Source organism: Vibrio sp. 1078-1, assembly GCF_033340475.1.
In genome coordinates this window covers 56,679-172,021 of record NZ_JAWOWM010000008.1, presented here as the reverse complement: position 1 = coordinate 172,021, position 115,343 = coordinate 56,679, and the positions used below count along the sequence as shown (strand labels likewise).

Genomic DNA, 115,343 nt, shown 5'->3' with positions numbered 1-115,343 from the left:
CACCAACCAGTGAAGCGAGTTGTGTTGTATTGGTACATGTACGCGCCAGATAGCACAGGAATAGTTACTTGGTCCTGAGCAATGATCTTCTGAATGCCATGAGCGATCTCTAGTTGTTCTTGTTTATCTGCTGTCTTGTAGAAGCTGTTAAGAAGACCGTCTAGCTTATCGTTCTTGTAGAAGTGCATTGCAAAGCGAGGCATGCCGTCACCAGCTTGTAGCTTCGAGTTGTAGCCACTATCCCAGTACAAGTGTGGATCTGCACCGTGGAAGTAGTTGGTGTAAGCAACGTCGTAAGTACCTTCTAGCATAGCTTGGTTGTATACCGAGAAGTCCGGTGTACGAGCACGAGCTTTAATGCCCACTTCTGCTAGTTGCTCAACGGCTAGTTGTACCGTGTTGTTGAAGTCAGTCCAACCGTTTGGTGATTGAATTAGAAGCTCGAAAGACTTGCCAGATGGTGTATCCACAAAGCCATCTTTGTTTACATCTTTGAAGCCAGCTTTAGCTAGAAGCTTTTTCGCACCTTCCGCGTTGTATGTGTTGTAGCCTTTGTACTTGTTGTGCGTCTCTTCATCAGACCAAGCTTCGAATGCGTAGCCAAGGCCAGATGCGAAGTCGTTCACTGTACCGCCGCCGTAGAAAGCGATATCAATGATAGTTTGACGGTCTAGCGCCATAGAGAACGCACGACGGAAGTCAACGTTAGTTAGTGCTTCGTTTTTCGCAGCGTCTGGGTTTTTGAAGTTCACTACAAATGCTTGAGTACCCGCTGGTGGGTACCAGTAGTGGTGATTCGGACTTGCTGCAGCGTACGTACGGTCGATGTCTGGTACGAATGAAGACGTCCAGTCCATTTCGCCGTTAACGATTTTGCCCAAGAATTGGTCGTTGTTCGCGATTTGTGGCACACGCAGACAATCTACATCTAGGTTGTCAGCATCCCAATAATTCGGGTTCTCACACTGGATATATAGCTGCGGTGTGAAAGTGTCGATTTCAGTAAATGGACCACTGCCTACTGGATTTTCGTTTGTGAATGTTGCTGGATCTTTTACTTTGCTCCATACGTGCTTAGGTACGACTGGTACTTTCGCAATTTCGTAAGGAACGTTTGAGTTTGCTTCGCTTAGACGGAATTTAACTTGGTAGTCGTTAACTTTTTCTACGCCAGTCACCCAAGAGTTGATACCAGATTGGTCTAGCTCTGGCTTCTCTTTAACTAGGTTGAAAGAATAAACAACATCATCAGCGGTAAACGCTTTGCCATCAGACCATTTTACGCCCTTACGGATATCGAAGGTTACGCTCATCAGGTCATCAGCCATGGTAAAGTTTTCTGCTAGACGAAATACAGGCGTGTTACCGTGCATTTCGTTAAAAACAACGAGCGGCTCGTAAATAAAGTCGGTTGTTGTGTGCAGGTTAGTTGCACCCAAGAAAGGGTTAAAGTTACGAACGAAAGTTGTAAACTCTTTAGGGTGGATAGTCAGTTCACTGCGTTCAGCCGCAGTAGCTACCGATGCAAAACCTGTAGTAGCCGTTGCAATAATTGCTGTTGCTAGTGCTGTTTTTTTAATATTGGCAAGCATAGCTGTTCCTTACTATTTGCTTTCATTTCACTAAATGGAATTGAATGTCATCAATTGATAAACACTCTCTAAGACCTACCTCTTGTACATGCCTTACTCATTACAACATTGAGTTTCGCCAAGAGTGGCCTGTAGGCCTTAGGTAGGAGTAAGAAAACACCTTATCCATAAAATAATCAAACTTGATTCCCGTTAAAAACGTTAAAATCTCTGAGCTCTCCGTTATAAACGTTATTTTGGCTAATTTTAACCAGCATTGGGCCAAAAAATAAACGTTGATATGCGTCGCAGTTTATATCCTTGTTAATAATAAGTGTTGGTGATTACTAACCTGCTGGTCCTTTTTAAATATACGTTTCCTGCTTGTTTTCTAGGTTCGGAGATCTCGCTCACATGCAGAAATGGTGTTAATTAATCAGCTAAAAATTAATCTGCCGTTCTGTTGTGATTAAGTTCGCAATCTCTATCAATAGTTCGTCAAAATCCGCTTGTTATCTGAAAAATGGCCTTTTTTATCGACAGTTTTCTTCCGTTTGTTGTCCTTTTTTTATTATATGAATGAAGTTTTTTCGGTTGCTCGAACTTACCTAGTTAAGACAAGTTAAATGGATAAGGTCGTACGTTTTGAAGACCAACAATAGATAGCGTTGTCTAACCGAATGTTCGTTATTGGAAATATGGTAATGGGGTAGGAAGAGGCGGTCTCTTTTATCTCTAGGAAGGGAATACTCGAATAACAAAAAAGCCCAGCATGCACGCTGGGCTAGTTTTTTTGATAAATATTAGCTGGTCAATAGTCGCTGTAGTTTATCTCGTTGTGCTTCTATGTATGCTCTCTCGGGGCTCTGTTCTTTGCAGTGTTCGAGAATGAACTCTATCGAGCTTAGCACCGTTCTCCAACGTGGTGTTTTGGGTAATGTTTCTATACGCATGTATTTATCTAAGGTGCGTGTTTGTAAAGTACTTCGGTCTAGATAAACGCGCCACAAGCCACTTTGCTCTGCAAATGCGAATTTACTTTCACCCGTTACAGATTCCCAATACTCTAAAGCATGTGTCATTGCGTCGACTAGAACTTCCCGCATAAGTTCTTGCTTGTCCTTTTTATTACCGAGTGCTTTGTCTGCAAGGCGCGTAAATTCTCCGCCAAGCTCTTTTAGCTTTTGCAATTGGTCTTTGTCACCATCAAATGCATAACTTGAAAGCACTTCTACGGCGGTTTCTAGATTATGTATGCGAGCGGCACTGGCTCCACCGCCGACATTAAAGATGTACATGATATCTAACCCTGAACCTTCAGGGAGCTTAAGAATGTCTGCTTCGATGTTCTGACGAATATCTTCAATATAGATATCAATCTTGCCACAGTAATGAGGTTGTTTGACGGTTAGATATTTAGGGGCAATCAGCTCATCAGCAGATGAGCGCTTTAGCTGTTCTAAGCTGCGCTTGAATAGCTTACAAGCAGCTTCGTTAGCAAAGCGAATACGCTTGTCTTCACGTAGACAGATGATAGCTTCAGGAGCCGATTCTAGCTGTTCCAACAAACGACCTTGAGTCTCAAGTAAGCTTGCTTCAACGACTGCTCGCTGTCTAAGTTCAGACTCTAGCACTTTGTTTTCCATATGGCGCATTTCTGCTTTACTTGCCGTTAAATGCGCTTGGATACGTGCCGCCAACTCTTGTTTATTAAATGGTTTCGATAAATAGTCGTTGGCTCCTGCTTCAAAACCTCTTACACGATCTTCTGTTTGACTGAGTGCGGTGAGCATAATGATTGGCAACTCGGCATGATCATAGGTTTCACGTAGTTCACTACAAACTTGGTAGCCGCTCATGCCTGGCATCATGATATCCAATAACAGAAGTTCCGGCTTCTCTTGCTCGACGAGCGCTAACGTTTCTGGCCCATCGGAGACGGTACGCACACGATAGCCCTCTAAACGTAAAAAGCTTTCAAGCACGCGTAAGTTTACTGGTTCATCGTCAGCAACATACAGTAACGGGCCGTCTGGGTTCTCTGGAAGTGATAAGTCTTCGCGGTTCTCTACATTAACTTCAGGGATTTGGAAGTGTCCGTGCGCAGCTAGAGTCTGGGTTGCTTGGATTTCTTCTTCACTGGCGAGCGGTAAAGTGAAACTGAAGGTAGTTCCGACCATTGGTTGGCTACTGACGTATAACGAGCCTCCCATTAATTCGATCAATTGACGGCTAATGGAGAGCCCAAGTCCTGCACCTTGACGATAACGGCTCGCGTCTTGCCCTGCTTGGATGAGTGGTTCAAAAATATGTTCAAGTTGTTCTGCGGGAATTCCTTGTCCAGTATCCACAACTTGTACGCGTACATGATCATCTACCACATTAGCGGAGATAACAATTTTACCTTCTGAGGTGTATTTAATCGCATTGCCAATCAGGTTATATAGCACTTGTTCAAGGCGTTGCGGGTCAGCTGACACTGCTTTTAAATCCGCTGGGACTTGGTTGATGATGCGGATGGTTTTACTTCCGAGTAAATGGCTAGAAAGCTCTAAAACCAATCGTGTTGCACTGCCCAAACTCACTGCTGATTTCTGGATATCCATGCTTCCATAACGCATTTTATGATAATCCAACAAGTCATCGACTAGATTAGCGAGACGCTGACCACTTTTAATGATGATATCAAGCTGATATTTCTGGCTAGCGGGGATCGCACCATTGGCGCCGGACGCTAAGGTTTCAGCAATCCCGACCATGCCGTGTAACGGTGTACGAAGTTCATGAGAAGTCGTGGCTAAGAATTCATCTTTTAATTTATCGGCCAATTGCAGTTCTTCATTCTGTTTTTGAATGATCTGTATGTTGCTTTCTAGTTCTTCATTTTGCTTCTTAATGGTTTGAATCTTATCTCGAATAGAGCGTTGCATTCGTTCAAAGCTTAACGCAAGCCGACCAATTTCATCTTTACGAACCGTATTAAAAGACGTGTCATCAAGATCCCCTGCAGAGACCTTTTCGGCAACCCAAGTCAATTTCAGCAACGGAGAAGTGATAAAGTTTGATAAATAGTGAGAAGCTATCACCACAAGGATAATGGCGATCAACATAGCGATAACGAATAGTTTTTCGAGTTGATGGATACGAGCGAAAGCTTCGTTTTCTGGTAACTGTACGACGAGCGCCCAAATCACACCACGAGTTTCAATCGGTGCATAAGCCGCGATTATTTCTTCACCTAAGCCGTTCGTGTAAGTGCCGACACCAAACGCACCAGAGAGTGCTTTATCGATCACTTCTAAACTGTTCTTAATGTCGTCTTGTTTCGTGTTGATTGTGCGAGGTTGGTGATCATTTCCAACCAGCAAGGTGTTAATGGATGACTCTCGATTAGCGTCTGCGGCTAACTTAGTGATGCCATTATTTGGCAAGCGGAACATGGCATAGCTGTGTAGATAACCTTGCTGAACAATTGGTGCACCTAGCCAAGCGACTGATTTACCCCCTTCCAGCTCGAAGTCAGACACAATCACAGGAGTGTAGTCTTCGTTTACTTTTCGACGTTCAGTCACATCATCGGCGAGACGCTTGAAAGTTTTGCCAAGTGCCGAGTCTTTGTAGGGGCCTGATAACAAGTTCGTTCCGTAGTTATCGTCTTTGTTGATCGAGTAGGTGACGTTACCATTGATGTCGACCAGCAAAATGTCATTAAAATCAGAGCGCTTGAGGAGCTCCAAGTAGGCCCAATGATAGCGTTTATGCAAAAGTCGGTAACGTTCACTTCCTACATAGTTGGATGACTCGGGTAACGTTGAGGTTTTGATTTGGTCTCCGCTGCCCTCGATGTAGCGCTGTTGGGCGTTTTTACGAGACTCTTCAATATCATTGCCTAAACGACTAAAAGCATTGACGAGACCGTAGAATCGGCCACCACTGGCGTAAGCCAACTCTGAGCGCACAAAGCCCATGACTTCGGTTTCTCGTGCCTCAAAGTAGTCGATGATTTGCTGCTGTTTTGTATCTCGAACAGACAGTAAGTGCGAGGTGCTTTGTTCTTGCAGATCTTTACTGTGGGACTGCAAGAAAAAGATCGCAGTAATGGTAAGAGGTGTGATACTGAGCACCAGAAATGCGGTCATCAGTGTACTCTGAAGGCGCTTAAATTTCTGTTTTTTGTAGAATTTAAACATGGATAAGATTACAACTCATAATGGGCAGTTCTAAAACATACTTCGCTGCCGAGGTTCTCGTTAAAAACGGATAAGATGTTCAACTAGATAGAATTAACAAAATTAACGAGTTTTTTTTCTTTGACAAGAAAGTTAGTTGTAAAGCGTGCAGGGTGACGCAGTTTTTCTTATGAGTGTTGAATTTATGAGAAAAAATCGCGCAGGTTTGTGCCTGCGCGGGGGGAAGTTATGATTTTTTCGCGTAGTAGATAGAAAATTTATTGGTCTTATTTAGCGTCTCGCAATTATTAAACGCCCGCTCGATAATTGGTGGGTATTTTAAGAAGCTATTCGCGACAATCACCATTTCACCGTCTTTGGTTAGATATTGTGGTGCCTGGCCCAACAAGGTTTCCGCTGCGTTGTAATTTGTGTCTAAACCACTGTGGAATGGCGGGTTGCTGATAATAAAGCGGTAGTCTTTTGCGGTATCCGAGTATATATCTGATGCAAATACGCGTCCGGATAAACCATTCGCTTCTAATGTGGCTTGGCTAGAAGTGATCGCATAAGCATTAATGTCACACATCTCAATCGCGATCTCTGGATTCGCTTTCGCCATAAACGCACCGAGCACACCTGCACCACAACCAAAGTCGAGCACTTTGCCCGACAGCTTAGGTAAGGTTTCAAGCAGCAATCGGCTACCTAAGTCGAACTCGCCATGGCTGAATACGCCAGGTAGGCTCTTAACCGCTAGCGACTGCTCACCGAGTGTAACAGTGTAAGACTTAAACCAATCTGCTTGGTTGAAAGGTTTTGGTTCATTGAGGCAATTACCCCAGTAAAATGAGCAGCGACGAGCAGAGTCGTACTTGTTCACAGGGCCGTATTCTTGGAACATCTTCTCGATGCTCTTGATGCCGGAGCGGTTTTCACCAACGATGACGATTTCGGTGTTAATGCCCAGTTTCGCCATCAACATCGCCAGCAAGTATTCTGCTTCAGCTTTTGCCTTTGGCCAGTATAAAAGGACCATGTCTGCTTTTGTTTCAACATCAAACACAGAGCCAAAATGACTTTTCACTTTGTCAGAGGTTTGAATTTGGCGGTAGTAGCTATAGTTGGAAGTAAACACTTCAACAGACTCACAATGAGCCACTAACTCAAGAGGAAATAGGTCTTCAACTTCACCAGCGACTAAAACGTGTTTTCCGTTGAAGTATTCAAGTTGGCGCTGAGCTATTTGGCTAGGAGCGATATAAGCAGACATAAATTTGGTTCATCAGAAATAATTTGGGGCAGATTTTCGCACAATCTGCCCCAAGCTTGAAGTGATTAAGCGGTGACTAGCTGTTGTCTTGTTGGTTAAGGAAGTCTTTGAATTCTTCCTCGTAGATATTAAACAGTACCATGGTCACGGCAAAAATAAGTGGGCCGTAGATAAGACCAATCAAACCAAACAGATGCAGACCACCCAGTAATGAGAAGAAAATCATAAGGGTATTCATGCCGGCGCTGCCTTGCATTAGCAACGGACGCAATAGGTTATCTATAGAGCCAACGACAACTACACTCCACACCGTCAAGAAGATAGCCCAAGTCATATCGCCTGTTAAGAACAAGTACGCTGCTGCAGGAATCCAGATTAGTGCGGTTCCTACCACTGGAATGAATGATGCAAAGCCCATCATTGTTCCCCAAAATAACCCAGGGAAGCCGGCGAGCCACATACCGATACCGCCAGCCAGACCTTGAGCAATCGCTGTCATGAATGAGCCCATTACGGCTGATTTAGAAACTTGCTCTATCTCTGTCAATATGCGGTCTTCTTGGCTACGTGAGAGTGGCAGGATATGACGAATCGCAGAGATAATTTTGTCGTGGTCACGAAGCAGAAAAAACAGCACAAACAGCATTAGGAAGAAGTTCATTAGGAAGTTGGTTGCGTCTCCTAAAATCTTTGCGCTGATAGCGACTAAGTTAGAGCCAAACGATGTGGCAAATTGACCAATTTTCTCAGCAATGGCTTTGGGCTCGATTTTATCAAAAGGTAAGTACTCATTAACAATCGATAAGCCTTTGATAACGAAAGGATGTTGGAATATATCTTGGATGCCACCATTGGTAACCCAATTATATGTATTTTGTGAGAAAACAGAGCCTTGCTGAACAATGGCGGCAAACACAAATAAAAGCGGGATAACAATAATAAACGTCAAGACGACACATGACAGCAGTGCCGCCATATTGGGGTGCTTGGGAATTTTCTGCTCAAACCATTCGTGTATCGGAAACATGAGCAAAGAAATGATAAAAGCCATCACAATTGAATTGATATATGGCTCAACCAATAAGTAGCAAGCAAAAGCAGCGGCGAGTAAAGCAACCATTAGTACTCGGTGACTCGACGTTATTTTTACATTATTTGGCATGGTATTAGTCCAACTTACAGGTGACGTTTACGGTTTATGCCTTCAATGATGGCGTGTAACCTTTATTACTTTGCACTCTTAACTCTTTCAAGCTTATGACAATGCCGAATTAGAGCAGGGCGATGTACCTTGCTATAATGACTACAAATCAGTCGGTTATCAATCAAGAGATGAGCTATGGGTTGTTGCAACGGTGATAAAAAGTGTCAAACCGAGAAAAAAGCTAAGCGAATACCGTGGTTTGGCATTGTCGTTGGGGTATTAGCGATATTGGTTATTTTGAATTGGCAATAAAAAAGGACCGTTACGGTCCTTTTCTAAATGCGTTATCGCCGTTTTTAGCGATTACTTCGCTTCTTCTGCAAGAACAGCAAAACAGCGGTCAGCAGCTTCTAGTGTGGCATCAATCTCTTTTGAACCATGAGCGAGTGAAGTAAAGCTCGCTTCAAACGCAGATGGCGCAAGGTAGACACCGTGTTTTAGCATTAAGTGGAAGAAACGCTTGAAGCGTTCTACATCGCACTTCGTTACGTCTTCGTAGCAAGTTACTTTTTCTTGGTCAGTGAAGAAGAAGCCGAACATACCGCCCACTTGGTTAACAACTAGCGGAATACCGTGTTTTTCTGCTAGAGACTTAAAACCTTCAGCAAGTTGTTTCGTTTTAGAAGCTAGGCGCTTTTCGTTGCCTTCTTCTTTTAGAAGGTTCAAACATGCGTAGCCTGCTGCCATTGCGACAGGGTTACCGGAAAGGGTACCAGCTTGGTAAACTGGGCCTGTAGGTGCAACGTATTGCATCACTTCTTTACGGCCACCGAAAGCACCTACTGGCATACCGCCACCAATCACTTTACCCAGTGTCGTTAGGTCGGGTTTGATGTTGTAGTGTGCTTGCGCGCCGCCTAGAGCAACACGGAAGCCTGTCATTACTTCATCAAAAATTAGTAGCGCGCCTTCTTGATCACAGATTTCACGTAGCCCTTCGTGGAAGCCTTCCACTGGTGGAATACAGTTCATGTTGCCTGCTACTGGCTCAACGATGATACAAGCAATTTCGCCTTTGTTAGCAGCAAATAGCTCGCGTACAGAATCTAGGTCGTTGAATGTTGCTGTTAGCGTGTGTTTAGCAAAATCTGCAGGAACGCCAGGAGAGCTTGGTTGGCCTAGAGTTAGTGCACCAGAACCTGCTTTTACTAGCAAGCTATCAGCGTGGCCGTGGTAACAACCTTCAAATTTCATGATCTTATCGCGACCGGTGAAGCCACGTGCAAGGCGAATCGCGCTCATAGTAGCTTCAGTACCAGAACTTACCATGCGGACTTGCTCCATTGATGGAACAAGCTCAGAAACTAATTCTGCCATCGCGATTTCAAGTTCTGTTGGCGCACCGAAGCTAAGACCGCGTTGCGCTGCATCAATTACTGCTTCGCGGATAACCGCGTGGTTGTGGCCAAGAATCATTGGACCCCAAGAGCCAACGTAATCAATATACGCTTTACCATCGGCATCAAAAATCAGTGGACCGTCTGCTCGTTCGATAAATAGCGGAGAGCCGCCAACGCCGTTGAATGCACGAACTGGTGAATTGACACCGCCAGGGATGGTTTGCTGAGCTTTTTGATACAGATCTGATGATTTGGTCATGGGGTTATCCTCTTTTGATTGCTCGGACCAAGTGGAGCGCATTGTACCTAGCTATAATCAAGTTAGAAACGTTTTGCTTAATTTATGTGTTGTTTCGCAGTGTAATCTTATATATCCGCATCTGTTATAAAGAATCGGCGGCGAATACTTGAACGAGTTTGTCAGGTATTGGATAATCGTCTCAATTAGCACAAATTTGACGTCTTGCTTCAGGCTTGACGCATTACACGAGTGAGAGAGGTCTTCGTGAGCGAAGTAAACGTACCATTATCTTTTTCTGACGCAGCAGCATCTCGCGTTAAAGCATTGATTGCTGAAGAAGAAAACCCAGCATTGAAACTGCGCGTATACATTACTGGCGGCGGCTGCAGCGGCTTCCAATACGGCTTTACTTTTGATGAAAATGTAAACGAAGGCGATACAACAATCGTAAACAGTGGTGTAACACTGGTTGTAGACCCTATGAGTCTGCAATATCTCGTTGGCGGTATTGTTGACTACACAGAAGGGTTGGAAGGAGCGCGCTTCTTCGTAAATAACCCCAATGCAACGACAACATGTGGTTGTGGTGCATCGTTCAGTGTGTAATTAACACCTAACAGGCAGCTAATGGCTGCCTGTGCTTTATGTAGAAGGATGTCACGTAAAGCACACGCTCGCAGATATGCAGAGAAATAATAAAAAGGACTTTATATGTCTGGACTTTCTTTTGGACGCCGAATTGTCGAGCGCCCTTGGCTAGTATCTCTTATCCTCGTCTTACTTCTTGTTGCATGGCTAACCATCGGCCAACTCAAAGCACAAGATGATCATCCTAACTCTTCAACATCCACGAACACGACACCACTTGCAAAGGTGATGTTTGATACTTTTCTTGCCGAACCTACCAGTAAAACCATTGAATTGTATGGACGAACAGCGCCCAATCGTCAAGCGCGTCTTGGCGCCGAAGTTGCCGGTAAAATAGTCAGTCTTAACATAAAGAAAGGCCAAGCGGTCAAACAGGGACAAGTGATCGCAAACATCGATAAGCGCGACCTTGGCATTCAACTTAAACGGGCCCAGGCGATGCTGTTGGTTAAAGAGAAAGAGTTTAATGCAGCTAAATCGCTAAAAAGTCGTGGACTGCAAGGTGAGGTTGCATTTGCGACAGCGCAAGCAGCGTTGGTAGATGCACGTGCGAATTTGAGTAACGTGCAAACGGCTTTAAGAAATACTGAGGTTAAAGCGCCATTTGATGGCATCGTAGATCACCACTTTGTTGAGTTAGGTGATTTTGTCGGGATTGGCGATCCTATTGCGACGGTCATTGATTTGGATACTTTAGTGATTGAAGCCGATGTCAGTGAACGGCATATACAATACCTTAAGGAAGGCCTAGAAGCCGACGTAAGAACCATTAACCAACAGCATCATCAAGGTCGTGTGCGCTACATTGGACGTGTTTCTTCTGCTTCTACTAATACATTTCCAATTGAAATCGAAATTGATAATCAAGACGCAAGAATTCCTGCCGGTATGAGCGCAGAAGTACAGCTGCCGTTGAGTGAAGTGTTGGCAGTAAAGATTACGGCTGCCATGTTAGCACTAGATGAAGAAGGTAACTTAGGTGTCAAGACACTGCGTAATGAGTATGTTGAGTTTGTTCCAATTCAACTCGTTAAGGCCGAGGATGATGGTGTGTGGCTCTCTGGGTTAGGAGAGCGTGCAGACATTATCGTGCTGGGACAAGGTTTTGTGCGAGATGGTGATCAAGTACTGGCCAATAAAGTTGATGACGTAGTTGTTGAAGCGGCTAGTGAGCAGTAAGGAGCACTTATGTACACTCTGATTGATGCTGCGTTATCTCGCGCTCGCACTATGCTGACATTGTTGGTGATGATATTAATTGCTGGTGTCATTACTTACGTCACAATCCCCAAGGAATCGAGCCCTGATATTACCATTCCGATTATTTATGTTTCTGTTGGACATCAAGGCATTTCTCCTGTCGATGCCGAGCGTTTATTGGTTCGCCCAATAGAGCAAGAGTTGCGCTCTATTGAAGGCGTAAAAGAGATGACCTCTGTGGCATCAGAAGGTCATGCTTCGGTGACGCTGGAATTTAGTGTCGGAGTGGATCTTGATAAAGCGATGGCAGATGTGCGTGATGCGGTTGATCTTGCGAAGCCAAAGTTACCAGAGGACAGTGATGAGCCGACGGTAAACGAAGTCACGTTTGCATCTGAAGAGCCTGTTTTGACCGTTGTGCTCTATGGCACCGTACCAGAGCGAACCATTGTTCAGATTGCCAGAACGTTACGTGATCGTTTGGAAAGTTTCCGTCAGGTTCTTGAGGTTGAAATCGCAGGAGATCGCGAAGACATCGTGGAGATAGTTGTCGATCCGCTATTGATGGAAAGCTACGGTCTCGATCAAGCGGACATCTATAATTTAATTGCCTTGAATAACCGAGTTGTGGCTGCGGGGTTTGTCGATACTGGGTATGGACGCTTTTCGGTAAAAGTCCCATCGGTTTTTGATTCACTGAAAGATGTGCTTGAACTACCGATCAAGGTGAATGGCAAAGAGGTGATCACTTTTGGCGATGTGGCGACAGTACGACGTGCATTTCGCGATCCTGAAAGTTTTGCTCGTTTAGATGGCGAATCTGCCATCGTTTTGGACGTAAAAAAACGGGCAGGGGAAAACATCATTGAAACGGTTGAGCTGGTAAAAGAAGTACTGGCTCTGGGACAGAAGCGCGCCGAGTGGCCCGACAATTTGCAAGTTAAATATACTTGGGATCAATCCGACGATGTCAAATTGATGCTCAGTGATCTACAAAACAATATCTTATCCGCAATTATCCTCGTAGTTATCGTCATTATTGCCATATTGGGGGTTAGGACCGCGCTTCTCGTGGGGATTTCTATTCCAGGATCGTTCTTGACTGGGTTGTTGGTGTTATCGGTATTTGGGCTGACGGTCAATATCGTCGTACTGTTTGCTTTAATTATGGCGGTAGGCATGTTGGTGGATGGTGCCATTGTGGTGACAGAGTTTGCAGATCGGCGCATGCAAGAAGGAACGCCACGTAAAGAAGCCTATCGAGATGCAGCAAAGCGAATGGCCTGGCCTATTACCGCATCCACAGCAACCACATTGGCTGCGTTTGCTCCGTTACTTTTCTGGCCAGACATAACTGGTGAGTTCATGAAGTACTTACCACTTACTTTAATTGCTACCTTGGCCGCTTCGCTGATGATGGCTTTATTGTTCGTTCCTGTCATCGGTGGGATCATTGGCAAGCCTCAAGTAGTCAATCAGAAAGCTCAGCGAGAAATGGTGGAGCTGCATAACGGCAACTTTGAAAAAGCGACTGGCATTACCAAGCTTTATTACCAGACTCTGTCGGTAGCGATTCGTCATCCATGGAAAGTCTTACTCAGCGCGATACTGCTAGCGGCAGGTGTCGGCTTCACTTACAACAAAGCTGGCTTGGGTGCAGAGTTTTTCCCTGAGGTGGACCCTGCCTTTTTTACCGTTAAAGTTCGTTCTTATGGTGACCTGTCTATTCACGAAAAAGATGTTGTTATGCGCGAAATCGAGAAGGTGATGCTCGGTCATGACGAGTTTGAAAGTGTCTACACGCGCACAGGATCGAGCGATAATGGGGACGAGATTGGCCAGATTCAAATAACGCCTGTGGATTGGCAGTATCGACGCAAAGTGAAAACCATTATTGAGGAACTAAAAGAGACGACAGACCGCTTTTATGGTGTTGAACTTGAGTATAAATTCCCGGACGCAGGACCGCCTGTCGAGCATGATCTCGTGATTGAAGTGTCATCACGAAATTTGAGTGTTAGTGCGTTAGATGAAGCAGCCAAAAAAGTACGACATTGGGCTGATGGTAATCCTGCACTGACCAACTTGAGTGATACCACTAATAAGGAAGGGATTGATTGGCAAATTGATATCCAGCGAGATGACGCCTCTCGCTTTGCAGCGGATGCTACTTTAGTCGGGAATACCGTCCAGTTTGTTACGAACGGCTTGAAAATAGGCGATTATTTGCCCGATGATGCGGATGAAGAAGTCGATATTTTGGTGCGCTATCCGCAAGATAAGCGCGACATAGGTCGATTTGATCAACTGAGAGTGAAAACGGCAGCTGGTCTGGTACCGATTACGAATTTTGCTCAAATCAAACCAGATCATAAGCAAGACACTATTCGTCGGGTCGACGGTCATCGAGTTATCAATATTAAAGCGGATATGGTGGAAGGTTACAATTTGGCGCTTGAGTTACCTAAGATTGCCGCTGGAATGGAACAGCTCGACTTACCGGAAGGCATTGAATATAAGATTCGGGGTCAAAATGAAGAGCAGGAAAACTCATCAGCATTCTTGCAAAATGCTTTTATTGTCGCGCTTGGTGTCATGGCTTTGATTTTAATTACGCAGTTTAATAGCTTTTATCAAGCTTTCTTAATCCTTAGTGCAGTGCTGTTTTCTACCGTTGGTGTCTTCGCTGGGTTACTTATTTTCCAAAAGCCATTTGGCATCATTATGTCGGGAATTGGAGTGATTGCGTTGGCTGGTATCGTGGTAAACAATAATATTGTTTTAATCGATACTTATAATCAGATGCGTAAACGTGGCTTAGAAAAATCTGAGGCTATTTTGCGTACCGGTGTGCAGCGTTTAAGACCCGTTTTACTTACGACGGTGACCACCATATTAGGCTTATTGCCAATGGTGTTAGAAATGAACATCGACTTAGTTAATCAGAAAGTGGAGTTTGGCGCACCAAGCACTCAATGGTGGTCTCAGCTTGCGACCGCTGTCGCGGGTGGTTTGGCGTTTGCGACTTTGCTAACGTTAGTTCTGACACCGTGTTTGCTTATGCTCGGGAGAGAGCATCACTCCGAACAGTAAGCTTTATCGTGATGATATCGACAAAACAAAAAGGGCAGCTTCGCTGCCCTTTTCAATACCTGGCTTACTTCATTGCTAACAGTTTGCTGTAGCGTTCAAGCTTGTCCATGCTAATTTTCGCGTTTGCCATGAAAGTTTGTCTCGCTTTGCCTGTCAGGGATTTAGATTGTGGCAAATTCACCGTGCGCGGGTTTTTATGGACACCATTCACAAGGAACTCATAGTGCAGGTGAGGGCCAGTTACACGGCCAGTTCCGCCAAGCGTACCAATGGTTTGGCCTTGCTTAACGCGTTGACCAGCTCGTACAGTACGTTTGGTTAAGTGCAGGTACTTGGTAATGTAAGTATTGCTATGTTTAATGAAAACGTAGTTACCATTAAATTTGTTGTAAGACGATTTTTGAACAACGCCATCACCAGCCGCCCAAATCGGGGTGCCCACTGGTGCCGCATAGTCCGTGCCTCTATGAGGACGAACGCGTCCCGTCACTGGATGTAAGCGGCGTGGGTTGAAATTAGACGAAACTCGACGGAAGTCCAACGGCGCGCGTAAGAATGCTTTTTTCATTGCACGCCCATTTTCGTCGTAATACTTGCCACTTTTCTGATCCAATATTGCGGTAAAGGTATCGCCTTGGTTTTTAAAGATCGCAGCAATGATTTTTCCACGGCCGATTACTTCACCTTCTACCACTTCCTCTTGGTAAAGTACTCGGAAGCTGTCGTTTTTACGAATATCTAAAGCAAAGTCGATGTCCCAACCAAATATGCCAGCCAGTTCCATGATTTGGTTACCATTTAATCCAGAAGATATTCCTGCATTCCAAAAGTTTGATTTGATGGTGGCTTCAGCGTAGTTGTACTGGAAGTCGACTTCTTTTTTATCAACTTCAGAAACGTACTTGCCGTCTTTTAATGTGATACGAAAAGTCTCGAACGCGCTTAGTGTTCTTCTTAGCTGCACCAAGTTGTTATTTTCGTCAAAACCAAATTGCAATCGGTCACCAGGTCGAAGCCGAGTTAACTGTTTTTCCACTTCTTTGTCTGATGACACCAGTTCATGTAATAGACGAGCAGAAAGCCCTACGCGACTAAATAAGATGGCAGCACTCTCGCCATTTTTTACCTTGTATGTCTCCCAGCGCAGCACGGCGGGAACCGCAGGCGATGAACTATTTAGTGCACTGAGTTCGAGGGAAACTGGCACAGGATAATGTTGACCAACTTTTAATCGGCTCTGCTGCGGGTCTAGGTCTTGCGGATCAGGTAAAAAGAAGAGCGCGAAGATAATCAGCGCACTAAAAAAACCGATCAATACTTTGTGCAAGAGTGGAAGTCGGACAAAAATCGAATGCATGAGGTACTTGATTGCTAAATTAAACGGAAAAAGTGACAACTACCTAGTCTAACGTGTTTCAAAATGCATCGCTATTCAAGTAATATGTTCAGCTATTATATTTTTGCCAAATCTGTGGGAGTGAACAAGAATGGCGAGCATTGAAGCTGCACTAGCCGAGATTAAGCGCGGTGTTGAAGAGCTGATTCCAGAAGAAGAGCTAATCGCAAAACTAAAAGAAGACCGTCCTCTACGTATTAAATTGGGCGCTGATCCAACAGCACCTGACATTCACCTAGGCCATACGGTTATTTTCAATAAGCTTCGCTTGTTCCAAGAACTAGGTCATGAAGTGACGTTCCTAATCGGTGACTTCACTGCAATGGTTGGTGACCCAACAGGTAAAAACACAACTCGTCCACCGCTAAGTCGCGAAGACGTATTGCGTAACGCTGAAACGTACAAAGAGCAAGTGTTCAAAATTCTCGATCCTGCAAAGACTAAAATTCAGTTTAACTCTGAGTGGCTGTCTGAACTGGGCGCAGAAGGTATGATTCGCCTTGCGGCAAACCAAACCGTTGCTCGTATGCTAGAGCGTGACGACTTTAAAAAGCGTTACGCGGGTGGTCAGCCAATTGCTATTCATGAGTTCATGTACCCACTTCTACAAGGCTGGGACTCAGTAGCAATGGAAACGGATGTTGAATTAGGTGGTACAGACCAGAAGTTCAACCTTCTAATGGGTCGTGAACTGCAAAAGTCTCACGGTCAAAAACCTCAGGTTGTACTGATGATGCCGCTTCTAGTGGGCCTTGATGGCGAGAAGAAGATGTCTAAGTCAGCAAACAACTACATCGGTATCAGCGAAGCGCCAAGCGAAATGTTTGGTAAAATCATGTCTATTTCTGATGACCTAATGTGGAGCTACTACGAGCTGCTCTCTTTCCGTCCTCTGGAAGAGATTGCTCAATTCAAAGCTGATGTAGAAGCGGGCAAAAACCCTCGTGACATCAAAGTATTGCTAGCAAAAGAAATTATTGCTCGTTTCCACAGTGAAGCCGATGCCGATGCAGCAGAGCAAGAATTCGTAAACCGTTTTGCGAAGAACCAAATTCCTGATGAAATGCCAGAGTTTGACTTTGACGCAGGTCGCCCAGTGAGTAATCTGTTGAAAGAAGCAGGCTTATGTCCATCATCGTCAGATGCGATGCGCATGGTTAAGCAGGGCGCTGTGAAGATTGATGGTGAAAAAATTGCGGACAGCAAATTTGCTCCAGAAGCGGGTACTTACGTGTTCCAAGTAGGCAAACGTAAATTTGCTCGTATTACTATTCAGTAATTCATAATGACTGCAAATGAAAGCGTCCGAAGGGCGCTTTTTTTGTATGAAAATTTAGCAAAAACGGCAAAGTAAAACTTCCATACCTGATGAACTTTGCTACTATACTAGCGCTGCCAATAATGGCAGCGCTATTGGAGATTTACATGAACAATACCGACCATCCTCCCAGTCGTTGGGTGAGTAAGATTAAGGGAGCGAAATAGCCCGCTTCGGTATTGGCGATCTCCGCCTTACCTAAGTGGTGAGGCATCTTTTCTAATTTTCTTCTCGTTATTTCCTTCATACATTCTGAATAGACAGTGCATTCGCATTGGTTTTCTCTGTGCATCTTATTTGTTGTCTGACTTTTAGCGTGCAAGAGTGGCTTTTCATGCTTTGTCGATGGTCGTTACCAATGCCAATCGGGAGATTCGCCATGACGGTAATGAACAACACTTTTATTGAAACAACACCAAACTTTTCTGAAGTAGAAATTGGTGCTGCTCGCAATGCATTCTTGCAGTACGAGCAAGAGCAACAAGTCCATTTGCTTACGGTTATGCCGATTGATGAGGCTGTAGGTATTTTACAGCATTGCTCTGTCGGCTATGTGAATAGTCTTATTGCTCAACTTGAGCAAGCAGGTCATGACAAACGCGCACGTCATTATGCTCACCAACTGGGTCTGCATATGTCTGAAGTTGATACACCCGATGGTTATTTATCAACTAGTGTTTTAGGGCATGTAAAACAGCGTATTGGATGGATCATTGCGCTGGCTCTTTTAGGGATAGTGTCAGGCTTGATCATCGCTCAGTATGAGGACACCCTTAGTCAGCTTGTTTTACTTGCAGTGTACATGCCAGTGATTGCAGCTGCTGGTGGTAACACAGGAACACAAGCAGCAACTTTGGTGATTCGTGCTCTTGCTACTGGAGAGTTAAAAAAACGCCAATGGTTAGAAGTTTTGTGGAAAGAGAGCCGAGTCGCTCTATTTATTGCGCTAGCGATCGCTATCGTGATGATTGGACGCATTATGTTATTTAGTGCAGGACAATCAACAGGAGGCTTTGAACTAACCGATATCGCACTGGCAATAGCAGTTGCGCTGTTCATTCAAGTCACCATTTCTACAACATTGGGCGGGCTGTTGCCAATTATTGCACGAGCTTGCAAGTTGGACCCAGCCGTATTGGTGAGTCCAGTTCTTGCGTCTATCGTCGATATTTCAGGAATGTGGATTTACTTTAACGTGGTGAACTATTTCTTAGGTATTGCCTGACTAAAGTTCACAATGTCATTGTAAAAAAGCTGCTCAAAATGTGTAATCGGGGCGATGACAGGTGTGTTGTCGTCCCGTTTTTCTGGGAAGTAGTCTGAAACAAACTGAACAAAAATGGTGTTAGGTTGACCATTTTTATCCAAGCCATATCCAGCCATATTGTAAGTCCCGTAGATAGAGCCACTTTTCGCGATCAGCTGTCCTTTAATTGGAAGTTTTCGCATACTTTGTCGGTACTTTAATGTGCCGGATTCACCTGATTTCGGCATGATGGCAATCAATTTGAGTTCGTTTTCATGCTTCCAAATATAGCGCAGCATTTCAGCCATCTTGGTCGCGGAGATCCGGTTATTTCGCGAAAGTCCTGAGCCGTCTTCTAGGCGCGCATTACGAATATCAATACCAGTGTTGGCGAAAATGATCTGCTTGATCGCTTCTGTACCGTTAGTAAAACTGCCTGGCTGAACGAAAAATTTAGCACCAAGTGTTTTGGTTAATGTGTCGGCAATCAAGTTGTCAGAGTTTTTGAGCATATCTTCAAGAATGTCTGGTAAGGCCTTTGATTGATGCATTGCGATGAGCTTTCGCTGCTTTTCTGGCGCCGTACCGACCCTAATCTTTCCTGATACCCCAATGTTGAGCTCCTTGAGCAAAGTCGCCAACCTTTGACTGGTGTAACGCTCAGGGTCTTGAACCGCAAATTTCAGTGGCAATGGTTTGTCTCTTTCAACCAAGCACCCTGTTAGCTTGTAGTTGTTATCGGGATTTGCAACTAAACCTAAGTCACAATGACGACTTTTCTTAATGGTTTTAGAAACTGTTTCTACGGTACTTGTGACACGAATAGGTTGATGCTCTGGTACGTAGACCCGCGTTCCACCATCTTTTTGTGTATAGATAGAGGCTTGTACACAGTTGTTATTGAGTGTGATGGTCGATGCCGGAGCGCTGTAGCAAACTCCCAAGATATCCCACGGCCAGCCCACCGCACGGTTATAACCAGTGAATGCGCTGTTATCGAGCCATAGGTCACCGTTAATCCGTTTTAAGCCATTTTTCTTAGCTAGAGTGAGAAGTGATTTTAAGTCGTTGGTTTGGAGTGTTGGGTCGCCGACAAAGTAAATCACTGCATCTGAGTTCGACGTTTCCAGCTTGGTTCGAAACCGGAAATTATCACCCAGTTCTAGCTTTGCGGCTAATGCGGTGACGATTTTTAATGTACTCGCTGGTGGGAACAGTTGTTCGGTAGGATGAACACCGTCAAGCTCAGCATTTTCACTGAGTTTTTCCGCAACTAAACTGATGCGGGCGCCTTCAGGCAACACCTCTTGATGAGGGTACGCTTGTGAAAAAGCAGAAAGTAATGAAGAGAATATGAGTAAGGGCCAACGTAAACGCATAATGATACTTTCTAAGGTGAGTTATGTGATTGAGTATACGCAAGTCCTTTCAATATGCTAGGTAACTAAATAAATGCTTCAAATGTCTTCATGAATGAGACACGAGAGAAAGGCGCGCTGCTTAAAATGAAGTATAAAAAATGCCCGCTTAAAGCGGGCATTCGATATTCTAGTCAAAGACCGGAATTAGAAGTCGTAACGTAGACCTAGAGCTAGCTCGTCTTCAGCATCGATCTTAGTTGCAACTGTTTTGCTAGTGTCAGTTGAACCAAACTTGTCACCTGCATCAATCAGGTTGAAGTTGTAAGAAATGTAACCACGGAAGTTAGGCTTGAAGTAGTAAGAAGCATCAACAGCGAAGTTGTTTGCAGAAGTTTCGTTGTTAGTTTCTGCATTGTTGTATGATGTTGTAAATACTGTTTGGCCTAGAGTGTAAGCACCCGCTAGCTCGTAACCAGTGTAATCAACTGTGTTACTGTTGTTTGAATCTTCCATTTTCTCGCCGTCAGTGAATACACCAGCGAAGTAAAGATCAGACATTGTGTAAGATGCAGCTAGCATGTACTCGTTAGCTTTGTCTTGATCTGCGTAACCAGCACCTAGCTCAAGACCAGTGTCAGCTAGAGCGTAGATTGCAGATAGAGAGTAACCGTCTTGTTTGTTGTCGTAGTACTCACCAGTGTTTTTGTTTTCCATACGATCAGCGAAGCGGTAGCTTGCTTTTACGCTTAGGTTTTCAAACTGGCCTTTGTAAGCCATCATGTTGTCTGTACGGTCTGATACAGCTAGTTTGTCTGCTGCAGAGTTACCGTGGTAAGCCATGATATCTGTGAAGTCAGTGATAACGCCTAGTGCACCTTCAGTTTTACCGTATGCGAACTCACCGTAAGCACCGCCAAGACCAGCGTAAGCAAGACGAGTTTCTAGATCGCTCTTGTCGTCGCCGTCTACAGTACCGTTTTGAGCAGTCTCAAATTCACCTTCCCAGAAACCAACACCGTATAGGTTGTCATTGATTTCTTGTTTACCAAGGAAGTTTAGACGGATGCGAGATTTGTCTTGAGCGTCGCCATCTTTCATAGATAGACGTGCTTCAGCACGGCCGCCCATTTCTAGAGAAGTACCGTCTTGGTTGTAAAGTTCAGCTGCGTTTACGCCAGTTGCCATAGCTGCTGCAGATACAGAAAGAGCAATTAGAGTCTTTTTCATCTTATTTGTCCTAGTTAGCTGTCCATAATCATTGTTGTATGGGGGAGAGGTGATCTCTCACAAGTTGTTGGTCCAAAATTGGCTAATTGAGCGATATAGTTCGCACTTGTAAGCCATTGATCTAACAACTCGCTGGACATGTTTTACTGCTAAAGTTTCCGTATGAGTTAGTAAAATGATATAAATCCCACTGATGAACACTGTTCAATTGTGCGTTGTTTTTATTTAAGTTACTGTTTTTGATTGAAATTATTGGCAATGACATTGGCCTGACATTGATTAGTTTTTATCTTTTTTGAGGTTTTTGGTGTAATGAACAGTGTTGTTTTTCAATAAATTGAGAAGGTGATTCGCCCTAGAACCGCTCTAAAAGTGAGTTATATCATTATGCCGAAAAGGCATAGTCTTGCTGTCTTTCGAATTAAGATGATTTCGTCCGGGAGTTTGTTTACACTAAACGAAATACATCTTTAAGCGCACTACCCAGTCCTATGACAGGGTGGGCTTTTTTTGTCCAAAGACCCATTTGGGCTTGAGGTTATAAAATGGAAAAAGTTCCAATGACACTACGTGGCGAGCAAAAGCTACGTGCAGAACTCGATCGTCTACTTAAACTACGTCCTCAGATCTCAGAGGCAATTGCTGAAGCTCGTGAGCTAGGTGATTTAAAAGAGAATGCTGAATATCACGCCGCTCGTGAAGAGCAGGGCATTTGTGAAGCACAAATCCGTGACATTGAATACAAACTGTCAGTTGCTCAAGTTATTGATGTAACGAAGATGGAGAACACGGGTAAAGTTATTTTTGGTTCAACCGTAACCTTGATTGATATCGACACCGAAGAAGAAAAAACGTACCAAATCGTTGGTGATGACGAAGCCGATATCAAAGCAGGTCGCATTTCAGTGAGCTCACCTATTGCTCGTGGCCTGATTGGCAAGATGGAAGGCGATGAAGTTGCTATTCAAACTCCGGGTGGCGCGAAAGACTTCGAAATTGACCGAGTAGAATATATCTAGGTCGTTTGGAGTAGCATTACTGCCCTGATAAAACGCAAAAAGGTCGCCTCAGGCGACCTTTTTTCTTCAGCAACGTAAGTAGAGTTACTTACGAGGGATTTCGATTTTACGCTCTTCAGACTGGCGGTATAGCACTAGCACTTTACCAATAGTCTGAACTTTTTCAGCGCCCGTCTCACGTACGATAGCGTCGATGATTAGCTGTTTTGTTTCACGATCTTCCGAAGCAACTTTTACTTTGATAAGTTCGTGATGGTTAAGAGCGATTTCAATTTCTGCTAGCACGGCTTCTGTAAGTCCATTTGCGCCCATTAGCACAACAGGTTTTAAACTGTGAGCTAGGCCTTTAAGGTGCTGCTTTTGTTTGGTGCTTAGGTTCATTACGCGGCCAATTTTCTTTAAAATAAGGGTTGAAAAAAGCTATTTTAACGCCATCTATTGCTGAAGACTATAATTTATTGAGTAATAGGTAGCGCCTATTAAAACAATAGCTCCAATTTGTGCCTTGTTGGGATTAAAATGAGTAAACAAAAACATTCGGCTAGTTCTGGTCGTTGGTTGAAAGAACACTTTGATGATAAATACGCGAATGAAGCCCGAAAAAAAGGCTACCGCTCACGTGCTTATTTCAAGATCGATGAGATTCAAACGAAAGATAAATTGTTAAAGCCTGGAATGACAGTCGTCGACTTGGGGGCTGCGCCGGGCGGATGGTCTCAATATGCTGCTAAGATAGTAGGGGACAGTGGTCAGATCATCGCGTGTGACTTGCTTCCTATGGACCCGATTGCTGGCGTTAGCTTTTTACAAGGCGACTTTCGTGATGATGCAGTATTGGAAGCTTTGCTAGAAAGGATCCAACCTTCCATGGTAGACGTAGTAATGTCTGATATGGCGCCTAACATCGCGGGAAACAATTCTGTTGATCAACCTCGCGCTATGTATTTAGTTGAATTAGCTTTAGATATGTGTCGACAAGTTCTAGCGCCTAATGGTAGCTTTGTCGTAAAGGTTTTCCAAGGGGAAGGCTTCGATCAGTATGTGAAAGAAGTCCGAGACATGTTTAAAGCCGTAAAAATTAGAAAACCAGACTCATCGCGAGCTCGCTCTCGAGAGGTCTTCGTCGTAGCCACTGGTTACAAAGGTTAACCATTTTGCTCTCTTGAGAGCGTGTTAACACTATAGCTACAGTTAATGAACTGTAGTACCCTACCTTTAATTACAATTAGTTATCGAGAGGCTTACACCTTGAGTGACATGGCAAAAAATTTAATTCTGTGGCTTGTTATCGCCGTCGTATTGATGTCGGTATTCCAGAGCTTTGGCCCTGGAGAAAGCAATGGCAGAACCGTGGATTACACCACGTTTGTACAGGAAGTTGGCCAAGGCCAGATTCAAGAAGCAACTTTTAAAGACGGTGAAATTAGCTTTGTTCGTCGTGGCGGCGGTGCCAAAATGGTCACTTACATGCCAGTGTATGACCAAAAGCTTCTAGATGACCTAATTAACCAAAACGTGAAAGTACAAGGCACGCCTCCAGAAGAGCAAAGCTTGCTGGGTACTATCTTCATCTCTTGGTTCCCAATGATCTTACTAATTGGTGTATGGATTTTCTTCATGCGTCAAATGCAAGGCGGCGGTGGTAAAGGCGCCATGTCTTTTGGTAAGAGCAAAGCTCGAATGATGAGCGAAGAACAAATCAAGACAACTTTTGCTGACGTTGCAGGTTGTGACGAAGCAAAAGAAGACGTGAAAGAGCTGGTGGACTACCTACGCGATCCAAGCCGCTTCCAAAAGCTGGGCGGTAAGATTCCAACGGGTGTTCTAATGGTTGGTCCTCCTGGTACGGGTAAAACGCTTCTAGCGAAAGCCATTGCCGGTGAGGCGAAAGTACCATTCTTTACTATCTCTGGTTCTGATTTCGTAGAAATGTTCGTTGGTGTTGGTGCATCTCGTGTGCGTGACATGTTTGAACAAGCAAAGAAAGCCGCACCTTGTATCATCTTTATCGATGAGATCGATGCGGTAGGTCGTCAACGTGGCGCAGGTGTTGGTGGTGGTCATGATGAACGTGAACAAACACTAAACCAAATGCTCGTTGAGATGGATGGTTTCGAAGGTAACGAAGGTATTATCGTTATAGCTGCGACTAACCGTCCGGATGTGCTGGACCCTGCGTTACTGCGTCCTGGTCGTTTTGACCGCCAAGTAGTAGTTGGTCTTCCAGATGTACGTGGCCGTGAACAGATCCTAAAAGTTCACATGCGTAAGGTCCCTCTAGCGGGTGATGTAGAGCCTTCTCTCATCGCACGTGGTACACCAGGCTTCTCTGGTGCTGACCTAGCAAACTTAGTTAACGAAGCAGCCTTGTTTGCTGCGCGAGGTAACAAGCGCAACGTTTCTATGGTTGAGTTTGAACTGGCGAAAGACAAAATCATGATGGGTGCTGAGCGCCGTTCAATGGTGATGTCTGAGGAAGTGAAAGAGTCAACCGCATACCACGAAGCGGGTCACGCGATTGTTGGTCGCTTGGTTCCTGAACACGATCCAGTGTACAAAGTGTCTATCATTCCACGTGGTCGTGCGTTGGGTGTAACAATGTACCTTCCAGAGCAGGACCGCGTGAGTATGTCTCGCCAACACCTAGAATCAATGATTTCTAGCTTGTACGGTGGTCGTTTAGCAGAAGAACTTATCTACGGTGCTGACAAAGTATCAACCGGTGCTTCTAATGATATCGAGCGCGCAACAGATATTGCTCGTAAGATGGTTACTCAATGGGGTTTCTCTGAAAAGCTTGGCCCTCTGCTGTATGCAGAAGATGAAGGCGAAGTGTTCTTAGGGCGTAGTGTAACTCAGACTAAACATGTGTCTGACGATACAGCGAAGTTGATTGATGACGAAGTTCGTCAGATCATTGACCGCAACTACGATCGTGCGAAGAAGATTCTTCAAGAGAACATGGATATCATGCATGCGATGAAAGATGCGCTGATGAAGTATGAAACCATTGATGCTCGCCAGATTGATGACTTAATGGAGCGCAAAGCTGAAATTCGTGAGCCTGCGGGCTGGAGTGATAACTCAGCAAGCAAACCAGAAGACAGCGACAAGCCTCAAGCAAAGCAAGAAGTTAAAGAAGAAGCAACGGAGACTGCGAAAGATGCAGAACAGCCTAGCTCTTCTGAAACAACTTCTAACGAAGCGCCTGAAAAGAAAGACTCTGAATAAAGAGTATCGATAATATTAAACCCCGAGTTATCTCGGGGTTTTTGTGTTTATGATGATGATTACAGCAAATAACAAATCTTTGGACCTTTCGCGTCCACATGTCATGGCCATTCTAAATGTGACACCGGATTCTTTTTCGGATGGCGGTAAATACAACTCAATTGAACTTGCTCTTGCTCAAGTTGATAAAATGATAAAGGCTGGTGTAAGTATTGTTGATGTTGGTGGTGAATCAACAAGACCTGGTGCACCGGATGTGTCTTTGGAAGAAGAGCTTAGGCGTGTTGTCCCAGTAATCAAAGCCATTCGTGAAAAATATGATGTATGGATTTCCGTTGACACCAGTAAAGCAGAAGTGATGCGTCAAGCAATTGATGCTGGGGCTGATTTGATCAATGACATCCGCTCGCTGCAAGAGCCAGGTGCTCTGGAAGTCGCAGCAGAAGCAAACCTTCCAATTTGTCTGATGCATATGAAAGGTCAGCCTAGGACCATGCAAGTTGACCCTCATTATGATGATTTAATGGGGGACGTGTCGGCTTTTCTAGAAGAACGTATCGCGGCGTGTGAAGCAGCAGGGATTGATAAATCTCAACTGATTCTCGATCCTGGGTTTGGCTTTGGCAAAACAATCGAACACAATTATCATATGCTTGCTCATCTTGAAAAGTTTCATGAATTCGGCCTGCCTATTTTGGCTGGCATGTCTCGTAAATCCATGATCTTCAAACTGTTAGACAAGCCAGCGGCAGAGTGTACGAACGCAAGTGTCGTTTGTGCTACGATTGCCGCGATGAAAGGCGCGCAGATCATTCGCGTGCATGACTTTGAAGAGACAATCGAAGCGATGAAAGTTGTTGAGATGACGAAAAACAATATTTAAAAATAATAAAGGAAAGTTTATGTCGAATGAAAGACGTTACTTTGGTACTGACGGTGTGCGCGGTAAAGTAGGACAATACCCAATCACTCCAGACTTCGTACTTAAGCTTGGCTGGGCTGCTGGTCGTGTACTAGCGAAACAAGGCACAAAGAAAGTTATCATAGGTAAAGATACACGTATTTCAGGTTATATGCTTGAATCTGCACTAGAGGCTGGCCTTGCAGCTGCGGGACTTAAAGCAACATTTACTGGTCCCATGCCAACTCCAGCTGTGGCATATTTAACTCAGACTTTCCGTGCCGAGGCTGGTATTGTGATTTCTGCATCACATAACCCATATTACGACAACGGCATTAAATTCTTTTCTTCTGAGGGTACTAAGCTACCTGACGATATCGAATTGGCGATCGAAGCTGAGTTAGATAAAGAAATTGAATGTGTGGAGTCTGCTGAGCTTGGTAAAGCAACCCGCCTAAATGATGCAGCTGGTCGTTACATCGAATTCTGTAAGAGTACTTTCCCATCTGAGTTGAGCCTTGCGAACTTTAAGATCGTAGTAGACTGTGCGCACGGTGCAACGTACCACATCGCTCCAAATGTTTTCAAAGAACTTGGGGCAGAAGTTATCGCTATGGGCGTAGAGCCTAACGGCATCAACATTAATGAAAAAGTGGGCGCAACAGACGTACGAGCTCTTCAACAGCGTGTTGTTGAAGAGCAAGCGCATCTTGGTCTCGCATTTGATGGTGATGGTGACCGCATCATTATGGTCGACCACCTAGGTAACAAAGTTGATGGTGACCAAATTGCTTATATCATCGCTCGTGATGCACTTCGTCGTGGTGAGCTAAAGGGTGGTGTTGTTGGTACACTAATGACTAACTTGGGTATGGAAAATGGTTTAAAGCAGCTAGGCATTCCGTTTGTACGTGCTGCTGTTGGTGACCGTTATGTCATGGAGCAACTGCTAGAAAAAGGTTGGAAAATTGGTGCTGAAAACTCAGGCCATGTGATCTTATTAGATAAAGTCACAACCGGCGATGCGATTGTTGCTGCACTTCAAGTACTTGCTTCTGTAATTGGCAGCGATATGTCTTTATATGAACTATCGCAAGGAATGACATTATATCCTCAGGTTTTAGAAAATGTCCGTTTCTCAGGAGAAAGTAACCCTCTTGAAGCTACAGCTGTATTAAACGCTGTCGCTGAAGTAGAGGCGACACTTGGTGATAAAGGGCGTGTACTGCTGCGTAAGTCTGGCACTGAGCCTTTGATCCGCGTTATGGTGGAAGGCGAAGATGGTGAACTAGTTCAACACTCAGCATTGAAAATCGCTGAGGCTGTTAAAGCAAGTTGTTAATCATTGCGTTAAAGCATGTCTTGAATGAAAAGGGCATCTTTTGCCCTTTTTTTGAGCGCTTAACGCATTGGCATTGATTTTTTACTAATTTTCCCTTGTCAGCGTTACTGGCTTTCGCTAGTATTGCTCCGCCTCCCGTTAGGAGGTCGCTAGCCTTGTTCATAATGATTTATTCTTTTGAACGGCGCTGGCTCAACAATTTGGAACATAGGTGGAAAAAATGTTTTCAGTTCTACTTGTGATTTACCTGTTGGCAGCGCTTGGTGTGATTGGCCTTGTGTTGATTCAACAAGGTAAAGGCGCAGATATGGGAGCCTCGTTCGGTGCTGGTGCTTCAAACACAGTGTTTGGTGCTGGCGGCTCAGGTAATTTCTTAACCCGAACAACTGCTATTTTAGCAACCGTATTCTTTATCGTTAGCTTGTTACTTGGTCGTATGTCTACGCACCAGACTGAATCACAATGGGTAGACCCAACGTTAGGTCAACCAGTTGTTGAACAAGTTAAGGATGCAGCGAGTGAAGTTCCTGCCCCTGCGGGTGATGAAATTCCTCAATAAGCTGTAAGGTTTTGATGCCGAGATGGTGAAATTGGTAGACACGCTAGCATGAGGTGCTAGTGCCTTAGGTGTGAGGGTTCGAGTCCCTCTCTCGGCACCATGTATTTACAAACTTGTAAATCACTTGTTTGCGAGTATAATGCTCAGCAAGTCGGACGCGGGGTGGAGCAGCTTGGTAGCTCGTCGGGCTCATAACCCGAAGGTCGTCGGTTCAAATCCGGCCCCCGCAACCAATCTCTTTCTTTAAAAGGAAATCGTAGATTGGCAAGTTTGCGTAGTGCTAACCACACTACGAGTTAAGAAAAGCAATTGTTGGCTATTCTTAACGTATCAGGGTCCAGCAGCATAAAACCCCGACTATCGGGGTTTTTTGTTATCTGAGCTTTTTGAAATAGCTCAGATACTGCTTGGTTTTTTGATTGGGCTCTGAGCCCTTTTTTTGTTTCTGGAGTGGTTAAATGACTGGTTTAGAAAGACAACTTACTGAAATGCTTGACGCGCCAGTAGCGGCATCAGGTTATGAGTTAGTTGGATTAGAATTCATTCGTGCAGGCGCGCACTCAACGTTACGTATCTACATTGACCATGAAAATGGTATTAACGTAGACGACTGTGCAGAAGTTAGCCACCAAGTTAGTGCAGTTTTAGACGTTGAAGATCCAATTTCTGTTGCTTACAGCCTAGAAGTGTCTTCTCCAGGTTTAGAAAGACCACTTTTTAAAGCAGCACATTACGAGCAATTTATTGGTCACGAGGTCAGCATCGTATTGAAAATGGCTGTAGCAAACCGTCGTAAGTGGAAAGGTATTATCCACGGTGTTGATGGCGAAACAGTGACAATTACTGTAGACGGTCAGCAAGAAGAGTTTGCTCTAAGTAACATTTCCAAAGCTAACCTGATCCCTAAATTTTAGTTCCCTAAAAAAGTTTAAGCTTAGAGGCTAAATATAATGAGTAAAGAAATTTTAGCGGTAGCAGAAGCGGTATCGAACGAAAAAGCGGTACCTCGTGAGCGTATCTTTGAGGCTCTTGAGATTGCTCTAGCAACTTCTACAAAGAAAAAATACGAAATCGAAATCGACGTACGTGTTGCCATTGACCGTAAAACCGGTGAGTTTGTCACTTACCGCCGTTGGTTAGTTGTTGATGACGTTGAGAACCCTACAAAAGAGATCTCACTAGAAGCAGCGCAATACGAAGATGACTCAATCGAGCTTGGCGACTACGTAGAAGACGAAATCGAATCAGTAACGTTTGACCGTATTACGACTCAAACTGCTAAGCAAGTTATCGTTCAAAAAGTTCGTGAAGCTGAGCGCGCACAAATCGTTGAACAGTTCATCGACAATGAAGGTGATCTAATCACTGGTGTCGTGAAAAAAGTAAACCGTGACACAATCGTGCTTGATCTTGGTAATAACGCTGAAGCGGTAATCCTGCGTGATGACCAACTTCCTCGTGAAAACTTCCGTCCAGGCGACCGCGTACGTGGCCTTCTTTACAAAGTCGCGCCTGAAGCACGTGGTTTCCAATTGTTCATCACTCGTTCTAAGCCAGAAATGTTGGCAGAACTGTTCCGTGTTGAAGTGCCTGAAATCGCAGAAGATATTATCGAGCTTAAAGGCGCAGCACGTGATCCTGGTTCTCGCGCTAAGATCGCTGTCAAAACAAATGACAAACGTATCGACCCTGTAGGTGCGTGTGTTGGTATGCGTGGTGCACGTGTACAAGCTGTTTCTGGCGAACTTGGTGGTGAGCGTATCGATATCGTTCTTTGGGATGATAACCCAGCTCAATTCGTTATCAACGCAATGGCGCCAGCTGATGTTGCTTCTATCATCGTTGATGAGGATGCACACTCAATGGACATCGCAGTTGAAGCTGACAACCTAGCGCAAGCTATCGGTCGTAACGGTCAAAACGTGCGTCTAGCATCTCAACTAACAGGTTGGGAACTGAATGTTATGACAGTTGCTGATCTTCAGAAGAAACACGCTGAAGAATCACAAGCATCTATTGAAAACTTCATGAAGTACCTAGATATTGAAGAAGACTTCGCTCAACTTCTTGTTGAAGAAGGTTTCTCAACGCTAGAAGAAATCGCATACGTGCCAGTTAACGAGCTACTAGAAATCGATGGTTTGAATGAAGAACTAATCGAAGAGCTTCGTGGACGTGCAAAAGATGCACTAACGACGATCGCACTAGCACAAGAAGAGTCTTTTGAAGGTCTAGAACCAGCTGAGGACCTACTTGCACTTGAAGGTCTTGAGCGTGAGATGGCATTTAAATTGGCAGCGAAAGGTGTAGCGACACTGGAAGATCTTGCTGACCAAGGTATTGACGATTTAGAAGGTATCGAAGGCCTGACCGAAGAACGTGCAGGTGAGCTAATTATGGCCGCACGTAACATCTGTTGGTTCGGCGAAGAAGCATAATTTTCGGCAAGGAGGAAGCGGCATGACACAATTAACAGTTAAAGCACTGAGTGATGAGATTGGTACGCCAGTCGACCGCTTGATTGAACAACTTGCTGACGCTGGCATTAAAAAGGCGAGCTCTGACAATGTTACTGATGAAGAGAAGCAGAAGCTTCTCTCTCATTTAAAGAAAGAACACGGTGATAAATCAGGTGATTCAGAGCCGACTCGCCTTACGCTTCAGCGTAAAACTCGTAGTACACTTAGTGTGAACGCGGGTGGTGGTAAGAGTAAGAATGTTCAGGTTGAGGTGCGCAAAAAACGTACATACGTGAAGCGCAGCACAATTGAAGATGAAGCGAAACGTGAAGCTGAAGAAGCAGCACAACGTGAAGCAGAAGAAGCAGCAAAACGTGCAGCAGAAGAAGCTGCAAAACGTGAAGCTGAAGAAGCTGCGAAACGTGAAGCTGAAGAAGCTGCAAAACGTGAAGCGGAAGAAAAAGCGAAACGTGAAGCTGAAGAAAAAGCGAAGCGAGACGTAGATACGAATGCACAACGTAATGCTGAAGAAAAAGCAAAGCGTGATGCTGAAGAGAAAATTAAGCAAGAAGCAGCGCGAAAAGAGGCCGACGAGCTTAAACGTCGTCAGGAAGAAGAAGCTAAGCGTAAGGCTGAAGAGGAAAGTCAGCGCAAGCTTGAAGAAGCTCGCGAATTGGCTGAAAAGAATAAAGAGCGTTGGTCTGCTGCAGAAGAGAAAAAGGGTGATATGGAAGATACAGATTACCATGTAACGACTTCACAATACGCACGTGAAGCCGAAGATGAAGCAGATCGCAAAGTAGAAGGCGGTCGTCGTAAGAAGAAAAAAGCAGCTTCGGGTAAAGACGACCAAGCTCGCGGTGGCCGTAACAACCAACGTGGCGGTAGAGGTCGTAAGGGCAAACTTGCTAAGCCGACTTCAATGCAGCACGGGTTTGATAAGTCAGCAACGGTTGCTAAGCAAGACGTTGTAATTGGCGAAACGATCGTTCTATCAGAACTTGCTAACAAGATGTCGGTTAAAGCGACAGAAGTTATCAAAGTAATGATGAAGATGGGCGCTATGGCGACTATCAACCAAGTGATCGACCAAGAAACAGCACAACTTGTTGCTGAAGAAATGGGCCATAAAGTAGTTCTTCGTAAAGAGAACGAACTGGAAGAAGCGGTACTATCTGACCGTGACACTAACGCGGAAGCAGTTCCACGTGCTCCAGTTGTTACTATCATGGGTCACGTTGACCACGGTAAAACGTCAACACTTGACTACATCCGTCGCACACACGTTGCTTCTGGCGAAGCGGGTGGTATTACTCAGCACATTGGTGCGTACCACGTTGAAACAGACAACGGCATGATCACGTTCCTTGATACTCCTGGACACGCAGCGTTTACTGCAATGCGTGCTCGTGGTGCTCAAGCGACAGATATCGTTGTTCTTGTAGTTGCAGCAGACGATGGTGTAATGCCACAAACAGTAGAAGCGATTCAGCACGCGAAAGCGGCAGGCGTTCCTCTAATTGTTGCTGTGAACAAGATCGATAAAGAAGACGCGAACCCAGATAACGTTAAGAACGAGCTTGCTCAATACGACGTTATTCCTGAAGAGTGGGGCGGTGAGAACATGTTCGTTCACATCTCTGCTAAACAGGGTACAAACATCGATGGTCTTCTAGAAGCTATCCTTCTTCAGTCTGAAGTTCTTGAACTTACAGCTGTAGCTGAAGGCATGGCATCTGGTGTTGTTGTTGAATCTCGCCTAGATAAAGGTCGTGGTCCAGTTGCAACAGTACTTGTTCAATCAGGTACACTAAACAAAGGCGACATCGTTCTTTGTGGTCAAGAATACGGCCGTGTTCGTGCAATGCGTGATGAGCTAGGTAAAGAAATTACTTCGGCTGGCCCATCTATCCCTGTAGAGATCCTAGGTCTTTCAGGTGTACCATCTTCAGGTGATGAAGCAACAGTAGTTCGTGACGAGCGTAAAGCGCGTGAAGTAGCTAACTACCGTGCTGGTAAGTTCCGTGAAGTGAAACTTGCTCGTCAGCAGAAATCTAAACTAGAGAACATGTTCTCTAACATGACTGCTGGTGAAGTTGCTGAACTTAACGTTGTACTTAAAGCAGACGTTCAAGGTTCTGTAGAAGCAATCGCAGACTCACTAGTTAAGCTATCTACTGACGAAGTTAAAGTGAACATCGTTGGTTCTGGTGTAGGTGGTATTACGGAAACTGACGTAGTACTAGCGGAAGCTTCAAACGCAATCATCCTTGGCTTTAACGTTCGTGCAGATGCTTCTGCTCGCCGTGCTGTTGAAGCCGCAGCTGTTGACTTACGTTACTACTCAATCATTTACCAATTGATTGATGAAGTGAAACAAGCAATGGGCGGTATGCTTGCTCCAGAATTCAAGCAAGAGATCATTGGTCTTGCTGAAGTTCGTGACGTGTTTAAGTCACCGAAACTGGGCGCTATCGCTGGTTGTATGGTTACAGAAGGTGTGATCAAGCGTAACAACCCAATCCGTGTACTACGTGATAACGTTGTTATTTACGAAGGTGAACTAGAGTCACTACGTCGTTTCAAAGATGACGTTCAAGAAGTTAAGAATGGCTACGAATGTGGTATCGGCGTTAAGAACTACAATGATGTTCGCGTTGGTGACCAAATCGAAGTCTTCGAAATCGTTGAAATTAAACGTACTCTAGACTAATTGACTAAAATTACTAATATTGTCTTTGAAAGATAAGTAGTAATTGGTTGTTGAATACACCATGGGGGGCTGGCTTTGACCAACCCCCCATTCTTTCTATATAAGAGTAAAGATATGTCAAAAGAATTTAGCCGCACGCAGCGCGTTGCACAGCAGCTGCAAAAAGAACTAGCGATGATCCTTCAACGTGAAGTTCGTGACTCTCGCCTTGGCATGGTGACGATCTCAGACGTAGAAGTCTCTCGTGACCTAGCTTACGCAAAAGTATTTGTGACCTTCCTGTGTGTGGGTGAGCAAACACCAGAATCATGTCTAGCAGCGCTACGTGAGCACGAAGTGCACATTCGCATGATGTTAGGTAAGCGTATTCGTCTACGTTTAACGCCAGAAATCCGCTTCCACTATGACAATACGCTTGTTGAAGGTATGCGTATGTCTAACCTAGTGTCTGAAGTCGTTAGTTCAGACAAACAAAAGCAAAAAGATTCTGGTCGTGAGGACGAAGAATAATGGCTCGTCGTCGTAAAGGTCGTCCAATTAATGGCGTTATACTGTTGGACAAACCAACAGGTATCTCTTCCAATGATGCACTGCAAAAAGTAAAGCGAATCTACTTTGCCGAGAAAGCAGGCCACACTGGAGCCTTGGACCCATTAGCGACAGGCATGCTGCCAATTTGCTTGGGTGAAGCGACAAAATTTTCTCAGTTTCTTCTTGATTCTGATAAACGCTACCGCGTGATCGCAAAGCTGGGTGAACGTACCAATACGTCTGACTCGGATGGTGAAGTTGTAGAGACGCGTCCAGTCGATGTTACGTTAGACAAGCTAGAAGCGTGCATCGATCAGTTCCGTGGTGAATCTGATCAAGTGCCTTCCATGTTCTCTGCGTTGAAGTATCAAGGTAAACCCTTGTATGAATACGCTCGTAAAGGCATCGAAGTTCCGCGTGAATCTCGTAAGATCACGGTATATGAGATTGTTCTTCACCGTTTTGAAGGCGATGAAGTAGAGATGGAAGTGCACTGCTCTAAAGGTACCTATATTCGTACTATCGTTGATGATCTGGGCGAAATGTTAGGTTGTGGTGCGCACGTAACTATGCTTCGTCGTACTGGTGTTGCTAAATACCCTTACGAGAATATGGTAACACTTGAGCAACTAAATGAGTTGCTAGAGCAAGCTCACCGCGAGGAACGAGCGCCTCGAGAACTACTGGACCCACTGCTTTTGCCAATGGATACAGCGGTAGAAGACTTACCAGAAGTCAACTTGGTGCCTGAACTGGCGAATATGGTCCAACATGGGCAGCCCGTTCAAGTATTTGGTGCTCCGACTGAGGGCTCACTTCGCCTTACTATGGGTGAAGAACGCTTGTTTATTGGCGTTGGCGAAATGAACGAAGATGGCAAAATCGCTCCTAAGCGATTGGTCGTGTTCCGAGATGACGTTGCATCCAAGTAAATGATTGAAAATACCGACCTGAGTGTCGGTATTTTTATATTGCACGAGATAGGAAATTTCCCTATAATCCGCGCTTCGCGTAGCGGCTGAATCAGAGATTGGCTGCTACAACTTTAAACCTACTCTTATTAGGAGAGAATTATGTCTCTGAATGCAGAAACTAAAGCAGCAATCGTTGCAGAATACGCACAAGGCGAAGGCGACACTGGTTCACCAGAAGTTCAAGTAGCTCTACTTACAGCTTCTATCAACCACCTACAAGGTCACTTCAAAGCGCACAAAGGCGATCACCACAGCCGTCGTGGTCTTCTACGCATGGTTTCTCGTCGTCGTAAGCTTCTAGATTACCTAAAAGGTAAAAACCTAGCTCGCTACCAAGACCTAATCAAACGTCTAGGCCTACGTCGCTAATCAGCGACTGCATAGCAGTTTGTCTAAAAAGGGGCTTTATGCCCCTTTTTTGTTGCCTAAATTTAGCCAAATTAGACTTATGCCGTTATAATACTGGCGGCTAAACCTTGTAAGAGGTTTTCTCAAAAGCTCATAGCATTACAGTCAACCACGTCGACCAAAAGGTCGCGACTATTCAAAAGGAATTTCCGAGTTTCTTTTTACTAGTCGCGATTCGTAATGCCTTGAGTGTCAATTAACACATCTAAGATTTCTTTAAGCACTAAAGGAAGATTAGAAACAAGGAATAACAATGTTCGAAAAACCAGTTGTTAAAACGTTCCAGTACGGTAACCACACAGTTACTTTAGAAACTGGCGTTATTGCACGTCAAGCTACAGCAGCAGTTATGGTCACAATGGATGATACGTCTGTATTCGTATCTGTTGTAGGTAAAAAAGAAGCCGTTGCAGGTCAAGACTTCTTCCCACTAACGGTTAACTACCAAGAGCGTACTTACGCTGCGGGTAAAATCCCAGGCGGCTTCTTCAAACGTGAAGGTCGTCCTTCTGAAGGCGAAACGCTAACAGCTCGTCTAATCGACCGTCCAATCCGTCCGCTATTCCCAGACGCGTTTAAAAACGAAGTTCAGGTTATCGCGACAGTAATGTCTGTAAACCCAGATGTTCAGCCAGATATCGTTACAATGATCGGTACTTCTGCTGCTCTTGCTATCTCTGGCATTCCATTCAACGGCCCTATCGGTGCGGCGCGTGTTGGTCATATCGATGGTCAGCTTGTACTTAACCCTAGCCAAACTGAACTAGAAACTTCTAAGCTTGACCTTGTTGTTGCAGGTACAGAGTCAGCAGTACTGATGGTTGAGTCAGAAGCGGACAACCTAACTGAAGAAGAAATGCTAGCGGCGGTTGTTTATGGTCATGACCAACAACAAGTTGCTATTCAAGCTATCAACGAATTCAAAGCAGAAGTTGCAACTCCTGCTTGGGATTGGGTTGCTCCTGAAGAGAACACAGCGCTTAAAAATAAGATTGCTGATCTAGCAGAAGCTAAACTTGTTGAAGCTTACCAAATTACTGAGAAAATGGCTCGTTACGACCGCATCCATGAGATCGCTGCGGAAGTAAATGAAGTTCTTCTTGCTGAAGATCCTGAAGCAGACACAAAAGAAATCCACACTATCTTCCATGATCTAGAGAAGACAGTAGTACGTAGCCGTATTATTGCAGGTAACCCTCGTATCGATGGCCGTGAAAAAGACATGGTTCGTGCACTAGATGTACGTACTGGTGTTCTTCCTCGTACTCACGGTAGCGCGCTATTCACTCGTGGTGAAACTCAGGCGATCGTTACGGCAACGCTAGGTACTCAGCGTGATGCTCAAATCATCGATGAGCTAACTGGTGAGCGTAAAGATCACTTCCTACTGCACTACAACTTCCCTCCATACTGTGTAGGTGAAACTGGTTTTGTAGGTTCTCCTAAGCGTCGTGAAATCGGCCACGGTAAACTGGCGAAGCGTGGTATTGCTGCAGTAATGCCTTCTGTTGATGAGTTCCCATACACAGTACGTGTTGTATCGGAAATCACTGAATCTAACGGTTCATCTTCAATGGCTTCAGTATGTGGTACTTCTCTTGCACTTATGGACGCAGGTGTGCCAATCAAAGCATCTGTTGCTGGTATCGCAATGGGTCTTGTTAAAGAAGGTGACGATTTCGTTGTACTTTCTGACATCCTTGGCGATGAAGACCACCTAGGTGACATGGACTTTAAAGTAGCAGGTACTAACACTGGTATCACTGCACTTCAAATGGACATCAAGATCGAAGGCATCACTAAAGAAATCATGCAAATTGCGCTTAACCAAGCTCAAGGCGCACGTAAGCACATCCTATCTGTAATGGATGAAGCAATCTCTGGTGCTCGTGAAGACATCTCTGAATTTGCTCCGCGTATTCACACGATGAAGATCAGCGCTGAGAAGATCAAAGACGTTATCGGTAAAGGTGGTGCAGTTATCCGTGCTCTAACTGAAGAGACTGGTACAACTATCGAAATCGAAGACGACGGTACTATCAAGATTGCGGCAACTGAAGGCACTGCTGCGAAAGAAGCTATCCGCCGTATCGAAGAGATCACTGCTGAAGTTGAAGTGGGCCGTATCTACACAGGTAAAGTTGCACGTCTAGCAGACTTCGGTGCATTCGTAACGGTTCTTCCAGGCAAAGATGGTCTTGTACACATTTCTCAAATCGCAGAAAAACGCGTAGAGAAAGTGTCTGACTACCTAGCTGAAGGTCAAGAAGTTCAAGTTAAAGTTCTTGAAATCGACCGCCAAGGCCGTGTACGTCTAAGCATGAAAGAAGCGGTAGAAAAGCCAGCTGAAGAAGCTGCTGCTGAAGCACCGGCTGCTAAAGACGAGTAAGACAAAATGAGACTTTCAGCCTTTTATTAGATTAAGGGCCTGAAAGCATGTTATAAAAGGGGAGCATTTTCGCTCCCCTTTTTTGGTTTGTTTCGATGTATTAACCTCAAACGAGGTTATCGCCTATATTGCATTAAGAGAAATAAATCTTGAGCGGTCCAAACAGGAGTATCAATTAGTGAAATGGTTTCAAACCGCAATTTTATGTGTTGCTATCGCGCTGACCGGTTGTGCAAATACTTCTCAACAATCAGCACAAAAGTGGTTATATCCACCGATGGCGGTGCCACTTCAGCCTAGTGTTCAACAAGAAGTACAAATCGCGCGTCTCTCGCAGTTGCTACAACGTCCCGACCTTAGTGATGAAGTGCGCGCTAAAATGCATTATGAGCGTGGTAGCTACTACGACAGCGTTGGTTTACGTGATCTTGCCCGTTTGGACTTTAACCAGTCTTTGCAGTTGAATCCTGCTCAGCCGGACATCTTCAATCTTTTGGGAGTATACTTTACCCAAGTAGGAGAGTTTGATGCGGCATATGAAGCGTTTGACTCGACCATAGAGTTGGCTCCTGATAATACCTATGCTGAGCGCAACCGTGCGATTGCACTGTATTATGGTGGCAGAATCGATCTCGCTTTAGAAGATATGACCAAGCATTATCAAGAAATGCCAACGGATCCTTTTCGTTCATTATGGCTGTACATCATCGAAGCTGAGCAAAATCCAGAGCAAGCAAAAGCCAATCTTCAACAGCGTTATTTACGAGATCGTAGTGAAGAGTGGGGATGGGTTCTTGTTGCCATCATGCTACGAGACGTCTCGGACGAAGACGCGCTTAAAGCAATTATGGATGGAACGAGAGAGAACTATCGCCTAGCTGAACGATTGACGGAAACGTATTTCTACCTTGGAAAGCGTAATCAGCTTGAAGGTGATATCGCAAGTGCCATCTCACTTTATAAGCTCGCGATTTCGTTCAACGTTTACGATTATGTTGAGCATCGCTATTCTTTCTTGGAGTTGGCGCAAATTTACGATCAATTACAGCAAGATAGATTGGCCAAGTTAAAGGCTGCCAAGAAGCTGGAAATTGAATGATTTAGAGCCGCTCGATGAGAGCGGCTTTTTTTATGATTGAACTTGATGAGTGACTCATTTAAAATAGTTAGCCTTGCTAACTAAGTGGTGGTGGCTTTTATGGCATTAGAAGAAAGCTTGATTGATTTAGAGCGTTTTTGCGCCAAAGCTTGGCGTGTCTATGCCAAAGAAGATCCATTATCACATCTAAGCTTTAATGAGTTCGATTATTTACGTGTGATTCAGGTTTACCCTGAGGGTGTGCGAATAACCGATCTTGCAGAAGAGCTGCAAGTGACTAAGCCTTCCGCATCGACAATGGTTGTGCGTTTGGAAAAAAAGGGTTTGGTGAAACGCATCGCATGTAATGAGGATGCTCGTGCTAAGCGTGTGTTGCTTACGGAAGAAGTCGCAGAAAAAATGTCTTTGGAGCAGGTAGTGTACAAAGATATCTCTGACCAAATGATGCAACAATTAAATCAGCAAGAAGCTGAACAGTTACAAGCTTTATTGAATAAAGCATTGAGTAATAAGTCATTTTAAACTAAAGCAAAGGCCTCAGCTGTATGGTTTAGTTTTTGTTGTTTCATCTTTCTTTTATTTAAATTAACCATTTAGTTAGTCTTGCTAATTAAATGGTTAGCTTTGCTAACTACTGGTGACAGTCATGCAAAACTCAATTTATAGACAGTTTTGGAAATATACGATTCCAACCGTCGTAGCAATGCTCGTAAACGGTTTGTATCAAATAGTTGATGGCATTTTTATTGGCCGTTATGTTGGCGCTGACGGATTAGCTGGGATCAATGTTGCGTGGCCTATTATCGGTTCGATCCTCGGTATAGGAATGATGATTGGGGTGGGGACTGGCGCGCTGACTTCGATCAAGCAAGGAGAGAACGATCATGAAGGCGCTAAGCGAATCCTAACGACCGGATTGACGTTGTTAGCGGCATTGATGCCGGTCGTTGCTACAATATTGTTCTTGTTTTCGGATGAATTTATTCGCTGGCAAGGTGCGGAAGGGCGAGTGTTTGAACTTGCGCTGCAATATTTGCATATTCTGATTGTCGCGTGCGTATTCACGTTGGGTTCTATCGCAGTTCCGTTTCTGTTACGCAATGACGACAGCCCGAACTTAGCAACGATTTTGATGGTCATCGGTGCCGTTATTAACATCGTATTAGACTACGTATTTATTGCTTGGTTGGAGTGGGAGTTAACCGGAGCCGCTATTGCCACTGCACTTGCACAATTAGTGGTCACTGTGCTCGGTATTGGTTACTTCTTTACTTCAAAAGCAACATTACGCCTTCGTATCCGCGACTTCAAAGTTCAGGTTGATGCTGCACCAAAGATTATCATGATAGGTACATCAAGTTTCTTTATGTACGCCTACGGCTCTGTGATGGTGGCACTGCACAACGCGTTATTTGCTCAATACGGAAGTGCAATGTTGATCGGAGCGTACGCCATTTTGGGGTACATCGTGACGGTTTACTATCTGATAGCCGAAGGAATTGCGAATGGTATGCAGCCTTTAGTGAGCTTCAACCACGGTGCACGTAATCAGGAGAACATCAGAAAGTTATTAAAGGTCGCGATGGGGACATCTGTGCTTGGTGGGGTGGCGTTCGTTGTTTTGATGAACCTTTTCCCGTACGAACTGGTTGCGGTGTTTAATAATGCTGACCAACAGTTGATTGATAGCACCGTGATCGGGATTCGTTTACACATGTTTGCGTTGTTCTTAGATGGTTTTTTAGTTGTGGCGGCCGCGTACTATCAATCAGTAAACAAAGGCAGCAAAGCTATGTTTGTAACACTAGGCAACATGCTGGTCCAGTTGCCATTCTTGTTCATTATGCCGAAACTTTTCGGCGTGACAGGTATTTGGTTAGCTTTCCCATTGTCTAACATTGCATTGAGTTTGGTCGTGATCAGTATGTTGTGGCGAGATGTGAAAAAGCTGCTTAATGAGAGTTCTGTCGAACCAAGGGTGCAAGCCTGCTAACAAAAGCTAACAGATAAAAGCGAGGCTAGGCCTCGCTTTTATCTTTAAGGATTAAATGGTTTTTACTTCTAAGCCCGCTAGTTGATGCCAATAGCCATTGCATTGGCGGCTTTCGAGCTTTTCAGGATTATCGCCGTATTCGTTTGAGCGAAAACGCTCTAACTCTGAAAAAATGTCCATACCAAGAGGGCTTAACCGGACCACATCAACCAGCCCTTTCATACTTGGTAAGTCATTGATGAGGTTGTAGCAATACCCTGACTGTGTTTGAATGCCGTTAAGGTTAAAGACTTCTTGCCCTTCTTGGCTGCTGACCTGGATACCCGTAGGGTATTTGATACAGCAGGTTTCGCAATCGTCTTTCGCTCGGTTTTCAGCTCGGGCTGTGAAACAGCGAGCGGAATACGCTAAAGGCAAATAACCGTGGCTAAATACCTCAACTTCAAACTTTTTACGAATACCAAGCTCGTCACACTGAACTAAAGTATCGTTTAACCATTCGCGAGAGAGTTCGACAGGCATGCACCAACGCATCATACCTTGCTTCAAAAATAAGTTGAGCGTGTGTGCGTTATAAGTATTGATTGCAGGGCCAACGACGAAAGGCACTTTATGCTCTGATGCCAATTGAACAGCAGATACGTCATTTGCTTCAATCGCGAAGTCACCGTTGTCGATGTACTTCTTCATTATGTTTACTTCACTCGGAGCTTCTAGTAGTGCCATCGTTGATAGCACCACTTGCTTGCCAGATGCAGACAGCTCTTTTGCGATTTCAAGCCAATGCGAAGGCTTCATTTCTCGACGTTTTGAACATACGGTTTCCCCAAGATAGATGATGTCCGCGGAGCTTGATTTCGCTTGTTCATAAAACGCTTCGATATCTTGTTTTGGCCAGAAGTACAACAGCGTACCAAGCGCGTATTTCATTGAATTATCCATCTTAACCTCTACTGCCATTTGCGGTGATAAGCACCAAGTGTGGTCTGCGTACCTTCAGACACGTTTGCCAATGCGGCATCCCAAGCCGCTTCGACTTGATAAGCTTCTGGGTTTGCTTGGTAACGGTCAATCGCGGCTCGCCATGTTCGAGTGACTTGTTCTACGTAAGCTGGGCTACGTTGGCGACCTTCAATTTTTACAGACGCCACATTTGCAGCAAATAGTTCTGGCAGCATAGAGAGGGTGTTCAAACTGGTTGGTTCTTCCAGTGCGTGGTAGCGTTTTTTCTCGCCTTCGATTTCTGCTTCGAAACGACCTTTACACAAGGTAGGGTAGCCCGCATTTTCACCGGCGCTGTAGCGATCGATCAAAATGTCGTTAAGGCGGGATTCCAGACCATTTTCTGTTTCTTGCCAGCGAACGTACTTAGCTGGAGAGCATGCTCCCACAGTGTTTGGAGACTCGCCTGTCATATATGACGATAGGTAGCAGCGACCTTCAGACATGATGCAAAGGCTACCAAAAGCAAAGACTTCTAACTCGACATCGCTAGTGATGTTGCGTGAAAGCTGTTTGACCTGATGAATCGATAAAACGCGAGGTAATACTACCCGTTTTACGTTGAAGTTTTGTTTGTAAAAATCAATGGCTGCGACGTTGGTCGCTGATGCTTGCACTGAAAGGTGTAGTTCTAGATCGGGATATTTGCGAGCCGCGTACTCCAGCACTGCAATGTCTGCAACAATCAGCGCGTCTACACCCAGTGCCGCTGCATTGTCTACTGCGTTCGTCCAGCGCTCGAAGCCATTGGGATGAGCGAAGGTATTCAACGCGACATGAATTTTTTTATTGCGGTCATGAACGTATTGCACCGCTTTTTCTAACTTTTTGCCGTTAAAGTTGAGGCCAGCAAAGTGACGGGCGTTGGTATCATCTTTGAAACCAATGTAGACGGCATCGGCACCGCAATCAATCGCAGTTTTTAACGCAGGCAGGTTACCCGCGGGACACAAGAGTTCCATATGCTCACAATCATTGAGAATAAAAAGGTGTCCGCATTTTATGAAGAATTATGAATAGCGAAATTGACCTAAGTTAGGTTTAGCTCAATAAAGTCGATATTTACCCCTTGCGAGTAAGGGTATCGGGTCGGGGTTAGTTCTTGTGACGACGATTCTGTACAAACAGCTCTTCAATTTCATGTTTTGGCTGCGGGCGATAAAAATGGAATCCTTGAATCGCATTACATTGAAGGTTAGAGAGCAGGGTCGCTTGCTGGTGGGTTTCCACCCCCTCGGCAACGACAGTTAAGTCGAGCGACTTACCCAGATTAATGATGTTTTCAATCACAGTGACTTGTTTCGGTAGTGTGTCGATATCATTAATAAAAGCGCGGTCGATTTTTAGCTCGTCAATAGGAAAACGCGCTAAGTAGGAAAGAGAAGAGTAGCCGGTACCAAAGTCATCGATAGAGAGAGCGAAGCCAAGCTTTTTAATCGCATTCAACATTTGCAGTGTATGTTCGCTATCACTCATCACGGCACTTTCGGTTAGCTCGAAGGTAATGCAGCTTGGATCAAGCTCGGTAGTGCGAAGCAGCTTTTCCATAAAGTCGATCAGCTGTGGGTTGCCAAATTGCTCGGGAGAGAGGTTGATGGCGACACGGCCTGGCAGTATGCCTTGTTGCTTCCAACGTTTTACCGTATTGAAAACATCACGCATCACGACACGTCCAAGGTGTTCTATTAACCCAGCGCGCTCGGCGACAGGAATGAATGAGCCAGGACTAATGTACCCTTCGACTGGATGCTTCCAACGAACGAGCGCTTCTGCGCCGTTGATACTGAAGTCTCGCGCGTTAACCTTAGGTTGATACCACACTTCCAAACCGTTCTGCTGCAATGCTTTTTGCAGTTCAATTTCAAGCCACAAACGCATACGCGCTTCTTTGTTCATTTGATCGTTAAATTTGATCAGACGATTTCTACCACGATCTTTGGCTTCATACATCGCAGTATCGGCATTTTGTAGTAGGATTCGCGCATCTTGTCCGTCTTCAGGGTATCGAACGCTACCAATTGAACACGCAAGGCGTTTACTGAAGTGGTGCAAGTCGAAAGGTTGGTTGATCAACGAGATAATGCGATCGGACAAAATTTCAGCCATGCGGGTGTTTTCTGGCTCCGGCAGAATGACGCCAAACTCATCGCCACCCAAATGACCAATAATCGCTTGGTTTGGCAGTAACCGTTTAAGACGGGCCGATACCTCTTGAATCACTTTATCGCCAATATGATGACCAAGTGAGTCATTAATGTTTTTGAAGTTATCGATATCCAAATAGAACACCAGAAGCGGTGTTTGCTTTTTGATCAGCTGTTCCAAACGTTTGGTGAAGCCAAAGCGGTTGTAGAGTTTGGTGAGCGAGTCAATGTGTATGTCTTCATTCGATGCAGAAGACAGGTTTTTGGGCGCATCATCAGCATCTTGGATTAGGATAATTTGAGATTCGCTACCTAATATCGCCGTGGAATCCGCGTGTAGCTGAACTTTCCGTTCAAAGCCGCATCTTGCACTGGTTAAGCAGACAAAAGGTTTGTCAGAAATTAATGTACTCAATCGATGACTAAATACCTTTTTACTGTTTTCATCGATGAATAAACGACTTAGCTCTTCGCCCAACAATTCATGAGGAGAGTTAAGTCCGAGAAGGCGCGCTGATGCGGGGTTCGCAGAGATGACAATATCATCTTCGATAAGCAGTAAGCCGTCTGGTAGCAGTTGTGTTAACTTCGCAAACTTACTTTCGGACTCTTCTAAGGAGCGAACGAGTATCTGCTTTTCTGAAGTATCGACAGCGTGAAAAACAACAAAGCGAATGTCGTTACCTTCAAAAACTGGCGAAAGACTAAAGTGAAGACTGGTTTCAAGGTCGGTTTCATCGAGCGTGATTTCGGCTTCGACATGTGCCCCTTTGAACGCGCGCTGATAGTATGGTGCAAGCTTCTTATAAAACTGTTCACCCAGCACTTGGCAATCGTTTAAGCCGACGATTTCCTCATGACTTAAACCTGCGATATCGCAGTAACGGTCACTTACCATTCGATAATTGTGTTTTTTATCAAGAATGGCAAAGAAGAAAGGGCTATTTGAGGTTAGCGTGGCAAACCAATGTTTTAATTGCTGGGAAGGCATTAGGGTATTACCGATCTCCAATGAGCCAGATTATTCGTCCGTGTATAAAAAGCGACACCCTGATAAGCCTGCGGCGATCTACCACCAAGCCAAAGTGTTACTTGCCATTAAAGGGCTCGCGGTTTTAGCTGTGCAGTCGACAATCACATGGATACGCTCAGATAACTATAACTTTGAAAATACGGTTGTAAAAGTGTTTATCCACCTGTTCGCATCAATAATACACGTAAGTTCAAAAAAAGAAGCGTTAGTGAGCAATAAACCACCAATCTAAAATAAGCACTTTATTGATACATAACAGTAATCTCATCGCCACGATTGCTTAATATAAGCAACCTAATGACAAAGTAACGGATAATGAACGTGTTAAACAAGATTCGCAGTCAACTAGTAAAGAACGCAGCTAATATTTTGCGTTCTCCAGTCCAGTTATTACCACAGCCAATTCAGCAAAAAGCGTTGCTAGAAGGGCTAAAAATGGTGTTTAAAGAAGCCTTGGAAGATGGTGACTTTGAGTTCCTTGAAGACAAGTGGTTAAAAGTTGCGATTAAAGACTTGAACTTAGCATGGTACATCAGCTATCAAGACGAAAAATTGGTGGTAGCTGAAAAACCAGTTCAGGAAGATGTGAGTTTTAGTGGTAATCTAAACGACCTAGTACTGATTGCTGGTCGTAAAGAAGACCCTGACACACTGTTCTTCCAACGTCGCCTTTCAATTGAAGGTGATACTGAGCTTGGCTTAGAAGTGAAAAACTTAATGGACAGTGTCGACTTAGAGCAGTTACCGAAAGCAATGCAAGTCGCTTTGAATCAATTGGCTGATTTTGTTCAGAAAGGAGTTCAAGCGCCTGCACAACCAACCGGAGTAGCGAATGCTTATTCGAACTGAAGCCCCAGCGGACATTCTTACCATTGACCGCTTATTGAAACACGCCTTCCCGACGGAAGCTGAAGCTGAGCTTGTGATGCGTTTGCGCGAAAACAGCAAATTCACGCTTTCCTTAGTCGCGTGTACAGATGAGGGAGAGGTGATAGGCCATGCTTTATTTAGCCCTGTGACCTTAAATGGTGAAGATTTGTCATGGCAAGGGCTAGCGCCATTAGCTGTTCATGAAGATTACCGTCGCCAAGGCATCGCTGCAGAGTTGATCAAAGAAGGTTTTGATTCACTGCGTGATTTTGGTTACCCAGTGTGTGTGGTGTTGGGCGATCCTGATTATTACGCGCGCCAGGGTTTTCAATCATGCGACGAGATGGGCTTTGAATGTGCTTGGGATGTCCCTAAAGGTGCATTTCGAGTCGCAGAGTTGGTCGAAGGTCAATGTGCTGGACGCTCCGGACGCATAGACTATGCGCCAGAGTTCTCTGAACTGTAAATGAAAGAAGCCCACGACTAAGTGGGCTTCTTTCTTATTCACTGAAAACTGAGATAGGGAGGTTAGGATGACTGGTTACTTTTCTTTTTGCCCCAGACCTCTATTTTCGCTTTTTTACTTACCCCTAGCAGGCTAAGTTTTGTGCTTCCCCAGCTACTGTAAGTCATTTCAATCCGTTTTAGCTTGGCTTCTTTTGTACCTGGAAGGCTCCAGGCACGAGTCGACAATCCGCTTGTTAGTACGCCCATAGAGGAAAGCTTTTTCTCACTACCATCTGTCATGACGACTTTTAAACCATTCATGTCTACCGTTCCTTGCACACATTTTAGTTTTATTTTACTGAAGCTTCGGTTTCGGAATAGGCTATTTGGTGTCACGGTATCTGTTTCTGTGTGAAAGTTAACGGTTTTCGTTGCAATCAGCTCCCACTCATCGCTGTTATTAGCAAAAACACTCATGCTGGTGGCGGCTACCAGTGTGCAAAGTAGTAGCGTATTTAAGAATTTCATAATGTACCTTATATGTCATACCCAATGTGTGGCCGTTGGCAAAACGCTATGTTAAGGAATATCCAAATCATCTCATTGTGTTCAGGTGTTCCTTGAAGTCCTTTAGGTATAATCGCGATAATTTGATAGGATTGCCCTCGTTCAAATAGGTGACGGAAAATGTCAATTAACGAGAAACAGTATTTACGTGAAATGGAGATCAGCACATGGGAGCTGGTACACCCTGAAAGACTGGAAGGCTATCAATCGCCATTATTGGATTTGCAAAGTTCATGTAAACTCCTATTGGTATCGCCAATATGTCCAGAAAACGAGACGGCATTGATGTTTGAGCGCGTATTAAAAAGCATTAAGCTCACGCTTGATGATGCGCTACACCTAGAGCCTGAGCGCTTATCCATGCTGGGTGAACATCAGCTAGAGTGGGTGTGGTTTGCAGGCTGTGAGGCTGATAAAAGCATCAAGGCAAAGCACCTGACCTCGCCACTATTACAAGATATTGATGGTAATAACGAACAGCGCCGCGCATTGTGGCAACAAATCTGTTCGTACTCTTAACGGAGCTAATGCGTGACAATTGAAATTACGCCGATGCGTGCAGAGCACCTCGACCAAGTTTGGCAAATCGAGCAGCAAGCACATTCTCACCCTTGGGCCGAATCTTTGGTTCGTGACTTATCCAGTCGCGGTGCTTGCCACCATGTGATGCTGGAAGGCTCTCAAGTGGTTGGTTACTTCTATGGACAGAATATTGTTGGAGAAGTGACACTATTAAATATTGCAGTAGCGCCTTCTCAACAGGGCAGAGGGCTAGGGCAAAAATTGCTGGACGCGTTTATTGAACACTGTGAACAAGCCAAAGCAGAGAGTGCTTGGTTAGAAGTGCGTGAAAGTAATCACCCAGCTATCCATATTTATGAGCAAGCAGGTTTTAATGAAGTGGACCGTCGTTACAACTATTACCCAGCTAAATCGGGAAATGGTAAGGAAGACGCCATTATCATGAGTTACTTATTTTTGAGTTAGTTTTAGGCCGTTACTAATTACCTCATCAACACTTATGCTTTAAATGCGTATCCGGATTCGAGGCTTTTGAATATGTAATAATAATTTTTTGAATTTTTACATCTCTTTGTGTGGAGCTGGCTTTCCCTCGTTAGTTGCAGGTAAAGGCTGGTGAGCCGAGTAAATTCAGTTCATGTCTTTCCAGTTTGCTAGCACAGCGATAATAAGCGAGAATACCGCACAATATCGAATAGTAGATATGCTTGCCTATTTTGTGAGCATGAAAGTAATTTAGAAGATTAACTAATGTCAAATCCCCTTTTTTTAGGCGAAGTGTCTAAGCGCAGAACGTTCGCTATTATTTCTCACCCGGATGCGGGTAAAACCACCATTACTGAAAAAGTCCTTTTATTCGGAAACGCGATCCAAAAAGCAGGTACGGTTAAAGGTCGTGGTAACGCACAGCACGCAAAATCAGACTGGATGGAAATGGAAAAAGAACGTGGTATCTCGGTAACCACTTCTGTAATGCAGTTCCCTTACAATGACTGTCTGGTAAACCTACTTGATACGCCTGGACACGAAGACTTCTCGGAAGATACATACCGTACGTTAACGGCAGTAGACTCGTGTTTGATGGTTATCGATGCGGCGAAAGGTGTCGAGGATCGTACACGTAAGCTGATGGAAGTAACGCGTCTGCGTGACACGCCAATCGTAACCTTCATGAACAAACTTGACCGTGACGTTCGTGATCCAATGGAAGTATTGGACGAGGTAGAAAACGAGTTGGGCATGATGTGTGCACCAATTACATGGCCAATCGGCTGTGGTAAAGAATTTAAAGGTGTGTACCACATTCACCGTGATGAAACGATTTTATACGAATCAGGTCACGGTCATGAGATTCAAGAAGTTCGAATCATCAAAGGTCTCGATAACCCAGAGCTTGATGAAAAAGTTGGTGCAGGCCTTGCGGAAAGTGTTCGAGAAGAGCTTGAGCTTGTCATGGGTGCTTGCCCTGAGTTTGATTTGGAAATGTTCCTAACCGGTGATCTTACGCCAGTTTACTTCGGTACTGCATTAGGTAACTTTGGTGTGGATCATATGCTAGACGGTCTAACTGAATGGGCTCCAGCGCCGAAAACTCGTCAAGCGGTTGAACGTGAAGTTGAAGCGACTGAAGAGAAGTTCTCTGGTTTCGTATTTAAGATCCAAGCGAATATGGACCCAAAACACCGCGACCGTATCGCATTCATGCGTATTGTATCGGGCACTTACACGCAAGGTATGAAGATGAACCACGTTCGTCTTGGCAAGCAAGTGAGTATCTCTGATGCAGTAACCTTTATGGCTGGTGACCGTGCACGTGCAGAACACGCTTACGCCGGTGACATCATTGGTCTACATAACCACGGCACTATTCAGATTGGTGATACCTTTACTCAAGGTGAATCACTGAAGTTCTCTGGTATTCCGAACTTCGCTCCGGAATTATTCCGTCGTATTCGCCTGAAAGATCCACTAAAGCAGAAGCAGCTTCTCAAAGGTTTGGTTCAGCTATCAGAAGAAGGTGCGGTACAGGTATTCCGTCCTCTACAGAACAACGATCTGATCGTTGGTGCCGTTGGTGTACTTCAGTTTGATGTTGTTGTGGCTCGTTTGAAGTCTGAGTATAACGTTGAAGCGATTTATGAAGGCATTAACGTTGCAACTGCGCGTTGGGTTGAGTGTGGTGATGCGAAGAAACTGGATGAGTTCCAACGCAAGAATCAAGCGAACTTAGCATTGGATGGTGGTGATAACCTAACGTATATCGCTCCAACAATGGTTAACTTAAACTTAGCGAAAGAGCGTTTCCCTGACGTTGATTTCCGTGCGACGCGTGAGCACTAATTTGGCGCGGTTAGGGTAAGCCGTAACGCAAACTAGATTTTAAAACGCCCTTGGCTATAAACTTAGCCAAGGGCGTTTTTATATAAGGATAAGATATGAATTGGTTTAAACGTGGGCTAAAGCGTTACGACAACTGGTGTAAAGAGATGGGGCTAACTCCCGATCAGAAACGCAGTTGTGTCCCATATCGAAAAGACCCTGCCCATCAAACTGAAGAGAAGAGTGAAGCCCAACGATCTCCTGATTTTCTGCCCGCAGATACAGATAAAAAGCGTCAAGATGAAGCTCTTTGATACGCACTGCCACTTTGATTTTGATGTGTTTCAAGATGACTTTGCGCATCAACTTGAGCTTGCTCAAACGCAAGGCGTCGCAAGAATTTTGATTCCTTCCGTCGGTCCGCAAAACTGGGCTCGTATTCAAACTTTGGCAGAGCAACATGCCAATTTGTATTATGCGCTCGGCTTTCATCCGTATTTTCTTGAAGATAACTTTGAGCAGCACCTTACAGAACTAGAAGGCTATCTAAATCAAAAAGGGCCACAGTGCGTGGCAATAGGAGAGTGTGGTTTAGATTTTGCCATTGATGTTGACCCACAGTTGCAAGAAAAGACACTTGAAGTTCAATTTGAGCTGGCTAGACGCTTCGAGCTCCCAGTTATTTTACATAGCCGAAAAGCGCACAATCGCCTCATTCAAATGGTGAAAGCGGCGAATCTCCCTAGAGGAGGTGTGCTACACGCTTTTTCTGGGAGTTATCAGCAAGCCATGGAGTGGGTCAAATTAGGTTTTTTTATCGGTGTAGGAGGAACGATTACCTACCCAAGAGCTAAGAAAACACGCGACGCAATTCAAAAATTACCACTCGAAAACCTAGTAATCGAAACAGACGCACCAGATATGCCTATACTTGGATATCAAGGGGAGTCAAATCACCCAGCCAAACTCATTCACGTCTTTAATGAGCTCGTAGAGTTGCATAACGGCCGAAAGCAATCGATTGCCTCTCAACTGTGGAAAAATAGCAATTTTGCTTTCTCGATATGTGAATAAAATCTAAAGATGTGGTTTGAAATCGAAAACGTTTTCCTGCTTATTGTGAATTAACTCACAAAGCTGGTTGAATCAATCATGAATCTTATAGGAAAGTGTGAGGCTGGCATTACTTTAATTGATTCTGCATGAGTATAATTGCCCCCGCTTTATAGCTCCATTTTGTAACACGCCAATAAATAACTTATAAGGAAGTCATAAACTATGAGCCTGTTTATGAGCCTAATCGGTATGGTAGTGCTTCTTGCGATTGCAGTGGCATTTTCTAACAACCGAAAAGCTATCAACTTTAGAACTGTGGGTGGCGCATTCGCTATCCAATTCGCATTAGGTGCATTTGTTCTGTATGTACCTTGGGGCCGTGATCTACTAAACGGTTTCTCTTCAGGTGTTTCTAACGTTATCAACTACGGTAACGATGGTTCATCATTCCTGTTCGGTGGTCTTGTTTCTGACAAGATGTTCGAAGTATTCGGCGGCGGCGGTTTCATCTTCGCATTCCGTGTTCTTCCTACACTGATCTTCTTCTCTGCACTGATTTCAGTTCTTTACTACATTGGCGTTATGCAATGGGTTATCAAGATTCTTGGTGGCGCACTACAAAAAGCGCTAGGCACTTCTCGTGCGGAATCAATGTCAGCGGCAGCTAACATTTTCGTAGGTCAAACTGAGGCACCTCTAGTTGTTCGCCCATTCGTTCCAAAAATGACTCAATCAGAGCTATTCGCGGTAATGTGTGGTGGTCTAGCTTCTGTTGCTGGTGGTGTACTAGCTGGTTACGCATCTATGGGTGTTCCACTAGAGTACCTAGTTGCGGCATCATTCATGGCAGCACCAGGTGGTCTACTGTTCGCTAAAATCCTTCACCCTGAGACTGACCAGCCTCACGAAAGTATCGAAGAAGCGATGGACGGCGGTGACGACAAACCAGTTAACGTAATCGACGCAGCTGCGGGCGGTGCGGCTTCTGGTCTACAACTTGCGCTTAACGTAGGTGCAATGCTAATCGCATTCGTTGGTCTAATCGCGCTAATCAACGGTATGCTAGGTGGCATCGGTGGTTGGTTCGGCATGCCAGAACTAACACTAGAGCTAATCCTAGGTTACGCGTTCTCTCCACTAGCATTCCTAATCGGTGTTCCATGGGCAGAAGCTGTAACAGCTGGTTCATTCATCGGTCAGAAAATCGTAGTGAACGAATTCGTTGCTTACTTGAACTTCACACCATACCTAGGTGAAAACGCTCAAGTAATCGCGGCAACTGGTGAAGTAATGTCTGAGAAGACAACAGCTATCATCTCATTCGCACTATGTGGTTTCGCGAACCTTTCTTCTATCGCGATTCTACTTGGTGGTTTAGGTAGCCTTGCACCAAACCGTCGTAGTGACATCGCTCGCATGGGTGTTAAAGCAGTTCTAGCAGGTACGTTGTCTAACCTTATGGCAGCGACAATTGCAGGCTTCTGCTTAAGCCTTGCAGCACTATAATTAGAATCGGTTCTTAATATATAGACGCCGTTTTACATCATGCCCTGTAGCAAGAGATTGCTGCGGGGCATTTTTCGTTTTTCGGGCTCCAAAATTTCATCGGGTGTTTGCCTTAGTCGAGGTATTACGCAGTCAATGGAATAGGGGCTAGGAAATTTTGAGATACAAACCGTTTGCGCTCTATTTGGTGCTACAGTTTTGCGGTGAAACTCTATAATGTATTAATCACAGGATAGTGGTTAAGCTTGATTCTTAATCACGTAATGAATATTACATAATCGATGGGCAAATGAATTGCCCTGCAATATTAGATCTAATAGGCGTTTTGCTTTGTGATGTGATATTAAAGACACCGCAATCATAGATTGTTGTGCCATAGGCCAAACTGGTACTGTGCGGTGACAAGGATAGCAATTGGCATATGATAAATTTTCGCTGTATATGCCGAGTCTTCAGGGAACCAAGTCCGTTCATTAATAGACTGTTTAGCCATTTACTCACATTGTCTCGACTTGTTGATTATAGTTAAAGACGTGATGTAAGGCTGAGTAGTGAATTTTTTGAATATTGATCGGAGATAGAAATGAGCGATTTAAAAGCAGCAGCGCTACGTGCACTTAAACTTATGGACCTAACTACGTTGAATGACGATGACACTGATGCAAAAGTGATCTCACTATGTCATGACGCGAAAACAGCAGTAGGCAACACAGCTGCAATTTGTATTTACCCTCGCTTTATTCCTATTGCTAAGAAGACACTTCGTGAGCAAGGTACGCCAGAGGTTCGTATTGCAACAGTAACGAACTTCCCACATGGTAACGACGACATTGAAATCGCAGTTGCTGAAACAAAAGCGGCGGTTGCTTACGGTGCAGACGAAGTTGACGTAGTTTTTCCTTACCGCGCGCTAATGGCGGGTGATGAGAAAGTAGGCTTCGAACTAGTTAAGCAATGTAAAGAAGCTTGTGGTGACATTCTTCTTAAAGTGATCATCGAAACAGGTGAACTAAAAGAAGAAGCACTAATCAAGAAAGCATCTCAAATCTGTATTGAAGCAGGTGCTGACTTCATTAAAACTTCAACTGGTAAAGTGCCAGTAAACGCAACACCAGAATACGCTCGCATGATGCTTGAAGTTATTCGCGACATGGGTGTTGCAGAAACTGTTGGTTTCAAACCAGCAGGTGGTGTGCGCACTGCTGAAGACGCAGCAGCATACCTAGCAATGGCTGACGAAATCCTAGGTGACAACTGGGTTGATGCTCGTCACTACCGTTTTGGTGCGTCTAGCCTGCTAACCAACCTACTAAATACATTAGAAGTATCGGACGACGTCGCTGATCCAACAGCGTACTAATTCCAATAATACGTCTGAACGGTAGCACCTAAACGGGTGCTACCAAACCTCTTCTATCCTACTACAACCATGGCTCAAAAGAGCTTGGGAGGCACTAATGTATTTACCACAAGAAATCATTCGTAAAAAACGTGACGGTGAAGTACTTACCGCAGACGAAATCAACTTCTTTATTCAAGGCGTAGCGAACAACACGGTATCTGAAGGTCAGATTGCGGCGTTTGCTATGACGATTTTCTTTAATGAAATGACCATGGATGAGCGCATCGCCTTAACGTGTGCAATGCGTGATTCGGGCATGGTTATCGACTGGAGCCACATGAATTTCGGTGGTCCAATTGTCGACAAACACTCAACCGGTGGTGTGGGTGACGTAACTTCTTTAATGCTTGGCCCAATGGTGGCAGCGTGTGGCGGTTTCGTACCTATGATCTCTGGCCGCGGTCTTGGTCATACAGGCGGTACGCTGGATAAACTTGAATCTATCCCTGGTTACAACATTACGCCGAGCAACGATGTTTTTGGTCAAGTAACCAAAGACGCTGGTGTGGCGATCATCGGTCAAACTGGTGACCTTGCTCCTGCGGATAAGCGTGTTTACGCTACTCGTGATATTACCGCAACGGTAGACAATATCTCCCTGATTACGGCGTCGATCCTTTCTAAGAAACTGGCGGCGGGTCTGGAATCGCTAGTGATGGACGTAAAAGTGGGTTCAGGTGCATTTATGCCAACTTACGAAGCGTCTGAAGAGCTAGCAAAATCAATCGTTGCGGTAGCAAACGGTGCTGGCACTAAGACTACGGCAATTCTTACGGACATGAACCAAGTATTGGCGTCTTCAGCGGGTAACGCAGTAGAAGTTCGTGAAGCGGTTCGTTTCTTAACAGGTGAATACCGTAACCCTCGTCTACTTGAAGTGACCATGGCTTCATGTGCTGAAATGTTAGTACTTGGCAAGCTTGCTGAGAACACAGAAGACGCACGCGCAAAACTGATGGAAGTGCTGGATAACGGCAAAGCGGCTGAGTGCTTCGGCAAGATGGTTGCTGGCTTAGGCGGCCCTGCTGACTTCGTAGAAAACTACGACAACTACTTAGAAAAAGCAGAAATCATCAAGCCAGTTTACGCAACAGAAACGGGCATTGTCTCTGCAATGGATACACGTGCTATCGGCATGGCTGTGGTTGCTATGGGTGGTGGTCGTCGTGTTGCTACTGATGAAATCGACTACGCAGTTGGTTTCGACGAGTTCATCCGCCTAGGTGAGGTCGCAGACAGTGATAAACCTCTTGCGGTCATCCACGCTCGCACTGAAGAGCAATGGGAAGAAGCGGCAAAAGCACTGCGCAGTGCAATCAAAGTAGGTGGTGAATACACACCAACTCCAGAGGTTTACCGCCAAATTCGTGCAGAAGATATCTAATAGAACAAGTAATTACACAAGGCCTACTCAACCATAATAAAAAGCCGAGTGGGCCTAAGGAACGAGCAATGAAAAGAGCATTTATTTTAGTACTAGACTCATTCGGTATCGGTGCAACTGCCGATGCTAAAGAATTTGGTGATGTAGGTTCAGACACACTAGGTCACATCGCTGACCAATGTGAAAAAGGCTTAGCAGATAACGACAATCGTCAAGGTGCACTTCGCCTTCCAAATCTATCGAAACTTGGTTTGGCAATGGCGCATAAAGAATCGACAGGTCGCTTCGCACCTGGACTAGACGCAGACGCTGAAATCATTGGTGCATACGGTCATGCAGCAGAGCTTTCTTCAGGTAAAGACACGCCGTCTGGTCACTGGGAAATCGCAGGTGTTCCTGTTCTGTTTGACTGGGGTTACTTCACTGACAAAGCAAACAGCTTCCCGAAAGAATTGACTGACCGCATTCTTGAGCGTGCAGGTCTTGACGGTTTCCTAGGTAACTGCCACGCATCTGGTACTCAAGTTCTTGACGATCTTGGTGAAGAGCACATGAAGACTGGCAAACCAATCTTCTACACGTCTGCTGACTCTGTATTCCAAATCGCATGTCACGAAGAGACTTTCGGTCTAGACCGTCTACTAGAGCTTTGCCAAATCGCACGTGAAGAGCTAGAAGATTACAACATTGGTCGTGTTATCGCGCGCCCATTCGTTGGTGCTGGTAAAGGTCAATTTGAGCGTACAGGTAATCGTCGTGATCTTTCTGTAGAGCCACCATCAGCAACGGTTCTTCAGAAGCTCGTTGATGAGAAGCAAGGCAACGTGGTTTCTATTGGTAAGATTGCTGATATCTACGCAAACTGCGGCATCACTAAGAAAGTGAAAGCGACAGGTATCCCTGCATTGTTCGAAGCAACGCTAGAGCAAATCAAAGAAGCGGGCGACAACACGATCGTATTCACTAACTTTGTAGACTTCGACTCAGCTTACGGTCACCGTCGTGACGTAGCGGGTTACGCAGCGGCACTTGAGTACTTCGATGGTCGTATCAACGAAGTGCTAGAGATTATGGAAGAAGACGATGTGCTTATCCTAACGGCAGACCACGGCTGTGACCCAACATGGCCAGGCACTGACCATACTCGTGAGCACATCCCAGTATTGGTTTATGGTCAAAAAGTACCAGCTGGTTCTCTTGGCCGCCGCGAAACATTCGCAGATATCGGTCAAACATTGGCAAGTTACTTCGGTACTTCTCCAATGGATTACGGTAAGAACTTCCTATAATTAGTTAGGTTTTTGAAAACTAGGAGCTTGATTGCTCCTAGTTTTATGTTTGCAGTATGTAAATGCTGCTTGTCGGAAATGAGAATACTCTGGCTTATATCGCCTTAAGCGCGGAGCGCTAGAGAAAGGTTAAGGAAAAGAAAATGGCAACTCCACATATCAATGCTGAAATGGGTGCATTTGCAGACGTCGTACTGATGCCTGGTGATCCACTACGTGCAAAATACATCGCAGAGACTTTCCTTGAAGATGTCGTTCAAGTGTGTGACGTTCGTAATATGTTTGGTTACACAGGTACATACAAAGGCCGTAAGATCTCGGTAATGGGCCACGGTATGGGTATCCCATCATGCTCGATTTACGCGACTGAACTAATCAAAGACTTCGGCGTGAAGAAAATCATCCGTGTTGGCAGCTGTGGCGCAGTGAATGAAGACATCAAAGTGCGTGATGTTGTGATCGGCATGGGTGCATGTACTGACTCTAAAGTGAACCGTATCCGCTTTAAAGGTCATGACTTCGCGGCAATCGCAGACTACAACATGGTTCGTGCGGCAGAAGACGCTGCAAAAGCTCGCGGTATTGACGTTAAAGTTGGTAACCTATTCTCAGCAGAGCTTTTCTACACGCCAGATCCAGAAATGTTCGATGTAATGGACAAGTACGGCATTGTTGGTGTTGAAATGGAAGCGGCTGGTATTTACGGTGTTGCGGCAGAATACGGTGCAAAAGCTCTGACAATCTGTACGGTTTCTGATCATATCAAGACTGGCGAACAGACTACATCTGACGAGCGTCAAACGACATTCAACGACATGATGCTAATCGCACTAGATTCAGTATTGCTTGGTGACGAAGAGTAAGCGACGAAGAGTCATTCTATTTTTCGCTCTCAAGAGCTAAAAAAACAGCCCGCACATTACGGGCTGTTTTTATATGAGTTGTTAGCGCTACCTAGTTACTTGGTTAGCAGCAGGTTTGGCGCTTTTTTACGACGTATCGGTTGTCGACGTAAAATCAAGATGAACAACATACCACAGACAAAGCTCATTAAGACCATCATGTACATATAACGATCGCTCTTGCGATAGTGGTGGTCAGAAATAGCCGTCACCCGGCCCGTCTCAAAGGTCACGCGAACAAAACCGATAAGCGCACCATCTGCAAAAACTGGTTCAACCAACTGCTGGCGACCAATGGAAGCTGTTGCCAAAGGCGTATCCAGGCCAAGAACTTCGCGTACCGATAATGCCTCTTCACTAGACGCTAAACGTACACCCTGTGCATCGTAGATTGTTGCATCAAACACTAAACGGTCTTGTGCTAGCTGGTTTGTTAGCTGAAGTAATCGTTCTTGATCTTTAGTTAAAATCATCTCACTGGCAGAAAGAGACGCCTGTGAAATCAAAACTTTGGTGAGTGTTTCAAGCTGTTGTGCTTGAATTTTCTCATTACCCTTACTGATCACAACACTGTTTTTTATTGTGATAAACAACATCACACACAGTAGGATTAGTGCCAGAATTCTTAGGGCATTCCTTACTGAGAACAAAGATTCACTCATGCTCTTTACTCATCCATTTAAAATAAAACAAAGACTTGCCTTTTTAGTTTGTTGAGGTAACGTTTTAGCAAAGTCATAAGGGATTATATACATGGACGCGTCAAAAAGCTTGCCTATCAGAAAACATACGACACTTTTAAAACGATTACCCGAGACTCGATTTGCCTCCCAATTAGATAAAGCAAAAGCAAACTGGATCGTATTTGCTGAGTACCTTTCGCCAAGTCACTTCGAAGACATTGATTTCTTCACCGGCTTTTACAACCCGATACTAGAAACGTGGAAAGTTGGCCAATATGAAGTAGCCCTGATGGCCGGAGAGTTGACTCCTCAACATGAAACGATCTTACAAAGTCTCAACCTAGATTACGCCTCGCTTAATGAAGTGCCCGATCTATCAACCCAAGGGTTGATTGTATTTGATATGGATTCAACGGCGATCCAGATAGAGTGTATTGATGAAATCGCGAAACTGGCAGGAGTAGGGGATGAGGTCGCTGAAGTCACTGAACGTGCCATGCAAGGTGAGCTGGATTTTGAGCAAAGTTTACGTCAGCGAGTTGGTAAGCTCAAAGGTGCCGATGAATCAATTCTTGAACAAGTTCGTTCCCAGTTACCATTCATGCCGGACTTTGAAGCGCTAATTGCGACGTTGAAAGCCTTGGGCTGGAAAACAGCGATTGCTTCCGGTGGTTTTACTTACTTCTCTGATTACATCAAAGATAAAGTCGACTTAGATTTTGCTCGCTCCAATCAATTAGAAATTATTGACGGCAAACTCACGGGTAACGTACTTGGTGATGTGGTAACGGCGCAGATGAAGTCTGACATTCTAGTGGAACTGGCGGATGAATATGAAATTGAGCAGCACAACACGGTTGCTGTCGGTGATGGCGCTAATGATCTTGTGATGATGTCGGTGGCAGGATTAGGGATTGCGTATCACGCAAAACCAAAAGTGGAAGCTCAAGCGCAATCTGCGATTCGCTTTGCTGGGTTGGGCGGTGTGCTCTGTATTTTATCTGGCGCATTGGTGAAGCAGCAAAAGGTTAGCTGGAAAGCTAAACCTTAACCATCCATTCAAAAACACCGCCAGAAAGGCGGTGTTTTTTTTCAATTTGGTATGACTTTGAATTTACTCGGTTAACTCCAATCTAATTACAACCTCTTCAGTAATGTCTTCAAATTCACTGTAACCAACGAGCGCCGTCAACTCTTTTTCTAACTTGCTCGCTTGATGTACACCAAATTGGGTTAAGTCACTTAAATCTTGTTGCAGTAATGATGTCATCGGATCGAAAATTGGTGCAGTAGAAAGGCGAAGCACGTAAAAGTCACCCATCATTCGCGCTTTCTTTATAAATTGAATCCGCTCTTTTACGCTGTTGAACTCTTGATGAAGCTTTGACTCAATGCCTGTAATTTTATTGCCTACTTTTGCGGCGCTTATGTAGATATCCTGATGTCTGGCTTGAGCACCTTCTACACGTTTTATTGGCTCTGCGATTAATGTGCTTGTCCGGCCTTTAAAGATAGGTTCAAGTGACAACAGTTGGTCATGCCCAAGACGGGCAAAAAGCTCAATGTGTTTAGGTAGCGGCAAGTTCACCCCGATAACGGGGGTTTTGATTGAAGATGACGTACTCTTACTGATAAAAATGGGCGTGCTCAGCGTACGCGAGAGCAACATGCAGTGTAGCCTTTCAAGTAGAGCATTACTTGGTAGCGTCTCTTTTTGCGGGATTAGCTTGTCTTGATTGTGCTCGATAATGCTGTTGAAAAAAGCGATTACCTTCATGGTTTGGCTGCTTTCATCAATAACTAGCTGCACGCTACAACCGTCTGGGCTTACACGAATTACTCGGTATGGCACCGACATTAACGGCAATTTTTTATCGTAGAGTTGTAATTCTCGAAAGTTGATTCTTACCTCTTGCCCAGAACGTAACATCGTGGGCTCACTTAGCCTAATTCCGAGTCCTCGTTTGGAAAGGTCAACAGTACTGCCGCCTGTTTTAGTTTGTCCTGAGTACAACTCTAAAGGTGTTTTAAAACGATAACGAGGCTCTTTTCGACGAGACTTTGCATCAAAATAAATGCCCTTTGGATTGCCGATAACTCTTCTCGGATGGCGAAACGCGTTTAATGTATTAGCGGGTAAGCGCGGCTTTTCAGTTAGCAGGTAATCCTGCCCTGACTTTTCGTCAGCAATTTCTTGCAAAATACCAATATGAGTCAGTGATTGAGACGTTTCTGCCAACTCTGGAGAGAATGCTGCTAGGTCTTCCTGTTCTTGCTCTGATAGTTCAAAGATTGAAATTCTAAAGGCGCGCCAACTCTCTCGTTTGCCACCTAAATGCCAAAATAGCTGGCGCTGTTCGCGAGTTGCTTCTGGGCGAAACATCGAATAGAAATAGGTTCGATTCTCGTGCTCGTGAGTAAATGAATAAAGGACATTGGTTGTTCCTTTAACACCAGGCTTAATGAGTGACGCGATGCGTTGCTCGTTGAATAAGGAACCAAACATTTGCTGGTTTCTCTCATCGTGCCAGTATTGCCAAAGCTTTTGATTGTTTGGCGTTAACATTGCTAATTTTAGGTCACTACCATCAAAGAATAGAGGCAAGCTGCTAGTGTGCTTTAGTGCGATGTGCTCATAACCGCGAGTTCGAGCTCGAATAATCTTGTCTTGATTGTCGTGACGAGCCCTTTTAGCAGCACTGTTGAGCGCTTCATCTATCACTCTGGTGACGACATTGGTGTCAGTTAAGCGTATGGTTCTGAGGTATCGAACTGAGTCATTTTCGTAACAGTCATCAACCGCGAGTATGCGGTATGCAAGCGGTTTCTCTATACCTGCAACGTTAGATTTGCTGGCAAATTCAGTAAACGTGACCTGAATAATTTCCCCAAGGTTATATTTAAATGCGCTCGGGACTTTGAACTTTGCGCCAGAGCTAGATAAATCAATGCTTAATCCATGAAGAAGCTGTCCTTTAGAACGGCAAATTTCAACTTGAGATTGGACTTTCAAGCGTTTTTCTTGGCGCTTTAAATCGTAGCCTAGGTGAACGGGTTCTGCTAAGAACGGGCTTTTAGGATCCGTTAACGATTGCGTTTTTTGCTGAGTAAGGCGCTTGCTCATTACGCGAAAGTTATTTCGCGTGTTGACCAATGCTTCCCACATTCCTTCCGTGTAGCAGCCAAACTTTTTGATGTTTTTATGGTAAGCGTTGAAAGCAACATCATCCAACCAATGTGGAATACCATCCAAAATATACTCGCGACATTCGCCTTGAACGCGACCTCGCAAATCAATGCTTTTTTTGCATGGAGCCATTAAGCGGTTAAGTTCCATTTTAACCAAAATTTTGGCCGAAGGCGGCTCTTCCTCGGTCAGTTGGCCAAGGACAAAGTCAAAGTCATTCGTACCGTAAACGGGAATGAGTCGTTCTGCGAGCGAGAGAATTTCAGATTGCTGCATTATTTCTGTTAGAGTATGTAGTTACTTTAAATTGTATCGGCTAAGCGAAGTAATACTTAAGTATATCAATAGTTCATTTCAGTTCAGGTCTGACTTGGCTGTGCTTAGTCACATTTGTAGAAAAAATTGAGGCATCATGGCGAAAGCAAAACGAGCGTATGTTTGTAATGATTGTGGCGCGGACTTTCCCCGTTGGCAGGGGCAGTGTAACGCATGTGGTGCATGGAATACGATAACAGAAGTACGTATCGCAGCATCGCCAACCGTTGCTCGCAATGAACGCTTAAGCGGCTACGCTGGTTCCGCAACAGAAGCTACGGTTCAAACGCTATCCGAAATTGATCTGCAAGAAGTACCTCGCTTCACCAGTGGGTTTAAAGAGCTTGACCGCGTGTTGGGTGGTGGTGTTGTGCCAGGTGCCGCAATTTTGATTGGTGGTAACCCTGGTGCAGGTAAATCAACCCTTCTGTTGCAAACCATGTGTAGTTTATCTGCGCAAATGCCAACGCTTTACGTAACCGGTGAAGAGTCATTACAGCAGGTGGCAATGCGTGCTTCCCGATTGGGCTTGCCGAAAGATCATTTAAAAATGCTATCGGAAACGAACGTCGACAAAATTTGCCAAATCGCCGAAAAAGAGCAGCCTCGTATAATGGTAATAGACTCGATTCAGGTGATGCACGTTTCTGATGTTCAATCGTCGCCTGGCAGTGTTGCTCAGGTACGTGAATCTGCGACGGCTCTGACACGATACGCAAAACAGAATAATGTTGCGGTATTTATTGTTGGTCACGTAACAAAAGATGGTACCCTTGCGGGCCCCAAAGTTCTTGAACACATTATCGACTGTTCGGTACTACTCGATGGTGGAACGGATAGCCGATTCCGCACTTTGCGTAGTCATAAAAACCGTTTTGGCGCTGTGAATGAGCTTGGTGTCTTTGCAATGACAGGCCAAGGATTGAAAGAAGTGAGTAACCCATCAGCGATCTTCCTTTCTCGTGGTGAAGAAGAAACATCAGGCTCTTCCGTCATGGTGGTTTGGGAAGGCACGCGCCCTCTACTAGTAGAGATTCAAGCGCTGGTGGATTACTCGCAGTTAGCCAACCCTCGTCGTGTTGCGGTCGGCTTGGAGCAGAACCGCCTATCACTTTTGCTCGCTGTGTTGCATAAGCATGGTGGCTTACAAATGGCAGACCAAGATGTCTTTGTTAATGTGGTTGGCGGTGTTAAGGTGACGGAGACAAGCGCTGATCTTGCTTTAGTTATGGCGCTTTTATCGAGTTTTCGTGACCGTCCACTCCCTAAAGATGTGGTGATTTTTGGTGAGGTAGGGCTTGCGGGCGAAATCCGTCCAGTGCCAAGTGGGCAAGAGCGTTTGAATGAAGCGTTCAAACATGGTTTCAAGAAAGCCATCGTGCCAGCAGCCAACATGCCGAAAGGTGGCATCCCTGGCATGCAAATTCACGGCGTTAAGAAATTGTCGGAAGCGATAGAGGCTTTTGACGAGCTGTAATGCTCATAAGAATGGTATTTGTGCAATCACAAACTGTTCTATCCGTCCTCAATAAAATGCGAATAAAGTACATAAATTGCTGTGTTTGACTATGCTTTGGGGACGGAAATTTCACGTTAAAATTTTTTTTCTTCCATCCGCACGCAAGGGTATCAGTATTGACAGAATGTGATATACTCTGCGCGCACTTTATACCTTATTAACAGAGTAAGACAATGACTGATTTATCAAAATACAGAAACATTGGTATTTTTGCTCACGTAGACGCGGGTAAAACTACCTCTACAGAGCGTATCCTAAAGCTAACTGGTAAGATCCATAAGATCGGTGACACTCACGACGGTTCAACTACTACTGACTTCATGGAGCAGGAAGCTGAGCGTGGTATCACAATCCAGTCTGCAGCAACAACTTGTTTCTGGAACGATCACCGTCTAAACATCATCGATACTCCTGGACACGTTGACTTCACTATCGAAGTTTACCGTTCTCTAAAAGTACTTGACGGTGGTATCGGTGTATTCTGTGGTTCTGGTGGTGTTGAGCCTCAGTCAGAAACTAACTGGCGTTACGCTGACGAATCACACGTATCACGTCTGATCTTCGTTAACAAACTAGACCGTATGGGCGCAGATTTCTACAAAGTTGTAGATCAAGTACAGAACGTACTAGGTGCTACACCTCTAGTTATGACTCTACCTATCGGTATCGAAGAAGATTTCGTAGGTGTTGTAGACGTACTAAGCCAACAAGCTTACGTATGGGATGAGTCTGGCCAACCAGAGAACTACGAAGTTCAAGATATTCCAGCAGACATGGTAGAGAAAGCTGCTGAATACCGTGAAATGCTAATCGAAACTGCTCTAGAGCAAGACGAAGATCTAATGATGGCTTACCTAGAAGAAGGCGAAGAGCCATCTCTAGAAGACATCAAACGTTGTATCCGTAAAGGTACTCGTGATCTAGCATTCTTCCCAACTTACTGTGGTTCAGCGTACAAGAACAAAGGTATCCAACTTATTCTTGACGCGGTAATTGATTACCTACCATCTCCAACAGAAGTTGATCCACAGCCTCTAACTGATTCAGAGACTGGTGAGCCAACTGGTGAAGTTGCGACTGTATCTGCAGACGAGCCACTACGTGCTCTTGCATTTAAGATTATGGATGACCGCTTCGGTGCTCTAACCTTTATCCGCATCTACTCTGGTAAGATGAAGAAAGGTGACACAATCCTTAACTCTGCAACTGGTAAAACAGAGCGTATCGGCCGTATGGTTGAGATGCACGCGGACGAGCGTAACGAAATCGATTCAGCACAAGCTGGTGACATCATCGCTGTAGTTGGTATGAAGAACGTTCAAACTGGTCACACTCTATGTGATCCTAAGCACGAATGTACTCTTGAGCCAATGATCTTCCCAGATCCAGTAATCTCTATCGCAGTTAAGCCTAAAGATAAAGGCGGTTCTGAGAAGATGGGTATCGCGATCGGTAAAATGGTTGCAGAAGATCCATCATTCCAAGTTGAGACTGATGAAGATTCAGGCGAAACTATCCTGAAAGGTATGGGTGAACTTCACCTAGACATCAAGGTAGATATCCTTAAGCGTACTTACGGCGTTGAGCTAGAAGTTGGTGCTCCACAGGTTGCTTACCGTGAAACTATCACTCAAGCAATCGAAGATAGCTACACGCACAAGAAACAGTCTGGTGGTTCTGGTCAGTTCGGTAAGATCGATTACCGCATCAAACCAGGTGAGCCAAACTCTGGCTTCACGTTCAAATCAACAGTTGTTGGTGGTAACGTACCTAAAGAATTCTGGCCTGCAGTTGAGAAAGGCTTTGCGTCAATGATGGAGCACGGTGTTCTAGCTGGCTTCCCTACTCTAGACGTTGAAGTTGAACTATTCGACGGTGGTTTCCACGCAGTTGACTCTTCAGCTATCGCTTACGAAATCGCAGCGAAAGGTGCATTCCGTCAGTCTATGCCTAAAGCTGGCGCGCAACTTCTTGAGCCAATCATGAAAGTTGACGTGTTCACTCCAGAAGATCACGTTGGTGACGTAATCGGTGACCTTAACCGTCGTCGTGGTATGATCAAAGACCAACAAGCAGCGTCTACTGGCGTACGTATCAAGGGTGATGTACCTCTATCAGAAATGTTTGGTTACATCGGTACTCTACGTACTATGACTTCTGGTCGTGGTCAGTTCTCTATGGAGTTCTCACACTACGCACCATGTCCAACAAACGTTGCAGAGCAAGTAATTGCTGACGTTAAAGAGCGTAACGCTAAGAAGTAATTCTTAAGTTAACTCTATAACTTGAAAGCCCCGCTTAGTGCGGGGCTTTTTGTATTTAGCAGTCTTATACGCAGAGCGTGTTTGTTTTATTCCTATTTAGCGTTTGTTATGATGCCGTTCTAGTACTGTTGCCTTTTAGGTCAATGGTCTTAAAGTCTGGTACCACTGACTTTTCAAATATTTCTATTTCTTCCTTCAACCATTGCGCAAACAATTGAGCTTTAGGTCTTTTTAAGTAGCCTTTTGGCGCACACAAGTAATACGCAAAGTTGGGCTTGATAGCGATATCTCCAATTCGGACCAATTTGCCAGAACGAAAATATTGATGAGCTAAACTGTGTTTTACTAATGCCACGCCTTGAAGTGATAGTGCAGCCTCAAGCACGAGATGTGATCCACTGTATTTTAAGGTAGGCTTTGCTGCGCAGTGACCCAAGGTTGCTAACCACATATTCCAATCAAGATCAGGCCAAACATCTTCAATCAGCTCAGCTTTGCTTAAATCCTCGATGTTATAGATCCCGTGCTCTTTCTGGTACACCGGATGACAAGCTGGATAAAAAGCTTCGTCCATTAGCCATTGTGATTCTAAATTGGGGTACTTTCCTAAACCGTAACGAACACATAAATCTATCTGGCTATCTTGAAAAGACACCAAATCATTGGTTGGTTCTAATAGCAAGGCGATATCAGGGTGACGCTGACGAAAAGCCGTAATTTTCGGGACTAACCAATGATGAGCGAAAGAGGGGAGTGTTGATATCGAAAGGTGGTTCGGGTTTGGATCTTGATTGACTAATCTTACCCCTTGCTGCAAATGAGCAAACCCTCTTTCTGCCTGACTAAACAGTAGCTCTCCCTCTGGTGTGAGCACGATTTTTCTGTGCTGACGAACAAATAGGTCCGTGCCTAAGAACTCTTCTAAATGACGAATTTGCTGACTAATGGCCGCTGGCGTAACAAACAGTTCTTTTGCTGCCGTTTTAAAGCTTCCTTCCTTTGCTGCAACGAAAAAGTAATACAAGCTTTGTAAGGGAGGCATTCGATCTTTCACATTAGTTTTCCTTAACTCTATGGCAGATTCTATCGTTTGAGGTTATCAGCGTAGTCGCTGATTATTAAGTGGTCAACATTGTATAGGGATCTTTGAAATGGAAAACATGACACACACTTGTGAGCGTACTATACCTACTGCCCATCAGAGCGGGTTACAGTTAATTTATTCTAAACTGGCGGCTTGGAGAAGGAACTATAAGACACGTCGTCACTTGAGAGAGTTACCAAAGCACCTTTGGGACGATATTGGATTAGGTGAAAGGGAGATTAGTTGTGAAGTGAGTAAGCCATTCTGGAGAGAGTAGTCTATGAGTTTGATTCAAGCTCAAAGTTAAGTTGCACTCCCCAATGGTGTTGAGGAGTGCAAGCAAAATTACAAGTCTTCTTCCCACACGACCAATTCATCTTTTGGCCAATTGTGGCCTATCTCATGATACTTTTGTTCGAGCACATGACGTTTAATTTTAAGCGTTGGCGTCAGTACGCCATTTTCTATACTCCAAGGTTCTTTAATCATTAACACACCTTTGATTTGCTCATGAGAGGCGAGTTCTTGATTCATCCTGGCAATAACTTTACGTGTGGTACGTGCGTATCGCTCTCGATCAAAGTTAGGGAAGTCATGTGGCACAACCAAAAGAATCGGAGCGGGTAGCCCTAAACCGATGAGACACATCATCTCTACGCGACTGTACTCGAAAAGCTTTTTCTCGATAGGAACCGGAGAGACAAATTTACCTTTGGCGGTTTTGAAGTTATCTTTTTTACGGCCTTGAATCGTTAGATAACCATCTGAGTCGATAGCGCCGATATCGCCTGTGTGTAGCCAGCCCTCTGAATCAAAAGACTCTTGGGTGGCAATATCATTTTTGTAGTAGCCAGAAAATAGCCCTTTGCCACGCACCATGATTTCATCATCGGCTGCGATTTTTAACTCAATGCCTGGCCCTGCATTACCGACACTACCAATTTTGTCAGCTCTAAATGGGTAGTTGAGCGTGCTGTAGGCAAATGATTCCGTCATCCCCCAAGCCTCTGTGATATCAAGGCCCACTGAGTGGTACCATTCCAACAGCGCTGGCGAGACAGGTGCAGAGCCACAGCCTAATACTCGAGCCTGATCTAAACCTAGACCATCTGCTAGCTTTTTCTTGATCAAAGAATTGACGAATGGGATTTTCAACAGAATATTGAGCTTCTTCTGTGGAAGTTTGTCTTGAATACGTTGCTGGAATAGCGTCCATAATCGTGGGACGGAGATAAACAGAGTTGGTCGGTGCATCTTCACATCTTCGATAAAAGTGTCCAGTGACTCTGGAAATGCTGTTGGCACGCCACCCATAATCGATGAACCGAAGATATAAACACGCTCTGTAATATGAGCGAGCGGTAAATAAGAGAACAATCGGTCGTTTTCTTGGATACCAATATGATTGATCAGTTGCTGAACAGACCAACTGAATGCGCCGTAAGTTAGCATCGCGCCTTTCGGTAACCCTGATGTGCCTGAGGTATACACCAACGACATTAGCTTGTCATCGTAATGCCGCGGACGCTCTTCACTTGGCATTGCATCTGCAATGAGCGCTTGGTATTCGTGCTTACACTTTGGTGCCGTGTCATAAGGTAGAGCGATGCTAATGAGTTCAGGCATAGCATCAATGACCTGCTGAGTTGCTTTGGGATCATCGAGTTTTCCGCCAATGATCGCTTTACTTTCACTATGAGTCACACAGTATTCGATGGTGTCTGCACCGGCGGTAGGAAAGATTGGCACACTGACATAGTCACCAAGCATCATAGCAAGATCGCAAATAAACCATTCTGCACAGTTTTTAGATACTAACGCAACTTTGTCGCCAGGCTTTACACCAAGCGAGCGTAGTGCGCTGACAAGTTTTAAGGCTTGATCTGCAACATCAGAGAATGTGTACTCAACAAACTGTCGGTTAATAATTTGTTTTAGGTAGACCTCATTTGGACGCTCTTGAGCCCATTTGAGGATCATTTCATTTGGTGGTGGGAGAGCGCAACCAGCAGCGCTATTTAGATTCGGCTGATTCATTTTAAGTGACTCCATGTCTTCTCATTGTATTTATAATTGTTAACGCATTGTTAACTTTAGCATGTTAAATCGCGACACGGGAATGCATTTTGATGAAATATGTGGGGAAGATAGCGTTAGTTATGGTTGAAGTCGGAGCGACTCGATCTAAAAAGCAATGTGATTGATGCTACGCAAAAGAGAACAGGCTTTTCAGCTGTTATGTCATACCGACTTCATACTAAGAGCACAGGTAAGCAATTTATTTTATTAATAATATTGCGAAAACATAGAATCTATCCTAATTATTTATTAACTAGTGGCTTAGTGTTGAAGATAAGTATAAATGTCTCCTAATTTCTTCAAAGCGCCAAACTTAAAGGTATGTCGTGGTTTTGAAGTAGCTATACTAATCTTACTTTGGAAAGTTAGGAGCTTCACCTCAAGCTATTGCCTGAGATTACTTGGGTACGATCATCAGCAAAAGGAAAGATGTGATGTTACGGAAGACTTTACTGGGTACCTATCTTTGTAGTTTATTCATTGCGGGGAATGCATATGGTGCTGAAGGAGATGATATTCCTCAGCGTGCCCAAACGGTTGGTGATGTTATTGAGCGCCCAGGCGTTCTCACACCTAAAGGTAAATGGTCATTTGATTCGTCTTTAAGCTATACACAAAACTCTTCAAACAAAGTATCTGTTGTTGGGTATACAGTCTTACCAACTCTGATTGTTGGGCGAATTGAAGTGAGTGATTCGGATAGGACTACAGTAACCGTTGGATTAACTGCTCGGTACGGTTTAACAAACGCCACAGAGTTAGAAGTTAGAGTGCCGTATGTGTATCGTAATGACCAAGTTTCTACGCGCCCCATTCAAGATGGTTCAAACAGTGAAGTAGTAAACACAACGGTGGATGGCGGAGGGCTTGGTGATGTAGAGTTCGCATTGAGGCACCAGTTTAACTTTGAGTCTGCGCCATACTGGGTAGGTGGCCTTAGAGTAAAGTCGGATACAGGACGATCGCCTTATGATGTTTCTATTGAAGATGGAAGCAACTCATTTAGTGATGTCCCTACAGGTTCGGGTTTTTGGAGTTTTGAGCCTAATTTATCTCTTATTCACCCTGTTGATCCTGCGGTCTTGTTCGCTAGTCTAAGTTATATTTATAACTTAGAGGATACTGTTACAGTTGGCGACACAAAAGCTGATGTTGAACTTGGAGACACTATTTCTCTTTCAGGAGGAATGGGGTTTGCGGTGAATCCTGATCTTTCATTCTCTTTAGGACTTAGCCATAAAACTATTTTAAAAAGCAAAGTAAATGGCAGATCGGCAGATGATGCTAAGTTGCTTCAATTAGATGCATTAACTTTTGGTATAAACTATGCCTTTAGTGAACGCTCATCTATCAATGTTAGTGCTCAAGCTGGTCTTACAGAAGATACTCCCGACTTTCAATTAACAGTACGAGTACCTTTTAATTTGTAAAATGGATATTAGGCCCTTGAGTCTTGGGCCTAATTTATCGTTAGCGCCTAGTGTTCGCATTATAAATTGATTGGATTATATTGGATAAAGTAGGTATATATTCTTAAAATGATGGTGGCCTATTGATATATCTACCTTTCTTTTGGTATGTAATCATAGATATCAGTCGTTTCTAATATCAAAGAAGCTTAACGTGACAATTTTTCAGATAAAAATGGAAATGCTCATTGAAGGTGGTTCAATAAGGCGTCTTCTAATTGTTGGTTTGCTTTGATTTCCCGTATTACCCCATTTACTTGAGCATCAATGTCTACGAGCGTGCTAAGTCCAATAATACTGTTATCTTTCGTGTTTTGAATAATATTGATAATACTTGAATTTATAAAGTCTGAACTTATTATATTAGGATTTTGAGACGAAGGAATTTTGGGTGAATCTATAGAATCATCTCCAATAATATTTCCTTCACCAAATTGTATGATGTTAACAATACCCTGGTTGAAAATATCTCCACTTTGATTTTCACTATTTGCGCTAATGTTTTTTAAATTACCATTTTCAATTACTAAGTTGGCAATGTTTGTGTTCAAAATATCATCGCCATTTATAGTCGTAGTAATGCTTAATCCAATATTAATAATATACTCGTCCGTAATTTGGAAGCCACCTCGATATTCTTCTAAAGATAAATTTGAAAGAGGAGTAAGTTCTTGCAGGCCAACATCTTTAGCATTCACATTAAAATGAGGTATTAGCATACAAAGCACTAACAAAAATTTATTGTAGTTCATAATGTAGGCCTTTCAGGTTGTTAAGTTCTTAAAGTTATTTAAAACAATGTTATATTAATTTTCACCGGAAACTGGGAGAGTAATGCTAAATACCCCTAAGGAATCTCTAGACACTCCTGTTTTTAATGGTGATCTTTGATATACGGTGAAATTATCATTGGTTATAAAGCTAGACCGTCCCATTTCCGCTTCGTTACGGACCAGTAACACAATTCCTTGGTAATATTTTTCAAACTCATCCAGTTTCATTATCATGGTTCCTCTAGAAGGGTCTCCTAGAATAACTGAGTGATTGTTTATACCTCTGATGACAACAAAATGCATATACCCGTCGAAATTAACGAGAGTAATCCCAGGGACGCCGACTTCTTTAATTTTCTCCAGTCCTACTTGAAAGCCGTCAGAACGTAACCCTATGGAATCCAAGTAAAACTTCATATCCAACAAAGAAAAACCTTTCTCTTTGATTTTTTCTTTATCACCTTTTTCAAACATGCTTTTGAAGATATCTTGTTCAGATGACTCTGTTGCATAATGAAAAGTGAGAAGAGAAGCCAGGGCGGCAGAGCCACAGCTGAAGTCATACTGTTGGCGAAAAACATCACCGAACACTATTTCTTTGTAGCTTTTAACAGGAACAGAGTAATGTGCTCGGTAAGGTAGCAGTTCTAATGAAATGGCTGATGCTGAATAAACGAGCATCAGCCAAATTAAGTTATTTAATACTTTCATATTGTTTACTTGAGTGTCAGGTTAACGACGGTAGAGTTCTGGATTAAAACGTTGTTTCCGCTGTTCTGAATTACGTTGGATATACCCGAACTGTCTGCGAACGCTCCACTTGATAGTATATTGTTACCACTCACGGTGTTTGACGCGACATTATCTGACGAAATACCATTGATATCTGATTCTGCATAAACCAAGTCGAGTTCAACATTTTGTCCACCTCTTGATTCATTCATGATATCCAAGCTAACTTCTCCGCCAGATAATGCAATGTCATCAGCGAGTGCAGTGCAGGCAACTATCATACTCAAAGTACAGATTGCCAAACGCATCGCTTTCTCCTACTAGTCGGTTACTCACCCCCAGTAAACACACTTGCATTAGTTGTAACAGATTGTTGTACAAGTGAATTTGAACCAGCATTCTGACCAACGGTAGTAATACCAGCTGCACCACCAAGACCACCAAGGGTGTTCATGTTTTCAACTCGAACTCGAGTATCATCCGCGTTAGTTGCATAAATAACTGATGCACCTGTAACACCACCCATTAGGCTTGAGCTCGCAACAACCATATCTGTATCCATATGGACTTGATTGAAGCTATCAACATTTGTTGAGCTCGAGTCACTTTGATAGTTACTATTGTCGTTAAAGCTGTTCGAGTTTGTTGTGCTTGAATCAGCGTAGCTACGGTTATCACTCTGGTTACGGTTGTCGCTTTGATTACGATTATCGCTGTTATCGTTAAAGCTACTGTTGATACTAGAGTCACTGTTGTCGTTGTTGCTACGTCTTACAGTAGAACTAGAGTCACTGTTGTCGTTGTGGCTTCTATTTGTGTTAGTACTTGAATCACTACTATCACTATTTAGGCTCACATCAAGATCAGCACTGGTACTGTTGTCGTTAGCGTTAGACGTACTATTGTCGTTGTGGCTTTGAGCTGTGTTAGTGCTCGAGTTTGAGTTGTCGCTGTTGTTATTAAAGCTGTCATCAACACCAAGAGTTGCACTGTTGTCAGTGTCGCTGTTGTCGTTGAAGCTATGACCAATACCTAGTGACGCACTATTATCGCTGTTGTCGTTGAAGCTATCACCAACACCGAGAGATGCGCTATTGTCACTGTTATCATTGAAGCTGCCAGATAAACCGATATCGGTATTAGCGCTGTCAGTCCATTGCATGTTGTCGTCTCCATCATCGATCTCATTCGCGATTAGAGAGCCACTAAATAAAATTGCTGACATTGCTAAAGCAAGCCCTGTTTTGTTTAGAGTCATAACGATTACTCCATTTCCTGTTATTCCTGATTAAAAATGACTGCACTTAACTTCTTGCTGCTTCCTTCAAATGTTGTGGGAAGCGATGAAATTATAAGAAAGGATCAGTGAAAGCTGTTCTCATTATTGAGAATAATTCAGGCTGGAAGGGAGTATTTAGGTGCGTCTCTTTAAGGTGTTAAAGAAAAAAATAACATAATCATAATGTTATTTTTTGTATTTACTTTAAGTACTCATCAAGTATGAAATGAAGCCAATATAAAGAAGTAATTCGTTCTATTGCACTGAGCGGAGCAGTCATCCATTTTTTATAAATGGTATTTTATCCAATTATTATCTTTATTATTTAATATTATAAATCATATCCTTATGCTAACACAGGTTGAAAAGTATGGATAAAAATATAACAGGTTCATACTTTTTAAGTCTTTTTCGGTGCTGAAAAGCAATGCGATATCATTCTGAAGTGCTATATTTTCTACTTAAAATGAAGATAAATTCTCTTTGCTATCCCCAATTAATTTTCTAACGGGGGTTGGTGAAACAGGTAAGTTAATGTGGTGGGACTATGGAAAAGAAGCACTTGATACTGCTAGCTGAGAGTAATTTACAAAGTAACTTAATAAAAAAACAGCTGTCTTCCATTCATGATGTCGATGTAAAGATAATGCAACCAGATGAAGTGGTGTTCAGAAGTCACTCACTCAGTATCGATTTGATGTTTATTGATTACGATTTTATGCGTCAGCTTGAAGTACAAGGAAAGTTACCAGATTTTGATCTATTTGGGTGGTCCTTTATGCTTCACAACGTCCCTTGTGAAAAAGTACAAACGGACTTACTGCATTGGAAGTTGTTGAAAGGAATTTTGCTCCGAAGTGCATCAGTGACACATATATGTGATGGCGCGGAATACGTACTGAAAGGTGGGTTGTGGCTACCAAGAATGTACCTAGAGAAGTTAGTCCTCAATTATCGGCATGCAAATTTGTCCGAAGAACAGCAGCATGATGAGTTAACATGCAGAGAAAAACAGATTCTAGAGCTACTTGTGTACGGCATTTCAAATCAACAAATTGCTTCAAGACTTTTTTTATCTGAAAGTACAGTGAAAAGCCATATATACAAGTTGTACAAAAAACTCGATGTCCATTCTCGTCATGATGCAGTTAAGTTGGTAAGAATGAACAATGGCTTAACCGAGAGAAGTTAAGTCATAATTTGTGATGCTCTTTTTATCGGGGTCTGTTCCGTTTTCACTATCTAATCTAAGCAAGGGCACTCGTATTTGAGTGCCCGTGGTTTATCTAGATTCAATAGTTGGCGTATCAGCAGGCTACATCATGCCCGTGACAAGGCCTGCTGCCACAAAAAACACGATCATCCATAGTACCGAAAGGTTGAGCTTTTTGTGTAGATAGAAACCCGCAATCACTAACGCCATGTCGATGGGAGCAACAACTGCGCTGCTAAATACTGGCTGGTAAAGTGCCGCGAGTAGTAACCCTACTACCGAGGCATTTACACCGTTGATGGCGCCGGAGACCAGCGGTTTGCCTGCCAGTGCTTGCCAGTTTTTAAGAACGCCAAGCAGTAGAAGAAACCCTGGGAGGAATACGCCAAGCGTTGCGATCAGCGCGCCTAAAATTGGCGTATCCGAAAGCTCATAACCGATAAAAGTCGCAAAGGTGAACATTGGCCCCGGTACAGCTTGTGCAGCGGCGTAGCCTGTTAAAAATGCATCTTGGCTGAGCTGGTCGCCAACAATGTTTTGCAGAAGCGGCAGAACCACATGACCGCCACCAAACACTAAGCTACCAGCTTGGAAAAAATCACTAAACAGCCCAAGCAAAGGTAAAGTATGAGCCACTAACGGTAAGCCGAGTAAAAGCACCGCAAATAGAGCCAATGGCGCGATAGACGGTTTAAACGGCTCGGCTGATGGCGCGGAGTCTTTCTTCAGATATCGCATTCCGACAAAACTTGCTGCTATCAACACGAACATTTGCGTCATGATGCTTGGTGCTACCAGCAACGCAATCGCAGTCGCGACGCACAAACCCGCGGTCAGTTTACTTTGGCAGAAATTTTTGTACATGCCCCAGGTTGCATCCGCCACGACGACGACTGCGAGCAGTTTTAGGCCGTGAACGATGTTTTGGAACACTGCGGTGTCGGTGATTTGGCTGCTCACCATCGCTAGCGCCAACATGATGATCACTGAAGGAAGAGTGAATCCGACAAATGCTGCGCATGCGCCACCTAAACCGCCGCGTTTATAGCCTAAAGCAAAGCCGACTTGGCTTGAGCCCGGTCCCGGCAAAAACTGACTGAGTGCGACGATTTGCGCGTACTCGCTGTCATCAAGCCATTTCAGTTTCTCAACAAAGGTTTGGCGAAAATAACCAATATGAGCCGCAGGGCCGCCGAAGCTGAACCAACCCAGCCAGAAAAAAGTTTTGAAGATGGTGAACATGTCGAGCCTGTTTATCTAAAAAGCATTGTTGCTAATTTATCGAATGCTATAAAATGACTCAAATTGATAATTTTAATTTCATCTATGAATGAAATGGGATAAGGATATTGGAGTGAAAGAGGACATTCAGTGGCGCAACATTGACTTGAACTTATTGGTGACGTTTTCCTACTTGTATCGCTATCGAAGCGTTAGCGTCGCGGCAGAGAAAAGTTACGTTAGCCAGTCGGCGATGAGTCATAGTTTGTCTCGTTTAAGGTTGTTGTTTGACGACCCGCTTTTTGAGCGAAAAGGGCACAAGATGGAGCCCACCGAGCACGCTCACCACATCGCGCCAACTGTGCATCACTTGTTGGATTCTATCGCCAAAGACTTGCTCACTAAGTCTGCCTTCCAACCTGAAAATTACGCGGGTGTATGTCGCATCGGGTTAACGGATTATGCCGAGTTTATTTTTGCTCCTCGGCTTTATGACGAAATACGCCAGCGCGCCCCAGAGGCGCAGATCAGTTTTATTAACGTCAATCGTAGCAACTACGTGGCACTAACTGAGCATGAAAAGCTCGATGTCATTATTGGCAGCATGCCGGTGTTGGATGACAACTTTGAGAGCTTGTACTTGTACACCGAAAAACACGTGTGCATGTGTGATAAACAGGTATTGCAAGGGGAAACACAGCTGTCTCTGGAAGCGTTCGCGAACATCGAGCAAGCTCTGGTAAGTCCCGATGGGAGCTTAAAGACACAAGTAGACCAAAAGCTCGCAGAACATGGCTTGAGCCGCAAAGTCACCGTGGCGTCGCGCAACTTTCTCACTATTCGGCATCTATTGAAAAAGCGCGATCTCATTGCCATCGTGCCAGAAAAAATGGCGTTGGCGGAGGGCTTTTCGGACGATCTCATTACTGTTAAGCCGCCGATCGCCGTTGCGGATTTTGACATTGCCATGCTGTGGCATTCCAGCCGAAACAATGAAGACAAAGGCATTTGGCTACGCGAGTTGGTTTCTTCGACCATCACCTCTAAATGATAAACATTTGGGGCACTCATGGTGCTTAGAGTTATTTGTTGTTGGACTTCTTACTACCCGCTGAGTTATCGGCGTTACACCGAAACAGTACTGATTGTGCAAAATGAATGTCTTGGGTTAGGGGGGGGATGTTCCAGATTTAATTCATAAAAGAGATTAATGGAAAAGGTATCATTGAGTTGTACCACGTAGTTTAAGCTCTGTTTGAACGTATACATGAAGAGGGAGTAAGCGTCCATCTCGGTATTTTTCCACCAGTAAGTTCACTCCCTGAGTTCCCATCAACTCAGAGTGAATACGAATTGTAGACAACGGCGGAAAGGTAAAGCGAGCAGTAGGAATATCATTCATACTAATCAACGTAATATCCTCTGGTATCTTTAAGCCAAATTCATGGATTGCACGTACTATGCCAATCGCGATGGAGTCTGAATCAATGAATACTGCTTTCGGGAAGTCACCTTTGGCTAGCATCTCTTTCGCTAAGTTATAACCGGACAAACTAGAGCAGGCACAATAGTGTATATCTTGTTCTGCGACCACGCCTTTTAGATAGCCATAGTCCAAAAACACATTTTTACGAGTGTCAGCTGCGTCGTGCTTGTCTTGACCGCTAATATAACCGATGCGGCGGTGGCCTCGTTGTACAAAGAAATCAACCACTTGCCTACTGATTCGAATAAGGTCGACATCAACGCAATCATAAGGGCAGGTTGGATCTGAAAAGTTTATGTAGCAGATGCTATCGGCTAGACGTTTAGGTAATTTATCTACTACCTTTTGGTCGACATTTCCGACTAAAAGGACACCTGTTATCTTTTTCGTTTCAACATCAATTTCACTGTTATAGCAATTGGTTAGCGTAATACCTAATTTGTCGCATTGCGTTTCAATCCCATGATGAATTGATAAGTAGTAAGGGTCATTCACCTCTGTTTCTTGTTTGTAGTTATATAAGGCTAAAAAGTGATGTTTTTGCTTAGCTTCTTTGATGCCTTTCTTCGAGCTACTGGTGCGGTACTCCAGTTTTTCTGCAATTTCCAAAATGCGGTATTTGGTTTCTTCTTTAACGCTCAACGTTGGGTCGTTGTTCAAAACCCGCGATACTGTTGCAAGTGAGACGCCTGCTTCAATGGCGATATCTTTTAGCTTTGCCATGTAAATTTCCCGTTGGCACTGCCCAAGTGTGAGCTCAATAATCTGACTATTTTAAACAGCTACTTAGATATGCACAAACCTTTAGTAAGACAGTCCTAAACACTTTAAATCATCATATCAAGCCAAATTGTTTTCATGAAATAGACTCTATTGAGTAATAAATAAAGCCGTAAACGTAAGGATTATATTGCTGTAAAAATACTGAAAAACGCGACTGGTTTGGAAACTTGCTACTTGTGGTAACTCTAGTACTTAATAGGACTCGAGCTGTTTAGAGTTTAATCAAGCAAACGTTTTATTGTTCATGTTTATGTTTTGTGTCTCATTTTATAAACAAATCAATAGGAAAGTATTCAACTCTATTTATAATCTCCGCGCTTTTAAAAGCTGTCTAACAGTATGAAAAATTAGGAAATTATAATGAAAAAAGTATTGCCATTATTGGCTTTAGGTGCAGTGGTTGCTTCAGCATCAGTTCAAGCAAAAGGTAACTGGTATGTTGGTGCTGATTTGGTAAATTCAGATCTTAAAGTTAAAAGCTTGTCAAAAGATCTTTCTGCGACAGGTCTTAGCCTTGCTGTAGGTAAAGAGCTTCAATATTCAGAAAACTTCAAACTAGCTTTTGAAGGTGAGTACATATACTTTGGCGACTTTGAAGAAACATTTTCTTACATGGGGTGGCCGGTTAAATTTAGTGTTGATGCTTCTGCGTTCAATTTCAATGCGAAGCCTAAATACCAATTTGCAGGTACAGGCTTCTATGTTGGTGCGATAGCTGGCCTTGGTGTAATGAGTGTTTCTTATGAAGTGAAATCATCTAGCACTGTTACCGATGATGGTCGTGATGTAGGCTTTAACTACGGTGTTGAGGCTGGTTATGAGTTCGCTTCAGGTTTGGTTGTATCTGGTGGCTACCGTGCTTCTTCGGTAAGTATTGATGCCGAAAACGGTGGCAGCGAAGATTTTGATTTTGACAGCCTGTACGTTGGTGTTGATTACAAGTTTTAAGCTCGCGTAAGCAAACATAGATACTAAAAAGGAGCCGTTAGGCTCCTTTTTTTATTAGATTATCAATCAACTCATAATGGTGATCTTGTACGCCTGCAAGGTTGCCATATTTGGGTTGGTGGCGGTCATTTTCTTTCGCGTGTTGCCAGCCAATGGTGTGACGCACAAAATGCTCTGCAAACGCGTGGGAAACTTCCAAGCAACCTGCCAGTACGGTATCAACATAACTTTGCATGATTGGGCTCTTTTCGCATGGTGGTAGTGGCTCGTCTTTTACGTAAACCCAAATGTCATGTTCTTGGTTAAAACTCGCATCTGTTTCGATTTGATCTGGCTGAAGTTGAATACGATGATAACCTCGCTCACGGCGGTCGAATTCTGCGAGCGCTTCTTCATTTACTTCGAGTAAAACGCCATTAACCTGTCCATCGCCTTGGTTCACCACTAATGGAGAGAGGCTGTAGCTGTCGTCAATCTTCCCCCAGTAGCGAACCAACCCATGTGCTATGACGGGAATGGCTTCTCCCGTTTGTCCGGTTAACTTACGCGACGCAGAATTAATCAAACTGCCATAGCCAAATATGTACATTGTCGTTGCATCCCTTAACTGATAGTTGTGCCTCTCATGTTTATACCTAACCCGCATCTGAAGCACAACTTTACCTCTTAAGTATAATCTTAATTATAAACATGTATTTTTTATACATGTTTATGGTAGCATCAATATGTAGTTGAGTTAACCAGCATCGAGAGACGCTTGAGGGCAAGATAATGCTGAATATCACCGATAAAAAAGTAGAAGAAAAAATCCCCGCATGGCTGCGATTAGGCTTTCGGCCGTTTTTTCTGTTTGGGTCGATTTACGCCATTGTTGCGATTGCGTTGTGGGTGTGGATGTTCCAAGGCGGACAGCCAAACGCATTAGCCGTGCCTGCATTGTGGTGGCACGTACATGAAATGTTGTTCGGTTTTTCGATGGCCATTGTAGTTGGCTTTGTACTGACCGCGGTACAAAACTGGACTGGCATTAATGGTACCAAGCATTACATGCTTCTGGCTTTATTTGGCTTGTGGTTAGTGCCCCGCATATTGCTTTGGACACCAGCACCGTTATGGTTAACCAGCAGTATCGAAGCGGTATTTTTACTGTTTGTCGCCTATGAGGTGGGCATTCGTGTGTATCGAGCCAAAGGTTGGCGTAATTTGTTTTTCGTTCCACTGTTTCTTTTAGCCATCTTTGCGAACTTTGCAAGCTACGCAACGATAAAAGGTATGCCGCCCTTTAGCTCTTCAGCGGTGTGGCAAGCAATGCTGTGGTGGTTTACCTTGCTGTTGTCAGTGATGGGCGGACGTGTGATTCCATTTTTTACTGCGCGTCGATTTAATTTCGAAAAAGCGCAACCATTGGCTTGGTTAGAGTGGTTCGCGAACTTGCCATTGGTAATGCTATTTGTGCTGAGCTTTTTCCCTGTGACGTTTGCAGAACTAGGTAGTCCTTTGATGCTATTTGCAGGTGTTGCTCAGTTGGTGCGTTTTGTTCGCTGGAAACCTTGGTTAACCCTGAGCGAGCCTTTAGTGTGGTCGCTGCATGCTGCGTATTTGTGTTTACCACTAAGCTTCATTTTGCGAGGCGTCTGGGGAGATGCATTTGCCAGCCATAACCTCATTCACCTGTTTGCGATAGGTGCGTTAGGCGGTTTGATTTTAGCGATGATTGCACGGGTGACGATGGGACATACTGGTCGCATGATCTACAAAGGACCAAACATGAGCCTTGCGTTTGCAGCAATTACCGCGGCAGCTTTGGTTCGCAGTTTCGCCGTGATCTTTGACCCAGCGAACATGATGCTGTGGATTGATATCAGCGGCGGATTATGGATTGTTGCGTTTGGGCTATTTGTGTGGCGCTTTGGTGTGATGCTTGTGACCCCTCGTGTGGATGGTCACCCCGGATAAGATTCTAATGTGAGTAGAGAAAAGAGGAGCCGCGTGCTCCTCTTTTGGTTTTTGTTCTTTATAGGTTTAGTGTTTACTCGTCTTCGTCGTCCGCTTTATTTGTGAGCCCCAAGCGTTTAAATAGCCACCACTCTAGACCAAAAATGACAATTAAGGCGATGCAGAACCAGGTGAATGCCATGGTGGAATCCACGCCTGGCATTCCACCAACATTGATACCGAGTAAACCTGTTAAGAAGCTGGTTGGTAGAAAAATCGTTGCTACCAAAGTAAACAGGTAACTGTTTTTATTGGTTTTCTCATCACGATGATGTTTGATCTCTTCTTGGAAAAGCGCCACTTCTCCAAGATAAAACTCAAGTGTTTCATTTATGCGCGTAATATTATTGTGTGCGAAGCGATATTGATGAGGTCTCAAAGCAATCAATTCTGATTCTGACTCCACAAGATCACGGATAGCGTACTGCTGAGGGCGAATAAAACGCTTGATAGAAATCAGTGCTTTTTGAGTCGCCATATGTTTGTACGTCGACTCATCATTCACGTCGAACTGGTTTAGTGTTTCTTCAATCGTATCAAGGTAAATGTCTATTTTACTGTTTAATCCTTCAATGATCTGATGAAGTAAACTGGCAAGACTTTTTGGGCCTTTGTGTTCCGCTAATGCTTGGCGAATCTCCATGATCGCGCGTGATGGAATTTTACGAGTTGAAATGAGTGCGCCTTGAAAGTAGAGAATTCGAATACTAAGCATATCTTCTGGTGATGCATTGCCGTTCATATTGACGCCTCGTAAAATCAACATGAAGTTCTCGTCATCCAAAGGATGGAAAGATGGTCGGCTTTCGTCGGCTAATAGATGATCAACCGTAGCTCGAGGTACTTGGTTCTGCTCCAGCCAACCACGAATATCAGGATGCAGCCGTTCGCAATGGTACCAATGCTTAGCTTGAATTTGCTCTGCCGTGGTGGATTGTTGAGTTGCTTCTGGGGTTGAGAAGTCCCAATGTTCAATCATAAAACCCATTTTCTTTTCCTTGTTTGAGCCGATACCAAAATAACCTCAAGATACTTCTTTCGCGAGAATTGCATTGCCATACAGAGGCAATTCTCTGAGTACGGTACTCTGAAGTCATTGATGCATTATTTTTCAAATGAGTATGATTGTATTTAACGCCAAATGTCTATGAATAGTTGTTCTTATTTGCAATCGAGTGGAGCGCACCAAGGTGTTGTGCTTAAACAACAAAACAAAAAGCCTGCAACTAAGCAGGCTTTATTGTGGGGGAGGGAGGGGAGCTGTTAGCCAACTTGAGAAAGATTAACCACTTTCTGTTGTAGCTTTTTCTTTAAATAGTCCGTTAAGGCCTGTTTTTCTTCCTCGTTCATGTAAAGACCAAGCTTAGTACGGCGCCATAAAATGTCTTCATCGGTCATTGCCATTTCATGGTTCATTAAGTAATCGATCTCACGTTGGTAAACACCACCTGCTTGTGCCGAGAACGTTTGTCCTAAGTCAGCTTCACTTGTTGTGCCTTCCATTAAGTTCCAGGTTTGGGTACCAAACTGTGTGACATAACGAAGAATCAATGCTTCTGGCGCCCAAGTGTATTTAGCGTGAATTTGTTTAGCTAATTGTTCACGACTACAGCTGAAGTTACCACCAGGAAGGGTTTGGTTGGCCGTCCAGTCTTTACCCATTTCAGGTAGGAACGGAGCAAGTTTCTTCATTGCTGCTTCACCTAACTTACGGTAGGTCGTTAACTTACCACCAAAAACAGAAAGCAGAGGTGCATGGTCGTATTCCGCATCGAGCTCTAGCGTGTAGTCTCGTGTGATTGCTTGCGGAGAGTCAGATTCATCGTCACATAAAGGACGAACACCGCTGTATGTCCAAACTACATCTTCGCGAGTCAACTGGTGGACAAAGTGTTGGTTTACGATATCAATGAGGTAATCGACTTCGTCATCTGAGATCGACACTTCACGTGGGTCACCTTTGTATTCCACATCTGTTGTACCAATGATTGAGAACTTATCTAAGTAAGGAATCATAAATACGATGCGATTGTCTTTGTTTTGAAGGATGTAGGCTTGTGGTTCGTTGTGGATACGAGGAACAACGATGTGCGAGCCTTTGATTAAGCGAATGTTACGAGGAGAGGCTTGCTCTAATCCATCATCAAAGAACTGTTTTACCCAAGGCCCCGCAGCATTGACTAACGCTTTCGCTTTACGTTCGAAACGTTGGTTTGTCATCACATCGTGAATAGTAACGTGCCAGATACCACCTTCACGGTGTGCTTTTTCCACGCGGCAGTAGTTACGCACTTCAGCATGGTTTTCGCGAGCCGCAAGAACGTTCAGTAATACTAAACGTGCATCATCAACCCAACAGTCAGAGTATTCGAAACCCGTTTTCATTTCTGGTTTTAGCAAGCCAGATTTCGCAAGGTTGACGGTTTTACTGCCTTGCAGCGTCGTACGTTTACCCAAGTTATCGTAAAGGAAAAGGCCACAACGAATCATCCAAGCTGGGCGTAGGAATGGGCGATGCGGTAAACGGAAACGCATTGGTAGTGCGACGTGTGGTGCTTTACGAAGAATAACCTCACGCTCTGCGAGCGCTTCCGAAACTAAACGAAACTCGTAGTGTTCAAGGTAGCGTAAACCGCCGTGTATCAGTTTAGAACTTGCTGAAGAAGTCGCAGATGCGAAGTCATTTGCTTCATATAAGCCAACACTCAAACCTCGGCCAGCTGCGTCTGCCGCAATACCAGCTCCGTTAATGCCGCCACCGATTACGATCAAGTCTAAGGTAGTGGATGAGCTAGTAGTGGAAGCATTATTTTGTATACTCATAAATTTGACCTCTTGGTGAGCGAACGAGCATTTTAGAACATAATGTAATCCTAGCTCAGGTTTCGTTTGTGATCATCTATTATTTTCGTTTGTGAGCGTTTTGTGTGATTTAGACACAAAAAAAACCTCTGTCTAATTAAGACAGAGGTCATTTGAGGGGGAGTTATACGATTGACGTTACTCGTTTTCGGAGTTTGATTCGTTAGCTTCAACCACTTCAAGTGGGATAGAAGCTTCCTTCAAAATTGACAAGATTTCTTCTGGTGGCTGCTTATTGGTAAAGATCATGTTGAGCTGTGCAATATTGCCTAGTTTCACCATAGCATTGCGCCCGAACTTGGTGTGGTCTACGGCAAGAAATACACTACGGCTATTGTCAATGATCGCTTGTTTGACCCGGACTTCGTGGTAATCAAAGTCTAATAGCGAGCCATCGAAGTCGATACCGCTAATGCCGAGAATACCAAAGTCGAGACGGAACTGTTTAACGAAATCGAGGGTAGCCTCGCCAACAATACCGCCGTCTCTGCTGCGGACTTCTCCACCCGCTAAGATGACTTTGATTTCAGGGTTAGGGAAAAGAATGGTCGCAACATTGATGTTGTTGGTGACAACACGCAACTGTTTATGGTTTTTATTGAGCGCTCGCGCAACTGCTTCTGGTGTGGTGCCGATATCGATGAATAGTGTGGCACCATCTGGAATGTGTTTGACTACCACGTCTGCAATGACATCTTTTTCATTGAAGTTGAGCGCTTTACGCGTGTTGTAAGATGTGTTTTCAGAACTGAGAGGAATAGTGGCTCCACCGTGATAACGACGAATTTTGTTGTCATCGGCGAGTTCATTGAGATCGCGTCGGATGGTTTGTGGGCTGACATTGAATCTTTCTACTAACTCATCCGTGCTGACATAGCCTTGTTTTTTCACCAGCTCAACAATCTGCTGGTGTCGAGGTATTTGCTTCACTTACCACTCCCTTGTGCATTGGTAACGGCCAATGCTTCAAATTCGAAGCTCTATTGTGCTCGAATTTGCTCGTTGTGAGAAGTAAGCGAGTTCAGGAATCGGGGATAAAGCGCAAAAAGAGCGCACAAATGGCGCTCTTTTTTTCTTATGGAGATGAGATTAATCTTCTTCGTCGTGAAGTTCAGACCAGGTTTGTGCACATTTCACTGCACGTTTCCAGCCCTTGTAACGACGATTGCGTTTTTCTTCATCATCGTGTGGCTCAAAGGTGCGATCAAGTACCGCTTTATTCTGCAACTCATCAATGCTATCCCAGTAACCAACTGCAAGGCCGGCAAGGTAGGCTGCACCAAGAGCGGTAACCTCAGTTACTTGAGGGCGGTGTACTTCTGTGTTCAATACATCGGATTGGAATTGCATTAGGAAGTTGTTCGCTACTGCACCACCATCGACGCGAAGGTTCGCAAGCTTAATGCCTGAGTCAGCTTGCATCGCATCCAGTACGTCACGAGTTTGATAAGCGATGCCTTCCAATGTTGCACGGATGATATGGTTTGAATTCACACCGCGAGTAAGGCCGACAATCGTGCCACGTGCGTAGGCATCCCAGTATGGAGCGCCTAAACCAGTAAATGCAGGCACGACATAAACGCCGTTTGATGTATCCACTTTTGTCGCGAAGTATTCAGAGTCTTCTGCACCGTTTAGGATTTTCAATTCATCGCGTAGCCATTGGATAGAAGCTCCACCCATGAATACGGCGCCTTCAAGTGCATAAGCTGGTTCGCCTGCAGGACCACAAGCCAAAGTAGTTAGAAGGCCATGTGTCGAAGTGACTTTTTCTTGGCCCGTATTCATTAGCAAGAAACAACCCGTACCGTAAGTGTTTTTCGCTTGACCCGCTTCAACACACATTTGGCCGTAAAGCGCCGCTTGTTGGTCACCTGCGATTCCAGAAATAGGAATACGAGTACCGCCTTTACCACCGATGTTGGTTTTACCGTAAATTTCCGATGAGCGCTTCACTTCTGGCATCATAGATGCTGGAATGCCAAGCTCATCTAACATTTTTTGATCCCAACATAGATCGTTGATGTTAAACAGCATGGTACGCGATGCATTAGTGTAGTCGGTTACGTGAACGCGACCTTGAGTCATCTTCCAAACTAACCAAGTATCGACAGTACCAAACAACAGCTTGCCTGCTTCTGCGTCTTCTCGTGCGCCTTCAACATTGTCCAGAATCCATTTAACTTTGGTACCTGAGAAGTAAGGGTCAAGCACCAAACCAGTGTTGTCACGTACATAGTTTTCGAGACCGCGTGCTTTTAAATCTTCACAGATATCAGCAGTACGGCGACATTGCCATACGATCGCATTGTAAACGGGTTTACCTGTTTCTTTGTTCCAGACGATGGTCGTTTCACGCTGGTTAGTAATACCGATAGCCGCTAATTGGTCGCTACGGATGCCAGACTTAGCTAGAGCTTCTACTAAAGTAGAGCTTTGTGTTGCCCAGATCTCCATTGGATCATGTTCAACCCAACCAGCTTCTGGATAAATCTGAGTAAATTCGCGTTGCGCGACGCTTACGATGTTCGCATCGTGATCAAGAATCACTGCGCGAGAGCTTGTTGTACCTTGGTCCAGGGCAACAATGTATTTTTGCTCAGTCATGGTAAGAATCCTTTTGTTTCGTTATTTATATTTTAGTAAATGTTCGAGTTACGTCAGTTTTAAGCTCTAGCTTCTTCTGTTTCTTCTTCCGTCTCACATTGGTTTGGAATCGTACAACCGTGGCCTTGTTGTGGAAGGTAAGCGGCAATCGCTTTTGGATACAACCAACCACCAAAACACGCACCTGCAATCGGAGCAAGTAAAGGCACGATAAAGTAAGGAATGTCTTTAGCACCTGTCAGAGCGTAATCCCAACCTGCGAAGTAAGCGAACAGCTTCGGTCCAAAGTCACGAGCAGGGTTCATCGCAAAGCCTGTTAGTGGGCCAAGTGAACCACCGATGACGGCAATCAAAATACCGATCAATAGAGGGTTCATTGCGCCACGTGCTGCGCCGTTATTTTCATCGCCCAGAGCCAGAATCGCAAACATCAGCACAGCAGTGATAACGAATTCCACAGCAAAAGCACCAAAGAAAGAGAGGGAGGCATGCGGATAGGTTGAGAAGATACCAGCAGTTGCTAGTGCATCTTGGCTGCTGCGAACGAAGTTATGAGCGATTTCGTAGTCGGTGAAAAGGTTGCTGTATAAGCTGTATACCAATGCAGCAGAACAGAATGCCCCAAGCATTTGAGCGATAATGTATGGCACCACTTTCGCCTTATCAAAACCATGGAACATAGCAAGTGCGATGGTAACGGCAGGGTTGATGTGTGCACCAGAGACGCCAGCCGTACAGTAAATAGCGATGGCGACACCGAAGCCCCATACAATACTGATTTCCCATTGTCCAAATGATGCGCCTGTTAGAACTAAGGCTGCAACACAGCCTACGCCGAAGAAAATAAGTAGTCCTGTACCGATAAACTCGGCCAAACATTCTCCGAGCAGAGAGGGGTGTTTGTTCGTTGTCATGTTAAAAGTCCTTTGATCATTTTTGCCTGTCTAGCACGATACTATTGTGCATATATAAACGTTTGCGAAAACAAACGAGCGTTAAAAATGAGCGTTTGAGCATAAATTTGTTAATCAAAGTCTTCGTTTTTGTTAAATGGCGCATCTTTTAACCGGAAAAGAACACAACGAAAATAATTTATTTGTCACGAGGCCAGTGTTGAGAGCGCTCAAATTACCGATGTGAAAAAGAATGCACAACTGGTAAGAGGAGTTTTGTGAAGCTGCTACGTGCTTGGAGATTTATTACACAGAACTTGTGTAGCAGTTAACCCTAAAGGAGTAGGAGGATGTCAAATGTATCAAGGGCTAGCAGTGATATAAAAATACGCAGTCATGTTTGGACTTTTAGAAAAAATCGTCATCCCATTGATACCAATAGGATGAGTTGAGAAGAGAATAAACGCTGTTAATGTCTTGTGTTTGTGAATCATTGCTTCGGCTTGTATTCAAATAAAAAATTGTTTTTTTTATTTCGTTTGATGCTAAACGTGATCGTTTTTCAGCTTTTTAGTTATTAGTTGGTTCGGAGCGAGTAGGGCAGGCGTAAATCGCCCTTTTTACGGTTAGTTTATGTTCTAATTCGAGCCTTTGTTTCAAAGGTTTCGAATTGGAATGCTCAAGTGAGAGGTTTGAACATCAGTTTAATATTAACGAATCTTGAGTAAAGTTGAACGATGATCTAATTAATGCTCATATAATTTACTGTATTTACTTATATTTAATCCATGTGCAACATTTGTCACAGAAATAAAATCCTAACTCCATACAATTCATGAACTTTCGAACGAAGATTTATTTTGTTTCGTTCGCTCCTTTTGTGTTTTTACCATCGCATACAAAATAATGAGGTTCCTATGTTTGGAATATTCAAACCTAAGGCGCACATTGATCGTCTGTCCCCTGGCAGCATCGATAGCACCTACTCTCGCCTCCGTTGGCAACTCTTTATCGGTATCTTTGTTGGCTACGCCGGTTACTATCTAGTTCGTAAAAACTTCAGTTTGGCGATGCCTTATCTTATCGAGCAAGGCTTTAGCCGCGGAGACTTAGGTGTCGCCCTGGCAGCTGTTTCCATTGCATATGGTCTCTCTAAGTTTCTAATGGGCAGCGTTTCAGACCGCTCCAACCCTCGCTATTTCCTTAGTGGCGGCCTATTGATGTCTGCATTAGTGATGTTTTGCTTTGGCTTTATGCCATGGGCGACTGGTAGCGTCACTGCGATGTTCATTTTGCTTTTCTTAAACGGTTGGTTCCAAGGGATGGGGTGGCCTGCTTGTGGCCGAACCATGGTGCACTGGTGGTCACGTAAAGAGCGTGGTGAGATCGTTTCGGTTTGGAACGTGGCGCACAACGTGGGTGGCGGTTTGATTGGTCCACTATTTATTCTTGGCCTGTGGGCATTTAATGATGATTGGCGCACTGCATTTTATGTTCCTGCATTTTTCGCCACGTTGGTTGCTGTGTTTGTTTGGATGACGGTTCGCGATACCCCTCAGTCTTGTGGTCTGCCTCCTATTGAAGAATACAAAGACGATTACCCAGATGACTATGACAAGTCCCATGAACAAGAAATGACAGCGAAGGAAATCTTCTTCAAATACGTCTTCAACAACAAACTTCTTTGGTCGATTGCAATTGCAAACGCATTTGTTTACCTAATTCGTTACGGCGTACTGGACTGGGCACCTGTTTACCTAAAAGAAGCGAAGGATTTCTCGGTAGATAAATCGTCATGGGCTTATTTCTTATACGAATGGGCTGGCATTCCAGGAACACTATTGTGTGGTTGGATCTCTGACAAATTGTTCAAAGGTCGTCGTGCACCTGCTGGTATCTTATTTATGGTGTTAGTGACAGTTGCAGTGATGGTTTATTGGTTTAACCCTGCAGGCAACCCAACAGTAGATATGATGGCGCTTATTGCAATTGGCTTCCTAATCTATGGTCCGGTTATGCTGATCGGTTTGTACGCACTTGAACTCGCTCCGAAGAAAGCCGCAGGTACTGCCGCTGGTCTTACTGGTTTGTTTGGATACCTGGGTGGGGCAGTTGCCGCAAACGCGATTTTGGGCTACACCGTAGACCACTTTGGCTGGGATGGTGGCTTTATCATCTTAGTGGGTTCTTGTATTACTTCTATCGTGTGTTTGATGTACGCCTTCTTAGGTGAACGTGCGCACCACGAGCAAAAAGAGCGCGAGAAGGAAGCGCTAGCGTAATATTTATTTAAAGAGGCAGTGGAATACTGCCTCTTCGCTTTATCAAGGAAATAACAATGAAAACAAAGTCAGTATGTCTTACTTTTTTAGCACTTAGCCTCTCTGCTGGTGCGATTGCGAAGCCGCTTGTCATTGCGCATCGTGGTGCATCGGGCTACTTGCCTGAGCACACGCTAGAAGCCAAAGCACTTGCTTACGCAATGAAACCTGACTACATAGAGCAAGATGTGGTAATGACGAAAGATGACCAGTTGGTCGTGTTGCATGACCATTATCTCGATCGCGTAACGGATGTTGCGGAGCGTTTTCCTGATCGTGCACGTAAAGATGGTCGTTATTATGCGATTGATTTCACTCTGGCGGAAATCAAATCCTTGCGAGTAACTGAAGGCTTTAATATCGATGACAAAGGCAACAAAGTAGCGGGCTATCCAACCCGATTCCCTATGTGGAAATCTGATTTCACCGTGCCGACGTTTGCTGAAGAGATTGAGCTGATCCAAGGCTTAAACAAAACGCTGGGTTATGACATCGGTATTTACCCAGAAATTAAAGCGCCTTGGTTCCATCGTCATGAAGGTAAGGACATTTCTAAAGCAGTACTTAAAGTCTTGAAGCAGTACGGTTACGGCTCTCAAGACGACAAAGTCTACCTTCAGTGTTTTGATGCGAATGAACTTCAACGCATCAACAGTGAACTCATGCCTGCAATGGACATGGACTTAAAGCTCGTTCAGCTTATGGCTTACACGGACTGGAACGAAACTATGGTGTACAAAGGCGACAAGGCAACACCATACAGTTATGACTGGATGTTCGAAGCCGACGGAATGAAGAAAGTAGCGAGTTACGCGGAAGGAATTGGACCTTGGAAGCCGATGCTGGTGGATGATAAGTCAACCAAAGACAATATCATCATCAAGCCGTTGATGAAGGCTGCAAAAGACGCTGGCTTGCAAGTGCATCCATACACGTTCCGCGCCGATCCAGGACGCATTCCAGCGTACACTGACAGCTTTGAAGGCATGATGGATGTGTACTACAACCAAGTAAAAGTGGATGGTTTGTTTACTGATTTCCCAGATAAAGCGGTCAGCTTTTTAAATCAGTAATCACGCATTTTGCTGTAAGCTAAAAAATCCCCCAACAGTTTCCTGCTGGGGGATTTTTCGTAGGGTTAATTCACGAATGAATTAGTTGTTTTTATGCAGTTCGCTGTTCAGTTCAACCGCGCTCTTGTTAGCAAGACACTCGATTTGACCTGTTACAGAGTTACGACGGAACAGTAGGTCAGAAACACCTGCAAGATCGCGTGCTTTCACTACTTCTACTTCTTGGCCAGCAGAATCTAGCATGCGTACTTTAGAACCAGCAGTTACGTACAGACCTGATTCGATAGTACAACGGTCACCCATTGGGAAGCCAAGACCTGCGTTCGCGCCTAGTAGAGAGTTTTCACCGATAGAAACTACAACTTTACCGCCGCCAGATAGTGTGCCCATGATAGATGCGCCGCCGCCGATGTCAGAGCCGTTACCAACCACTACGCCAGCAGAGATACGACCTTCAACCATGCTCACGCCTGTTGTACCCGCGTTGAAGTTGATGAAGCCTTCGTGCATTACTGTTGTGCCTTCGCCAACGTGTGCGCCAAGACGTACGCGAGAAGTATCAGCGATACGAACGCCAGTTGGTACTACGTAGTCCACCATTTTAGGGAACTTGTCTACGCAATCTACGCTTAGTGCACGACCCGCTAGGCGAGCTTCAATTTGACGCTCTGCTAGTTCAGGTAGATCGATTGGACCTTCGTTAGTCCATGCGATGTTGTGCAGTAGACCGAAGATACCGTCTAGTACTGTGCCGTGTGGCTTAACTAGACGGTTAGAGATAAGTTGAAGTTTTAGGAAGCCTTCAGCAACACTTTGTGGCTGCTCGTCAGTGGCAAGGATAACCAGTACAAGTGGTTGTGCTGATTCTGCTGCTTTTGCTGCGAAAGATGCGTTTGCTGCATCGCCGTTTGCTTCAAATGCTGCTGCTAGTTCTGCGCTTTGTGCTGCAGAGATCTCGATAGCTTGGTTGCCTTGCTCATAACCTGCTACTGCTGCTAGTGCGTTAACAAGCGCTTCGCTTGGGTTAAGAACCGGGTTTGGGAAAAACGCTTCGATGATTTTGCCGTCGCGGTTTTTAGTTGCCGTACCAAAGGCTAGAGAGAAGAAAGCCATAGTTGATCTCCATGTGTTGAGTCTTGTGTCTCGTCTGTTCACTGACAAGAAATAATTAAGTTGTCAGTCATCATAAAGAGAGTATTGGGGAGTTTAAAGAGGGGAAATGGAGAAAGTCTGTAGATGGATACCTTTTGTCTTTTTAGAGATATGTTTGTCTGATGAGAAATGTGTCGCAAAAGCCTTATCAGACCGATTTGGGGTAAAGACAAAGTGAAGTTGAAGAAGGGGGCTTAGCAAAAAATAAGGGGAGGGCCGAAGTCACTCCCCCTACACTGGGTTTGTTGGATTTACTGGCTTTGAATAGTAAAGCGATAAATCGACTTAGAGGCTTAGCTCACCGACCTCTACCGCAAGTGCAACCGTTGCACCTACCATTGGATTATTGCCCATACCGATGAAGCCCATCATTGCTACGTGTGCTGGTACTGAAGAGCTACCCGCGAATTGCGCATCGGCGTGCATGCGACCCATAGTGTCTGTCATGCCGTAAGATGCAGGACCAGCCGCCACGTTATCTGGGTGTAGAGTACGACCAGTACCACCACCTGATGCCACAGAGAAGTAAGGCATGCCTTCACGGTTACGCTCTGCTTTGTAGATACCTGCTACTGGGTGTTGGAAGCGAGTCGGGTTAGTTGAGTTACCAGTGATGCTCACATCCACTTGTTCTTTATGCATGATAGCCACGCCTTCACGCACATCGTCTGCACCGTAGCAAAGGATCTCACCACGTGGACCTTGGGAGAAACGGCGACGTTCTACTTCCACTAACTCACCAGTTTGGTAGTTGTACTGAGTGCGTACGTAAGTGAAACCATTGATGCGTGAGATGAGGTAAGCGGCGTCTTTACCCAAACCGTTCAGGATCACTTTCAACGGATTTTTGCGTGATTTGTTGACGTTCAATGCGATTTTGATTGCGCCTTCTGCCGCTGCGAATGACTCATGGCCCGCAAGGAAAGCGAAACAGCCACTTTCTTCATTCAATAGACGAGCCGCCAATGCACCGTGACCGATACCCACTCGGCGTTGTTCTGCTACGCTGCCTGGTTTTGTGCAGGCTTGAAGGCCTTCACCGATGATGTTTGCAGCTTCTTCTGCTGTTTTTGCTCCGCGGAAAATCGCCAAAGCAGTGCCTAGCGTGTAGGCATCGGCAGCGCTTTCAAACGCGATAGGTTGAGTGTCCATCACTAGTGCTTTAGGGTCGATACCACGATCCATACAGTATTGGTAAGCCTCTTCCAGAGAAGAAAGTTGCATTTCGTCTAATGTGCGACGTACAGATTCAGTAATTGGAGTGTTCATAATCTCTTTCCTCTTGGTGGCAATTATTGTTGGCGTGGGTTGATGGTAGTTACGGCTTCGTCAAAACGACCGTAAGTCCCCGTTGCTTTGTCTGCGGCTTCTGCAGCAGATACGCCTTCGTTGATGGCTTTCATCATCTTGCCGAGGTTGAGATATTGGTAACCAATCACTTCTTTGTTTTCGTCTAGCGCGAGTTTTGTTACGTAGCCTTCAGCCAACTCCATGTAACGCACGCCTTTTGCTTTAGTTGAGTAACTAGTACCCACTTGGCTACGTTGAGTTTGACCAAGGTCTTCCAGTGCCGCACCAATTTCCAAGCCGCCTTCAGAGAAAGCAGATTGAGTACGACCGTAAACAAATTGAAGGAAGATTTCGCGCATCGCGACGTTAATAGCATCACATACCAAGTCGGTATTCAGTGCTTCAAGAATGGTTTTGCCAGTTAGGATTTCTGCGGCCATCGCGGCTGATTGAGTCATGCCTGAACAGCCGATCGTTTCGATCAAAGCTTCTTCGATGATGCCGTTTTTGACGTTAAGAGTCAGTTTTGCTGCACCTTGTTGAGGAGCACAAGCACCAACGCCGTGGCTAAGACCAGAAATCGCGATAACGTCTTTTGGATTGATCATTGCGCCTTCGACAGGGATCGGTGCAGATGCATGAAGATCGCCGCGTTGAATCGGGCACATTGATTGGATTTCGTGTGAGTATTGCATAGTGTTTTCCCAGTGTACGATATCCAGCCTATTTGTCAGACTCAACGGCGTTGACTGCTCTTATTCGCTCCATCAAATAGAAAACTATGTTCAGGAGGTTCATGCGTTTGTTGCCTTGTTGAGTTAACAACTATTTTGGATATCTTTTTAATTTTTGAGAAAACAGGAGCGGGGTTGGAGAAGAGTTGAATTGCTCACTACAGAACTCTCGCTTTCACAACATAAGCGAAAGCACTTCCAACAGGGCTGACCTGTTTTCGTTTCTGTAGGAGTCATTAGCTTTAACAGCGGTTCGAATCTTTCGATTCCGGTGGTACCCCATCACCGAACCCATTTAGACTAGATCTAAGTCACACTAATCTGCAACATGAAATTTAGAGCAATTTGGGATATTAAATCGGTTCTTTATATTCTCAGAGATATATGGAGATAAACGGAAGGAATAAAAAAACGCCGCATAATGCGACGTTTTTTCTAAACAAATGAGAGGCTTATGCAGCGTCTTCTTGCTCGCTATCTTCTTCAACAGCTTCAAGCTTCTTTGCTTTTTTTGGTGCAGGTTTACGTTTTGCACCAAGAGCGTAAAGCACTTCTTCTTTGTTTTGCGCAAGGAACATTGCAAGATCTTCTTGCTTACCTTCGTCTTCTAGAAGTTCACTTTTACCCAGCAGTGAGAATAACTCGTCTGCCATATCCAGCATTTTGTCGTATGCGTCAGCTTCCGCTTTAGAGGTAAAAGTCATTTTCTCTTCTCCATTGCGTTCTACCACGTACTTGACGATTACAGCCATGGTTGGTCCCCTAATTTGGTGTATTGATACTGGCTTTTTATACAGTTTTTGACCAATCAAGTCTAGCGACAAGCCTCAGAATGAGAGACACGTACAACTAACTGACTAGCATTTAAACTATCTTGGTTTCACTTTGCGGATTTGTCCGCCAAAGGAAGGTTTGTTGGTCGCTCCCAATCTTGGCAAAATTCGATAAACGTTCTGAGCAATGGGCTTTGATATTTCTCTTTATGAACCAGTAACCAGAAGCGACGTTTCATATCTAAAGGCATGTCGAGCAGTTTTACGCGGCCGTCACGAATAGCAGGTTCTGCAGACAAACGTGACAAGCAACCTAAGCCTAACCCTGCCGATACTGAGTTGATCAACGCTTCGGTGGTATTGAGCTGAAAAGCTTCATGCCAATGTTCCAAGCGCGGTGCGACAACGCGCATAAAAAATTCGCGTGAACCAGATCCTGCCTCTCGCAATATCCATTCACTGTTTTCTAGCTCGGTTAAGTTTACTGGCCCTTCGTGCGCGGCTGGGTAATCGGGCGCGCAAATCACGCACATTTCATCTTCGCTAAACTGGGTAGACTGCAATTCAGGGTGAAGTGTTTTGCCCTCAATGAGGGCTATGTCTAACTCGTAATCGGTCAGCATGTCGCAGATTTGTGCGGAGTTAGAAATGAACAGGCTTTGAGAACGATGGTTCGTTTGCTGACGAAATTCGCTAAGCAAATAGGGCGCGACTTGGTTGCCAATGGTGTCGCTGGCACCAATGCGAAGTTGGCCCGATAGCGCTTGGTCACCATCGAAAATGCTCTCGATGTCCTTGGCTCGGTTGAGTAATTCGTCCGCCAGTGGCAGCAGTTTTTGACCTTCTTGGTTCAAAATTAGTCGGTTATTAACACGATCAAACAAGTGATGGCCGATCTGCTTTTCTAATTCTGAGAGTGCCATGCTCACAGCGGCTTTCGATAAAAAGAGACTATCAGAAGCCGCTGTGAGCGTTTTGTGCTGCGTGATCGTCGTAAACACTTTCAGTTGTTTAAGAGAAATGTGACTTGCCATACCCCACCGTTAAGTAATTCTGAACGTTTGTTTTAAATAATTAGATATATCGGAACGAAGTGCAAGCGTATTATACGTCCCATCAAGAGTGAGTCTGGTTGAGGTCATCATGATTCAAAGAACAAAAGCAAAAGTAATGGGAGCGCCAACTCCAATGGCGGGTTTGGCTCTTGGTATTGCAAGCTTGGGCTGGAGTTGGGAAAACTTCGCCGAATTACATGGCTACGGACAGTGGATTAGTGCGGGTATCGCAAGCATATTGTTGGCTATATTGGCAACCAAGTTTTTGCTACATAATCATCTGTTGAGACAAGATCTTGCTCATCCGGTTGTGGGCAGCGTGGTTCCGACATTTGCGATGGGCACTATGGTGGTATCGAACTCTCTCGGCCATTTTTACCCATTAGCTGGCGATGCGCTTTGGCTGATTGCGGTGGTTTTGCACATCGTGTTCTTGGTGAGCTTTGTTTACCATCGCGCCAAAGATTTTGAATTGCACCACATGGTTCCTAGTTGGTTTGTACCGCCAGTGGGTATCATCGTTGCGGATGTGTCTTTCTCTGGCAACCCTATGTTAGCACCAGTGGCACAAGGTGCATTGATGTTTGGTATGGTGGCGTACGCGATCATGTTGCCGATGATGATTTACCGTTTCATGTTTACCCATGAAATTCCGGATGCAGCAAAACCAACCATGGCAATTATGGCGGCGCCAGCAAGTCTATCATTGGCAGGGTACTTAACGGTCACTGCGACACCATCACCAGTGATCATCGCTATGCTATTTGGTATCGCGGTATTGATGACAGCCATCATTTACCTCGCATTCTTTAAATTGCTTAGACTGCCATTTAGCCCAGGCTATGCGGCGTTCACTTTCCCGATGGTGATCGGTGCGACGGCGCTGTTTAAAATGGCGAATTGGATGGAGTTGCAAGGATTGGCTGCGCACTATGTTCAACAAGTGCGAGGCTTAGCTAGTCTTGAGTTGATTGTGGCAACATTTGTTGTCTCTTATGTGGCCTTACAATACATCAACAACTTGTTGATTCAGCCACGCTTGATGCACGCTCATCACGCTTAAATAGCAGATAGGAAAAAGCCTCTTGGTCTTACAACCAAGAGGCTTTTTTATTTCAATCGGCGTCGATGTTGGACGCTAGCCTTTTTTGTAAAATCGCGACATCTCATCCAGAGAATGACGAATGATATCGACAGGAACTTTCTGTTCTTTCTCGACTTTTAACTGGCGATTCAGTTGCTGAGAGTGCCCGCCAGGGTTGACCACAAGCATCAGCTCTTTGCCGACCAATGCATAGTTGTAGTAGCTGCCTGCAATATACCAATCGCGAGAGGCTGAGCTATCAAACAAGTTATGACCAACGCTGTATGAACTCGTTGTGCCTTGAACGTCAAACAGCGTATTCATCATGGTTGGCACGACGTCAAAATGGGTCGTGCGGTAATCAACTTGCTCTGGCTGACGATTTGGCATGTACACGTAAAGAGGCACATGTACTTGAACGTCACTGTAGTTACCCGTGTGGCCCCAATAGTTCATCTTATGGTCATTAAACTCTTCACCATGATCTGATGAAATCACCACAATGGTATTGTCTAAGTCGACGTTTTTCAGCACATCACCAATCAAGCTATCGATGTAGTACAACGAGTTCTTGTATCGATTATGGTAAAGCGAAGCGTCAAAATCGTTGTTGAGCAAAATGTGGTCAACGCGTTCCCAGTATGGTTTGAATTTCGCAAATTCAGGTTCGGGAAATACTGTGCCATGGGCGGCATCGTAGAACAGAAAACCAAAGTACGGCTTGTCGCTATCCTGCTTTTGGAACTCGATGAACTTGTCTGTTATCTGCTGATCGCGCTCGACAGCTGTTTCCCCAGTTTGTTTCAGGGTCAAGTCCGACACTTTTTTGAATACCGTGCGAGAAAGTGGCGGGCTGGTGAGCGGTGCCGAGCCAAAAATGCCCATGCGGTAGCCTTCTGCTTGCAGCGTATCCATAAAAACAGGAGAGCGTTGACTTGCGTAAAAGCTTTCCCAGTAGGTCGCTGGCAAGCTGTAAAACAGGCTGAAAATACCCGCTTGAGTTGAGTTGCCGCCGCTCATATGTTGTGTGAAATTCACTGTTTTTTCGGCGAACTTGCTGACATTTGGCATGACTTCCGGCGTCGCATCACTGTAGCGCCACGCATCAACCAAGATAAACAAGACATTGGGCTGTTTCTCTTTGCTTTGCACTTGAATCGGCGCAAGCGGATAGTTGAGTGAGCTACGTTCAATGTTGGTTAACTCTACGCGGTTCTTCGATGCAATGTTCTCATCCACTAGGTCGTGTTTGTAAATAAATTTACGAGCCGTCAGCGGGTAGTAAAGTGGCCAGTTATTCGAAAACTGACTGACTTCATCGTCGTAAAGTGCGTTTTTGTACGCATGAATCATCTGCGTGCTAAGCAATACAGCAAACCAGACGCTGATCAAAACGAACTTAGCTCGGCTTTGTGCCAGTTGATTACTTACCCAAACGGTACAAGCGAGCCCGATCACCAGAACGGAAATTTCACTGATGAAGATTAGCCAACTCATCCACGAAATATCGAAGACATCACCGCCACCTTCGAAAAACATACGGATTAATAGGGCGTTGATGTGAAGTTTGTATTGCTGAAAAACGAGGATATCGACTTTAAACATGATCAATAGACAGATCGCGATAGCGATCACGATACCTTTGAATGCTCGAGTCGGTAGAAAAGAGAGCAATAAACTCAACAACATAAATGGAAGAGCGATCAAGCCCAGCCAGCCATATTGAGTCGAAACCAAATAGTAACCTTGCAACAAGGTTAGCGGTTCATTCTGATTGTTAGACAACACAAAAGGATAACAAGCGATCGACAGGTACACTGCAAAGCAAGCAAAAAAAGCAATCAGCCAAGCGCTGTTGGAAGACAGTTTGCGAAACATACTTTTTGTTTGTTTATAAATTATGGGTAGAGGGAGTATAAAACAGTGTTTTTTATTATGGAATAGTTGCGACGAATGTCACATTTTGTATGGAAGTGTCAGACTTGATTGACATGTGAAAATTCAGAAGATTCATACTCTATTTGAGTGATATATAACCTTTTGTTTTTTCCGAACGCGAGATCACTGCGGGTTTAAATGGGGCTGTGCTAAGCTAGCTAACAGTTTCAATCGGCGCTCGGTATTCCCAATTTGTTTACTGTTTATCACTCCAACCAAGTTGACGTTCTTAAATCACTCCTTGTCGAACTGATTCGAATCAGTCCGCTGGAAAACCCGTTCGAAAAAGAACAAATTCTGGTTCAAAGTCCGGGCATGTCCCAGTGGCTAAAAATGGAATTGGCCAAAGAGTTTGGTGTTGCCGCGAACATTGATTTTCCGCTCCCTGCTACTTTCATTTGGGAAATGTTTACGCAGGTGTTGCCAGACGTGCCAAAACGCAGTGCGTTTAACAAAGAAGCGATGACGTGGAAGTTGATGCATCTGCTGCCGGGGCTTCTCAACCAAGAGGTGTTTTCGCCGTTAGCGCAGTACCTCAAAGATGACATTGACCACTCTAAGCTGTATCAGCTGGCTGAGAAAATTGCCGATATTTTCGATGGTTACTTGGTGTATCGTCCGGAATGGATCGCAAGTTGGGAAGCTGGGCAGAGTGTGCCAGAGCTGGAAGATGAGCATCCGTGGCAGCCGATCTTATGGCAAGCGTTGTATGATCACACTGTGTCATTAGGGCAGTCTCCTTATCACCGTGCCAACCTTTATGAGCACTTTATCGACACGTTAGAGAGTTTTAACTGCAATTTTGACCATTTACCCAAGCGTTTGTTTGTTTTTGGCATTTCTTCGTTGCCGCCTCGCTATATGGATGCGCTAAAAGCAATTGGTGAACACATCGACGTGCATCTGATGTTCACTAACCCTTGTCGTTATTATTGGGGTGAAGTTCGAGATCGCAAATATCTGGCTCGTTTGGCGGCGAAACATCGTCAGCACGTTGTGTGGCAGGACGATCACTCGGAAGTGCAAGGTGAAACTGAGCAACTGAAAGGTTCATTGGAAGATAATGTGATCGATGAGCTGCACACCGATGTGGTCGGAAACAGTCTGTTGGCGTCCATGGGTAAACTCGGGCGCGACAATATGTATCTGTTGTCTCAGCTGGAATCTCATGAAATCGAAGCCTTTGTTGATGTTGAGCGCGACAGTCTGCTCCATCAATTGCAAGCGGATATTCTCAATCTTGAAGAACATCAAGATGACCAACAGATTGAAAACAGTCATCACAAACAAGTGGTTAGCTTGGGTGATAAATCACTGAGCCTACACGCTTGTCACAGCCCGATGCGCGAAGTGGAAGTGCTGCATGATCAACTATTGGCGATGTTCGATGCTGACCCAACGTTAAAACCGCGCGATATTATCGTGATGGTCGCGGACATCAACGCTTACAGCCCTGCGATTCAGGCGGTCTTTGGTAACGCGCCGGGTGAGCGTTTTATTCCATATTCGATTTCTGACCGAACCGCCGATCAAGAGAGTCCAATTCTGGCCGCATTTATGCAGTTGGTGAACTTACCCAATACGCGCTGTTTGGCATCAGAACTACTCGAACTTCTGGAAACTCCGGCGATATTAAAGCGTTTTGAACTCAGCGAAGATGATTTTTTACAAGCCAAACAATGGGTTGAGGAATCGGGGATTCGCTGGGGATTGGATGCCAATACCGGACGCGAATTTGAACTGCCGGAAACCCGTCAAAACACATGGCAATTTGGTATTCAACGCATGTTGCTTGGCTACGCGATGCCAGAATCCGCAGGTTTGTTTGAAACCGAGCAAGGCAGTTTGTCTCCGTACAACGAAGTGCAAGGCATGGGCGCAGAGCTGGCGGGCAAGTTGGCACACTTTATCCAACAAATTAGCACTTATCGAAGCAAACTTTCTCATGTTCAAACTATCGATGGTTGGCGAGAGACTTTGGTTTCACTGCTGGATGACTTCTTCTCAGTTGAGTTAGAAGGCGAAATGGCGCTCAAGTCCATTCGCGATACGCTCAGCCAACTCAAAGAGCAATTAGCTGATGCCGCATTTGATGATGCGTTATCGCCGTCGATCATCAGCCAATACCTTCAAAACAAATTATCTGGCACACGAGTCAGCCAGCGCTTCCTTGCTGGTCAAGTGAACTTTTGTACCCTGATGCCGATGCGCTCTATTCCGTTTAGAACCGTTTGTCTACTGGGGATGAATGACGGCGTGTACCCACGCTCCATGCCGCCAGAAGGCTTTGACTTGATGACAGGAAGAACCAAACCGGGCGACCGTTCGCGCCGAGATGATGACCGTTACCTATTCCTCGAAGCGATGTTGTCTGCACAACAAACGCTCTACATCAGTTATGTTGGCCGTTCAATCCAAGACAATACCGAGCGAGTGCCTTCGGTTCTGGTTTCTGAGCTGATGGAATACTGCCACCAAAACTATTGTTTAAGTGGTGATGAAGCGTTGCCCGTTGATGAGTCTGGCGACAACTTATTAAATGCGTTGGTGAATACCCACGCCATGGTGCCGTTTAGCCCAAGTGCGTTCCAAGGCATGCACGCCAGCTACGCGAAAGAGTGGATTCCAGCGGCATTGACTCAAACTAGTCAATCGCAAGGCTATGTTCGTCGTGATTTTAATCGGGCATTAGACGACTATCTGTTAGGAGCGACGTTCCCACTTGAGCTCGACTTAGTCGAGTTGCAACGTTTCTGGCGCTTACCTGTGCAGTATTTTTTCAATCGTCGTTTAAAAGTAACCTTTGAACCGCCACTACCGGTGATGGAAGACGACGAACCCTTTGTTTTAGGTGGTTTGGAAAGCTATCAAATGCGTGATGAGCTGTTAGAAACCTTGCTTGAAGCGACATTGATGCAGCCAGAGAAAAAAACAGAGGTGCTTAAACACTTTATGAGTCAACAGCGCGCGCAAGGCAAACTGCCGGTGGGGGCGTTTGGTGATATCGAGTTTGAAACCAACCGAGTTCAGGCGGAAGAGCTGGTGGATAAACTGGCGTTTTTATCTGGTGCGCCTCAAGACGATTTGGAAATCGACCTGACGTTTGACTCTTTGTTTGAGCGAAATGAAGGCGAAGAGAAAAACGTTCGCCTAACAGGTTGGCTAACCCAGTGTTACCAATCTGGGTTGATTCGTTACCGAAGCGGTAAGATTCGCTCGCAGGATTACCTTGCAGCGTGGATCGATCACCTTGCCATGTCGGCGTCGGGTTATGCCAAGAAAACTCATCTGATTGGCTACGATCGTAAAGAAGGCGCGCTGCATTTGATCTACCCAGAAATTGCCGATGTGCAGTATGCCAAACAGCTACTGACTGAATTGGTTCGCTTGTTCTTCGAAGGCATGACTAAGCCTTTGCCTTATTTCCCGAAAACGGCGTTGGCTTGTGTTGAAGCGGGCTTTAGCCGCGGTCAGTGGGTAGATGACGAAGAGAAATCTTTGAAGAAAATGGCTGACGCATTCAATGATGGCTTCATGAGCCCGGGCGAAGGCAGTAATGCGTACATCTCTCGAATTTGGCCTGCTTGGAATGATGAGTTGGCCTCAGAAGTTCGTTTGCTGACAGCATTAGTTTTGCAAGGTGCGCGCTTAGCGGTTCAAGACACTGATGACGTAAAAGCGTAAAAAAGACAGTTGGATAAAGAGAAGGAAGAGTAGGGTGGCCGCCAGAAAATCATTATTTTTTGTAGGGCGTTCGCTGTACGGCCACAAGGTCAGAGGGACCATGATACTTTTGTTTAATTCATTTGAGTTGTGCCGCCAAAAGGTTTGGCTTATCTCGTGGGGCGCATACTAACGGTACGTCTTATGGATAACCGTGAGAAAGATCTCACAAAGCTCTAAATTATCCAACTTGTTAAACATATTAATAGAATTTTTAACTATAGATCACATTTATTAGGTGATACGTCCTAGTAAATAATCCGGAGAGATTCAGCGTTATGGATCAAATGTCAGGTGCAGAGTGTCCTCTACATACGTTAGACCGCACAGAGCAACCTCAACCAACGCCACTAGAACCGATGACGTTTCCTCTGCATGGTGCGAGGTTAATCGAGGCATCAGCAGGTACAGGTAAAACCTTCACTATTGCAGGTTTATATCTGCGCCTTTTGCTTGGTCACGGCAGCGCGGAAACTCGGCATCGCGTACCGCTTACGGTCGACCAAATTCTGGTCGTAACCTTTACCGAAGCGGCAACTGCGGAATTACGCGATCGTATCAGGGCAAGAATCCATGATGCGCGAATCGCGTTTGCGCGTGGACAGAGTTCCGATCCGGTGATCCAACCTTTGCTTAATGAGTTTGACGATCACAAGCAAGCCGCAGAAATTTTATTGCAGGCAGAGCGTCAGATGGACGAGGCGGCGGTCTACACCATTCACGGTTTTTGCCAACGTATGCTAACGCAAAATGCGTTTGAATCTGGCAGCCGATTTAATAACGAGTTTGTGACCGATGAAAGTCACCTAAAAGCGCAAGTTGTAGCCGATTACTGGCGCCGCAATTTCTACCCATTGCCATTTACTTTGGCGGGAGAAATCCGCCAGCTATGGGGCTCTCCATCTGCGTTGTTGTCTGACATCAGCAATTACTTAACCGGTGCGCCGTTAAGCCTTTCTGTTCCAGCAATGAAAGGCAGTTTGGCTGATCTTCATACTGAAAATCTGAAAAAAATTGATGGATTAAAAGCACAGTGGCGAGAAAGCCAAGATGACTTCTTAACGCTAATTTCAGATTCAGATATTAACAAACGTAGCTATACCAAAAAGTCTCTGCCGACGTGGTTGGAGGCGGTAAACGCTTGGGCGGCAACGGAAACTACAGGTTACGATTATCCAGACAAGCTGGAGAAATTCGCGCAAAACGTCTTGTTGGAAAAAACACCGAAAGGCAGTGCGCCGCAGCATGCAGTATTTGAAGTCATTGAAACATTTCTTGCCAACCCAATCAGCTTAAAAGCGCCACTGCTTGCTCATGCAATTGAACATTGTCGAGTGATGCTGGCTAACGCGAAAAATCAAAAACAGTGGCTCTCTTTCGATGATTTGCTAACGCAACTTTCTGCTTCTATCGATACGGACGAAAGCGAGCTTTTAGCGGCGCGTATTCGTACTTTGTATCCTGTCGCAATGATTGACGAGTTCCAAGATACCGACCCGCTTCAATACAGTATTTTCAGCCGTATTTATCTGAACAACCCGGAATGTGGTTTGTTTATGATCGGGGACCCCAAGCAGGCGATTTATGGCTTTCGTGGCGCAGACATTTTCACTTATATCAAAGCGCGTAACCAAGTAAGTGCCCACTACACGTTAGGAACCAACTGGCGTTCTAGCGCAGATATGGTGCAGGCGGTAAACCAAGTATTTGCTTTACCAGACAGTCCATTTATCTATGATTCGGATATTCCGTTCTTACCCGTTAAGTACAGTCCCAATGCCGAAAAACGCATTTGGACTATGGGTGGCCAAAAGCAACCCGCGCTGACCTATTGGTTGCAAGAAGCGGACGATAAACCGCTACCAAAAGGCGAGTATTTGACTCGAATGGCAGAGGCGACTGCAAGCCAAATCCAAACTATTTTGACGCAGGCTCAACAGGGGCAAGCGTGTCTGGTGAATGGCGAAAAACAGAAAGCGGTTCAAGCGGGCGATATCGCAGTGTTGGTTCGAACAGGTAGCGAAGGTCGGATGATCAAACAAGCGCTAGCAGACCAAGGTATTGCCAGCGTGTACCTGTCTAACCGAGACAGTGTGTTTACCAGTTCAGTGGCGCAGGATTTACAGCGTTTGCTGCAAGCGGTGCTGACTCCAGAAAATGACCGTGCGCTGCGTGCAAGTCTTGCCTCTGAGCTGTTTGCCCTCGACGCAGCAAGTTTGGATGCACTTAATAACGATGAAGTGGTGTGGGAAAACGCCGTAAACGAATTCAAAGAATATCGCAAACTTTGGGTTCAGCGTGGTGTGCTGCCGATGTTGCGCGCGGTGATCAGCAAACGCCATATTGCCGAGCGATTACTAGAAGAAGGTGCGAGTTCACAGGGTGAAAATGGTGAGCGAGTACTTACCGATTTAATGCACATTGGTGAACTGCTTCAACACGCCAGTAATGAACTGGATAGCGATCACGGTCTGCTGCGTTGGCTCGCTCAGTCTATCAGTGATGCGGAAAACGGTTTGGGTGGCAGTGATGACCAAATCCAACGTTTAGAATCGGAACGTAACTTAGTGCAGATCGTAACTATTCACAAATCAAAAGGCTTGGAGTATGACCTCGTATTTCTGCCGTTTGTGTTCAGCTATCGAGAAGCCAGTGAAGCCAAATATTACGATGCAGCTAATGACCGCACGGTACTGGATATCACTGGCAACGATGCGTCCATGAAGCAAGCGGACAAAGAGCGTTTGGCGGAAGACTTACGCTTGATATACGTGGCACTAACGCGTGCTGTTTATGCGTGTTTTATTGGAGCCTCGCCTTTGCGCAATGGTCGTTCGACCAAAGAGCCAACTGGCGTACACCGCAGTGCGATTGGCTATTTGATTCAAAATGGTCAAGAAGGTGGCATTAACGATTTGTACCAAGGTTTAACAAAGCAACAAAACGAGCTTGATTGTGTCGTTGTGGCCGATCTGCCGCAGCAACTCGAAGACAAGTACGTAGCGCCACAAGAAGAAATATACGATCTTAGCGCGAAAGAGCTGCAAAACCCTATCGACAGAAACTGGCGCATCACCAGTTATTCTGGCTTGGTCAAGCAAGGCTCTCATCACGCCGAGCATGATGCCACGATTGAGATTACGGGTTTTGATATCGACTCATCTGAAGAACAAGACGAAACGGATTTGGTGGAGCCAGAGCGTTCTATTTTTACCTTCCCTCGTGGTGCGCGTCCGGGTACGTTCCTGCATAGCCTGTTTGAGGAAATTGAATTTACTCAGCCAGCCACGACGGAAGAGAATACACAAATCATCCTTGGTTTGATGGAAAGCGAACAGCTCGATGAAGAGTGGTTGCCCATTTTACAGCAATTGATTGCTACCGTACTCGCAACGCCGTTGGATGGTAAGTCTTTGCTGCTGAATCAAAAAGCACCGTCGCAACGTTTGGTGGAGATGGAATTTTTGCTGCCGATTGAAGTTTTGTCTGCGCCGGCGTTAAATCGAGTCATTCAACGTCACGATCCGTTGTCGGCGAAAGCGGGGGATTTAGGTTTCCAAACCGTGCAAGGCATGCTCAAAGGTTTTATCGACTTGGTGTTTGAACATCAAGGTAAATACTACGTGCTTGACTGGAAATCGAATCATCTTGGCGACGATGTGACGCACTACCATGGTGAGGCTCTGAAATCGGCGATGGCAGATCACCGCTACGATTTGCAGTATCAGATTTATGCGTTAGCACTGCATCGTTTCCTACGTAGCCGATTGGCCAATTATGATTATGAACAGCACTTCGGTGGCGTGTATTACTTGTTCTTGCGCGGCATGGACGGGCAGAGTGACCACGGCATTTTTGCCGCGAAACCAACCTTAGACTTCTTACAAGAGATGGATCGTTTGATTGATGGTCAAGCACTTGAAACGCGCTCAACTCAAGCCGGGCAGATGGAGCTACTTTAATGACGACAAATTACAATCTTCATTCTGACCAAGATAGTCTTTTGGTAGTGCTGGAACGCTTGGCGCACAAAGGTGCTATTCGTCAGCTCGACTACCAATTCGCCTGCTTTATTGATTCTCAAACGCATGATGAACAGTCGGACAGTCAAGCATTGGCGTTTATCGCGGGTGTTGTCAGTAGTGAGCTTGGTAAAGGACATATCTGTCTGTCTCTGTTCGATGCACAAGGGCAATCTACGGATTTAGCCAGTAAGTTAGGGCTGTTTGGTGAGTCAGCATTGGCGCTCAACACACAGTTGCAAGGCATAGACTGGATTCAAGTATTACAAAATTCCAGCGTGGTCGGCGCGCAAGGAGAAGCCTTGCCTTTGATGTTCGATGGTGAGCGTCTGTATCTGCATCGCTATTGGCATTATGAAGTGACACTGGCGGAAAAGCTCAATCAGCTGGGCGCCGCAGTTAACTTGCAACCACAAGAGTTTGCGCGATTATCCGAGTTGCTCAACCATTTATTTGCACGCCAATACCATTTTCTGTTTAACGCGTTAGGCAAAGCAGTAGAAGCGGGAAGCAGCAACCAAGTGTTGCGTCAACAATTGGTGTGTGACCACCTTGATGTGGTCGCAAGCGAATCGTTGGATTGGCACGCCATTGATTCCGTGCTTAGCAATGCGCGCAAGGTTCAAGATTTGCAAATACTGGATGAACTCGTACCACTCTCGGCTTGCGTGAACTGGCAAAAAGTCGCGGCGGCAGTTGCGTTAACCCGTCGATTTGCTGTGATTTCTGGTGGTCCAGGCACTGGTAAATCGACGACAGTAACCAAATTGCTTGCCGCTTTGATTGAACAGGCGACGCACGAGAAAAATCTAACCATCAAGCTGGTGGCCCCGACGGGGAAAGCGGCGGCGCGATTAACCGAGTCCATTGGTAAAGCGGTACAAGAGCTGCCAGTTTCTCCGGAGCTAAAAGCCAAAATTCCGACTGAATCAAGCACCTTACATCGGTTGCTGGGTGCGATTCCTAATAGTGCAGAATTTCGTCACAACAAGCAAAATCCACTGCATTTGGATATTTTAGTTATCGACGAAGCGTCGATGGTCGATTTACCAATGATGTACAAAGTGGTCGATGCCTTACCGAAACATGCGCGGCTGATTTTGCTAGGTGATAAAGATCAACTTGCCTCAGTTGAAGCAGGGGCAGTGTTGGGTGATATCTGTTCGTTCCATGCGTTGGGTTATGGCAAAGAGCAGGCGTCAGCCATCGCAAAACTGACGGGCTTCGATACTTTAGCCCATACGGGTAACAGTGCATCTAGCATTGCTGATAGTTTATGTATGCTGCAAAAGAGCTACCGATTTGATGCTCGCTCAGGCATTGGTCAGTTGGCAAAAGCGGTTAACTCCGGTTCTGCTGCGAGCGTAGATAACGTCTGGGCGCGTGACTTTTCTGACATCGAACATTTCGCGCTAAGTAGTCAACATTACAACCAAATGATGCAGACGTTGGTGCAGGAATACGGTCGTTACCTCAAACGCATTGGACAACAGGAAACAGATCCTAAAACCGGAGAGCTAGAGTCGCTAACGCACAAAGCCAAAGCGGTGTTAGATACCTTCAACCAATGCCGACTGCTGTGCGCGATCCGTGAAGGTGATTTTGGTGTGGCTGGGCTAAACCAACGCATCGAGAAATCGCTCGCGGCGCGCAAGTTCATTCAAGTTCAGGATGAAATTTGGTATCACGGCAGACCCGTCATGGTTACGCGTAATGATCACGGTTTAGGTTTGTATAACGGTGATATTGGTATTTGCATGCGAGATGACACTGAAGAAGAACCGCGTTTGAAAGTCTTTTTTGAGTTACCTGACGGCAGTGTGAAATCGGTCTTACCGAGCCGAGTACCTGAACATGAAACGGCTTACGCCATGACCATCCATAAATCGCAAGGCAGTGAATTTGATTACACCCTGATGATTTTGCCACCAGACTTTAGCCCGATATTAACCCGTGAGTTGATTTACACAGGCATTACCCGCGCGAAAAAGCGTTTAGCTCTTTACGCCGAACTCAATGTTCTGAAGCGAGGCATTAAGGTGAAAACCACTCGCGCGAGTGGGTTAGTAAAGCGGCTTACCAACTAAAACAAGAAGACCGAGCTTATGGCTCGGTCTTCTTTTATGCATGTTTTGCAAACGCATTGGTAAAAGACACGCTGCGTATTTTGTATTGCTGTTGATAAGCAAGAATAAAATCTCGGATAGCGTCATTTACGGGGAAAACACAGTGGACGTCTAGGCCTTCTAAAAACTGATTGTCAGCCATATCCCAGAAGCTTTGAAGCGAATTACAAATGATTGTTCTCATAACAGTGCTCGTCTCGGCTTATTTAAAGTCAGATTAACAACTGTCCTTGGTGTGCAATACGGAGCTAACTAGTTTTTCAATTGCCCAGTATTTTAGGGTGAAGGCTACATTACATCACCTAGATCCATTCGTATTGGTTAAAAACCAATCACTAGCGAGCAGAGTATAGCCAACCAAATGTATATTTAAAAGATAAAATTGGAACGAAAATCAAGCAATGGTTTGCGTATTTCTAAGTTGGTGTTTATATGATGACTCGCTAGTCCGGAGTAGGGTTTATGTGTGGCCTTACTCCTAAACAAACTCGTTCCTAAACAAGCTCGATGTGCAGGATTGAGCGTTAATGAGCTGAATCCCGCACCTTGAGGTTTTGGTATAGCGGAGCGTTAAATTTTGCTTCGTGATTTAAGGTTAAGCTACAAATCTAGCGCTAAGATTTTTGACTTACGCTGGAAGTTATATAGCCCTTGTTTGGCTCCGGGCAAATAGTCGACACTGACTTCGTAAAAACCTTGCTCTCTGAACCAATGCAGACTGTGTGTCGTGAGGACAAAAATCTGATCAATGGTTTCGGATTTAGAACGATGTTTCATGTAGTTGAGCAGTAACAAACCTCGGTTCCCATCACGATAGTCAGGGTGAATCGCTACGCAAGCCATCTCAGCTTTGCGCTCTTCTGGGTATGGATAAAGGGCAGCACAGCCAATAATCAAGCCGTCTTTTTCGATGATGGTAAATTTTCCAATCTCTTGCTCTAGCTGTTCTCGAGAGCGCCTAACCAGTACACCTTGTTCTTCTAACGGGCGAATGAGGTCTAAGATACCGCCAATATCGTCAATATTAGCTTGCCTCACTTGTTCAGCGCTCGCCATAACGACTTGGGTTCCGATACCGTCGAAAGAGAACAACTCCTGAATTAGGGCTCCATCCACTTTATAGCTGATCAAGTGGCTACGAGGCACTCCGGCACGACAAGCGGCAATAGATCCTTTAAGAAAGCGCAGTGTTCCAGTGTTGTAATCTAGGTCAGGAGACGTATTTTCAGAGAGCGTTTTGATGACATGCTCCGCTTCAATTGGCAGTAACTCGGCGACAGCATTGCCGTTGTCATCAATGACACCTTGTTCGGAGCAAAAACCAATCAGCTTATCCGCACCCAGCTTTATCGCTAGTTGGGTGGCGACTTCTTCCGATAATAAATTGAAGCACTCGCCAGTCACAGAGCTCGCAATGGGGCCAAGTAGCACAATAGAGCCTTGGTCGAGCGTGCGATTAATCGCGTCGGTGTCAATGCGGCGAATACGTCCACTATGGCAATAGTCCACACCATCATCAACGCCGAGTGGTTGGGCAATGATGTAGTTTCCGCTAACGACATTGAGCTGGGTACCTGCCATCGGAGTATTGTTGAGGCTCATTGATAGGCGCGCAGTAATCGCAAGCTGAAGTTGTCCGGCAGCTTGCATAACAACAGATAAAGCCGATTCATCCGTAATGCGGATATTTTTGTGGTAAGGCGTAGTGAGGTCTTGTTTTTCTAGCAGCTGATTAATTTGAGGACGTGCACCATACACCACCACGACTTTGATTCCGAGGCTGTGCATGAGGGCGATATCATTAATAATGTTGCCAAAATTTTTGTGTGCGACGGCTTCTCCGCCCAGCATGATCACCATGGTTTTTCCGCGGTGAGCATTGACATAAGGTGTTGATTGACGGAATCCTTTTACGAGAGCAGTACTACGAATTTTCACTACAGCCATTCCTTTGTTTAATTATGCTAAAATTATGCCTTTTTATTCATTGAGTGGCAAGGTGAAATTTTGGAATAAAGCACAAACATATTGAGGTAGGTTCTTGGTCCCGTTAAAAGGGAAGGTTACAATGGTGGCGTCTTTCCTCAATACGTGAACCTCATGTCTTCTGCTGTTAATAAGAATGCTGCGATCACTGCTTCAAATCTGTCAAAAACGTCATCTAAATCAATGCTTCGTAAGTGGCTAGAGCGTTCTCTCATGCTTATAGCGATAGTTGGAACCGTTGTCGTGTGCATGCTGTATAGTGATTTGATTACTCGAACCATTAATCCGCCCATTCCCAAATCGACAATTTATGGTCGCTGGGTTGAGCAAGATGTTGCGCCTTATGCTCGTGAAGAATTTGTGTTGAGTGAGCGCGGTGTTACCGTAAATGGTTCTACAGTGGCGACCAGTTTTGAATTCGATGGGGATTCGTTTTCGTATCGAGTAGGTTCAAATGAGCGGCACTTCAATTTTGTGGGTAAGCAGCATGCAGAAATGAAGCTGGATGCTAATGCACATTATCTACCTGTATTCCGTTTAGAGGGACGTGCAAGGATAGCGGTAAGATAGTCGTTTTTATTATTGTCTTTTAAGCAGAGCTCTCTTGCGTCTGTGAGCCATATGGATGATCACAATTTCATCTCTCAATCAGTAAATTTTACTTCCAAACATAATCCGGACAATTCCGTAATTCTTCCGCTGTTATCATGTTGCATTAACTGAATGAATTTACAACGAGTAAACGGATTGGCTTAGCGTTGAAACATTTTGTCGTTGCTTTTCAATTGCACCGTAAGCATTTGTTTGCCATCCTTTTGCTATTCTCTTTTACGGAAAAGACACGTGTTAAAAAAACTCCTTCCTATTATCTCTTTGAGCCTACTCTTTGGCTGTGCTCAACAAAATGATCGTGCTCAGCAATATCTTGATGGTGAGTTTCCTCAGATCCTCAATCAAGTGGATGTGGTTGAGTCTAACAAACCACGCGATTTTACTGAATTTAACAAGCAAGCTGAGCAAGTGGTGATAAAGTCACCATCCATGGCGAAGATGTACCAACCGCTATATCAACGATTAAGTGAGTGGGCGCAACAGAGCGGAGATACCAGTGCGTTGAGTGCGTTTGGCATTCAAGCCGCGCAATTGGGTGGTGGTGATCAAAAAGGTAATGTGCTGTTTACCGGATACTTTTCTCCCGTGATGGAACTGCGTCATACACCAAACGACATTTTTAAGTACCCAGTTTATGGCAAGCCAAACTGCTCATCAGATTGTCCGACTCGCGCGGAGATCTACAATGGAGCACTAGATGGACAAGGTTTGGTGCTAGGTTACGCGCCTAATCGTATCGACCCGTTTATGATGGAAGTGCAGGGCAGTGGCTATGTGCATTTTGAAGATGATGATACGTTGGAGTACTTCGCGTACGCAGGGAAAAATAATAAAGCTTACGTTAGTATTGGCCGCATTTTGATTGAACGTGGTGAAGTGCCGCGTGAAAAAATGTCCCTCAAAGCAATCAAAGAGTGGGTGATGGACAACGACGATGCGACAGTGCGCGAGTTGTTGGAGCAAAACCCTTCTTACGTCTTCTTTGCGCCAAAAGCGGAAGCGCCAGTAACGGGGTCGGCTGGTATTCCTTTGTTGCCAATGGCGGCGGTCGCGGGTGACCGTTCTATCTTACCAATGGGTACGCCAATCTTGGCGGAAGTGCCACTGTTGAATGCTGATGGTACGTGGAGTGGTGCGCATCAACTGCGAATGCTGATCGTTTTAGACACTGGTGGTGCGGTAAAACAGAACCATTTGGATCTGTATCATGGCATTGGTGCGAGAGCAGGAACGGAAGCAGGTCACTACAAGCATTTTGGTCGAGTGTGGAAACTTGGGCTGGAAAACTCACCAACTCAAGCGCCTTGGGCTTTGCCGCCAGAAAAGCTACAATAGCGACCCAAGAAAGAGGAACCGCCTCTTATCTAGACATTTCATCAAAGAGTGCGTATAAATCGCACTCTTTGTTTTTCTATCGATCATCTGGACTTCAATATGCGTGAACTCGATACCCCAGCATCTGACAGCTACAATCAACGCTTTGGCGGCACTCGTCGTCTTTATGGCAACAGTGAAGTGGACATTCTTCGCGCTGCACACGTTTGTGTTATTGGTATTGGTGGCGTGGGTTCATGGGCGGTCGAAGCGCTGGCCCGTACTGGGATCGGTGAGTTGACTCTGATTGATATGGACGATGTTTGTGTCACGAATATTAATCGCCAAATTCATGCGATGACGGGCACCGTTGGCCAAAGCAAAATTGAAGTGATGGCCGAGCGTGTCAAATTGATCAACCCAGAGTGTAAAGTCAATCTGATTGATGATTTCATCACGCCAGACAATCAACATGAGTACTTAAGCAAAGAGTTTGATTACGTGCTAGATGCGATTGACAGCGTAAAAGCGAAGGCGTCTTTGTTGGCGTATTGCCGCAGCAATAAGATCAAAGTGATCACTACGGGGGGCGCTGGTGGTCAGGTTGACCCAACGCAGATCATGGTCGCTGATTTAACGAAAACGATCCAAGATCCTCTAGCGAAGAAAATCAAAGACACCTTGCGTCGTCATCATAACTTCCCTAAGAATCCGGCTCGTAAGTTTGGTATTGATTGCGTGTTTTCAACCGAGCAGCTGAAGTACCCTCAAGCAGACGGTTCAGTGTGTGGTGTGAAGTCGACAGCGGAAGGCCCAAAACGTATGGATTGTGCTAGCGGTTTTGGTGCGGCGACTGTTGTAACTGCAACGTTTGGCTTTGTCGCGGTATCGCGAATCGTTGAGAAGTTGATTTCAAAATATAAGAAGTAAACTAGAAGAAGAGCGCATCATGACAGATTTTCCCGTTTCTCCATTTGGTACAGATATCACCAGCGAAGACATTGTAGCGACTATGCAGCAATTTAAAGGCTGGGAAGATCGTTACCGTCAGGTTATTCAGTGGGGTAAAAAGCTGCCACAAATGCCAGAAGAGCTGAAATCAGAACAAGTTACCGTTTCGGGTTGTGAAAGCTTGGTGTGGTTAGTGAGCCAAGAGCAAGATGGCGTTTGGCATTTTTGTGCGGACTCCGATGCGCGTATCGTCCGTGGATTGATTGCCTTGGTGATGGCGGCTTATGACGGAAAAACGGCCGATCAAATTCAAGCATTTGATATTGATGCTTATTTTGGTCAACTGGGGCTTGTCTCCCATTTAAGCCCGTCACGTGGTAATGGCTTGAAAGCTATTGTAGAGCAGATTAAGCAAACCGCCGTGTAACGAGTCATTTTCCCAATTCTTAAAAACGCCGAATAACCTAGCTGTTTGGCGCTTTTTTGTATCTGAGTTGAGACATTTTTTGCATATGGATAAAAAGTATGCAAATAGTCGACTATTTTAGTGTTAATTAACCTTTCTATTGATCCTGGTTCATTATATTGCCCACTTGGTTTTTATAAACTCAATTGTATTTAAAATTTGTCTATATTAGATAGTAGACATATGCCTCATTCGCTCCTGTTCCCCAATGCTGACACGCATTTGGAGGCGATTGGGATATTTAGGTACAAACGCTAGGAACCTCCCTATATGCAATTCACCTTGGAACATGCGCAAGACGTATTATCCGGAATGCCAGACCCCACTTTTATTCTGAGTGAAGATGGTATCTATATTGATGTTTTTGGAGGAACAGATAAAAAAGCCTATCACGATGGAAGCAATTTGATAGGTAAGACACTTCACAGCGTACTTGAAAAAGATAAAGCCGACTGGTTTATCGAGCAGATCAGTCGATCACTGAAACAAGACAGTATTGTGACGATCGAGTACAAGATGTGCGCCGACAGCATTCAGGGAATAGATGCCAACAGTGGACCAAGAGGCGACCTATACTACGAAGGCAAGATCTGCCCACTCGCTATAAAATACCGGGGTCGTCGCGTTGTCCTTATTCTTACACGCAACATCTCCAATCGCCACCGAGTTGAAACCCTTCTTCGCCATCAAAGCCAAATAGATGCTCTCACCAATATCTACAACCGACGTGTTTTTTTCGAAAAGCTCACAGAAGAAGTTATTAAATCCCAAGCTCCAGATTATCACTCCGCGTTGTTATTGTTTGATTTGGACTTTTTTAAAGTCATTAATGATAAACGTGGTCATGATGCGGGGGATTATGTCTTAGAGAGCTTAGCTGATTTGGTTTCTCACTTACTCGTCAAAGACGAAATTTTTGCAAGAGTCGGAGGGGAGGAGTTTGCGATTATTTTGCCAGAAACTTCTCTGTCGGCGGCGAAAGAGGTAGGAGAGGAAGTACGTTCCCACATTCAAAATTGTCAGTTCGAATTTGAAAAGATTGAAATTCCGGTCACGGTGAGTGTAGGCGTGGTGGAAATAGGCAGAAATGAAACCACCAAACGTTTGTATGCGCATGCAGATAAAGCGCTTTATGCTGCGAAAAGAAATGGCAGAAATTGCGTGGCGACTCTGGATAGGCAGATGGAGTAACCTTGTTGGTTACTCCAAATCAAACCGTTGGCGTTATAGCATGTCGACGGCTTTCTCTACGGCGGCGATGAGTTTATCCACATCTTCAGCCGTGTTATAAATACCAAAAGAAACGCGTACCGTGCCTTTCACATTTAGTGCATCCATCAATGGGTGAGCGCAGTGGTGTCCTGCTCGTACCGCAATGCCTTGTTGATCGAGCAGCGTCGCCATGTCTTGGTGATGAACGCCGTCCATGACGAACGTCAGTACAGAGGCATTCGGTTGATAGCCTAGAATATGGATGTCATCCAAAGCGCTTAGTGCTTGGTAGGCCTTATCCTGAAGCACATGGAGATGAGTCTCTACTTCGTGATGGTCAAAACCTTGGTACCACTCAATGGCTTTCGCTAGAGCAATCGCGCCCGCAACGTTTGGTGTGCCCGCTTCAAATTTACCAGGAAGTGCAGAAAACGTCGTTTTTTCGAAAGAAACACGTTCAACCATTTTACCGCCGCCGTGCCATGGTGGCATGGCTTCCAAAAGTTCAAGCTTGCCGTATAAAACCCCAATGCCTGCTGGTGCATAAAGTTTGTGACCTGAGAAAACGTAGAAATCGATATCTGATGTCGATAAATCAAGTTGCTCATGTACGATGCCTTGCGCGCCATCAACTACAACAACTGCGCCAACGTTGTGCGCCAGTTCAGTGATTTTTTCGATAGGTTGGCGTGTGCCTGTTACGTTGGTTATTTGTGCGCAAGTAACAATTTTACAGCGGTCAGACAGAAGCGCCTCAAATGCACTGATGTC

At 44.8% G+C, this 115,343-nt stretch carries 92 protein-coding genes, 2 tRNA genes and 1 riboswitch (2 of these 95 cut by a window edge); of the genes, 55 read left to right on the top strand and 39 right to left on the bottom strand.

The annotated features are described in order from the left end of the window. From R7190_RS16285 to hemL, 5 genes are all read right to left on the bottom strand, one after another. A protein-coding gene (locus R7190_RS16285; protein ID WP_005380037.1) for an ABC transporter substrate-binding protein crosses the window boundary here: on the bottom strand, positions 1–1,592 show its 5' portion. 91 nt of this gene lie to the left of the window's left edge; the window shows 1,592 of its 1,683 coding nt (coding positions 1–1,592); it begins with the start codon at positions 1,590–1,592; its stop codon lies off the left edge, out of view. Between the two features lie 782 nt (positions 1,593–2,374). Then, positions 2,375–5,761, bottom strand: coding sequence for a response regulator (locus tag R7190_RS16280; protein WP_186584672.1), 3,387 nt, complete (start codon positions 5,759–5,761; stop codon positions 2,375–2,377). Between the two features lie 226 nt (positions 5,762–5,987). Continuing rightward, the gene (gene rsmC, locus R7190_RS16275) at positions 5,988–7,013 is read right to left on the bottom strand and encodes a 16S rRNA (guanine(1207)-N(2))-methyltransferase RsmC (protein ID WP_025768200.1); all 1,026 of its coding nucleotides are present in this window, start codon (positions 7,011–7,013) and stop codon (positions 5,988–5,990) included. Between the two features lie 76 nt (positions 7,014–7,089). Continuing rightward, entirely contained in the window at positions 7,090–8,175 is a 1,086-nt protein-coding gene (locus R7190_RS16270; RefSeq protein ID WP_025768201.1) for an AI-2E family transporter, read from the bottom strand. 345 nt (positions 8,176–8,520) lie between these two features. After that, complete coding sequence (gene hemL / locus R7190_RS16265) at positions 8,521–9,816, bottom strand: glutamate-1-semialdehyde 2,1-aminomutase (RefSeq protein WP_186584674.1); 1,296 nt, start codon at positions 9,814–9,816, stop codon at positions 8,521–8,523. Between the two features lie 246 nt (positions 9,817–10,062). Here hemL and erpA point away from each other — a divergent pair, with 246 nt between their 5' ends. The 3 genes from erpA to vmeK all read left to right on the top strand — a co-directional run bounded on the left by erpA (position 10,063) and on the right by vmeK (position 14,739). Next, positions 10,063–10,404, top strand: coding sequence for an iron-sulfur cluster insertion protein ErpA (erpA, locus tag R7190_RS16260; RefSeq protein ID WP_005380031.1), 342 nt, complete (start codon positions 10,063–10,065; stop codon positions 10,402–10,404). 105 nt (positions 10,405–10,509) lie between these two features. Beyond that, the gene (locus R7190_RS16255; RefSeq protein WP_005386537.1) at positions 10,510–11,625 is read left to right on the top strand and encodes an efflux RND transporter periplasmic adaptor subunit; all 1,116 of its coding nucleotides are present in this window, start codon (positions 10,510–10,512) and stop codon (positions 11,623–11,625) included. A gap of 9 nt (positions 11,626–11,634) precedes the next feature. Further along, positions 11,635–14,739, top strand: coding sequence for a multidrug efflux RND transporter permease subunit VmeK (gene vmeK, locus R7190_RS16250; protein ID WP_017820415.1), 3,105 nt, complete (start codon positions 11,635–11,637; stop codon positions 14,737–14,739). Between the two features lie 64 nt (positions 14,740–14,803). Here vmeK and R7190_RS16245 read toward each other — a convergent pair whose 3' ends face one another. Further along, positions 14,804–16,096: a peptidoglycan DD-metalloendopeptidase family protein gene (locus R7190_RS16245; protein WP_054579093.1), complete on the bottom strand. Its 1,293-nt coding sequence runs from the start codon at positions 16,094–16,096 to the stop codon at positions 14,804–14,806. 130 nt (positions 16,097–16,226) lie between these two features. On the opposite strand from R7190_RS16245, the gene tyrS reads away from it, so the two are divergent. After that, positions 16,227–17,414 (top strand): tyrosine--tRNA ligase, encoded by a 1,188-nt coding sequence (tyrS, locus tag R7190_RS16240; RefSeq protein ID WP_017820416.1) that lies wholly within the window; start codon positions 16,227–16,229, stop codon positions 17,412–17,414. Between the two features lie 418 nt (positions 17,415–17,832). Further along, positions 17,833–18,678: a magnesium transporter gene (locus R7190_RS16235; RefSeq protein ID WP_005380062.1), complete on the top strand. Its 846-nt coding sequence runs from the start codon at positions 17,833–17,835 to the stop codon at positions 18,676–18,678. On the opposite strand, the gene dacB is transcribed toward R7190_RS16235, so the two are convergent. Together dacB and R7190_RS16225 are read right to left on the bottom strand one after the other, a co-directional pair. Further along, entirely contained in the window at positions 18,657–20,078 is a 1,422-nt protein-coding gene (gene dacB / locus R7190_RS16230; RefSeq protein ID WP_017820417.1) for a serine-type D-Ala-D-Ala carboxypeptidase, read from the bottom strand. The genes R7190_RS16235 and dacB overlap by 22 nt on opposite strands. Positions 20,079–20,264: 186 nt before the next feature. After that, a complete protein-coding gene (locus tag R7190_RS16225; RefSeq protein ID WP_005380064.1) occupies positions 20,265–21,287 on the bottom strand; it encodes a porin in 1,023 nt (340 codons plus the stop codon). 545 nt (positions 21,288–21,832) lie between these two features. On the opposite strand from R7190_RS16225, the gene greA reads away from it, so the two are divergent. Continuing rightward, on the top strand, positions 21,833–22,306 hold the full coding sequence (greA, locus tag R7190_RS16220) for a transcription elongation factor GreA (RefSeq protein WP_005380065.1): 474 nt from the start codon (positions 21,833–21,835) through the stop codon (positions 22,304–22,306). A gap of 84 nt (positions 22,307–22,390) precedes the next feature. Here the strand turns inward: greA and yhbY are convergent, their stop codons facing one another. After that, positions 22,391–22,687, bottom strand: a complete 297-nt coding sequence (gene yhbY, locus R7190_RS16215; protein WP_005380066.1) for a ribosome assembly RNA-binding protein YhbY — start codon at positions 22,685–22,687, stop codon at positions 22,391–22,393. A gap of 138 nt (positions 22,688–22,825) precedes the next feature. Here yhbY and rlmE point away from each other — a divergent pair, with 138 nt between their 5' ends. From rlmE to R7190_RS16130, 17 genes are all read left to right on the top strand, one after another. Continuing rightward, positions 22,826–23,455 carry a 23S rRNA (uridine(2552)-2'-O)-methyltransferase RlmE gene (rlmE, locus tag R7190_RS16210; protein WP_005388985.1) on the top strand — a complete coding sequence of 210 codons (630 nt, stop codon included), beginning with the start codon at positions 22,826–22,828 and terminating at the stop codon, positions 23,453–23,455. Positions 23,456–23,563: 108 nt separating this feature from the next. Further along, positions 23,564–25,537, top strand: coding sequence for an ATP-dependent zinc metalloprotease FtsH (ftsH, locus tag R7190_RS16205; protein ID WP_017635895.1), 1,974 nt, complete (start codon positions 23,564–23,566; stop codon positions 25,535–25,537). A gap of 52 nt (positions 25,538–25,589) precedes the next feature. Further along, complete coding sequence (gene folP, locus R7190_RS16200; RefSeq protein ID WP_017820419.1) at positions 25,590–26,420, top strand: dihydropteroate synthase; 831 nt, start codon at positions 25,590–25,592, stop codon at positions 26,418–26,420. Positions 26,421–26,439: 19 nt separating this feature from the next. Continuing rightward, entirely contained in the window at positions 26,440–27,780 is a 1,341-nt protein-coding gene (gene glmM / locus R7190_RS16195; protein ID WP_005388992.1) for a phosphoglucosamine mutase, read from the top strand. A 220-nt stretch (positions 27,781–28,000) separates the two neighbouring features. Beyond that, positions 28,001–28,339, top strand: a complete 339-nt coding sequence (secG, locus tag R7190_RS16190; RefSeq protein WP_005380080.1) for a preprotein translocase subunit SecG — start codon at positions 28,001–28,003, stop codon at positions 28,337–28,339. A 16-nt stretch (positions 28,340–28,355) separates the two neighbouring features. After that, a tRNA-Leu gene (locus tag R7190_RS16185) sits at positions 28,356–28,439 on the top strand. A gap of 56 nt (positions 28,440–28,495) precedes the next feature. Further along, positions 28,496–28,572 (top strand) — tRNA-Met (locus R7190_RS16180). 225 nt (positions 28,573–28,797) lie between these two features. Continuing rightward, positions 28,798–29,253: a ribosome maturation factor RimP gene (gene rimP, locus R7190_RS16175; RefSeq protein WP_005386424.1), complete on the top strand. Its 456-nt coding sequence runs from the start codon at positions 28,798–28,800 to the stop codon at positions 29,251–29,253. A gap of 36 nt (positions 29,254–29,289) precedes the next feature. After that, complete coding sequence (gene nusA, locus R7190_RS16170) at positions 29,290–30,777, top strand: transcription termination factor NusA (RefSeq protein ID WP_005380084.1); 1,488 nt, start codon at positions 29,290–29,292, stop codon at positions 30,775–30,777. Between the two features lie 22 nt (positions 30,778–30,799). Continuing rightward, entirely contained in the window at positions 30,800–33,511 is a 2,712-nt protein-coding gene (gene infB, locus R7190_RS16165; protein ID WP_005380086.1) for a translation initiation factor IF-2, read from the top strand. A gap of 114 nt (positions 33,512–33,625) precedes the next feature. Next, on the top strand, positions 33,626–34,021 hold the full coding sequence (gene rbfA / locus R7190_RS16160; RefSeq protein WP_005380087.1) for a 30S ribosome-binding factor RbfA: 396 nt from the start codon (positions 33,626–33,628) through the stop codon (positions 34,019–34,021). Further along, positions 34,021–34,974, top strand: coding sequence for a tRNA pseudouridine(55) synthase TruB (gene truB, locus R7190_RS16155; RefSeq protein WP_005380088.1), 954 nt, complete (start codon positions 34,021–34,023; stop codon positions 34,972–34,974). The genes rbfA and truB overlap by 1 nt, the downstream gene beginning before the upstream one ends. A 141-nt stretch (positions 34,975–35,115) precedes the next feature. Then, complete coding sequence (gene rpsO, locus R7190_RS16150) at positions 35,116–35,385, top strand: 30S ribosomal protein S15 (RefSeq protein WP_005380094.1); 270 nt, start codon at positions 35,116–35,118, stop codon at positions 35,383–35,385. Positions 35,386–35,677: 292 nt separating this feature from the next. Further along, the gene (gene pnp, locus R7190_RS16145) at positions 35,678–37,813 is read left to right on the top strand and encodes a polyribonucleotide nucleotidyltransferase (RefSeq protein ID WP_005380098.1); all 2,136 of its coding nucleotides are present in this window, start codon (positions 35,678–35,680) and stop codon (positions 37,811–37,813) included. 178 nt (positions 37,814–37,991) lie between these two features. Continuing rightward, the gene (gene nlpI / locus R7190_RS16140) at positions 37,992–38,912 is read left to right on the top strand and encodes a lipoprotein NlpI (protein WP_005380101.1); all 921 of its coding nucleotides are present in this window, start codon (positions 37,992–37,994) and stop codon (positions 38,910–38,912) included. Between the two features lie 99 nt (positions 38,913–39,011). Next, positions 39,012–39,434, top strand: coding sequence for a MarR family winged helix-turn-helix transcriptional regulator (locus tag R7190_RS16135; RefSeq protein WP_005380103.1), 423 nt, complete (start codon positions 39,012–39,014; stop codon positions 39,432–39,434). Positions 39,435–39,558: 124 nt separating this feature from the next. Next, positions 39,559–40,905 carry an MATE family efflux transporter gene (locus R7190_RS16130; RefSeq protein ID WP_186584675.1) on the top strand — a complete coding sequence of 449 codons (1,347 nt, stop codon included), beginning with the start codon at positions 39,559–39,561 and terminating at the stop codon, positions 40,903–40,905. A 51-nt stretch (positions 40,906–40,956) separates the two neighbouring features. Here the strand turns inward: R7190_RS16130 and R7190_RS16125 are convergent, their stop codons facing one another. The 3 genes from R7190_RS16125 to R7190_RS16115 form a co-directional block, all read right to left on the bottom strand. Then, the gene (locus R7190_RS16125) at positions 40,957–41,835 is read right to left on the bottom strand and encodes a U32 family peptidase (protein ID WP_186585019.1); all 879 of its coding nucleotides are present in this window, start codon (positions 41,833–41,835) and stop codon (positions 40,957–40,959) included. A 20-nt stretch (positions 41,836–41,855) separates the two neighbouring features. Next, the gene (locus tag R7190_RS16120; RefSeq protein ID WP_005386427.1) at positions 41,856–42,869 is read right to left on the bottom strand and encodes a ubiquinone anaerobic biosynthesis protein UbiU; all 1,014 of its coding nucleotides are present in this window, start codon (positions 42,867–42,869) and stop codon (positions 41,856–41,858) included. A gap of 133 nt (positions 42,870–43,002) precedes the next feature. Further along, on the bottom strand, positions 43,003–45,042 hold the full coding sequence (locus tag R7190_RS16115) for a bifunctional diguanylate cyclase/phosphodiesterase (protein WP_005380112.1): 2,040 nt from the start codon (positions 45,040–45,042) through the stop codon (positions 43,003–43,005). A gap of 363 nt (positions 45,043–45,405) precedes the next feature. Here R7190_RS16115 and R7190_RS16110 point away from each other — a divergent pair, with 363 nt between their 5' ends. Both R7190_RS16110 and R7190_RS16105 read left to right on the top strand, forming a co-directional pair. Next, positions 45,406–45,933 (top strand): ubiquinone anaerobic biosynthesis accessory factor UbiT, encoded by a 528-nt coding sequence (locus R7190_RS16110; protein WP_005394645.1) that lies wholly within the window; start codon positions 45,406–45,408, stop codon positions 45,931–45,933. Next, positions 45,917–46,420, top strand: a complete 504-nt coding sequence (locus tag R7190_RS16105) for a GNAT family N-acetyltransferase (RefSeq protein ID WP_005380119.1) — start codon at positions 45,917–45,919, stop codon at positions 46,418–46,420. The genes R7190_RS16110 and R7190_RS16105 overlap by 17 nt, the downstream gene beginning before the upstream one ends. Before the next feature lie 62 nt (positions 46,421–46,482). Here R7190_RS16105 and R7190_RS16100 read toward each other — a convergent pair whose 3' ends face one another. After that, entirely contained in the window at positions 46,483–46,929 is a 447-nt protein-coding gene (locus tag R7190_RS16100; RefSeq protein ID WP_017635886.1) for a hypothetical protein, read from the bottom strand. Between the two features lie 159 nt (positions 46,930–47,088). Here R7190_RS16100 and R7190_RS16095 point away from each other — a divergent pair, with 159 nt between their 5' ends. The 6 genes from R7190_RS16095 (at position 47,089) to R7190_RS16070 (ending at position 52,371) form a co-directional block, all read left to right on the top strand. Beyond that, the gene (locus R7190_RS16095) at positions 47,089–47,487 is read left to right on the top strand and encodes a DNA polymerase III subunit psi (RefSeq protein WP_318137584.1); all 399 of its coding nucleotides are present in this window, start codon (positions 47,089–47,091) and stop codon (positions 47,485–47,487) included. Between the two features lie 12 nt (positions 47,488–47,499). Continuing rightward, a complete protein-coding gene (gene rimI, locus R7190_RS16090) occupies positions 47,500–47,955 on the top strand; it encodes a ribosomal protein S18-alanine N-acetyltransferase (protein ID WP_005386430.1) in 456 nt (151 codons plus the stop codon). 285 nt (positions 47,956–48,240) lie between these two features. Beyond that, positions 48,241–49,830, top strand: a complete 1,590-nt coding sequence (prfC, locus tag R7190_RS16085) for a peptide chain release factor 3 (protein ID WP_005380123.1) — start codon at positions 48,241–48,243, stop codon at positions 49,828–49,830. 95 nt (positions 49,831–49,925) lie between these two features. Further along, the gene (locus R7190_RS16080; RefSeq protein ID WP_017635884.1) at positions 49,926–50,123 is read left to right on the top strand and encodes a DUF5363 family protein; all 198 of its coding nucleotides are present in this window, start codon (positions 49,926–49,928) and stop codon (positions 50,121–50,123) included. Then, positions 50,110–50,883 (top strand): TatD family hydrolase, encoded by a 774-nt coding sequence (locus R7190_RS16075; RefSeq protein WP_017635883.1) that lies wholly within the window; start codon positions 50,110–50,112, stop codon positions 50,881–50,883. The genes R7190_RS16080 and R7190_RS16075 overlap by 14 nt, the downstream gene beginning before the upstream one ends. A 204-nt stretch (positions 50,884–51,087) precedes the next feature. Continuing rightward, complete coding sequence (locus tag R7190_RS16070; protein ID WP_005380131.1) at positions 51,088–52,371, top strand: NupC/NupG family nucleoside CNT transporter; 1,284 nt, start codon at positions 51,088–51,090, stop codon at positions 52,369–52,371. A gap of 358 nt (positions 52,372–52,729) precedes the next feature. On the opposite strand, the gene R7190_RS16065 is transcribed toward R7190_RS16070, so the two are convergent. Then, on the bottom strand, positions 52,730–52,864 hold the full coding sequence (locus tag R7190_RS16065) for a hypothetical protein (RefSeq protein WP_005391675.1): 135 nt from the start codon (positions 52,862–52,864) through the stop codon (positions 52,730–52,732). Between the two features lie 90 nt (positions 52,865–52,954). Here R7190_RS16065 and deoC point away from each other — a divergent pair, with 90 nt between their 5' ends. The 4 genes from deoC (at position 52,955) to deoD (ending at position 57,309) form a co-directional block, all read left to right on the top strand. Then, complete coding sequence (gene deoC, locus R7190_RS16060) at positions 52,955–53,731, top strand: deoxyribose-phosphate aldolase (protein ID WP_005380133.1); 777 nt, start codon at positions 52,955–52,957, stop codon at positions 53,729–53,731. A 97-nt stretch (positions 53,732–53,828) separates the two neighbouring features. After that, positions 53,829–55,157 (top strand): thymidine phosphorylase, encoded by a 1,329-nt coding sequence (gene deoA / locus R7190_RS16055; RefSeq protein ID WP_005380134.1) that lies wholly within the window; start codon positions 53,829–53,831, stop codon positions 55,155–55,157. A gap of 68 nt (positions 55,158–55,225) precedes the next feature. Continuing rightward, positions 55,226–56,446 (top strand): phosphopentomutase, encoded by a 1,221-nt coding sequence (locus R7190_RS16050; RefSeq protein ID WP_017820430.1) that lies wholly within the window; start codon positions 55,226–55,228, stop codon positions 56,444–56,446. 143 nt (positions 56,447–56,589) lie between these two features. After that, a complete protein-coding gene (gene deoD, locus R7190_RS16045) occupies positions 56,590–57,309 on the top strand; it encodes a purine-nucleoside phosphorylase (RefSeq protein WP_005380140.1) in 720 nt (239 codons plus the stop codon). A gap of 95 nt (positions 57,310–57,404) precedes the next feature. Here deoD and R7190_RS16040 read toward each other — a convergent pair whose 3' ends face one another. Further along, positions 57,405–58,010, bottom strand: coding sequence for a YtjB family periplasmic protein (locus R7190_RS16040; RefSeq protein ID WP_005391677.1), 606 nt, complete (start codon positions 58,008–58,010; stop codon positions 57,405–57,407). Positions 58,011–58,101: 91 nt separating this feature from the next. Here R7190_RS16040 and serB point away from each other — a divergent pair, with 91 nt between their 5' ends. After that, positions 58,102–59,082, top strand: coding sequence for a phosphoserine phosphatase (gene serB / locus R7190_RS16035; protein ID WP_005386439.1), 981 nt, complete (start codon positions 58,102–58,104; stop codon positions 59,080–59,082). A gap of 63 nt (positions 59,083–59,145) precedes the next feature. Here the strand turns inward: serB and R7190_RS16030 are convergent, their stop codons facing one another. Further along, positions 59,146–61,494, bottom strand: a complete 2,349-nt coding sequence (locus R7190_RS16030) for a PilZ domain-containing protein (protein WP_017635880.1) — start codon at positions 61,492–61,494, stop codon at positions 59,146–59,148. A 136-nt stretch (positions 61,495–61,630) separates the two neighbouring features. On the opposite strand from R7190_RS16030, the gene radA reads away from it, so the two are divergent. Together radA and fusA are read left to right on the top strand one after the other, a co-directional pair. Beyond that, positions 61,631–63,010 carry a DNA repair protein RadA gene (radA, locus tag R7190_RS16025; RefSeq protein ID WP_005386443.1) on the top strand — a complete coding sequence of 460 codons (1,380 nt, stop codon included), beginning with the start codon at positions 61,631–61,633 and terminating at the stop codon, positions 63,008–63,010. Positions 63,011–63,225: 215 nt separating this feature from the next. Continuing rightward, the gene (gene fusA / locus R7190_RS16020; RefSeq protein WP_005386444.1) at positions 63,226–65,316 is read left to right on the top strand and encodes an elongation factor G; all 2,091 of its coding nucleotides are present in this window, start codon (positions 63,226–63,228) and stop codon (positions 65,314–65,316) included. A gap of 106 nt (positions 65,317–65,422) precedes the next feature. On the opposite strand, the gene R7190_RS16015 is transcribed toward fusA, so the two are convergent. Continuing rightward, the gene (locus R7190_RS16015) at positions 65,423–66,370 is read right to left on the bottom strand and encodes a LysR substrate-binding domain-containing protein (protein WP_005380154.1); all 948 of its coding nucleotides are present in this window, start codon (positions 66,368–66,370) and stop codon (positions 65,423–65,425) included. Between the two features lie 97 nt (positions 66,371–66,467). Between R7190_RS16015 and R7190_RS16010 the strand changes: the two genes are divergently transcribed. Then, on the top strand, positions 66,468–66,677 hold the full coding sequence (locus R7190_RS16010) for a DUF1127 domain-containing protein (RefSeq protein ID WP_005380156.1): 210 nt from the start codon (positions 66,468–66,470) through the stop codon (positions 66,675–66,677). A gap of 68 nt (positions 66,678–66,745) precedes the next feature. Here the strand turns inward: R7190_RS16010 and R7190_RS16005 are convergent, their stop codons facing one another. Continuing rightward, positions 66,746–68,437, bottom strand: a complete 1,692-nt coding sequence (locus R7190_RS16005) for an AMP-binding protein (RefSeq protein ID WP_054576343.1) — start codon at positions 68,435–68,437, stop codon at positions 66,746–66,748. A gap of 476 nt (positions 68,438–68,913) precedes the next feature. On the opposite strand from R7190_RS16005, the gene R7190_RS16000 reads away from it, so the two are divergent. After that, positions 68,914–69,909: a transporter gene (locus R7190_RS16000; RefSeq protein WP_005380160.1), complete on the top strand. Its 996-nt coding sequence runs from the start codon at positions 68,914–68,916 to the stop codon at positions 69,907–69,909. A 224-nt stretch (positions 69,910–70,133) separates the two neighbouring features. Here R7190_RS16000 and R7190_RS15995 read toward each other — a convergent pair whose 3' ends face one another. The 4 genes from R7190_RS15995 to R7190_RS15980 are packed head-to-tail and all read right to left on the bottom strand — an operon-like array spanning position 70,134 to position 72,711. Further along, positions 70,134–70,700 (bottom strand): hypothetical protein, encoded by a 567-nt coding sequence (locus R7190_RS15995; protein WP_318137583.1) that lies wholly within the window; start codon positions 70,698–70,700, stop codon positions 70,134–70,136. A 54-nt stretch (positions 70,701–70,754) separates the two neighbouring features. Then, on the bottom strand, positions 70,755–71,432 hold the full coding sequence (locus R7190_RS15990; RefSeq protein ID WP_005380165.1) for a C39 family peptidase: 678 nt from the start codon (positions 71,430–71,432) through the stop codon (positions 70,755–70,757). A gap of 5 nt (positions 71,433–71,437) precedes the next feature. Further along, positions 71,438–71,761 (bottom strand): hypothetical protein, encoded by a 324-nt coding sequence (locus R7190_RS15985; protein WP_005380167.1) that lies wholly within the window; start codon positions 71,759–71,761, stop codon positions 71,438–71,440. A 20-nt stretch (positions 71,762–71,781) separates the two neighbouring features. Then, positions 71,782–72,711, bottom strand: a complete 930-nt coding sequence (locus R7190_RS15980; RefSeq protein ID WP_186584694.1) for a dentin sialophosphoprotein — start codon at positions 72,709–72,711, stop codon at positions 71,782–71,784. Positions 72,712–73,279: 568 nt separating this feature from the next. On the opposite strand from R7190_RS15980, the gene R7190_RS15975 reads away from it, so the two are divergent. Next, positions 73,280–73,924 (top strand): helix-turn-helix transcriptional regulator, encoded by a 645-nt coding sequence (locus R7190_RS15975; protein ID WP_005380169.1) that lies wholly within the window; start codon positions 73,280–73,282, stop codon positions 73,922–73,924. A 123-nt stretch (positions 73,925–74,047) separates the two neighbouring features. Here the strand turns inward: R7190_RS15975 and chrA are convergent, their stop codons facing one another. Next, positions 74,048–75,187: a chromate efflux transporter gene (gene chrA / locus R7190_RS15970; protein ID WP_186584695.1), complete on the bottom strand. Its 1,140-nt coding sequence runs from the start codon at positions 75,185–75,187 to the stop codon at positions 74,048–74,050. A gap of 112 nt (positions 75,188–75,299) precedes the next feature. Between chrA and R7190_RS15965 the strand changes: the two genes are divergently transcribed. Then, positions 75,300–76,217 (top strand): LysR family transcriptional regulator, encoded by a 918-nt coding sequence (locus R7190_RS15965; RefSeq protein WP_053349839.1) that lies wholly within the window; start codon positions 75,300–75,302, stop codon positions 76,215–76,217. Between the two features lie 171 nt (positions 76,218–76,388). On the opposite strand, the gene ebgR is transcribed toward R7190_RS15965, so the two are convergent. After that, positions 76,389–77,375, bottom strand: a complete 987-nt coding sequence (gene ebgR / locus R7190_RS15960) for a transcriptional regulator EbgR (RefSeq protein WP_318137582.1) — start codon at positions 77,373–77,375, stop codon at positions 76,389–76,391. Between the two features lie 420 nt (positions 77,376–77,795). Here ebgR and R7190_RS15955 point away from each other — a divergent pair, with 420 nt between their 5' ends. Beyond that, entirely contained in the window at positions 77,796–78,383 is a 588-nt protein-coding gene (locus R7190_RS15955) for an outer membrane beta-barrel protein (RefSeq protein WP_017820436.1), read from the top strand. Positions 78,384–78,420: 37 nt separating this feature from the next. Here R7190_RS15955 and R7190_RS15950 read toward each other — a convergent pair whose 3' ends face one another. Next, entirely contained in the window at positions 78,421–78,972 is a 552-nt protein-coding gene (locus tag R7190_RS15950) for a gamma-glutamylcyclotransferase family protein (RefSeq protein ID WP_025768214.1), read from the bottom strand. A gap of 182 nt (positions 78,973–79,154) precedes the next feature. Between R7190_RS15950 and R7190_RS15945 the strand changes: the two genes are divergently transcribed. Further along, a complete protein-coding gene (locus R7190_RS15945; protein ID WP_186584700.1) occupies positions 79,155–80,339 on the top strand; it encodes an NnrS family protein in 1,185 nt (394 codons plus the stop codon). Positions 80,340–80,412: 73 nt separating this feature from the next. Here R7190_RS15945 and R7190_RS15940 read toward each other — a convergent pair whose 3' ends face one another. From R7190_RS15940 to R7190_RS15920, 5 genes are all read right to left on the bottom strand, one after another. Further along, positions 80,413–81,366, bottom strand: coding sequence for a CorA family divalent cation transporter (locus R7190_RS15940; protein ID WP_005380188.1), 954 nt, complete (start codon positions 81,364–81,366; stop codon positions 80,413–80,415). A gap of 275 nt (positions 81,367–81,641) precedes the next feature. Continuing rightward, positions 81,642–83,201 (bottom strand): glycerol-3-phosphate dehydrogenase, encoded by a 1,560-nt coding sequence (glpD, locus tag R7190_RS15935; protein WP_186584701.1) that lies wholly within the window; start codon positions 83,199–83,201, stop codon positions 81,642–81,644. A 177-nt stretch (positions 83,202–83,378) separates the two neighbouring features. Beyond that, a complete protein-coding gene (locus tag R7190_RS15930) occupies positions 83,379–84,170 on the bottom strand; it encodes a DeoR/GlpR family transcriptional regulator (protein ID WP_186584703.1) in 792 nt (263 codons plus the stop codon). A 159-nt stretch (positions 84,171–84,329) separates the two neighbouring features. Further along, the gene (gene glpK, locus R7190_RS15925; RefSeq protein ID WP_005380193.1) at positions 84,330–85,847 is read right to left on the bottom strand and encodes a glycerol kinase GlpK; all 1,518 of its coding nucleotides are present in this window, start codon (positions 85,845–85,847) and stop codon (positions 84,330–84,332) included. A 59-nt stretch (positions 85,848–85,906) separates the two neighbouring features. After that, on the bottom strand, positions 85,907–86,761 hold the full coding sequence (locus R7190_RS15920) for an MIP/aquaporin family protein (RefSeq protein ID WP_005380195.1): 855 nt from the start codon (positions 86,759–86,761) through the stop codon (positions 85,907–85,909). Between the two features lie 896 nt (positions 86,762–87,657). Between R7190_RS15920 and glpT the strand changes: the two genes are divergently transcribed. Together glpT and glpQ are read left to right on the top strand one after the other, a co-directional pair. After that, positions 87,658–89,022 carry a glycerol-3-phosphate transporter gene (glpT, locus tag R7190_RS15915; protein WP_005380199.1) on the top strand — a complete coding sequence of 455 codons (1,365 nt, stop codon included), beginning with the start codon at positions 87,658–87,660 and terminating at the stop codon, positions 89,020–89,022. A 56-nt stretch (positions 89,023–89,078) separates the two neighbouring features. After that, positions 89,079–90,134, top strand: a complete 1,056-nt coding sequence (gene glpQ / locus R7190_RS15910; RefSeq protein WP_025768218.1) for a glycerophosphodiester phosphodiesterase — start codon at positions 89,079–89,081, stop codon at positions 90,132–90,134. Between the two features lie 81 nt (positions 90,135–90,215). Here glpQ and dapD read toward each other — a convergent pair whose 3' ends face one another. The 5 genes from dapD to R7190_RS15885 form a co-directional block, all read right to left on the bottom strand. After that, positions 90,216–91,247 carry a 2,3,4,5-tetrahydropyridine-2,6-dicarboxylate N-succinyltransferase gene (gene dapD / locus R7190_RS15905; protein ID WP_042521367.1) on the bottom strand — a complete coding sequence of 344 codons (1,032 nt, stop codon included), beginning with the start codon at positions 91,245–91,247 and terminating at the stop codon, positions 90,216–90,218. Positions 91,248–91,571: 324 nt separating this feature from the next. Then, positions 91,572–92,555: a GGGtGRT protein gene (locus R7190_RS15900; protein ID WP_009707468.1), complete on the bottom strand. Its 984-nt coding sequence runs from the start codon at positions 92,553–92,555 to the stop codon at positions 91,572–91,574. A 23-nt stretch (positions 92,556–92,578) separates the two neighbouring features. Next, on the bottom strand, positions 92,579–93,271 hold the full coding sequence (locus tag R7190_RS15895) for an iron-sulfur cluster assembly scaffold protein (RefSeq protein ID WP_005386501.1): 693 nt from the start codon (positions 93,269–93,271) through the stop codon (positions 92,579–92,581). Positions 93,272–93,530: 259 nt separating this feature from the next. Continuing rightward, positions 93,531–93,606: riboswitch (Fluoride riboswitch) on the bottom strand. Between the two features lie 156 nt (positions 93,607–93,762). Further along, on the bottom strand, positions 93,763–94,062 hold the full coding sequence (locus tag R7190_RS15890; RefSeq protein ID WP_005380208.1) for a YebG family protein: 300 nt from the start codon (positions 94,060–94,062) through the stop codon (positions 93,763–93,765). A 128-nt stretch (positions 94,063–94,190) separates the two neighbouring features. Continuing rightward, positions 94,191–95,117 carry a LysR substrate-binding domain-containing protein gene (locus tag R7190_RS15885; RefSeq protein WP_054577570.1) on the bottom strand — a complete coding sequence of 309 codons (927 nt, stop codon included), beginning with the start codon at positions 95,115–95,117 and terminating at the stop codon, positions 94,191–94,193. 109 nt (positions 95,118–95,226) lie between these two features. On the opposite strand from R7190_RS15885, the gene R7190_RS15880 reads away from it, so the two are divergent. Then, entirely contained in the window at positions 95,227–96,201 is a 975-nt protein-coding gene (locus tag R7190_RS15880) for a TDT family transporter (protein WP_005391714.1), read from the top strand. A gap of 75 nt (positions 96,202–96,276) precedes the next feature. On the opposite strand, the gene R7190_RS15875 is transcribed toward R7190_RS15880, so the two are convergent. Then, positions 96,277–98,100, bottom strand: coding sequence for a DUF3413 domain-containing protein (locus R7190_RS15875; protein ID WP_042521370.1), 1,824 nt, complete (start codon positions 98,098–98,100; stop codon positions 96,277–96,279). A gap of 252 nt (positions 98,101–98,352) precedes the next feature. Here R7190_RS15875 and recC point away from each other — a divergent pair, with 252 nt between their 5' ends. From recC to recD, 3 genes are all read left to right on the top strand, one after another. Then, entirely contained in the window at positions 98,353–101,844 is a 3,492-nt protein-coding gene (gene recC, locus R7190_RS15870; protein ID WP_042521371.1) for an exodeoxyribonuclease V subunit gamma, read from the top strand. 326 nt (positions 101,845–102,170) lie between these two features. Beyond that, the gene (gene recB / locus R7190_RS15865; RefSeq protein ID WP_042521442.1) at positions 102,171–105,845 is read left to right on the top strand and encodes an exodeoxyribonuclease V subunit beta; all 3,675 of its coding nucleotides are present in this window, start codon (positions 102,171–102,173) and stop codon (positions 105,843–105,845) included. Next, complete coding sequence (gene recD / locus R7190_RS15860; protein WP_186584705.1) at positions 105,845–107,992, top strand: exodeoxyribonuclease V subunit alpha; 2,148 nt, start codon at positions 105,845–105,847, stop codon at positions 107,990–107,992. The genes recB and recD overlap by 1 nt, the downstream gene beginning before the upstream one ends. 34 nt (positions 107,993–108,026) lie before the next feature. Here the strand turns inward: recD and R7190_RS15855 are convergent, their stop codons facing one another. Continuing rightward, positions 108,027–108,215, bottom strand: coding sequence for a hypothetical protein (locus tag R7190_RS15855; RefSeq protein WP_005380230.1), 189 nt, complete (start codon positions 108,213–108,215; stop codon positions 108,027–108,029). Between the two features lie 416 nt (positions 108,216–108,631). Beyond that, positions 108,632–109,969 (bottom strand): amino-acid N-acetyltransferase, encoded by a 1,338-nt coding sequence (argA, locus tag R7190_RS15850; RefSeq protein WP_012841478.1) that lies wholly within the window; start codon positions 109,967–109,969, stop codon positions 108,632–108,634. 162 nt (positions 109,970–110,131) lie between these two features. Here argA and R7190_RS15845 point away from each other — a divergent pair, with 162 nt between their 5' ends. From R7190_RS15845 to R7190_RS15825, 5 genes are all read left to right on the top strand, one after another. After that, positions 110,132–110,587, top strand: coding sequence for a DUF2850 domain-containing protein (locus R7190_RS15845; protein WP_005380234.1), 456 nt, complete (start codon positions 110,132–110,134; stop codon positions 110,585–110,587). Between the two features lie 273 nt (positions 110,588–110,860). After that, positions 110,861–111,964, top strand: a complete 1,104-nt coding sequence (gene mltA, locus R7190_RS15840; RefSeq protein ID WP_085569837.1) for a murein transglycosylase A — start codon at positions 110,861–110,863, stop codon at positions 111,962–111,964. Between the two features lie 99 nt (positions 111,965–112,063). Continuing rightward, on the top strand, positions 112,064–112,873 hold the full coding sequence (gene tcdA, locus R7190_RS15835) for a tRNA cyclic N6-threonylcarbamoyladenosine(37) synthase TcdA (RefSeq protein ID WP_005380241.1): 810 nt from the start codon (positions 112,064–112,066) through the stop codon (positions 112,871–112,873). A 19-nt stretch (positions 112,874–112,892) separates the two neighbouring features. Further along, positions 112,893–113,321, top strand: a complete 429-nt coding sequence (gene csdE / locus R7190_RS15830; RefSeq protein ID WP_186584706.1) for a cysteine desulfurase sulfur acceptor subunit CsdE — start codon at positions 112,893–112,895, stop codon at positions 113,319–113,321. 309 nt (positions 113,322–113,630) lie between these two features. Then, complete coding sequence (locus R7190_RS15825) at positions 113,631–114,551, top strand: sensor domain-containing diguanylate cyclase (RefSeq protein WP_017820777.1); 921 nt, start codon at positions 113,631–113,633, stop codon at positions 114,549–114,551. 33 nt (positions 114,552–114,584) lie between these two features. Here the strand turns inward: R7190_RS15825 and csdA are convergent, their stop codons facing one another. After that, positions 114,585–115,343, bottom strand: the 3' portion of a protein-coding gene (csdA, locus tag R7190_RS15820; protein ID WP_186584707.1) for a cysteine desulfurase CsdA. The gene runs 453 nt beyond the window's last position; 759 of the gene's 1,212 nt are visible here — the last part of the coding sequence; its start codon lies beyond the right edge, outside the window; it ends in the stop codon at positions 114,585–114,587.

What these genes read in the sequence shown, in the direction of transcription:
- R7190_RS16280 (WP_186584672.1), bottom strand. Translation starts at nt 5,761, where the DNA reads ATGTTTAAATTCTACAAAAAACAGAAATTTAAGCGCCTTCAGAGTACA.
- rsmC (WP_025768200.1), bottom strand. Translation starts at nt 7,013, where the DNA reads ATGTCTGCTTATATCGCTCCTAGCCAAATAGCTCAGCGCCAACTTGAA.
- R7190_RS16270 (WP_025768201.1), bottom strand. Translation starts at nt 8,175, where the DNA reads ATGCCAAATAATGTAAAAATAACGTCGAGTCACCGAGTACTAATGGTT.
- hemL (WP_186584674.1), bottom strand. Translation starts at nt 9,816, where the DNA reads ATGACCAAATCATCAGATCTGTATCAAAAAGCTCAGCAAACCATCCCT.
- R7190_RS16255 (WP_005386537.1), top strand. Translation starts at nt 10,510, where the DNA reads ATGTCTGGACTTTCTTTTGGACGCCGAATTGTCGAGCGCCCTTGGCTA.
- vmeK (WP_017820415.1), top strand. Translation starts at nt 11,635, where the DNA reads ATGTACACTCTGATTGATGCTGCGTTATCTCGCGCTCGCACTATGCTG.
- R7190_RS16245 (WP_054579093.1), bottom strand. Translation starts at nt 16,096, where the DNA reads ATGCATTCGATTTTTGTCCGACTTCCACTCTTGCACAAAGTATTGATC.
- tyrS (WP_017820416.1), top strand. Translation starts at nt 16,227, where the DNA reads ATGGCGAGCATTGAAGCTGCACTAGCCGAGATTAAGCGCGGTGTTGAA.
- R7190_RS16235 (WP_005380062.1), top strand. Translation starts at nt 17,833, where the DNA reads ATGACGGTAATGAACAACACTTTTATTGAAACAACACCAAACTTTTCT.
- dacB (WP_017820417.1), bottom strand. Translation starts at nt 20,078, where the DNA reads ATGCGTTTACGTTGGCCCTTACTCATATTCTCTTCATTACTTTCTGCT.
- R7190_RS16225 (WP_005380064.1), bottom strand. Translation starts at nt 21,287, where the DNA reads ATGAAAAAGACTCTAATTGCTCTTTCTGTATCTGCAGCAGCTATGGCA.
- greA (WP_005380065.1), top strand. Translation starts at nt 21,833, where the DNA reads ATGGAAAAAGTTCCAATGACACTACGTGGCGAGCAAAAGCTACGTGCA.
- yhbY (WP_005380066.1), bottom strand. Translation starts at nt 22,687, where the DNA reads ATGAACCTAAGCACCAAACAAAAGCAGCACCTTAAAGGCCTAGCTCAC.
- rlmE (WP_005388985.1), top strand. Translation starts at nt 22,826, where the DNA reads ATGAGTAAACAAAAACATTCGGCTAGTTCTGGTCGTTGGTTGAAAGAA.
- ftsH (WP_017635895.1), top strand. Translation starts at nt 23,564, where the DNA reads ATGGCAAAAAATTTAATTCTGTGGCTTGTTATCGCCGTCGTATTGATG.
- folP (WP_017820419.1), top strand. Translation starts at nt 25,590, where the DNA reads ATGATGATTACAGCAAATAACAAATCTTTGGACCTTTCGCGTCCACAT.
- glmM (WP_005388992.1), top strand. Translation starts at nt 26,440, where the DNA reads ATGTCGAATGAAAGACGTTACTTTGGTACTGACGGTGTGCGCGGTAAA.
- secG (WP_005380080.1), top strand. Translation starts at nt 28,001, where the DNA reads ATGTTTTCAGTTCTACTTGTGATTTACCTGTTGGCAGCGCTTGGTGTG.
- rimP (WP_005386424.1), top strand. Translation starts at nt 28,798, where the DNA reads ATGACTGGTTTAGAAAGACAACTTACTGAAATGCTTGACGCGCCAGTA.
- nusA (WP_005380084.1), top strand. Translation starts at nt 29,290, where the DNA reads ATGAGTAAAGAAATTTTAGCGGTAGCAGAAGCGGTATCGAACGAAAAA.
- infB (WP_005380086.1), top strand. Translation starts at nt 30,800, where the DNA reads ATGACACAATTAACAGTTAAAGCACTGAGTGATGAGATTGGTACGCCA.
- rbfA (WP_005380087.1), top strand. Translation starts at nt 33,626, where the DNA reads ATGTCAAAAGAATTTAGCCGCACGCAGCGCGTTGCACAGCAGCTGCAA.
- truB (WP_005380088.1), top strand. Translation starts at nt 34,021, where the DNA reads ATGGCTCGTCGTCGTAAAGGTCGTCCAATTAATGGCGTTATACTGTTG.
- rpsO (WP_005380094.1), top strand. Translation starts at nt 35,116, where the DNA reads ATGTCTCTGAATGCAGAAACTAAAGCAGCAATCGTTGCAGAATACGCA.
- pnp (WP_005380098.1), top strand. Translation starts at nt 35,678, where the DNA reads ATGTTCGAAAAACCAGTTGTTAAAACGTTCCAGTACGGTAACCACACA.
- R7190_RS16135 (WP_005380103.1), top strand. Translation starts at nt 39,012, where the DNA reads ATGGCATTAGAAGAAAGCTTGATTGATTTAGAGCGTTTTTGCGCCAAA.
- R7190_RS16130 (WP_186584675.1), top strand. Translation starts at nt 39,559, where the DNA reads ATGCAAAACTCAATTTATAGACAGTTTTGGAAATATACGATTCCAACC.
- R7190_RS16125 (WP_186585019.1), bottom strand. Translation starts at nt 41,835, where the DNA reads ATGAAATACGCGCTTGGTACGCTGTTGTACTTCTGGCCAAAACAAGAT.
- R7190_RS16120 (WP_005386427.1), bottom strand. Translation starts at nt 42,869, where the DNA reads ATGGAACTCTTGTGTCCCGCGGGTAACCTGCCTGCGTTAAAAACTGCG.
- R7190_RS16115 (WP_005380112.1), bottom strand. Translation starts at nt 45,042, where the DNA reads ATGCCTTCCCAGCAATTAAAACATTGGTTTGCCACGCTAACCTCAAAT.
- R7190_RS16105 (WP_005380119.1), top strand. Translation starts at nt 45,917, where the DNA reads ATGCTTATTCGAACTGAAGCCCCAGCGGACATTCTTACCATTGACCGC.
- R7190_RS16100 (WP_017635886.1), bottom strand. Translation starts at nt 46,929, where the DNA reads ATGAAATTCTTAAATACGCTACTACTTTGCACACTGGTAGCCGCCACC.
- R7190_RS16095 (WP_318137584.1), top strand. Translation starts at nt 47,089, where the DNA reads ATGTCAATTAACGAGAAACAGTATTTACGTGAAATGGAGATCAGCACA.
- prfC (WP_005380123.1), top strand. Translation starts at nt 48,241, where the DNA reads ATGTCAAATCCCCTTTTTTTAGGCGAAGTGTCTAAGCGCAGAACGTTC.
- R7190_RS16080 (WP_017635884.1), top strand. Translation starts at nt 49,926, where the DNA reads ATGAATTGGTTTAAACGTGGGCTAAAGCGTTACGACAACTGGTGTAAA.
- R7190_RS16075 (WP_017635883.1), top strand. Translation starts at nt 50,110, where the DNA reads ATGAAGCTCTTTGATACGCACTGCCACTTTGATTTTGATGTGTTTCAA.
- R7190_RS16070 (WP_005380131.1), top strand. Translation starts at nt 51,088, where the DNA reads ATGAGCCTGTTTATGAGCCTAATCGGTATGGTAGTGCTTCTTGCGATT.
- R7190_RS16065 (WP_005391675.1), bottom strand. Translation starts at nt 52,864, where the DNA reads ATGGCTAAACAGTCTATTAATGAACGGACTTGGTTCCCTGAAGACTCG.
- deoC (WP_005380133.1), top strand. Translation starts at nt 52,955, where the DNA reads ATGAGCGATTTAAAAGCAGCAGCGCTACGTGCACTTAAACTTATGGAC.
- deoA (WP_005380134.1), top strand. Translation starts at nt 53,829, where the DNA reads ATGTATTTACCACAAGAAATCATTCGTAAAAAACGTGACGGTGAAGTA.
- R7190_RS16050 (WP_017820430.1), top strand. Translation starts at nt 55,226, where the DNA reads ATGAAAAGAGCATTTATTTTAGTACTAGACTCATTCGGTATCGGTGCA.
- deoD (WP_005380140.1), top strand. Translation starts at nt 56,590, where the DNA reads ATGGCAACTCCACATATCAATGCTGAAATGGGTGCATTTGCAGACGTC.
- R7190_RS16040 (WP_005391677.1), bottom strand. Translation starts at nt 58,010, where the DNA reads ATGAGTGAATCTTTGTTCTCAGTAAGGAATGCCCTAAGAATTCTGGCA.
- serB (WP_005386439.1), top strand. Translation starts at nt 58,102, where the DNA reads ATGGACGCGTCAAAAAGCTTGCCTATCAGAAAACATACGACACTTTTA.
- R7190_RS16030 (WP_017635880.1), bottom strand. Translation starts at nt 61,494, where the DNA reads ATGCAGCAATCTGAAATTCTCTCGCTCGCAGAACGACTCATTCCCGTT.
- radA (WP_005386443.1), top strand. Translation starts at nt 61,631, where the DNA reads ATGGCGAAAGCAAAACGAGCGTATGTTTGTAATGATTGTGGCGCGGAC.
- fusA (WP_005386444.1), top strand. Translation starts at nt 63,226, where the DNA reads ATGACTGATTTATCAAAATACAGAAACATTGGTATTTTTGCTCACGTA.
- R7190_RS16010 (WP_005380156.1), top strand. Translation starts at nt 66,468, where the DNA reads ATGGAAAACATGACACACACTTGTGAGCGTACTATACCTACTGCCCAT.
- R7190_RS16005 (WP_054576343.1), bottom strand. Translation starts at nt 68,437, where the DNA reads ATGAATCAGCCGAATCTAAATAGCGCTGCTGGTTGCGCTCTCCCACCA.
- R7190_RS16000 (WP_005380160.1), top strand. Translation starts at nt 68,914, where the DNA reads ATGTTACGGAAGACTTTACTGGGTACCTATCTTTGTAGTTTATTCATT.
- R7190_RS15995 (WP_318137583.1), bottom strand. Translation starts at nt 70,700, where the DNA reads ATGAACTACAATAAATTTTTGTTAGTGCTTTGTATGCTAATACCTCAT.
- R7190_RS15990 (WP_005380165.1), bottom strand. Translation starts at nt 71,432, where the DNA reads ATGAAAGTATTAAATAACTTAATTTGGCTGATGCTCGTTTATTCAGCA.
- R7190_RS15985 (WP_005380167.1), bottom strand. Translation starts at nt 71,761, where the DNA reads ATGCGTTTGGCAATCTGTACTTTGAGTATGATAGTTGCCTGCACTGCA.
- R7190_RS15980 (WP_186584694.1), bottom strand. Translation starts at nt 72,711, where the DNA reads ATGACTCTAAACAAAACAGGGCTTGCTTTAGCAATGTCAGCAATTTTA.
- R7190_RS15975 (WP_005380169.1), top strand. Translation starts at nt 73,280, where the DNA reads ATGGAAAAGAAGCACTTGATACTGCTAGCTGAGAGTAATTTACAAAGT.
- chrA (WP_186584695.1), bottom strand. Translation starts at nt 75,187, where the DNA reads ATGTTCACCATCTTCAAAACTTTTTTCTGGCTGGGTTGGTTCAGCTTC.
- ebgR (WP_318137582.1), bottom strand. Translation starts at nt 77,375, where the DNA reads ATGGCAAAGCTAAAAGATATCGCCATTGAAGCAGGCGTCTCACTTGCA.
- R7190_RS15955 (WP_017820436.1), top strand. Translation starts at nt 77,796, where the DNA reads ATGAAAAAAGTATTGCCATTATTGGCTTTAGGTGCAGTGGTTGCTTCA.
- R7190_RS15950 (WP_025768214.1), bottom strand. Translation starts at nt 78,972, where the DNA reads ATGTACATATTTGGCTATGGCAGTTTGATTAATTCTGCGTCGCGTAAG.
- R7190_RS15945 (WP_186584700.1), top strand. Translation starts at nt 79,155, where the DNA reads ATGCTGAATATCACCGATAAAAAAGTAGAAGAAAAAATCCCCGCATGG.
- R7190_RS15940 (WP_005380188.1), bottom strand. Translation starts at nt 81,366, where the DNA reads ATGGGTTTTATGATTGAACATTGGGACTTCTCAACCCCAGAAGCAACT.
- glpD (WP_186584701.1), bottom strand. Translation starts at nt 83,201, where the DNA reads ATGAGTATACAAAATAATGCTTCCACTACTAGCTCATCCACTACCTTA.
- glpK (WP_005380193.1), bottom strand. Translation starts at nt 85,847, where the DNA reads ATGACTGAGCAAAAATACATTGTTGCCCTGGACCAAGGTACAACAAGC.
- R7190_RS15920 (WP_005380195.1), bottom strand. Translation starts at nt 86,761, where the DNA reads ATGACAACGAACAAACACCCCTCTCTGCTCGGAGAATGTTTGGCCGAG.
- glpT (WP_005380199.1), top strand. Translation starts at nt 87,658, where the DNA reads ATGTTTGGAATATTCAAACCTAAGGCGCACATTGATCGTCTGTCCCCT.
- glpQ (WP_025768218.1), top strand. Translation starts at nt 89,079, where the DNA reads ATGAAAACAAAGTCAGTATGTCTTACTTTTTTAGCACTTAGCCTCTCT.
- dapD (WP_042521367.1), bottom strand. Translation starts at nt 91,247, where the DNA reads ATGGCTTTCTTCTCTCTAGCCTTTGGTACGGCAACTAAAAACCGCGAC.
- R7190_RS15900 (WP_009707468.1), bottom strand. Translation starts at nt 92,555, where the DNA reads ATGAACACTCCAATTACTGAATCTGTACGTCGCACATTAGACGAAATG.
- R7190_RS15895 (WP_005386501.1), bottom strand. Translation starts at nt 93,271, where the DNA reads ATGCAATACTCACACGAAATCCAATCAATGTGCCCGATTCAACGCGGC.
- R7190_RS15890 (WP_005380208.1), bottom strand. Translation starts at nt 94,062, where the DNA reads ATGGCTGTAATCGTCAAGTACGTGGTAGAACGCAATGGAGAAGAGAAA.
- R7190_RS15885 (WP_054577570.1), bottom strand. Translation starts at nt 95,117, where the DNA reads ATGGCAAGTCACATTTCTCTTAAACAACTGAAAGTGTTTACGACGATC.
- R7190_RS15880 (WP_005391714.1), top strand. Translation starts at nt 95,227, where the DNA reads ATGATTCAAAGAACAAAAGCAAAAGTAATGGGAGCGCCAACTCCAATG.
- R7190_RS15875 (WP_042521370.1), bottom strand. Translation starts at nt 98,100, where the DNA reads ATGTTTCGCAAACTGTCTTCCAACAGCGCTTGGCTGATTGCTTTTTTT.
- recB (WP_042521442.1), top strand. Translation starts at nt 102,171, where the DNA reads ATGTCAGGTGCAGAGTGTCCTCTACATACGTTAGACCGCACAGAGCAA.
- recD (WP_186584705.1), top strand. Translation starts at nt 105,845, where the DNA reads ATGACGACAAATTACAATCTTCATTCTGACCAAGATAGTCTTTTGGTA.
- R7190_RS15855 (WP_005380230.1), bottom strand. Translation starts at nt 108,215, where the DNA reads ATGAGAACAATCATTTGTAATTCGCTTCAAAGCTTCTGGGATATGGCT.
- R7190_RS15845 (WP_005380234.1), top strand. Translation starts at nt 110,132, where the DNA reads ATGTCTTCTGCTGTTAATAAGAATGCTGCGATCACTGCTTCAAATCTG.
- tcdA (WP_005380241.1), top strand. Translation starts at nt 112,064, where the DNA reads ATGCGTGAACTCGATACCCCAGCATCTGACAGCTACAATCAACGCTTT.
- csdE (WP_186584706.1), top strand. Translation starts at nt 112,893, where the DNA reads ATGACAGATTTTCCCGTTTCTCCATTTGGTACAGATATCACCAGCGAA.
- R7190_RS15825 (WP_017820777.1), top strand. Translation starts at nt 113,631, where the DNA reads ATGCAATTCACCTTGGAACATGCGCAAGACGTATTATCCGGAATGCCA.